Source organism: Mesorhizobium sp. M0491, from assembly GCF_040321265.1.
Lineage (GTDB): Bacteria > Pseudomonadota > Alphaproteobacteria > Rhizobiales > Rhizobiaceae > Mesorhizobium.
Genome location: NZ_JAMYRE010000025.1, coordinates 1 through 106,746, shown reverse-complemented (window position 1 = coordinate 106,746; position 106,746 = coordinate 1). Strand labels below are relative to the sequence as shown.

Here is a 106,746-nt window from a genome sequence, read left to right as displayed (position 1 = left end):
ATCAACCGTGGTGCTACCAGAGCCCAACTCACCATGTGGCTGGACGCGGATGATCCCTTTGCCATCGGACGGTTCGGTATCGATCGCTGGACGCACGCCGCGGCTCGACGTCGAGGCCGTCGAAGCCGTCGTCACCTTGCCGACCTTCAAGCGCCCCGAGCAGGTGCTGGAAACGCTGGCGTCGCTGCGCGCGCAGCAAACCGGCAGGCGCTTTGCCGTGATCGTCATGGAAAACGAAGCCGAGGCGCGGGCCGGCGCCAAGGCAGCGCTGCCGCTGTTCGAGCGGGGCGAAATGTCGGGCCTGGTGATCATCGCGCATGAGCGCGGCAATTGCAGCGCCTACAATGCCGGCTGGCAGACGGCCATCCTGCAATTCCCGAACTTCAGGCATCTGCTGGTCATCGACGATGACGAGATCGCCGATCCGCAATGGCTGGAACGGATGTGCCAGGCTGCCGAAACGCTTGGCGCCGATATTGTCGGCGGCCCGCAGGTGCCCATGTTTGCCGACCCTGCCCATGCGCGATGGGCCGAGCATCCGGTGTTCGCGCCGCCTTATCGGGAAACCGGACGCGTGCCGGCGCTCTATTCGTCCGGCAATCTTCTGGTCGGGCGCAACGTGCTGATCGCCATGGGTCCGCCCTTTCTCGATCTCAGATTCAACTTCATGGGCGGCGGCGATTCCGACTTTCTCAGCCGGTCGGCGCAAAAGGGCTTTGTTCTGGGTTGGTGCGCCGAGGCCAAGGTGCTGGAAACCGTTCCGGCGCGGCGTATCGAAGCCGACTGGATCCGTGCCCGCAGCCTGCGCAACGGCGTGATCTCGACACTGGTCGAAAAGAAGAAGCGTGCCGGCACGCCAATGGCCGGCGCCAAAGTGTTGCTGAAGAGCCTGGCACTGCTTGCCGCTTCGCCCTTTCGCGGCCTGATCCGGCTGGCGCGGACCGGATCGCCTGATATCGCCATCTACCCCGTCCATGTGGCGCTGGGCCGCGTGCTGGCCGAATTCGGATATGCCAATGAGCAATACCGCCAGCCTGAGAAAAACTGAGCACGCGCCGCTCAGCGCCGCGTTCACGCGCGAAGGCGTGGCCACCGCCATTGCCGCGCTGCTGTTCACCGTCATCATGGTGTCCTTCCGGCCGTTCCAGCCGGGCGGCGCAGAACTTACCGGTCAAGGCGGCGACATCGTCAACCAGCTTGGCTTCGGCTCGCTCGGCGCCATGTCGATCTTCTCGCTGATGGCCTTTGCCGATCCGCGCGTCGTGCGCTCGCTGCTCAGCCCATCCTGGGTGCTGATGCTGGGCTTCTTTTTCCTGTCGGTGGTCCTGTCGACCGATCCGCCTTCGGCGATGCGCGCCGCCTCCTTCACCCTGATCGGCATCCTGACGATGGCGACGATCCTGGTGCTGCCGCGCGACGCCGAAGCCTTCTCGAAGGTGATCATCTTCACCGCCGTCGTGGTCATGGGCCTTTCCTATCTCGGCCTCATCGTCTTTCCGCACGAGGCGATGCACACCGCCGACTCGCAGGAGCCCGAGCATGCCGGCCTGTGGCGCGGCGTGTTTACCCACAAGAACATCGCCGGGCCGATCATGGCCTGCCTCAGCTTCGCAGGCCTCTATCTCTACCGGCGCGGACAGCGCTACTGGGGCGCCGGGATCTTCCTCGCAGCGATGATCTTCATGCTGCACACCGGCTCCAAGACGACTGCCGGCCTGGTGCCGTTCTCGATCCTGATCGTGATGTTCCCGAGCCTGATAGGCATGCGGCTCGGCACGCCGATCCTGTTTGCGCTGGCGATCGTCGCGACAGCGGTCGGCACGCTGGGCATCGTCTTCCTGCCGCCTGTAAAACATCTGGCGGCGATCTATTTCCCCGGCATGACCTATACCGGCCGCACGACGCTGTGGGAGTTCGCCGGCAGCATGCTGGCGAGGAAGCCATGGACCGGCTACGGCTATGAAAGCTTCTGGGGCACGCCGCTCTTGCTCAACCAGGACCAGCCCTTCGACCGGCCGTGGGACATCAGGACCATCGTGCACGGCCATGACGGCTATCTCGACATCGCCGTGCTGATGGGCATTCCGGCACTGTGCGTGGCGGTCTACACTTTCCTCATCGCGCCGCTGCGCGACTACATGCGCATTCCGTTGCGCAGGGAAAACATCTTTCTCGGCGACTTCTTCATGATGGTGGTGCTGTTCACGGCGCTGAACGCCTTCCTCGAAAGCTTCTTCTTCCATCGCGGCGACCCGGTCTGGCTGTTCTTCGTGCTCGGCGTGCTTGGCCTCAGGCAAGTGTCGCTGCGGCCAATCGCGGTACGCGATCCCGATCGTGGCTCGCGATCCTGACAGGGCTTCCCCAGGGAAGCGCCAGCGTCTATGTGATGGCTTCCTTCGGAGGGCTTTCGATGACGATCAGACTTGTTCTCGCCGGCTGCGGCAATATGGGCTACGCCATGCTCTCGGGCTGGCTGAAATCCGGCAAGCTTGCGCCGTCGGCGGTCTTCGTGGTCGAGCCCAATGCCGATCTGCGCAATCGCGCGGCAGCGCTGGGCTGCGCGACATCAGCCGATGCCGATGGCATACCGGCCGATGCCGTGCCCGATCTCGTCGTCATCGCGGTGAAGCCGCAAGTGATCCGCAACGTGATTGCCGCCTACAAGCGCTTCGGCGACGGCCGCACCACCTTCGTCAGCATCGCCGCCGGCACGCCTGCCGCCACCTTCGAGGAAATCCTCGGCAACCGCGCGCCGGTCGTGCGCTGCATGCCCAACACGCCCGCGGCGATCGGCAAGGGGATGATGGTGGTGTTCTCCAACAGACTGGTGTCCGACGATACCAAGCGTTTCGTCGCCGACCTTTTGTCGGCGAGCGGCGAAGTGGCCACCATCGACGACGAGGGCTTGATGGATGCGGTGACCGCCGTGTCCGGATCGGGGCCGGCCTATATCTTCCATTTCATCGAGGCGCTGACCGTGGCCGCCGAGAAGGCCGGGCTGCCAGCCAAAACCGCCAAGCTGCTCGCCATGCAGACCGTCTACGGCGCTGCCTCGCTTGCCGCAGAAAGCAGCGAAGAGCCGGGCGTGCTGCGCCAGCAGGTGACCAGCCCCAAAGGGACGACGGCCGCGGCGCTGGAGGTGCTGATGGGCGAGGACCGGCTGACAAATCTGCTGACGCAGGCGGTGGAGGCGGCGCGGTTGCGGTCTGTCGAGCTGGGGAAATAATCCTCAGCTTGCCCCGTACAGCATCTCGTCCTGCAGCCGGCGCAAGGCGAACAGCCTCGTCGTCTGGTCGGGCGATGCATTGTCTGACGTCAGCAACTCACCTTTCCTGACCGGTTTCAGCACCTTGCCGCCCTCGAGCAGGCCGACCGGCACAGCGCGCCGGGCGCGGGCTTCGCCGACGGTCATGGTCCAGGAGCGGTAGCAGGTCTCGCCGATCGCATCGAAGGTCTCGCCGGCGGCAAGGTCGCGCTTGGCGACGGCGCACACTTCGGCCACCGGCCTCGGCAACGGCACCATGTCGGGCTTGCCGAAAAGCACGATGCGGGCGGCGGTCAGCGGCACCTCCAGCGACGTCAGATGATAGGGCCGGAACAGGCTGTAATAGGGGCCGTGGCCGATATGCAGATCGTCCATGCGCTCGATGATGCGCGGATGCGTCGCCTCGACGATGACGAAGACGCCAGGCGCGACGCCTTTGCCGACCGTGTAGTCGACGACGCCTTTCTTCAACAGCAGACCGCCATCCTCGCGCGGAATGAGCACCTTGGCGAGGTCGTCGCGGTCGGCCTTGGGGCCGTGCATGCCGGGCACATCGGGCACCAGCCCGGTGGCGTTGGCGATGGCGCACATCTCGACCATGGTCTTGGAGCCGTCGACGAACTCGACCAGCATGCGCGGGTTCATGTTGCGGCGGATCGCTTCGGCGCGATAGTCGTCCGGCACGGCATCGTGGTTGAGCGGGTTGTTCTTGCCCTTGCCGGCCGAGACGATGGTCAGCCCGAGTGCCGACGCAAACTCGATCAGTTCCATGCAGCTCGACGGCTCGTCGCCCGCACCCACCGAATAGACGACGCCAAGCCAGTCGGCCTGCTGCTTCAGATAGCAACCGATGGTGACGTCGGCCTCGACGTTCATCATCACAAGATGCTTGCCGTGCTCCATCGCCATGAGGTCGAAGTCGGCGGCGACACCCGGCTTGCCGGTGGCGTCGATGACGACGTCGATCAGCGGATTGGTGACCAGCATCTCGTTCGAGGTGATGGCGATCTTGCCGCTCTCGATGGCGCCGGTGACTTTCGACGCGGTGTCGGCTTCGACCGCCATGGCTTCATCGCCATAGGCGATGCGGATGGCATCGCGCGCGGTGTGCGGGCGGCGCGTCGAGACGGCGCAGATCGAAATGCCTGGCATCAGCATGCCTTGCGTGACCAGATCGGTGCCCATTTCGCCCGAGCCGATGACACCAATGCGCACCGGGCGGCCTTCGGCGGCACGCCTGGCGAGATCACGGGCAAGGCCGGTCAGGGCGACGTTGATCATGCAGGAATGTCCACAGCTTCGTGATTTGGGATCGGATAGCAGGGAACGGGTTCTATTTGCCAACGAAACCCGGTCGCGACCGGCAATTTCCACGAAATCGTCTCGGAAGGGACGTCCTTCGGGGCTCGATTGGCCGAAGCGCAACCAATTGACATCGCAGCGAACAACCCCAATAAAACATTCGTTTGTCAACAAAGGCAAATGTTCACCGACGCGACAGTCGGGAAGCATTCGCCTCTGGCGCAAATTGGGGAGTGTCTTTGCGCCACGGCGTCAAAGGCTGGATGGAGCATCATTGCGAGGCGTCGAGCGAAGGCTCGCGGCTCCAGGGGAGGAAAAATGGATACTGTTCTCGCGGGCCTCAAAGGGGCCATCGATACGCTTGGCCCGACGATCCTGCTGCCGATCGTCATTTTCATCATCGCCGTGGCTCTGGGCGCCAAGGTCAGCAAGGCTTTTCGCGCCGCCGTCACCATCGGCGTCGCCTTCATCGGCATCAATCTGGTGCTTGGCCTGATGTTCACGTCGATTGGCGATGTCGCCAAGGCCATCGTCACCAACACCGGCATTCATCGCGACATCATCGATGTCGGCTGGCCCTCCGCGGCCGCGATCGCCTTCGGCTCGTCGGTCGGCCTCTGGGTCATTCCGGTCGGCATCCTGGTCAATATCGTGCTGTTGCTGACACGCATGACGCGCACGCTCAATGTCGACGTCTGGAATTTCTGGCACTTTGCCTTTGTCGGCTCGCTGGTGGTCGCCGCAACCGACAATCTGGCCTATGGCATCGCGGTCGCAGCACTTGTCGCAGCACTCTCGCTGCTGTTCGCCGACTGGTCCGCGCGCGCGGTGCAGCAGTTCTACGGCGTGCCCGGCATTTCGGTGCCGCATCTCGCCTCGGCACAGATTCTGCCGATCGCCATTGTGCTCAACTGGATCATGGACCGCATTCCCGGGATCAACCGCATCAACATCAACACGGACACGATCGAGCGCAGGTTCGGCGTGTTCGGCGAACCTGTCGTGATGGGCCTGATCATCGGCCTCGTGCTTGGTGCGATCGCCTTCTACAATGCGGGTGATCTCAGTGTGGTGCTGGCAAAGGTTCTGGGCACCGGCATGACGCTGGCCGCGGTGATGCTGCTGCTGCCGCGGATGGTCAAGATCCTGATGGAGGGGCTGATCCCCGTTTCCGACGCCGCACAGGCGTTCGTGCGCAAGCGCACCGGTGACCGAGAGCTTCTCGTTGGTCTTGATTCGGCGATCCTGATCGGCCATCCGGCCGCGATCTCGTCGTCGCTGATCCTGGTGCCGATCGCAATCATCCTGTCCATCATCCTGCCGGGCAACCGCGTCATCCTGTTCGCCGACCTCGCGGTCATCCCCTTCATCGTCGCCATGACCGCGCCGCTGGTCAAAGGCAACGTGTTCCGCATGGTGGTGATCGGCACGGTGACGCTGGCCATCGGCTTCTACGTCGCCAACGCGCTGGCGCCGCTGTTCACAAGCGCTGCTGTCGCATCGGGCTTCAAGCTGCCGGCGGACGCGCTGCAGATCACCTCGGTGGTCGACGGCTTCCTGTGGGTGCCTTACGTGGTCATCGAGGCGATCCAGGGGATGGGGCTTGTCGGCATCATCGTGATCGCGGTGGTCATCGCGGCATTGTTTGTCCTCTACCGCCGCAATCCGCTCGGCTGGGAGCGGGCCGCGGGCGCCGAGGACGAGCCGGCCGAAGAGACGGCCTGACCTGATAGCGTCCACCCTTTAAACCGATCGTGCGCCCTTTCCGGGGCGCACGATTTCATCGACGGAGCAAAGAATGTCTGACGGCCTCATGCAACTTCTGGACCCCGATGCGATCGTGCTCGGATCCGATGCATCGACCAATGAGGAGATCATCCGCATCCTGGCGGGCCGGCTCGAGACGCTCGGCTATGTCAAAAGCTCCTATGCCGACGCGGTCGTGCGCCGCGAAATGACCATTCCGACAGGACTGCCGCTGGAGCGCGCCGACAATGTCGCTGTGCCGCACACCGATCCGGAACATGTGCTGAAGCCTGGCATCGCGCTGGGCACATTGAAGCAACCGGTGACCTTCGCCAACATGGAAGACCCCGACGAGAAGCTGCCGGTCGGCTTCGTCTTCCTGCTTGCCATCAATGACAAGGACAAGCAGATTGAGGCGCTGCAGGCCGTCATGGCCACCATCCAGAACCCGCAAGCCTTGGATGACTTGAGGTCGGCCAGAACCCTCGAAGACGTGCGAGCCGTACTCGGCTGAAACAAGGAGAAGCAGAGATGTCCAGACAGAAAACCATTCTCTTTGCCTGCGGCACGGGCATCGCCACCTCGACCGCGGTCAACGTCGCCGTCACCGAGGAAATGAAGAAACGCGGCCTCACCTTCAACGCCCAGCAGGCAAAGGCCACCGAAGTGCCTGGACTGGCCGACAATGTCGACTTCATCGTCGCAACCACACCGATCTCCGCTTCGGTGACCAAGCCGGTGATCAAGGGCCTCGCCTTCCTCACCGGCATCGGCAAGGACAAGGTGCTGGACGAGATCGAGGCGCAGTTGCGCAAATAAGGTCACAAGCTATCGCGGAGGCTACACGGCTTCTGCGAAAGAACAGGCTCAGACCACTCGGACGTAGCTCGTCATTCCCGATTTCTGATGCTCGATGATATGGCAGTGCAGCAGCCAGTCCCCGGGATTGTCGGCGACGAAGCCGAGCTGAACCTTTTCGTTGGGCTGGATGAGATAGGTGTCGGAAATAGCCGGCTGAACCTGGCGCGTCGAGGATGACAGCACCTTGAAGCTCATGCCGTGCAGATGCATCGGATGGGATTGCGGCGTCAGGTTCTCCATGTCGATGACGTAGCTTTGGCCAAGCTTCAGTTCGGCCAGAGGCGCGGTCGGATCCTTGGTGTCGCCGGGCCACGGCACTTTGTTGATGGCCCAGAAACTGTAGCCAAGCGAACCGCAGATGCCATCGCTCGGGACGTTTTCCGCCGTGGCGCTCAGTGCCAGGGAAATATGCCTGGCGCTGGCGAGATCCACTTTCGCCACCGGATTGAGCTCCAGCGGAGCAACATCCCGAATGTCCCGTTTGAGGGATTTTCCTGTCGCGTGCAGGGTTGCCAGGATTTTAGGCTTGGTGCCCCTGACATCCCTCAAGCTGACGATCGCGCCTTCCTCGTCGGGCATGCGTATGGCCAGTTCCATGCGCTGTCCAGGTCCAAGCAGCAAGGCGTCGGGCGAAAAACGTTCAGGCACCGGATTGCCGTCGAGCGCCATGACACTCGCCTCCGCACCGTCGACGCGAAAAGCGTAGATACGCGTCACGTCGGTGATGGCGACGCGCAGCCGCACCAGTCCGCCGGCCGGCGCATCATATTGCGGCTGGTCGAGCCAGTTGGCGGTGCGCACCGTGCCGTAAGTGCCGGTTCTTGCGGCATCGCGCGGCCGGAACTGATCGATGAACTGACCGTCGTCGCCGAGGCGCCAGTCGCGCAGGTTGAGGACGATTTCGGCATCGAATTTCGGATCGCTTGGATTTTCGACCACGATCACGCCGGTCAGGCCGTGGCCCATCTGCTCCAGCGTGTTGCAATGCGGGTGGTACCAGAAGGTGCCGGCGTCCGGCGGCGTGAAGGCGTAGTCGAAATGATCGCCGGTGTAGACGTAGGGCTGGACCAGGAACGGGACGCCGTCCATCTTGTTTGGAACGCGAATACCGTGCCAGTGGATCGTCGTCGGATCGTCGATCGCGTTGACAAGGCGTGCGGCGAAGGGCTCGCCTTTTTTCATCCTGAGCACGGGCGGCATTCCGGCGTTGCCATAGGTCAGCACATCCCTGGTCTGGCCGACATCCATCAGCTTCGCCTGGATCTTTGCCGTCTGCAAAACCACCGGCTCAGGCGTGGCAGCGGCCCAGCCGCCAAGCCGACCCATGGCCGAAAGCCCGACCCCGCCCGCGCCGGCTATTGCTGCCGTTTTCAAAAGCCTGCGGCGTGTGAGTAAGGTCATTCGGCGCTCCAACTGCAAAGGCGACTGCCCGCGAAGGTGTAACCGCCGCGCCATGGATCACAAGCCGGGAACCCGCGCAAATTCTGTTGAACGCATGGCGTAAGCCAGACTGCGCCATTCAGCCTCCTCATCCTGGCTGAATTCGAGGATGAAAAGGACGGCAACGGGGCGGCTCGGAACGGAACTTGGTCGACCGGGAAGATGACACCAGGGCGGTTAAGCGCCGTTAGCCACACCTTCAGATTTAGGACCCTTTGCGGACACGTTCCGAGTTGGTAAGGGCTTCACCCAGTCGTCCCACCGTCTGCTTCAAAGCCTTTTCAGCTGAATCAGTGAGCGTTTTTGCTCCGCCTTCGCAGAATCCGCCAGCGTCACCTTGAGCATTTCCTTCGCCTGCAACAGTTGAACCCAAGAGCCGACCTTTAGGTCCATCGACGATAATAGATGCCGCAAGTTGAACTTCTGTTTCCATTCCGGCGGTCCAGAATCCAGGAACGACGCGAAGTCGGCCATCGAGTTCTTCGCCTTTGACGATTATCATGCCCTTGGCACTCTGAGCGGCTAAATCAGCCCGGTCGACGGGCTGTTCAACGATCTGCAATTCCGTGACAAGGGTCTCGAAGGTCTTGGTGACCGAGCCCTTGAAGCCGGACCGCAGATCGAGCGGGAAGGTGTGAGCTGCGCAGTTCATGTCAGATGGCTTGATGTCGCGGCTCAAGGCACTCGGATCCACGTACAAAAGGTATTTGCCCGGTAGCTTGTCACCGTACGACGAATACACGTTGTATGAGGCAATCGGCAGCGGCTCGGCCTTGTATTGGCAGCCGGTGACCGTCGCGGCCAAGGCCGCGAATACAGTAAATCGTAATTTCATGATTATCCCCCCAAGCCCTTTTATACAAAATCAAAGGGCGAGGAGAATGTCTAGAAATCTTTGATCCCCGAAATGTCGGCGGCTCCAAGTAGCTCCGTCAAACTGCAATAACACAAAAGCTATTCAGCCGCCTCGGCATAGTGTGCCGGCACGTAGTTGAGGATGGGGCCGAGCCAGCGCTCTACCTCGGCCAAGGGCATTGCCTTGCGGCGTGCATAATCCTCGACCTGGTCGCGTTCGACCTTGGCGACGCCGAAATAATAGCTTTCGGGATGCGCCAGATAGATGCCGGAAACCGACGAGCCCGGCCACATCGCATAGCTTTCGGTCAGGCTCACGCCTGCATTGCGCTCACCGTCGAGCAGCCGGAACAAAGTCGCCTTCTCAGTGTGATCCGGCTGCGCCGGATAGCCGGGCGCCGGACGGATGCCGCGATAAGGTTCGCCGATCAGCTCGTCCGGTGCCAGCGCTTCATCTGAAGCATAGCCCCAGAACTCCTTGCGCACCTTCTCATGCATCCGCTCGGCAAAGGCTTCGGCGAAGCGGTCGGCCAGCGCCTTGACCATGATCGAGGAATAATCATCATTCGCCCGCTCGAACCGTTCGGCGATAGCCACCTCCTCGATGCCGGCGGTGACGATAAAGCCGCCGATGTAATCCGGCTTGCCGCACTCCGCCGGCGCGACGAAGTCCGCCAGTGCGACATTGGCCTTGCCATCGCGCTTGGTTAGCTGCTGGCGCAAGGTAAAGAAGGTCGCCAGTTCCTGCGACCGCTTTTCGTCCGTGAACAGCCTGATGTCGTCGCCGACGGCATTGGCCGGCCAGAAGCCGATGACGCCGCGCGGGGCGAACCATTTTTCGGCGATGATCTTTTTCAGCATCGCCTGCGCATCCTCGAACAGCTGGCGCGCGGCGGCGCCTTGCGCCTCGTCTTCGAGAATTTTGGGATAACGGCCCTTCAGCTCCCAGGTCTGGAAGAACGGCGTCCAATCGATGTAGCGCGCGAGTTCGGTGAGATCCCAGTTCTCGAACACCTTGACGCCGGTAAAAGACGGCTTCGGCGGCTCGTAGGCAGACCAGTCGATCCGGTGCGCATTGGCCCTCGCCTTGGCCAGCGGCAGCCGTTGCTTGTCGGCTTCGGAGCGGGCATGTGCATCCGCGACCTTCTTGTATTCGGTGCGCACCGTGTCGACATAGCCGCCCTTGCTCTCGTTCGACAGCAAGGACGACACGACGCCGACCGCCCGGCTGGCGTCGGTGACGTAGACCGTCTGCCCCTTGCTGTAGCGCGGGTGGATCTTCACCGCCGTGTGCACGCGGCTGGTCGTCGCGCCGCCGATCAGCAGCGGAATGTCGAAGCCTTCACGCTCCATCTCGGCGGCCATGTGCGCCATCTCATCAAGGGACGGCGTGATCAGGCCGGACAGGCCGATGATATCGACATTTTGCTCACGGGCCGTCTGCAGGATCCTGGCCGCCGGCACCATGACGCCGAGGTCTATGATCTCGTAATTGTTGCAGGCGAGCACGACGCCGACGATGTTCTTGCCGATGTCATGGACATCGCCCTTCACCGTCGCCATCAGGATCTTGCCTGCCGTCTGGCGTTCGCCATTGTCGATGCCGATGGCGGCGTTGGCCAGCTTCTCGGCTTCCATATGCGGCAGCAGTCCGGCGACAGCCTGCTTCATGACCCGCGCCGACTTCACCACTTGCGGCAGGAACATCTTGCCCGCGCCGAACAGGTCGCCGACGACATTCATGCCTGCCATCAGCGGGCCTTCGATGACATGCAACGGGCGCTCGGCGGCAAGCCGCGCTTCCTCGGTGTCGGCGTCGATGAATTCGGTGATGCCGTTGACCAGTGCATGGCCGATCCGCTGTTCGACAGTCAATTCGCGCCAGGCGAGATCGCGCTCCTTGGTTTCCTGGCCCGCCGTGCCTTTGAAGCGTTCGGCGATCTCCAGCATGCGTTCGGTGGCGGTGCCGCCGGCCTTGGGCATGCGGTTGAGCACGACATCCTCGCAGGCTTCGCGCAGTGCCGGCTCGATCGTATCGTAGACGGCGAGCTGACCGGCATTGACGATGCCCATGTCCATGCCGCGCTGGATGGCATGGTAGAGGAACACGGCATGCATGGCCTCCCGCACCGGCTCGTTGCCGCGGAACGAGAAGGAGAGGTTCGACACACCGCCGGAAATGTGGACATGCGGCAGCGTCGCGGTGATCTCGCCCGCCGCCTCGATGAAGTCGACGCCGTAATTGTCGTGCTCCTCGATGCCGGTGGCGATGGCGAACACGTTCGGATCGAAGACGATGTCCTCGGGCGGGAAGCCGGCCTGTTCGGTCAAAAGCTTGTAGGCGCGGGTGCATATCTCCACCTTGCGCGCTTTGGTGTCGGCCTGGCCATCCTCGTCGAACGCCATGACGACCACGGCGGCGCCATAGGCGCGCACGAGCCTTGCATGATGCAGGAATGCCGCCTCGCCTTCCTTCATCGAGATGGAGTTGACCAGCGGCTTGCCCTGCACGCATTTCAGGCCAGCCTCGATGATCTCCCATTTGGAACTGTCGACCATGACCGGGACACGGGCGATGTCCGGTTCGGCGGCGATCAGGTTGAGATACTCCACCATCGCCTTCTTCGAATCGATCAGGCCTTCGTCCATATTGATGTCGATGATCTGCGCGCCATTGGCGACCTGGTCGCGCGCCACGTCGAGCGCGGCGACATAGTCACCCGCCGTGATCAGCTTCCTGAACTTGGCCGACCCGGTAACATTGGTGCGCTCGCCTACATTGACGAAGGGAATTTCGTCCGTCAGCGTGAACGGCTCCAACCCGGACAGGCGCATCTTGCGCTCGATGTCGGGAATGGCGCGTGGCGGATACTTTTTCACCGCCTCGGCGATGGCGCGGATGTGCTCGGGCGTCGAACCGCAGCAGCCGCCGACGACATTGACCAGTCCCTCGCGGGCAAACTCCTCGATCTGCGCGGCCATGAAGTCCGGGCTCTCGTCATACCGACCGAATTCATTGGGCAGGCCGGCATTCGGATAGGCGCAGGTGAAGGTGTTGGCGACGCCTGAAATCTCGGCCAGATGCGCGCGCATGGCGTTGGCGCCGAGCGCGCAGTTGAGGCCGATGGTGAACGGGCTGGCGTGGCGCACCGAATGCCAGAAGGCCGTCGGCGTCTGGCCCGACAGCGTGCGGCCGGAGAGGTCAGTGATGGTGCCCGAAATCATCACCGGCAGGCGCACGCCCTTCTCGATGAAGATCTCTTCCGCTGCAAAGATCGCCGCCTTGGCGTTCAGCGTGTCGAAGATGGTCTCTATCAGGATGATGTCGGCGCCACCGTCGATCAGGCCGCGCAGCTGCTCGCCATAGGCGAGGCGCAGATCGTCGAAGGTCACGGCGCGATAGCCGGGATTGTTGACGTCGGGCGACATCGAGGCGGTGCGGTTGGTCGGCCCGAGTGCACCGGCGACAAAGCGGCGCTTGCCGTCCTGCTGCTCGGCCCGAACAGCGGCGCGCCGCACCAGCCGCGCGCCATCGCGGTTCAGCGCGTAGACGGCATCCTCCATGCCGTAATCGGCCTGGGCGATCGAGGTCGAGGAGAAGGTGTTGGTTTCGAGGATATCGGCGCCTGCGATGGCGTATTGATAGTGAATCTCCTCGATCGCCTTCGGCTGCGTCAGGATCAGAAGATCGTTGTTGCCTTGCTGGTGGCAGGCGCAGCCGGCGAAGGCCTCGCCGCGAAACTGGTCCTCGTCAAAGCCGAGGCCCTGGATCTGCGTGCCCATGGCGCCATCGAGGATGAGGATGCGTTCGCGTGCTGCTGCCGTCAGCGCGGCAAGCACTTCCGAGCCGTCCGGTTTTGCCGCGACGGGGCCGAACAAATCGTCCAGCGATGCAGAATTCTGCGACATTTTTTATCCCTTTGGCGACAGGCCTTTTCATGTCACATAAGGATATCTTTATGTCAATATACGGTAGGTGCGCGTGATTGTCACCCACCTGTCTCGAAGGCGGGGTCTGTGGCGCCGGTTTTCCGACGGACCTACGCTCTGTCGAAGCTTGCCAGGAAGCGGGCGAAGACCGGATTGAAGCGATCCGGCGAATCCCAGAACGGCGCGTGGCCGGATTTGTCGAGCAGATGGGCCTTGCCTTCCCATAGATTGGAGAATTTCACAGCGGAGACGAAATCGATGTTGACGAATGGCTCGTCGATGCCGTTCAGAACGGCGATCGGCGGCGTCTTGCCGGCCACGATCTCGCGCTGGTTCCGCCCGGTGCCGGCCGCGAACTTTTCGAACATCAGGCGCCGCGCCCTTCCATCGGTGCGCGCCACCGTGTCGATGAGAAACGGCTCGAACGGCTCGCCGCAGGTGCTGCGCGCATAGGCCTCGACATCCGCGTCAGTGAAGGTTTCCTGCCCGGCAAGGTGCATATGCGGGCTCGGCTTGAAGCCGTTGCCGACCTCCTCGGGCGAGACGGGCGGCGTGCCGGTGATCATCAGGCCAAGCAGGCCGGGAAAGCGGTCGATCATCTCAAGCCCGATATGGCCGCCGAGCGACCAGCCGAAGACGATGGCCTTGTCGATGCCGAGCACCCCGAGCACTTCGGTCATGGCGTCGGCATAGCCTTCCATGCTGTAGGAACGCTCCGGATCGATCGCATCGGCGGACGCTCCATGGCCGGGCAAGTCGGGAGCGATGAGATGGTAGCGCTCGCCCAACATGCTGTCCAACTGGTTGCGGAAAACGGCGCTGGAAGATGAATTGCCGTGGATCAGCATGACAGCGGTGCCTTCGCCACCGGTCTGGCGAACCGCGATCTTGCCGTGGCTGGTTTCAAGGGTCTTCTGCGAGATCGCCATTGTCCGCTCCGTCGGGGGAATTGCCCTGTTTTAATGCAGTTGCGCAGCAAAGCGCCATGGCTTCCAAACCTTTGCGGGAACCATCTTCCCGGCCAGGTTGCGTTGAAAAATCCTTTTCAAATAAGAACAATTATGCGTAGATTGTCAATTATCCAACTCCCGATGAACGGGAGGAAAACAGGGAACAGCACGATGAAGCCCAAATCCGCCGCAAGTCGAATCCGCCATATGCTGATGAGCACGACGCTGATCGGCATGTTTGCCGTGTCAGGCGCCCCCGCCTTTGCCGAAATCGTCAAGATCGGCCTGCTTGCGCCGCTGACCGGCCCTGCCGCGGCGGACGGCCAGGAATTCCAGCGCGGCGTGCAGATGGCCATCGACGAGGCCAACGCAGCCGGCGGCGTTGCCGGGGATACGTTCGAACTGGTGGTCGGCGACGTCAAGGATCAGTCCGCCGGCAACGTCACCAGCGCGGTCGAGCGCCTGCTTGGCGATCCGGGCGTGCACTTCATGCTGACCGGCTATGCCAGCCTGACCAATTTCGAGATCGACAACATGGCCGAAGCGGAAATGCCTTACATGCTGGCGGCCACCTCGCAGCAGACCAGGGACATCATCGCGCCGAGCCCCGATAAATACATGTGCTGCTGGTCGCTGACGCCTTCCTTCGACGCCTACAACACCGACGTCACCCTGTTCGTCGAGAAGCTCGCGGCCGACGGCAAGATCACCTTGCCGACCAAGAAGGTCGCCATCATCTCGTCCGACAACGCTTATTCGAAGACCATCTCCGAAGGCATGAAGAAGACCTTCAAGGAGAAGGGCTGGACCATCACCGTCGACGAGATCGTGCCCTTCGGCGAAGTGACCGACTGGCGTTCGATCCTCGCCAAGGTGCGCGAGAACGTTCCCGACGTCGTCATCAACACCGACTATCTGCCGGGCAATTCGGCGTCCTTCCTGAACCAGTTCCTCGAGCAGCCGACCAAGAGCCTCGTCTTCCTGCAATACGCACCGAGCGTTCCGGAATTCGTCGAACTGACCGGCAAGAAGTCGGATGGTGTCATCTACAACCTGCTCGGCGGCGCGCTGACGACGCCGAAGAACCCGCGGGCCGACGAGGTGGCAGCCAAGTTCAAGGCAAAATACGGCGTCGAGAGCGGCACCTACGGCATCGGCCTCTACGAAATGACCAATGTCTATTTCGACGCGGTCAAGAAGGTCGGCGGCGCATCCGACCATGCGGCGATCATGAAGGCGCTGTCGGAGACCGACAAGCAGGTCGCCGAAGGGCGGCTGAAATTCGATCCCGCCACCCACCTTGCCACACAGGGCGACGACTACATCCCGATCACCTTCTTCCAGATTTGGGACGGCCAGCGCACGCTGATCTCTCCGGAGAAATACGCCACCGGCGCCTTCAAGCTCCAGCCCTGGATGAAGTAGGGAATGGCCCTGCTTGAACTGGACGACGTGTCGAAGGCCTTCGGTTCGCTGAAGGCCGTCGACGGCGTGTCGTTCAAGGTCGAGGCCGGCGAGATCTTCGGTATCGCCGGCCCGAACGGCAGCGGCAAGAGCACGCTGTTCAACATCATCACCGGCATCCCGTTCGGCCCCGACCGGGGCAACATCCGCTTTGACGGCATTGCCATAAACGGCAAATCGGGACACGCCATCGCGCGCCTCGGCCTCGCCCGCACGTTTCAGCGCGAGACCAGCTTCGACGGGCTGACCGTGTTCGAGAACGCGCTGATCGGCGCCAGTTACGGCAAGCAGGAAAAGACAGCGGCCACGGCCCGCAATGCCGCCGCCGAGGCGCTGGAGTTCGTCGGTCTGGGATCTCAGTCGTTCGGCCGGCTTGCCGGCGAATTATCCGTGTTCGAGCGCAAATGCCTGATGCTTGCCACCGCGATTGCCATGCAGCCGCGCATGCTCTTGCTCGACGAGCCGGCATCGAGCCTGACCAAGCCCGAGATCGAGACGTCGATCGGCCTGATCCGCCGCACCGCCGAGCGCGGCATCACCATCCTTCTGATCGAGCACGTGCTGACCTTCCTGATGAGCCTTTCGCAGCATCTGCTGGTGCTCAACAATGGCCGTGTCCTGGCCGCCGGCGATCCGGCAGGCGTAATCGCCGATCCGCGCGTCATCGAAGCCTACCTCGGCACGAGGAGGTCGGCGGCGTGAACCCCATTCTCAGCGTCGAAGGCGTCACCGCCGGCTATGGCCGCGTCACCGTGCTGCACGATATCTCGCTGGAGGCCGGCCGTTTCGGCAATGTCGGCCTGTTCGGCCCCAACGGCCATGGCAAGACGACGCTGCTGCGCGCAGTCTCCGGGCTGCTGCAGCCGAAGAGCGGCCGCATCCTGTTCGACGGGCAAGACATTGCCGGCCGCAGCGCACGCGCCATCGTCGGCGCCGGCCTGATCCATGTGCCGCAAGGCAACCGGCTGTTTCCCGATCTCTCGATCGCCGACTGCATGGCGCTCGGAGCCTATTCGCCGCGGGCCCGGCCGCATGAGGCGGAGAACCGCGAGAAGGTGATCAAGCTGTTTCCGAAACTGGCGGAACGCTGGCGCCAGCGCGTGCGCACATTGTCGGGCGGCGAGCGCCAGATGGTGTCGATCGGCACCGCGCTGATGAGCCATCCGCGCCTGCTGATCCTCGACGAGCCGACGCTGGGGCTGGCACCCAAGATCAAGGACGAACTCTGCGCCTCCGTCATGGACATTTCGCGCGGCGGCGTGCCGCTGATCGTCGTCGAGCAGGATATCGAATTTCTGCTGGAACTGACGCAGCAACTCTACCTCGTCAACCATGGCGCCGTTGCGACCGAGATCAAGCCGGGCGAAAGCCTCGACCACGGCGAGATCATGTCGATGTATTTTGGCCATTAGGAAAATCCGAAGATGAGCGCATTGGCGGAAATCCTGTTCGGCGGCCTGTTCCAGGGCTCGCTCTACGCCATGATGGCGGTTGGGCTCGCTCTCGTCTGGACGACGATCGGCGTGTTCAATTTCAGCCATGGCGTGTTCATGATGCTGGGCGCCTACATCGCCTGGCAGCTGGTCGAACTCGGCCTGCCGGCGGCGGTCGCCTTTCCCATCGCCGTCGTCGTCATGGCCGGCGTCGGCTGGATCCTGCAGGCGAGCGTCGTGCGGCCGCTGATCGGCCGACCCAACATCGTGCTGGTCGTCGTCATCACCACGCTGGCAGCCGGGTCGCTGATCGAGAACGGCGCGCTGACCATCTGGGGACCGCGCTCGAAGCAGATCCCGGCGCTGATCGCCGGCAACACCACCATCGGCGGCGTCGGCGTCTCCCTGCACCAGATCGCCATCATCGTCATCACGCCGCTGATCCTGACCGCACTTTGGATGTTCCTCAACCGCACGCGGCTCGGGCTGGCGCTGCGCGCCGTGGCGCAAAACGAAGATGCCAGCCACCTTGTCGGGCTGAACGTCACCGCGCTCTATGGGCTGGCCTTCGCCATCGCCGCTTCGCTCGCCGGGCTCGCCGGCATCTTCATGGGCGGCTACCGTTTCATGTCGCCGGTGATGGGCAGCGACCCGCTGCTCAAGGCGCTGATCGTCGTCGTCTTCGGCGGCATATCGAGCATATCGGGCCCGATCTTCGCCGCCTATCTGATCGGCTTCTTCGAGGCAGCCTGCAGCTATTATTTCGGCTTGTACTGGACGCCGGCGCTGCTGTTCGGCGTGCTCATCCTGACCCTGATGGTGCGCCCCGAGGGCATCTTCGCCAGCCGCTCCCGAGGCCTAGCATGACCGACACGACATCGCTGATCGCGCCTGGCCACGCCGAGGCGGCAACCCCGATCGCTCCAGGCCGCACGCCGTGGAAGCAGGAGGCCATCGGCTTCGTGCTCGGCTTCGCGCTGCTGGCGCTGCTGCCGCTGATCTTCGGTGACACCTATGCCCGCCACATCCTGATCATGGCCTTCATCTATGCGATCGTCGCCTCGAACTGGGATCTTAGCCTCGGCTATGGCGGCGTTTTCAATTTCGGCCATCTGGCGCTGTTCGGCATCGGCGTCTATGCCTACAGCCTGCTGACCAAGCTGGCCGAATTCGACCCGTGGATCGCGCTGTTTGCCAGCGGTGTCATCGCCACGCTGGCGGCGATCCTTGTGACCATCCCGATCCTGCGGCTGAAGGGCATCTACATCATCCTGGTCACTTTCGGCTTCGCGCAGCTGGTCATGCAGGTGATCATCAGCCAGTCCGCCATCACCGGCGGCACGCAAGGGCTGGTGCGCATTCCCGGACTTTACGTGTTCGACCACAATATGGTCCGTGACGGCAAGTCAGCCTATTTCTACATCGCGCTGGCGCTGCTGGTGGCGAGCACGCTGTTCCTGCGCGTGTTCGTGCGCTCACGCGCCGGGGCCAGTATCGTCGCCTTGCGCGACAATGAGGAATACGCCGTCAGCCGCGGCGTCTCGATCGTCCGCCAGCGCATGCTGACGCTTGCCGCGAGCGCCTTCTTCACCGGCATCGCCGGCGCCTTCTACGCCGCCTACCAGCGCAATGCCTCGATCGACGTCTTCGGCATGAGCCTGGCGACCATCATCCTGTCGATGGTGCTGCTCGGCGGCACCAGCACCATTTACGGCGCCATCATCGCTTCGTTCGTGCTGACGATCTTCGCCGAATGGATGGCCGATTTCGGTGCGTGGCGGCCGATGATCACGGCGGTGCTGATCATCGGCGTGATGCTGGCCTACCCGAGCGGCCTGGTCGGCATGATCAAGGCTTCATGGGGCGCCGTCGCCGGACGCCTGAAACGCCCGGCCTGACCGTTTCGGAATAGCGGCTCCGCCTCAGCGGATGCCGCACCAGTCGATGACCGAAGCAGCGATCACCTTGGCGGTCTCGACCACCGATTCGACCTCGACATATTCGTTGGAACCGTGAAAACCGTCGCCCGACGGGCCGAAGATGACACCGTCGACGCCGGCGCCGGCATAGTGCGCGGCATCGCACACAGCGACGAAGCCGCGCGCCTGCGGCGCCTTGCCGACCATGGCCTTGCGCTTCATCAGCGAGGTCACCAGCGGATGATCGACCGGGGTGTTCATCGGCGGGAAATACAGCCCGCCGAGCTCCCATTGGATCGCAGGCGGGTTGTCGCGCAGCCACGCATCGGTCTGGGCGAAATGGTGGACGAACGTCTCGAAATCGCGGCGGTAGTCGGCCGAGTTCTCATCGGGCAGGAATTTCATGTCGAGATCGAGCACCGCGACGTCGGGAATGATGGCCGGGTTGGTCATGACGGTCGGCAGGCCGTGTTCGCCAAGGCCGGTGCCGCCATGCATGACGCCGATGTTGATCGTGTTCATACCGAGCGGCAGCAATGGATGCGATTTCGCCCGCGTCCGGTCCAGTTCATACTGGCGCACGGCGGCGATGAAGCGAGCGGCGATCTCGATGGCGTTGACGCCCGGCTCGAGCCGGTCCTTGTCGTGGCGCTGCGGATAAATCTCGTTGTAGCGCAGCGCCGAATGGGCGTTGCGGCCGCGGATCGTCACCCGCGCCCATTCGAGCCCGCCTTCGACGGGCAGGACATCGCCCCAGGTCGGTTCGGCGACCAGCACCGCCTTGGCGAGCTTGCCCTTCTTCACCGCGTCCATGGCGCCGAAGCCGCCGGCTTCCTCGTCGACGACGGAATGGATGGCCAGCCGGCCCTGCAGCGTGATGCCCGCCTTGCGGATCGCATGTGCTGCGGCGACGCAAGCGGCGACGCCGCCCTTCATGTCGACGGCGCCGCGGCCATAAAGGCGGCCATTGGTGATCTCGCCGCCGAACGGATCCACCGACCAGTCCTTCATCGCGCCGACCGGCACGACGTCGATGTGGCCGCACAGGATCAGGCTGCGGTCCTCGTCTCCCGCCCATTCGCCGACCAGATTGGGCCGGCCGGGCAAGGCATCCCATTGCTCGGTCTTGAACCCGTCCTGCCTGAGGATCGGTTCGAGCAGCGCCTGGACATCCGCCTCGCGGTTGATCGCCGGGTTGGGCTCGAATTTGGGGTTGACCGAAGGGATGCGAACCATGTCGCGGGTCAGGCCGATCAACCAGTCGCGATCGGTCTCGATCTCAGCCTGCACGGCATCGATGATGGTCTGGTTGTCGGGCATTGTCGCTTCCTTCTCTGCGTCGCGGCGCTTTGCAATCGCTGCACTGGGCGCAACGACACTATTTCCTTGTGGTTTTGGATTTGGCGGCGTCGTCGGCCGATGACGACAGGGCGGTATCGAGCGTGACCGCATTGGCGCTGCGGATCCTTTCGATGTCCTCGATGCGCTTGCGCACCCCGGCGCCGTGGCTCTCCAGCGCGTGGGCAAACACGGTTTCCATCTGGGCAACGGCCGTCGCCAGCGTGTCGAACGGCGAGTTGGCGTCGATCGCGGCGACCATGGTCAGGTCCGCTATGTCAGATATCGGCGACAGCCAGACATCGGTGAACAGCAGGATGGAGACGCCGCGCTCCTTGGCCTGCTGGGCAAAGCTCACCACGTCCGACTGGTAACGCCGGTAGTCGAACACGACGAGGAGGTCGCGCTTGCCAAGGTCGATCAACAGGTCGAAATCGGCGGGGCTCAACGAACCGATGTCGCGCACGCCGGAGCGGAACTGCAGGAGGTAGCCGGCCAGCATGGAGGCGATATGCCGGCTGAACCGGCCGCCCAGCAGCACGACCTGGCCCTTGCTCTCCAGCAGCATGTTGACGGCGCGCGTGTAGGCCTGCACCGGCACTGCCGTGCGGGTGCGCTCCAGGCTGTCTGAAACCGAATGGAAATAGGTAAGTGCGGTGCCTTCGCTGGAGCCGCCCGGACGCTTGGCCTCCATCATCAAAAGCGGCGAATGCAGCCTGGATTCGACTTCGGTGAGCAGGCGTGCCTGGAAGTCGGCAAAGCCGACATAGCCAAGCTTGGTCATCAGCCGCGTCACGCTCGGGTCGCTGACGCCGGCGCGCCGTGCCAGCCGGGTCGCGGTGCCCAGCCCCGACATCGGATAATCGGCGAGCAGGACCTGGACGATCTTCTCTTCCGCGGAGGTGAACGCCACGGTCGTATTGGCCAGTTCTTCGCGGATCGACATTGTCATCGCCTATCGTCGACGGAAAGACAATTATCTTACAATTTCGCACATGTTTGTCAAATTTGGAACTTTTCTTACAGAACCATCGAGAGTTCGGCATGACTTGCAATCCCATGACAGCCAAGCCAGTCGTGCAACACATCCACGTCGGCTCGAACGAGGGCTTGCGTCTATCTGAAGCTGGCGATGGGCAGGAACTTGACCGCTGAACCGGTGAAGCGTCGGTGATCGGAGGTCTGTCCTCGCGGCTGGAATCCATCGAGATAGATGTGCTCCGGCGCTGTGCGGATGAGATTGGCGGCAATGACGGACGCCGCCGCAGGGCTAGCTCCGCCGGCGATGCCACGACCCGTCTCAATCAGCCGGCCGGACAACGCTGCCGGCACGATGACCGCGGTGGCTTCGGGATCGAGATTTGGCTGGACACGGTCGGCCTTCGGGCTGGTCCTGACGCGATCTTCGGGCTTCGATTGGGCAACCGAGACCCGCTGGCCGGCCAACCCATTGTGGCCGTCATCGGCGTGGTTCAAGGCCAGCAAGGCAGCGACCGCATCGCCGGCTTTGTCTGCTTCAGGCTGGCGCATCGGGCTTGTCAAGCTTTCCGGTCGCCATGTCGGCAACGGGATGTTGAGCGCCACAAGGTCCGGCGCGCCGCTCGCGGGGCCGGCATCCGACTTGCCCGAGGGAATTTCAGCATCGGTTGCCGCTGGATTGGCCAGTTCGGCCCGCGCCGTGGAAGCGTTGGCTGTTGCAAGTTGCGCGATTTGCGGGGTCGGAATGCTGGTCGTTGGCCCGGTGCGCGGGGCGAAGGCTGGCAGCGGCACTGAGCCCGGCGCCATCGCCATGACGATCGCTTCAGGCGTCTTTCCTTCCGGCCCAATCGACGATTCTTCGACCCGATCGACGGAAGCCATCTGGATGTCAGCGCGCTGGGCATCCTGCGGCGGCACGATCGCGATGCCGGCGGGCCTGGGTTCAACGGACTTGGCCGGCTTGCGTGGCGCCGGCACCGCTTCGGCGACATCATCGGTCTCGTCCGCGCCGCGCCCGCCCAAAAGCGTCGCCAGCAGGCCGCGCGGCCTGCGTTGGCCGCCGTCGGCACTTGCCAGGTCGATGTTGGGCGCGCCGGTGCCCTTGCGCGACTTGTAGGCGGCAAACGCCTGCCCATAACCGGGCAGCGGTTTGCCGTCGCTCGGCACATGCAGCGTATTGCCGTTCGGGAATACCCTTGCGAGTTCCTGGCGGCTGATGCCAGGCCAATGCCGCACATTGCCGACATCCATATGTATGAAAGGCGAGCCGGAGGTCGGGTAATAGCCTACGCCGCCGCCCTGCATCTTGAGGCCGATGTCGCGCAGCTTCTTCAGCGGCACATCCGGCAGGAAGAAGTCCATCGCGCGGCCAACCATGTGTTGGCTTTCCCGAGCCACGCCCTTCGAGCGGCTGCGCAGCATGGCGTTCGTCGCTGGCGACCGATAGGCGCTGACCACGTGAATATAGGCTGTCGAGCCGCTGGCGCGATAGGCCTGCCAGACAAGATCGAGCAGGCGCGGATCCATCTTCGTCGGTTCGTTGCGACGCCAGTCGCGCAGCATCAAATTGATCTTCTTCAATCCCGCCGGATCATAGCGCCCATTGCGCTTGAACACGATTTCAGCCTTCTCGCCCGTATGGAGATGTTGAATCTTCAAAGCACGCGTCTCCGCGAACGCGCCGGTAACGAACAGACATAAGAACGCTGCCATGATGGCCGGCAGTGTCCAAAGACGGGAAGCACCGGGGGCGTTTTGCACGTTTTCGCTCACGTTCATGCCTTGCACGTTCTTTTGTTTCGGGCGGTTTTAGGTTCCGCCCAGATCAGGAGCCTTTCGGCCCTCTTCCTGACAAGCATGGACTTGACCGACGCAGACGGGCATCCATGCCACAATACGTCATGTCGATGAACAGCATCTTGGTTAACGAATCGTGTCTTGCCGGGAATGCGCTTCGGCTGGAGTTGCCTGTGGCAGCCATTTTCTGGAGCAATGCACCGCTGATGAGGTCCGCCAGCACGACGGCCGCGCCGTTCCCGTGTAGCCGCCTCGCCCTTGCAAATGCAGAGGACGAATGTGCGGCAACAAGGATGTTGGAAACTGGTGCTGCGAGAGAGGATTGAACTCTCGACCTCTCCCTTACCAAGGGAGTGCTCTACCACTGAGCTACCGCAGCAACGGGCGTCTGAATAACCGCTGTCACCTTAATTTGCAAGGCGTTGAGGCCCTTTTCGACACCCCGCGCCGTTTTGGTGCGTTGGTGCCAATGTGGCACCACACGGGCGCTGTACGCCCTTGAGACTGCACCATCCGAGAGAGAGCTACACCATTCCTGTAGCCTGATTGGTGCCAATCTGGTTTCGATTTGAATAGAGCCCCGTACAGTGGTTTCTCGCATCCCGTCCCTTCACTCACTACCCGCGACACCCTTCGCGCGCGTCCTTGGCCCCGCCACGGCTCGAATTGATGCCGTTGCAAGGTTTCCCTACCCCCGATTCTCGCTAGAAGCCTTTCGCCTGGGCATAAGGCGACGGTTTGGGCGGCGTGTTGGCGAGATATTCCGTGAACTCGCGTTCCAGCTCGGCCACCGCCGCGCCCTTGTCAGCTTCCCTGCCGCGCTGGCCGCCATGCATCCGCCAGCGCTGGTCGTTGGTGCTGATCGTCCAGAACCAGTAGCCCTTGCTCGGACCGTGCTGCTCGCCAAGAAGGCGGCCGACACTGGAGCCGAGGAAGGATGCCTCAAAATCATGCGGTCGCGTTTCGCCGCCGATCAACGTGCGCCCCCAATCCAGCCAGAGGCGCGCGCCGCGATCTCGAACGAAATGGACTGCCTCGACGATGGTGGGGAAAGACCAGATCGCCTTGCCGTCCTCCAGGACCTCGTAACCATCCTCCGCAGCGTCGCGGACCTTCAATCGATCAGCCGGCATGCGATCATCCCTTGTTCGGCCCGTCAGTCGACCAAGCCTGCATCCAGGTATCGACGCGCATCATCGATCGCCTCGGAGGCGCTGCCCGTATCGTCTTCGATTTCCGCTCTGCTAAAGCCTAGCATTTTGGCATCGGCCAAGAGCATCTCAGTCAGCTCGGCAACCGAAGTGTCGTCGGTCTCGTGGATGTTGTTTGCAATCCATTTGAAGAGGAAATTCGTTCCGCGTGAACTCATGATGCCAGCTCACGGTCAGACGTCGAAGAGATCGTTAGGGCCATGCCCCTTTTCGTCAATGATGTCCGGATTTCCAATTTCGTCGATGATGTCGGGCGTGTTGTTTCGCGGGCTTCCTACACGGCTGCCGATAGGCCACATCTTCATGAGTTCCGATGGGAAGGGCTTCATCAAGTCTCGAGGATCTGGCTCCGGACCAAGCCAGCGCATGTAATCACCAGGCGCCAGAATCACCGGCATCCTGTCATGGATGGTTGCCATCAACTCGTTCGGCTCGCAGGTGGCGATGGCGAAGGTGCGGATCAGTTCGCCGGTCCCTTTGTCGGCATATTCTTCCCATATCCCGGCCATGGCGAAGGGCTCGTCATCCTTCATCGCAATTGCATAGGGCTGTTTCTTCTTGCCCGAGGCGTCCAGCTTTTGCCACTCGAAATAGCCGTCGACCGGCACCAGGCATCGGCGTGAGGTATAGGCTTTGCGGAACATGCCATTGGTCGCGATCGTCTCGCAGCGCGTGTTGACGGGCGCCGGGCGGCCGCCCCCATCACGAGCCCAGCCCGGGACCAACCCCCATTTGGCAGAGACGAAGCCAGCCATGGAAGTGGAGAGCTCTTCGCGGATGATGATCGGATAGCTCAGGCTAGGCGCACCGTTCCAGATCGGGAAGCCATTACCCATGCGTTCGACCTCCCCGGGATGGGCGAACTCGAACCGCCGCACCATGTCAGGGATTGTCGACTTTACGAAAACGCGTCCGCACATAAGCTCGATCGCACCTATCACGTTGAGGAAGATCAAAATGGGAACGGAATGCGAACAAGTCAAGCATTGTTGATTCAGCTAAGACATTGGTCGCGTCAGGGCCTGCCGCCTTCGCGATGGTCCATGGCCTCGGCAATGACCTCGAAGACGCTGGGTACTTCCTCGCTGATCTCGGTCGTGGCGATGCCGGCCTTGTCGGCTGCTTTCATCGCTTTGTCCGCAAGGTCGCTGATGACGATCGGATCATCGGTCGCGATTTCGGGCAGCTGTTCTGCCATCCATTTGTCGAGGAAATTGATGCCGCGTGTGCTCATGAGGCTAGAATCTCCTCGTAACATTTAGGTTCCGTCGTCCCGCCAACCCTGCACCGAGGCGTGGCGCAGCTTCGATTCGCCGCGAAGATACCGCACGCGGGCTGTCACGCCAGGTCCGACCCATTCCACACTCGGGCCGACCACCGCCGTCGGCACGCCGGCAGGCGGTTGGCCCTTGCGCACGCGCGCCATCAGCCGCTCGCGCAGTGCCTTGGTCAGTGCAATGGTGGCGGGTCCCGCATATTTGCCGTCGCGTGCCATCAGCCCGACCGTCTCCTTGCCTGGCTCGCGCTTGATGCCCAGCAGGTCGAACTCGCCGAAGTCCCAGCACTTGGTCTTGACCCAGATGTCGGACGGCCCGCTGCGGTAGGGGCTGCCCTGGCGCTTCGAGACGATGCCCTCCAGGCCCATCTTCTCAGCCGCTTCGTAGAACTCGGCACCACCGCCCAGGACGTGCTCGCTGTATTGGATGATGCCCTTGGCTGGCTTCACCAGATCCCACAGGATCTCCTTGCGCTCGATCGCCGGCTGCTGGCGCAGATCCACACCGTCCTTGTAGAGGATGTCGAAGGCCACGAAGGCGAGCAGCTCAGCGTTCCAGACCATTCGGGAGTGCATGGCGTGGAAGTTCGGCCGCCCATCCGGTTCCGGCGCGATCACCTCGCCGTCGATGATAAATGATTTGGCCTTCAACTGCTCGGCCGCGGTGACGATCGGCCAATAGCGCTTCGACCAGTCATGAGCGTTCCTGGTGAAGGCGCGGACGCCGGCCCAGTCGCGGATCAGCTGCGTTCGGAAGCCATCATATTTGATTTCGTGGAGCCAGTCGTCGCTAAGGGGCGGCTCAAGAACCAACAGGGGCTCAAGGGGTTTGATGAACTTCAGCCGGTCAGCGGCGTTATCCATGCACTCGATACTCCAACTGCCAGACAAGGCGCGATGGCAGGTTTGGTTGCATTTTAGCGAAATTGAATGTGGAAATAGTTGATGAAGATTGAAGCGGACGAGTGCCGCGCCCCTGGCGCTGATCAGGCATACGATCGAGGAGCATTGCCCGCCGGGCGTTTTGCCGAGCGAGGAGATGGTCAACGGGCTATACAGTCCTGAGTTGATGGGCGAGGCCGAAGCGATCGCCGCCGCGATCGTAGCGACCGTCGCGAAGCTCCAGGTGCAGGCGACGTTGAAGCCGCCAGCGCCGAGCATCAAGGCGTAGCTGCTGGAGCGCCCAAGTTTACGCGAGGGCATCCTGCTTGAGCAAATTGATCTTTTCCCAGACGTCTTTATAGACAATGCGCGCTCTGATATACAGGGTCAGAATAGCGAGCGGGAGGGGAACGAAATGTATAATGGTTGTAAAGAGGGCAAGCGGTTCGCCCATGCAAGATTGATCTATCGCGGCGTAAAAAGACCAATATAGCGCGGCAAGCGCGAATAAAAATGTGACTGCCGCGCAACATTCTACCCAAGTGGCTAGGCTATCGTCGTTGATGACGATCTCTCTTTTCGCCGATTCCAAGCGTGCCCGGAGGCTGTTTGCTGACGAGAGGTCTCTGACCTTTCGGACTCCAATTAGCGTCTCGATTGCCGCGACTTTGCGAGCAAGTGGCCCTCTGGGTACGATTGCCAGCTCCTTAAAAATCGACGAGGCCAAATTTATTCCGAAAGCTAGTTGTAGCAGTCCGGAAAACTCATTGAGCCGAAAACACTCTGCTGCGAGCGATTGAGATGTCATTGAAACTTACCCCCCGACCTTCGACAGTTAAAAGCATCCGTCGTGCGCGGCAATTGTCAATCGAAGCCGTGTCGAGTGAGGCGAATATCGCGCCCGACGTGCTGACTGAGATTGAGACGAACCCCACAGATGTGACCAAACGGGTGGCGTTTTCACTCGCTTCCGCGATGGCTGTGCCCGTCCAGTTCCTGTTCGCTGCGGAGGTGTCGATCGATGCGAGCATGCCTGATTTTCGCACCACCAATAATCGACCGGCGATTCTAACATCGGCGGGACTAACACGCATAGCGCGCGCCCGTTCTATCGTCGCCTACCTGGCAGACCAGACGTTCGACGATTGGAACAAGTTCGCAAACACACATAGCATCACTGTGAATCAGCAGGCCGCGGCGCAAAAGCTGTTGCAGTCACTCTATGTTCCGATCCGACGCGCCGACGGGTCGGTGGATCCGACACTGACATTCCGTGAGACGCGTGTTTCGCTCGAACGGGAGGGCATTATCGTGCTCTGTGACCGGGTCGCGGATCCGTTTCGCGGATTTTGCTATGCCCCGCCCGGCGAGTTTCCGATCATCTTCGTGAATACAACTGGTCAGCGCCCCGCGACGAAGCTGTTCACCCTGATGCACGAAGTCGTTCACGTCCTTTTGGGCAAGACCGGTGTCTCGGACCCCGCCATTATCAACAACCAAGTCGAAAGGTTCTGCAACTCTGTGACGGCGTCGGTCATGATGCCCGAAGATCAGTTTTCGCAGGCTTATAGTCGCGTCGCGTCGCGCGATCCGAGGACGGCGGTCGACATTCTCTCTCGACGTTTTGGCGCAAGCAAGCAGGCGAGCGCATTGCGGGTTTCTGATCTCGGCTTGAATAAGGGCTTCTACGCGGCATGGTCGGCAACGCTGCCCTCCAAAGTTCCTACGATCGAAGAAGAGGATGAAGGTGAAGAGTCTAGCGGTGGAGGCGGAATAAGTTCGCAAATTGCCAGATTTGGATACCTTCTACCTAACATGCTCATTGCTGCGGTCGACAAGCGCGCAATTTCGCAATTTGATGCATATCGGCTGACAAATCTAAAGCCCAGCACAATAAAGCAAATTGCTTCGCGCGCTGTTGGTCGGCTGGGTCAATAAGCGCATGACCTATAGCGGTATCAAGTTCGTGCTGGATTTAGAGGCTTGCCTTTTTTACAGCGACGCGGGCGGCAACCTCAAAGCATCGCTTTTCGAGAGAGCGAAAGAGGAACGCATTGCTGTAACTAAGGAGGTCTTCGACCAGGTTCGCGGGTTTGACAAGGATTTGGCTGACGAGATCAAAGCTTCGGCAATCGAGATTGTCGAACTCGATTCCGACATCTACTTCGCCGCTGGGGCACTCAACGACATTTACATGACATCTGGCCACCGCCTGAATGCGGCTGCGAACGAAAAGGTGCCGGTAATTGCCCTGGTTCACTGTGCCCAGAACGGATCAAAGCCGCCTTGCCACCTCGTTTCCAACGACACAGGTACTCATTCGTCGTCGATGCGCAGCCTCTGCGCGGCTCTAAGCATTCCCTTTTTGGAGGTGACTAAATTCTGACGACAATGCCAGCTGAAACGGAAAAAGAACCCACCGGCCGAAGCCGATGGGGAGACTGGAGATGATGTAGGGAATTACAGGGGGAGCGCCTGCGCTAATTGCAGGTAAAGCAACACACCGAGAGCCCCGGCCAGGAGGAATATCAGGCCGGCAAGAACGTCGGATGAGGTGCGCGGAAGCCTCACGGCTTTGTTCCCTTCAGCTGGTCGATGATTTGGGTCACTGCCAGTAACAACCCCGCAACCGTCAAAATGATCCACATCGATGTGGAGCCGAGCCAGCGCAGGCGTGTCCAGAGCTTCACCACCGCGAAGCCCGCCGAGAAGTGATCCTCGTCCAGATCAAGAAATTTGTCGAGCCGTTCGCGCTGCGCCGGGTTGAGCCGGCCCGCCCAGATGAGGGCCTCGCGCTGCTTGCTGTCGAGGCGATCGAGCCAGAGGATCGTTTCCGGGTCGAGTTCTCGCAGTCGTTGAGGCACTGCACCAGTCATTGAACCAGCGCCTTGATGGTGTCGCCCTTGGCGTGGTCGAGCCGCACGCAATCACCCAGCCGGCGGCGATCTTCCGCGTGCAGCTTCGTCTCATCCTCGATCGAGATGGAACGATGCGGGATAGCGACGACGCCCTGACATTCCTGCGTCACGCTCGGATCGACGTGCACGACCGGAGGAGGCACCAGGCTACCGACCGATTGCGTCGAGTCGCTCTGACACCCCTGCAGAGATGCCATCAGGCTTACAGCCAGAAGGATTTTTCGGATCGGGCGGTGCATTGTCTTCGTCCTTCTGCGCGCTCACCAGGTCGGCTATGCGGCCGGCGTCGCGATGCTGCTTGTCGATATAGGCTTGTGCCGCGGCGTCGATGTCCTGCTGCCGCGTCTTGATGTCGGCCGCCTCCGCAATGCCGGCGAGCTTGATCTTCTCCTCCCACAGCTCGTCCTCGGCCTTTTCGCCGGCCGCATATTCCCGCCCGACGCGACCGCCGACGAGATTGACCAGCTCCGGACCGACGTAGGAAATGTCGGCCAGCGGACCGAGCGGCACGCCCTCGTAGAAAAAGATGATGCCGCCGGCGACGACGATCGGCAGGCCGAAGCGCGAGGTGGCGAAGGCGAGGAGCGGCCCGACATAGGGGATGGCGTAGAGAGCGGCGATCATTGGCCAGCAAGCCCCGCGAGGAGCTTCTCCCATTCGTCGCCCATCAGCCGCAAGGTCGCTGCCTTGCCCTCTGAGGTTTGAGTGCATGGCGCTGGCCGGTCGACCATCGGCCCCTTTTGAGGCGCCATGTTGCAGTAGTTATTGCAGGCATCGTCGCCGGGGGTGCATCGGCCCGGCATGCCCTTGTCGGCCGCGAAGCCGCAGATATAGCCGCTGTCAGTGCGGACCTCAGGATTGCCCCTGACATAGATGACGACGGAGCCGTCGTCGTTGCGGCTGACATTGGCGAAGCCGGGATAGATGGGCTCCAGCGTAGTGTAGGCTGCGATGAGCTTTGGCATTTCAGCTATCCTTTAAGAGATGAGTTCGATCACACCGCGAGCAGCATCCAGACGACGCCGCCAATGATGCCGCCGGCGACCATGACGCCGACGGCGACGGCAGACGCTTGGAGCAGCCAGGCGCGCATCAGTGGGCTCCGATGATGCAAAGGCTCTTCTCGCGCTGGCGGCGATCGAACAGGCCGCGCAGCACCCTATGGCCGGCCTTGTCGAACCAAGCGATTGCACCGCAGCCGCCGACGATGTCGCCCGCGTTGAGGCGGCGCACCGCCGTGCTCTTGCCTGCCCCGGCCGGGCCGACGTTGAAAGCGAGCGAGATGTAAGCGGCATCACGCGTCGCCGGCAGCCGAGTGGTGATCGTTACGGGTGTAAAGTACCGATGCAGTCCGGACCGGTGCTCGGCCACCTCGACCTTGAGAAGGTCGATGCATTGCTCGTCGGTCATCACCATGTTGGCATGCACGCCGCGCGTCGAGCCAAAGCAGATCGTCCAGATGCCGACCGCATCCCGGTAGGAGCGGTTGCGCATGCCCTCTTCCTTGGCGATGAAGGGCACCGCGATCGAAAGCGTCTGCGCCTCGGTCGCGGTGTTGTCGGTCGCGGCCGACGCGCTGGAGGGCCACGCGAGCAGCAGCGCCAGCGCAAAGATGATCGCCGCCACGGCTGCGATGCGCAGCCATTCTTTCCACGGGGAGAGGCCCTGTTGGAAGATGCGGCCGATGATGCCGGCAAGCAGCAGGCCGACGGCCAGCCACCATGCGACATTCGGATCATAGTCCTGGCCGGTCCAGCCGTACCAGAGTTCCGGCAAGATGAGCACGGCCAGGCCAAACACCTGCATCCAGAAGCTCAGAGACAACAGCACCACGCGGCGCACGTCGGGGACGAGACGCATAACAGTTCCTTTCCGCCCGAGGGGGCAGCGTTTCGGAATGAGGAGAGCAGGAAATCAGAGCAGCGCGGCTGCCGTGAAGAAGGCGTCGATCTGCGTCGTGGTGCAGCCAAGGGCTGCGAAGCCGGATGCCATCATGGGCTCGCTGCGCACGAAGCTTCCGCTGTATTCGAAGGCGTCTTGCACCTCGACGGACTGCGAAGCGATCCAGGTCTGCACCTGGGAGCGCAGGCCGGCAACGCTGAGCTGGAGGTGGAACTGCCGGGCCGACACCTGGTCAGGCACGACCGGGGCCGGCGCCGGAGGAGCGGTGAACGCGCTGTCGACATACTGGCCGCCGATATATGCCGGTGCCGCGTAAGGGACAAGCGTGAAGCCGTCCAGTGCAAATTCGGCATCGGCCTCGATGATGTTGACGACGTTGTTGTTCGCGTCGATGACGACCATCTGCATAGGTGTTCTCCTGTTTACTTGAATTCGAATACGACGACGACGCCGTTGGCACCGTTGCCGCCAACGCCTGCGCTATATGCGCCGCCACCGCCGCCAGCACCGTATGCCTGAGCAGAAGCGCCGGCGCTGTGGCCATTTACAGTCTGTCCGCCCGAACCGCCGCCGCCCCAATAACTGGAGCCGCCGCCACCGGCTTGGGAGTTGCCGGTCGCGTTGGTGCCACAAGCACCATCACCGCCGGCCAGGTTGAGATTGCCCGTGCCGCTCGCCGCGCCACCGCGACCGCCGATGTTCTGACTGGCTGCGGCAGAACCACCGTTAGCCGTGATAGTACCGAACGCAGACGATCCGCCTGCGGCGCCAGCGCCGCCGCCCGCGCCGATCGTAACCGATTGGGCCGACAGGGGGGCCATGTAGAACAGGGTCGTGCCGCCGGCACCGCCGCCGCTTTCACTGCCGCTGCCGGTGCCGGTTGTTCCGCCAGCGCCACCGCCTGTGACGAAGACGATGCCCCGAGTTGCACCGGCAGTGGGGGAGTATGTGCCCGAGCTGGTAATGGCTTGGACGTTGATGAGGGTGCCCGCAGCCGCGAGATCGACAAACGCCGTGGTGGCGATCTGCGTGGAGTTGTTGCCCTGAGCCGGAGTCGGCGCGCTCGGGATGCCGGTCATTGCCGGGCTCGCCAGCGTCTTGTTGGAAAGCGTCTGAGCCGTGGTCTTGTCGACGGTGATCGTCGGGTCGATCGCGAACTGCGTGCCCACGAGGGTAAGGCCATTGCCGGCTGTGTACGCACCGACGCCCGCAGTCTGGGCAAAGGTGATCGGATTGGTGCCGATCACCGGGTTTTCTGTGCCGTTCTGCACAAAGGTCGTGGCGCCGAGCGTTGCTCCACCCGTCACGAAGGTCTGGTCGCCAAGGTCGATTTCGGCGGCGAGATTGTAATAGGTCGCACGCGTCAGGACGAAAGGCGCGCCCGCGCTGCCGGTCGCCGTTACCGTGTAGATACCATTCTGGAACGTCGACGCCTGGTTCTTGACCAGGATGACATCGTTGACGTTCGCGGCTACGCCATCGACCGTCAAAGCGCCGTTGGCAGAGGCCGTGAGCGTGGCACCGACGCCGGATGCTCCGTTCGCATAGGTAACGCTCGCAAGCGCGGTGGTCGTGGCCAGTCGGCAGGCCGGCAGCGTCGTGGTGGCGTAGATCGCTGCCTGCACATAGGCCGTCGTTGCCAGATGGGTTGAGTTGTCTCCCGGCGTCTGCGTGACGGCGGTCGAGGCCGCAGCGTGAGCAATGGTCGGGTTTGTCGCGAACACCAGCGGACCGCTCCCGGTCTCGTCGGCCATAGTGGCTGCGAGTTGCGCGCTCGTGCCAGCGGCCAGAAAGGCCGCCATGTTGGCGGCCAGACCGGAGATGTCGCCGAGCGCCGGCTGCGCGAATGTCAGGTAGCCGCTGGCGTTGATGCCCGTGGCGAAATTATGGGTGGGAGCGGTGGACGAAAACACGCCGCCCAGCGCCACGGTCTGAGGCGTGGGAAGATCAGCTCCCACCATCAATCGGAACCTCGGGGCTCCAGCTCCGGCGCCGGGGGTGGCGAGCAGGAGATTGGCGGCTTGCGATCCAAGCGAGATGCCGCTGTCGGCCAGCTCCGCGCCGTCCGTGGTCGAGAAAACGGCTATGCGGTTGACGACGGAAGTGGGGGGCCCGGCCACATCGCCGGTGCCGAACGGGCCGACTGTCGCCCCGCCGATCTGATAAAACAGGCCATCGATCGTCGCCCAATACATGCCGTCGACGGGATTTTCAGGAGCGACGCCGGGCAGGATGGAAAAGCCGGCGCCGTTCACATTCGATGGGGTCGTGACCAGCGGGCCAAGCATCGTGTCGCCGGCACGGTTGACCGGGGTGTAGCCGAGCACATTCTGCTTCTGATTGAAAAGCAGGCTCCACTGGCCGGGCGTCAGCACCACGCCATAGCTAAACGTCACCATGAGAACCCATCCGATTTGTCTGATTGACTGATGCGAAAGGCGCGAAGGCTCATTCGAATTCGAAGATGACGATTACGCCGGTGCCGCCGGCACCGCCGGCACCGCCTCCGTCGCCACCGCCACCGCCGCCGCCGAGAGAGCCGGGACCGCCGGCCACCTGGACGCCGGTCGAAGGCGTTGAGCCACCGAAGCCGCCGCCGCCCCAGAACGAGCCGCCGCCGCAACCGCCGTCGTGGCCCGAGCCGGGCGAGCCGCCCTGCCCTGGGACCAAAAGTGCTCCAGCCGTTCCAGTGCCCACCGCCTGGCCGCCCGCTCCAAACGAGTTGGTCCCCGACGAAGAACCGCCAGATCCACCTGTGCCGATGGCAAGAGCGCCAAAGGAGGTGGTGCCGCCGGTACCGCCGACGAGGTCGCTGCCGGAAGATGGATTGGGGACGCCGCCGGCACCGATCGTGACGGACTGCTGAGAGACCGGGCCGAAATAGATGCCCGTTCCCCCCGCGCTTCCGCCGCCGCCAGTGAAGCCGTTTACCGTGGCGTTGCCGCCACCCGCGCCGCCGCCGCCGGTGGCAAAGGCCAGCATGCTCTTGGCACCGGCCGACGGCGTGTAGGTCCCACTCGCCGCGATGACGCGCATGGCCTTCATCGCGCCGGGGAACGCTGCGGCGAGCGCCGCGATTGTGACCTCGCGGTCGGCACCGTCAGACAGGACGTGCAGCGGGAGGCTGTCCCCCAAGGAAAGCGCGCCGGTCGGCGCCGGCAAGCTCGGGATGTTGAGGGAAAGAACCTGCTGGTCGGTCGCCGAAAGACCGGCATTGGCCGCCACCGTGACGGCCGGGTTGAGCAGGCGAAACGCCGGCGTCGCGGCGTTGTATTCGAGGATGCCGGTACCGCTTGCCGGCCACTGCTTGGCCGTCAGCGCGGTCCCGTCCATGTTGACGATGGGATGGGAGCCCAGCGTCTCGATGTTGCCCGTCATCGCGCCGTTGTTGTCGAACGCGGCCTTCTGGATGAAGAACACCTGCCCATCGGCGTAGGCACCCGGCGCCGGGATCACATTCGCCGTGACGACGTTCGCGGAGCCGGTGTCGACGCCCACCATGATGGAGGAGGCTTTGGCTCCGATGTTGATCCAGTTCGCGCCGCCGGTATCGGGGTCGGACGTGTTGTCGTCGACCGTGCTGAGCCATGCGACGCCGGCAGTCGTGCCCGCCAGCAGCGCACCGAATGGATAGCCGCCGATCGCCGTCGAAAAGCTCGGATCATACGTGACGAGACCGCCGGCGTTCTGCCACTGCGACCACTGCGTGATCTGCTTGAGAATGCCGTTCATGTCCTGGCCGAACGGCGGAATGCCGCCCGATCCGACAGGCAGGAAGTTGAGCGGCGGGAAGCCGTCGGTCAGCGAAGCGGCACCGCCCGTGATGCCTATCTGGGAGCCGAGCGGGATGGCGCGAATGTAGCTCGGGCTGGCCGACGATGCCCAAGCAACAGCGAACTTCGACGGGATCGAAGAAATCTTCATGGAGGTGGGGTCCTTAGATGATGACGACGCTGGCTTTGACGCCGGTCGGCTTCGGCAAAACGCCGGAATTCTGCACGATCGCGAGTTCGACCGGGGTGAGCTGGAAGGCGAAGGTGTAAGTCATCGTCATCGTCGAGATGTTCGATCCCGCGTAGAACGATGCCTGATTGAAGCCGACCGTGTTGATCGCCTCCTGGAAGCCGAACCACGTCCCGGCATCGCTGCCTTCCGTGACGTAGGCGTTGCCCCTGTTGGGGAAGAGGCTCAGCAGGATCTGGTTGATGGCCGGGATCGAGCCGTTGGTGATGTTGGCCGCCGCCTTCTCAAGGATCAGCAGCCGGTAAGCCTCGTCCGAGAGCGCGAAATTCGCCGTCAGCGGCGCGCCGGAATAGAACGCGCCCTGCCCGAAGGGATCGGCGCCGGGGCTCGCACCCTCGAAGCCGAACCAGTCGCCGGCCGTGACCAGCAGGACGCGATTGACGCCAACGATGCGCCCCCACACGTCGAGCCCGTAGCCCTGCGCTGTATCGATATTCCAGATGTAGTCGAAGAACGCATCGAAGTTGGCGGTCTGGTCGAGATAGGCAAAGAGGTTCCCTATCAGCGCCGTCAACGCCGGCGAATTCGCATACTGGCTGATGACCGTCTGCCAGACGTCGAAAGGCGGGTAGTCGCCGACCGGGCTTACCCCGAGCGCGAATTGACCAAAACCGTTTGGTATCCCGGCCGGTGGCCTGGGATATGGAGGTCCAGTGTCAGCCATGATCAGCTCAGGGTTACGATGATGTCGTTCGCCGAGATGGTCGGCACCTGGTCGATGTCGATGGCGATATCAAAGCGATTAGGCTCGGCCGCCATCATGCTCTCGCTGGTCACGGTTCCGTTGCTGGAGACCGTGTACGTGCCAGTGCCGCCGGTCCCGGAGCCCAGCGCCGTTATCGTCGTTCCCACGGTCAGCGCGCCCGTCGTGTCGGAAATGACCTGACCCACTGCCAGCGCGCCGGATGCCACCGCCGACACTGTCAGCGTTGTGCCGGCGATGTGGCCCGTGAAGACGGCGGCCGGGTCATTGGTCGAGCCGATCTCGATCGAGATGATCTGCACCCAGGAGCCCAGCGCCGCCACAGGGGCGTAGAACCGGCTGGCGAAGAGCATAGTCCCGATCTTGGCGCGCGGCCCGCCGTCACCCCCCGCAAAGGCGGCGATGATGGCATTCTGGATTTGCGTCGCGGCGTCCGACGGCACCAGGTGCGAGTTGACGAGGTTGACGGAAAACAGGATCGCCAGCGGATCGGGGATTTCGAAGCTCACCCGATAGGCCGGGTAAGGCGGGACATAGCCGGGGCTCTCGTCATAGATCGTGATGGTCGTGTTGCCGTTGTAGGCGCAGCCCGGCGCTTTGCGCGTCCAGATCGCCCTTGCGATATCGTCGGCATCGCCGCCCACCACCGAGACATAGAGCGAGTTGGCGTAGAGCGAGACGCCGCCAATGGTCTGGACCGTGTTGGTGTCGTTCTCGGTCACATACGCATCGATGACGTTGGAGACCTCCAGCACCGCCCCCAGGACCGAAGGCAGCGAGCCTTGAGAATTCAACGCGACCGAGGCAGCGCGGCGCGCCTCGAAAGCGGCCCGGCCCTCGACGTTGTTGCCCAGCACGCCGTCATCGGGGTTGTTGATGGAATCCCATCCGGGGATCGACCGGTAAATCTGGTTGAGGCTGTCGGCCGGGCAAGGGATCGGGCCGACCACGAGGCATTCAAACGGCAAGGTGACAGTGCCGTCGGCACCGATGACGCCGTCTTCCGTGCACAGATACTGGTTGCCATCCTCGGCCAGCGCCAGCGCGCCGCTCGGGATCGTTACGCCTGGCAGGCCATTGCACAGCGCCTGCACGACGGTCGGCTGTGCCGGGTTGCGCTCGATGAAATAGATGCGAGCGATCGCATCCTGCATGCGGCCGCTGGCGAAGGCCGGGTCCACCTGGTTGGTGAATGCGAGGAAGGTCGAGTTGACCTCGTCGATCACCGCCGTCTCGCTCGAGGCCAGCTGCCCCTGCGGCGTGTCGAGCGCCGGGTTGAGCCCGCCGCCGAAAGCTTCGTTGATGTCCTCCGTGACGCCGGCGAGCACCGCCGCGGCCGAGGGGATCAGGAAGCCGGTGTTCGTCCACTGCGGCGGCGGAACGTTCGTGGTGTCGACCATGTGATTAGAAGCCCGCTGCGCTGATGTTGCCGGCCGCGTCCTTCACCTGCACTTGGCCGGTAACGGTACGATCGGTCCAGGACTGGATGAAGGTTTGCGCCGAGACGACGCCGGGAACCGTGAGAGCGGCTCGATTGAAGTACGCCTTCATGAGCGAAAGCGCCGGCGCCTGCCCCAGGATCTGCTCGAAATAGGGAATGCCTTGGGTGGTGTCGTAGTAAAGCTCGCCCTGAAAGAGCCTGATCGCGCTGGCGGCGTCCTGCGCCAGCGAATAGGCGGGATCGGCCACCCCGATATTGCCCGAGGGATCGACCATCAAATCCCAGGTGTCCGTGGTCAGGAGAAGCGTTTTCATCAGGTTCCGGGCTCCGGTGGCCCCGACGTCCCGCCACCCGGCTCGACGCCGGTGTGGATATGATTGAGGAGGCTGATGTTGGCCCCGCCGGCACCTGCGATGACGTCTCCCGTCACGCGCAGCTCTGCCGTCGTGACGGTGATGGAGCCGGCCGCGAACTCGATGATCTGGCCGTTCTTGTCGAAGAGCTTGATGCCGGTCTCGGTGAACTGGACGGCTTGGTCCTGGTTGGCGGGATTGACGATGGTGCCCGTGTAGACGCCGTCTGACATGCTGCCGCGCCGGAAGCTGCCGGGGTTCGACTGCGCTCCGGCATTGGCTTTCAGCGCCGAGATATCCCGGTCCATGATGGACATGTGGCCGATATCGCCGACCTTCGGGTCGTTGATGATGCCGTTCGTCCCGCCCTGATTTCGCACCGTGGCGATGCCGTAGATGATGCCGTGGGGCGTCTGGTTGCCCTGCCCGTCGGTCTGATTGATCAGCGGCTGTACGTCGATGGTGGGCGGCGCGCCGACGCCACCGCCATGCACCGCGATAACCTTGACCGGGATATTGGATCGCGTCTGCGCCAGCTCCTGGCGGATGAGGAAGCGCAGCCGGTTGATCTCGCTGGTGTCGTCCGATGTGGTCTGCTGACCGAAATAGCCCTGCTCGCTCATGCCGGCGCCGAGGCATCGGTGGCGATGCATTCGAGCATCATGAACCACTTCCCGTGCGGCATCATCGACTCCAACTGATACTCGAGGCGGTTGACCTTCCACGTGCCGTTGGCGGGCGTCAGGTCGCTCTGGATTTGCACCTTGCCCTGATACTTCACGGCCGGGTTGTAGAGCGCCTTCACCAGGACAAAGGCCTGCTGGAAGAAGGGGTAGCCGACCATGCCGGTCTTGGCCGAGATCAGGATGGCGTCGCCTTGCCGCGACTTGCCGGCCGGCGTGATCACCATCGTGCCCCGATCGAAGCCGACGTCGAAAGCGCCGTCGCGGGCGATCGCCAGCGCCTGCGTCCAAGCCGTGCCGGGATAGTACGGGTTGGCGAACTTGACCTTGACGCCGGCGTCCTCGAACGCGAAGCCCATCTGCCCGGCCAGGCTCTGCATCATCTGCGAGGCGTCGCCCGAGCCCTTGATGGAGAGCGGCGGGATCGGCTTTGCGGCATGGAACACGCCGGGAAGCGAGCTGATCCGAAAGCACACGTCAGGCATCGCCTGCGCATCGACGTAGGCGTAAACGATGGCCCCGGTCCACACGACATTCTGGCCGGTCTCGTCGTCTCCGGCGAGGACCGAAATGCCGTTCTTGTACATCTGGAGATACTGTGAACCGACGGTGGATAGCTGGTTCATGACGGCCAGCGGCAGGCCCCAGATCGAGATTTCCGCTTGCCCCGAACCCTGCCCCGCGTTGACGATGTTGCAGGAGACGCGTAGTCCGGAGACCTCTGCGGTGTTTCCGCCGCCCTCAAACTGGCCATTGGCCAGCTCGAACTCGACGGAAATTCGCTTCTGGCTGAATGCCATATTGGGTTACGCCCTATGGGAGGAACGATCTTGAGGCGATATCTGGTGCTTGGACTTTTCATCGCATCGTGCTTGCCGGCCAGCGCCAGCAACACGATGGACAACCTGATGTTGAACGCGACGAACGTCGGCAAATGCTACCGTGACGCCGCGCTTCAATTCAGGGACAAGCTGCATCAGATCACGGTCCTGGGAGACGATCCCGCCGCCTCGCTGGTCGACAATTCCTGCGACGTCGTGGCCTCGGGATACATGCACTACTGCGAAGAGGCCCGCCGCTCCGAAGACCAGTGCATCGGCGACTTAAAGGTCATCGCCGTGGACGCGCTCCAGCACGCCGGCAACTAACCCACACCAGGTGGAAGCTCGGCCGCCGACACGTAGGCGAGGCTGTAGCGCGTGCCGAGCCCGGTAAAATACGGGTCGGTGTCGCCCTGGTTGTCGATGAAGAGCAGATCGCCCGAGAAGCCGAGATAGAGCGACCGCACGATCCGGTTGAGGTTCTGGCAGATCACGCCACCGATCACGAGCACGTTATCGACGTAGAGGTCGATGAACAGGCCCGGCTGCTTTTGATAGAGGCTGATCTGCGAGACCTGGCCGCCCAGCGTCACGCCGACAGCCTGATTTGGCACCGCCTGCAGGGGGATGATGACCATCAGAAGCCTCCGGCTGGCAGCCCAGACGATGTCTGGAATTGCGCCAGCTGCGCAGTGCTCGCCGGCGTCGTCTGGACGGTACCGCCGTTGACCTGAGACGCGCCGCTCGGATCCTGCGTGTTCGACATTGCGGCGCCGACGGCCTGCCGCACTTCGATCAGCCAGATATCGACCGACAACAGCCCAAGTCCCTCATTCGAGCGCCGGGTGTAGTCGTAGTGCGTGAAGTTGCAGGACAGATAGACCGCCTCCGGCGTCACCACATCGTAAAGATTGGTGTCGCCGGCGATGGCCGCGATCGAGGCCAGCATGGCGGCGCGGTTTGCCGCCGATCCGCCGGCCGTGAAGCGCAGCCGCGCGTCATAGGGGATTTGCACCTTGTCGTAGCTGGCAAAGGCCCCCTGCTCGACGGGGAAGTCAGAGATCGACCATTGCTGGCGATACTGCACCTCGACCACGTTGTCGGCGATGATCACCGGCACGCCGCCGTAGTAGATGCCCCAAGGCTGCTGGCCGAAAGCGCTGGCCAGCAACCCGAAGGCATCCTGAGTCAGAAGATCAAGAATGCCGGCCATCACGCCAATCCACTGTTTGCCTGTGCGGTGAAGAGACGCCGGTTGAGCGCGTCGTTGATGTCAGAGGCAACGCCATTGGCGTCGGTCGCCTGCGAGTGAACCTCGACCTTGCCGATGTGGTTCTCAACCGAGCTGGTCGACGTCGTGGCGGTGTGCGTGCTCGAGATGTTCGAGAGTGCCGCCGCCTTGGCGCCGGTGTTGATCCCGCGCATGCCGCGATAGGTCTTGCCGGTGAAGTTGTCCGAACCGGTCCAGGCGCTGTAGCCCTCGGCGCGCTCGTACATCGATGCGCCGGTTGCGCCCTGCGCGTCGGTCTTGGCGTTGCGCAGTGCGCGGCCGGCCGCACTCTCCGAACCGTTCAGCTCGGAAAGCGAGAACTGCAACTGCGTGTCGAAGTCGTTCCAGTTCTTGCCGCGTGCCTTGGCAAAGGACATCAGGCGCGCCTTGCGAGAGCCGAGCCATTGCGCGTTGCCCGTGGCGCCGATGCTGTTGACCGTGCCAGGACCGCCGGCCGCCTCGACATTCATCCAGCGCGACACGAGACCGCGCGCGCCGGCATCCGACAGGCCGCCGGCCGTGAGCGTCTGGTAAGCCTGCGCTTGCCGCTCCGGCGTCCACCAGCCCTTTGTGCCACGCGAGGCACTCTGAGGGCCGCCGACCGCATTGCCACCCGCGCCGGCGGCGGCTGGTGTGCCGAAGGCGTTGCGCGCGCCAGCGCTCAACATGCCGCCGATGCCGCTCACCAGGTTGCTCCAGAAGCCGCCACCGTCGGTTTTCTGGTCGGAGATCGAGACGGGGAGCGGGTTGCCCCTCGAAACGGGCTTGCCGTCGACCGTGGTTTCGGCACCGTGGCCATTGCGAAAGCGCGACTGAGGACCGCTGCGATCCCTATGCTTCATCTGCGTGATCGTGTCGAGATCGCGATCGGTGTAATAGACGCCCTTGCCTTTGTCCTGCGGGGTATCGCCAGAGAGCGTAAGCATGGCCAGGAAGGGCGACAGCTTGCCCATGAGCCCCATCAACCCAGCGCCGGCCGCACCTTCTCCAGCGGCTGCCGCCGCGCCGCCACCGCCACCGCCGCCGAGTAGCATTCCACCCAGCATGCGCATGTTGGCGAGAACGCTTAGGAACCGGGCTCCGGCCCACAAGCCGAAGAGGATCTCGGTGGTCTTGATGATGCCGCCGAGCCCGTCGACAACGTCCTTCGCCCCGTTGGCGAAATTCTGCATGCCGGCGCCGACGGCGTTCCAGTCGATCTTTTCGAGGAAGTCGATGAATTTCTGCACCGCCTCGACGATGCCGGTTTTGATCCAGTCCTGGTTCTTTTCGATCCAGTTCGTCATCTTCGTCGCCGCATCGACCAGGACCGGGCCGAGCTTGTCATAGATGGCGTTGGCGAGCGCGATGATATTCTGGAGAAGCTCTTGCCAGCTGGCCTGGAGCTTCTGCGCGGATTCGATGGCCGCGTTGCTCGGCGACAGGCTCTTCTGGAGCTTGTCGAGATAGGCGTCTATGCCCGCGCCCATCTTGTACATGAGCTGTTCGGTGGCCGGGTCGATGCCCAGCGCCTGCGCGACGTTGTGAGCCGCGCCGGCGTCGATCTGGTGCAGCCGTTGCAGAGCCGCGGCGACATCGGAAAGGTAGCGATCGAGCCCGTGGTTGGGGTCGATCCTCATGCCGGTCCAGGCTTGCAGCTGGGAGAATTCGCGCGGCAGCGCCTCGCCGTTCTTGTTGAGGTTGTAGAGCTGCTTGTTGACGCGTTCCAGCGTCGACGCGGTCTGATCGGCCGAGCCGCCGAAGCGGTCGGCCGCGTTCTCCCAAGCCGCCAGCCGCTGGGGCGATTCCCCAAGGCTGGAGGCAAAGCGGCCAAGCGAGGCGTCGGCGTTCGTTATATTGCGCACGAACTCGCTCAGCGCCTGCGAGCCGGTCACGACGGCGAAGAGTTCGAGCACGCGCCGCGTGATCAGGTTGACCGTCTCGGCCGCCTTCTTCGAACTCTCCTCGACCTGTTTGCCGCCCTTTTGGAAGCCCGCAACGGTTTTGAGCCAGGTCTCGGACGTCTTCTTCTGCTGATCGTTGAAGTTCTTGGGATCGAGGCCGAGCGTGACGATCAGGCTGTCAATGACCGTTGGCATTCTCGTCCCTTTTCCGCATCAGCATCATGTTGTGAGCGTCGACCATCGCCACCTCGAGAAGGTCGTGGACGTCCTCGATCGACAGCCATTCGTCTAATTCCCGGAGCGAGGTCTTCCCCTTTGAGAGAACCTGACCGATTGCCCGGGAGACGTTTCCGTATTCGAGGAGCTGGACTCCGGCGACGCTGTCGAGATCAATTTCGACTTCCCGCCGGCTGTAAAAAAACCGACGTGAAGGTTGATTACCTCCTGTCGCAGCTGGATCAGCGTCGCGATCTCCTCGACATCACCATCGATAAGCCCGCGCTGAATGAGGGCGTTGCGGGAATCGGGCTTGATGGTGACGCATTCCATCATCTCGTCCAGCAGGGGCTCGGCATCCTCGAAGGCCATCTTGGTGATCGCCCGGATGCCGACGATGGCAATGCCCTGCATGCCCATGGCGGCAAAGTCGTCGGGAAGCTCGACGCCGGAGCGCGCCACGGCGAGAAGCGCGCGCATGGCCCACTTCTCCGCGCGCGTCGCCGCCATCTCCTTGATGTGGAAGGTCTTGCCCTCATCCCGGCCTTCGTCGGTGATGGTGACGTCGATTTCTTTACGCATGACTTACCTCAGTTGGGGACACTTTGAACGCTCTGCCAGCGGATCGCGAAACGGCGCGGCTGGAGGATCTTCGCCGCCCCCGGCATCGGGGGCATGCTCACCAGGAAGCCCTTGGTGGAGATGTAGGACCGGCCGAGCGACGGCAGCGTCGTCGAGCCATTGGCCGTGTAGACGTCCTTGGCCTGAATTTGCGTGGCAGCCCAGGTTTCGAAGAAGGCAATCGACGGGGAGTCGGCCTGCAACACGAAGGTCTGGTTGGTCGGGTTGTAGACAAACCCGCCCGACAGGATGCCGTCCACGCCCATGGCGGTCTCGACCTGGTCGACACTGTCCATGTCGTAGATGTTGTCGGCGGCGAAGCCTTGCAGTTGCACCGGGGTCGGGAAGAGGTTCGGCACGGCAAGGGTAATGACCGCGTTCGCGGCGGTAAGGGTCGACATGATCTGGCTCCTGACGGGTGGATTTGTTGCCGCTTACTGGACGAGCGTCGAAGTAAGCTCGATTTTCTGGACGGACTCGCCGTCCATGTACCAGAAGTTGATCGGCGGGCTCTGGCGGGCCTGGCGCACCTGCGGAGTGGCGTCCTTCACCTGGAGGTACCAGCCTTGCAGCTGGAGGGTGTCGCTCGCCGTGAGGCCGGCTGCCGAGTTGATCTGCGCGATCTGGAGCGCCGACAGCGTGACGCCGGCGCGGATGGCACCGAAATTCAGCGCCTGGTTGATCGGGTCGAGGCAAGCCGCCTTGATCAGCTCATAGCCAGCCGCGTTGTAGGGAACCGAGTTCATGTTCTGGAGCAGCTCCATGAGGGCGAGCTGGAGCTGGTTGTTCAGCCAAATCTGGTTGATGTAGCTGTCCAGCCATTCGAACTCGCCCGACACCGTGCCGTTCTGGAACTCCAGGAACTGCTGCGCTGCCGTCGCGTAGGCGCCGTAGAAATTATAGCCGTTGGCGAAGAGATTGTTCGCCACCGCCGCCGACGTCACGCCGGCCACCAGCCCACCCTGCCCACGGAAGGCGAAGGTGATGCGGCCATTGGTCTGCTCAAAGTCGATCGAGGCGGCCGAGCCGCAAATGAAGGCCGCGATCTGCGCGGGCGTCGTCGGTCCACCGGCAGGCTGGTAGATCGCGCAGGTACCGTCGAGGTTTTCGCTCATGACGATGTTGCCGAAGCTCGACGAAGCGTTGGCACCTTCGGTCGGAACGATGTTGGTGTCCCAAGCGATATATGCATAGCGCTTGTTGGTGTCGTTGACCCACTCGGCAAAGGCGAGCTTCTGCGCCGTGTTCGCGCCGCCATCGGGCTCGAAGATCGTCATGAAGGTCGCCCAATTCTGGGTGAGCTGGGTGATGCCGCCCATGAAGGCCGCCGGCGTCGTGGCATCCGCGCCCTGCGACAGCACCGCGCCGGTCGCCTGCGTCAAGAACAGGCCATCCGAAACCGTCCCGGTGGCGAAGGCGGCCGACGAGACAGCGCCGGTGGTGCCCGAGGTGATGATGAAGCCGCCCGACACCGAGTCGTAGGCGACGTCCAGAGGCGTGGCCGAGGCCGTCACGGTCGCGCTCGCCGCCGTCTGCGTGGTGTCGACGAAATAGGTGCCCGTTAGGCCCTCGCCAGTGCCGAGCTGCGTGATGAGCGTGCCGGCGGTCACATTGGTGCCGCCAAGCGTCTGGCCGACCGAGAGCGTGCCGCTGGTGATCGCGCTGACAGTCAGCGTGCCATAGGTCGCGGCGACCGTCGTGCTGGCGGCAACCTGCTCGGTCGAGACCGCATATTCACCGATGCCGCCGGGCGTGCCCGAGAGCTGGCTGGTGATCTGCGTGCCGGCCGTGACGCCCGTTCCTGAAAGCACCGCGCCGTTGACCAGCTTGCCCGAGGCGACGGCGGTCACATAGAGGACGTTGCCGGCGATCGAGCCGGTCACGGATGCCGTAGCGGCGGCGATGGCGCCAGTCACCGAGGCAAGCTGCGGCAGGCTGGCATTCAGGCCCGTCTGGATCAGCGCCGCCGCTGCCGAGAAGCTGGACGCGCTCGACAGGTCAAGCGCGCCGGCGGTGCGGGCATAGCCGTCGATGATGACGGTCAGCGTGCCGCTCAGCGCCTGGAGCTGGGGAAGCGACAGCTGCGAGGCCTTGCCGCCGCGCAAATAGGCCGCGACCGCTGCCGAGGGATACTGCGAAAACAGGATCGTGGCCGGCTTCTGGGTCGAGTTGTTGTAGCCGTTGAAATAGACGGCTGCGATCTCTGCCTCTTCCGAGGACGGGCCGAAGAAGTTCGACACCGAGATACCGTCGTTAGGGAAGGACAGCACCGCGCCGATCGGCACGCGGGTGTTTTGGGTCAGCACGATGCCGTTCATCACGAGCGCGTTGCCGCCCGCATTGAGAACGTTCGGAATCACGTTCACAAGCTGCGAGGCCGGGATGGTCGTCATGGACCAGGTCCTTTCTGTTTCGATTGAGGGGTCAGACCGGGAAGGTCGCCTCGACGGGGAAAACGTCGATCACGGCCTGATCGGCAAATTGCTGCGACAGGCTGAGTGCCTGGTTGGCCTGGATATGCACTTCCAGCACGTAGCGGGTTTCGTACTGCTGCTCGCCGTTGAAGAACGGAACCTGCTTGGGATCGTCGGCATAGAGTGGCGCGCCATCCAAGCCGGCATCGGCGAAGTACCGTGTTGCCCGCTCATCGCGGATCAGGGTGGCGATCGTCTGCGCCATGTCGGAGGCCGAACCATCCGAGGCGCTGTGCACGTCAAGCTGGATCACCACTTCCGTCGGCTGCGTGATGGTCTCAGCGCCACTCGCCAGCGCTTGCGCGCTCACTATCTGCGATGGCGACACGGTATAGGTACCGTTACCGCCGGGCGTGCCGCCAGTCTGCTCGCTGATCAGCGTGCCATCCGCCACCGGCGTACCGAAGACGGTTGCCCCGACCAGGATGGTGCCGAACTCTACCTGCGTGACAGTCATCACAGCATCAGTGATCGACGCCTCAAAGGCGCAATCCTGGTATGTGTCAACGTTGGTGGAGAGCCTGCCGCGCCGGATAGTGTTCATGGTGACGAAATCGCCGGCCGGCTCGGGCACACGGCTATCCTGCGCCGTCACTACCTCAACCCCAGTGGGCAGGTATTTCAGGAGAAATCCGCGCAGCACCGTCTGGATGGTGGATTGGCTCGGGACGGGGGCCATTGTCAGGCTCCATCCATTTGTAGGGTCAAGGCGCATTTGCACCAGTCGGGCCAAGACTCGAGCACATGCGCGACGAGCCAGGTGTTGCCTTCCGGAAAGGTGCCGGCGGGGAAGACGAAGAGATCGCCGCCAACTTGCAGCTCGCGCACCACACCAAGCGCCGAGCCGTTGAGGTAGACCGCGCGGCGCACGCCCTGAATGTTGAGGCCGTCGAGCAGCTGGAGGTCGGTGTAGCTCAGCGCCTGCGCATGCAGGGGGACGCCAGGCACGTCGACAAAGCTCGGTGTGCGCGTGCCGTCGGCCGCCGTGGTGTAGCCGCTGGACCGTTTCAGCATGGCGGTCACGAACGGGTTGACCGTTGCGATCGCGGCCGAAACGATCCCGTGGAGGTTCATGGTCGATCAGCCGACGCGGTAGACCGTGAAGGTGTCGACGCCCGTGTTGCGGAAGCGCAGGATCCCGCTCGATGGGATCGTGGCGCTGCTGTGGGCCGGGAAGTCCATCGAACCGACCAGCGTCATGCCGTTGTTGGTGGTGATGGTCGCGTCCTCGGCATCGACGACGGAGGTGTTGATCACCGACACGTCGAAGGCGTCGTTGAGCTGGAAGTCCGGCAGCGCGTTCTGGAGCGCGGTACCGGTGGGGAGCTGCTGAGCCGAAGGCGCGCCGGCGCCCTGCGCAATGGTGATGATGCCAGCCAGAAGATCGGCGGGAGCGAGCGTGCCGGAGACGGTGTGCGCGGCTGGCGCGCCCTGCGTCGAGCCGACCTGTGCGGTGGCGCTCCAGATGGCCGCGCCGGCGGTCGCATCGACGCAAAGCCATGCGGTGTCGGTGGCGGTGTTCACCCACGTCGAGCCGATCTGATAGCCCTCGCTGGAATCGTCGGTCACGGCCGGATCGGTCACGGCCGAGAAGTTGTTCTTGAATGCCAGATCGGCGTTGATATCGCCGAGGTTGCTCGAAAAAAGGACGGCCTTCATCGTCATGGTCTCCGGTTCAGGATTTTACCGCATAGTCGACCGAAGCCAGCATGTGGCCTGTGTCCACCAGCTGCTTGTCGTTGCCCTTGCGGGCGACGGTGGCGTGTTGCAGGGGCGGGCCGTCATAGGCGGTGATTGCCGCCTGCAACTGGCCCTTGATGGCCGCGCCTGTCTGGCCCAGCGTCTTTTCGGTGTCGTAGCCGTTCGCCACCAGGAGGTTGCCCACGGCATCGGGCCACTCGGGGCTCTTGTCTTCGATCATGCCCCTGAAAAACGGCCGGGGCGGCGTGTCGCGGCTGCCGAACTCGTTCAGCGCCGCGACCAGCGGGACGGACGTGCCGTCGGGATAAGTCGCGCCCTCCAGGAAGCCGACATCGACAGACGCGGCCTTCTGGAGGTTCTTCGAGATTTCGGCGAGCTTTGCGGCGAGCTTGTCGCCGCCGGAGAGCTGCACCATCGCCTCACTTGGCCGCGTCGGTCTGGTCGGCCGCCTGGTCGGCGGTCTTGCCCTTGCCAGCCTTCGGCTTGTTGTCCGCGCTGGTGTCGTCCGCGCCGGCAGCAGGATCGGTCACAGGGTCGGTCGCCGGCCCGGCGGTGCCGGCAGCGACTTCCTCGACCGGAGGCGTGGCAGAAGGCGTCTCAGCTGGCGTCTCGGCCGGGGTTGCCGGCATCGTCGCTACGGCGACGGTGGTGGCGGCGACAGCAGGATCGGTTGCGGCCGGCTCCGGCACGAAGACGGGCTCCGGCGGGATGATGCGAAGGCTGCGCTCGAGGCTCTTGATGCGAGCCTCGGCTTGCTGGCGGAACTCGCGGAATTCGCGCTGCAACAGGGTGAGCAGGTCCATGGGGGGCGTCCTTTACTGATTGAGCCAGGGATTGAAGAAGCGGACCGGCCCGGGCATGTAGCGCATGGTCCGGTAGGAGGCGGTGCCCTGCCAGAAGGCCGCGCCGAATGGGGTCTGCATGAACCAAGCGTTGCTTGGCGTCATGGGGAACTCGGCCTGCACCGAGACGCTGCCCTCGGCCGCGTTCGAGATGCGCCCGACGATGCCCGCCGGCGCCTGACCGTTAGCGCCGTACATGAGCTGGCAGATGTGGGCGACCATGAGGTTGAGCAGCGTGGTCTGCGTCTCGGCGTTGGTGACGGGGCCGCCGCCATCATTGCGGCAGTAGAGCACTGCCACCGGCAGCGCGCCCTGCTCAACCTGCGGCTGGCTGAGCGAGGCGAACTGCGGAAAGATCGCCACGAAGTTCGCGTAGCTGAAATCGACGATGACGCCCATGGCGGCCCCCGGTGTTCGCCCGCGTCAGCTCTCTCAGGCTTCCTCTTTCTTGTAGGCCTGAATGCCGCGCGGCAGGTTGTTGGGATCGATCGGCTCGAAGCCCGACTTCTGCTTGTCGTGCTCCACGATGAAGCCCTCGACCATGTCGGTCTCGGCGTGAGCCCAGATGAGGTTGTTCTTGACCGCGTCGAGGTCTTTGTTCTGGGCCATCCACTGCTTGAAGAAGTCGGCGTCGACGCCTGTGGTCAGCGCGTAGCTGCTGGCGATCGCGGCCGGCGCCTGCTCGGTGCCGCGATTGTAGCGGCGGCTGTAGCCTTTCAGAACGACGGGCTCGCCAACGACCTGGGCACGCTTCACCTTGCGAAAGCCGCCGCCGGCGGTCGGCTCGTTCATGTCCTCCATCGTGTGGAGGCGCATGATCAGGCCGTGGGGAAGCTTGCAGGCGACGGTAACAGTGGCGGACATCGTTGTACTCCGGTTGAAAAAAGGGGGCGTTAAGACAACGCTTCATCGACGACGCGATAGGGACAGCGCAGCAGTGCGGCGATCTCGGTGCGCCGGCGGCCGATGCCTGCCAAGCGCCGGATTTCGGCGGTGTTGTTGGCGGCTGGCGCGGGTAGCTCGACGACTTCGTCCGCTGGCTTAGCGATCACGACGCGCGTCTTCTGGTTGATGTTCGGGCCGCGCTTGCGGCAGTTGGCGAGGTTGCGCCGCTTCACCTGGAGGCGGCCGGCAAGTTGGCTCGGGTAGCTCTCCGAGACGCCGTAGCGCTTCGCGATATCGGTGGTTGGAACCCCCGCGAGATAGGCGCTTATGATCGCCTGCCGCTTGTCATCGCTAATACGGTACATCGGGGTTCCTCGGGTCGTCCGAGCCGCGCCAGAGATGATCAGAGGTGCCCCCACCAACTATCACCAGTGACGCGGCTCGAACGCTGGAGCGGATGCCAGGTGTCAATCCTGGCTCAGCGCCTGTGGAACAGGCACCTCTCACGGAGCATCCGCAAACTGTGGTGGGACCTGCTCAGCACACCCGGCAAAAAGCGCGCCGAGCAGGTCCCCTGGCTCCCCTTGCGAGAACCTTTGCAAGGCTGCGTTTCCGCGCCTCGCTGTCCTGGGAGGACATCTTGAATTCAGAGGGCGAGCGTGGTGCCGGTCCGTCCGTTTACCCGCTCGCCCCACACGGGCCTTCATTCCCGCTTATTGGCGCAATCACACGAGCATTCGCGCTTGTGGAGTTTGAACGTTTCACGATCGTCGCGACCGCCCTTATGTTCAGGGAGCCTCCGGCTAACGTTTCGGTGTCCCGGACCTCTACCCGTGACCGCGTGAAGCGCCGTCACCGACCTTTGGAGGACCGCCCCGTACAATGCAGAGGGGCCGGCCGTGTTGGGGTGGTGGGTGCCGGGTTTGCTCCCCACCGAGCGATTTCTCGGCCCGACTCTGCCTGTCCGTTCCGCGCACGTCGCCGGACCCAGGGTCATCTGCTCTTGCCGTCTAGATCGGCCGTCGGCGCAGGTGCGCACCCTCAAAACTGTTGCCCGGTCTTTCACCCGGGCTGGGCCAGATGCTTGCCTTTAGCGCCATCCTCGCCTTTCAGATCTCGTTTCAGCGCCAACGCGTCTACGAGACCGTTTGAGGTCCGGATTTGGTGGCGGGGGTCCGATTTGAACGGACGACCTTCATGAGCCTGACGAGCTACCGGGCTGCTCTACCCCGCGGAAGTGATTTGGTGCCAAAATGGTTACAATCCGGCACCAAGTGTTGTCAAGCGAGGCGTCGCCAAAACGCCCAACAGTTATGCGGGATTCTGGTAGTGGGTCAGTTTGAAATCTGTCTCGCCTGAACGTGGCTCAGCAGTGAGACGACATATCGTTCCATATCAAGCCTGCGAGCGGTTCCAAGTACACTTGCCCAGGTATCCTGCGGACCGGCGCCAGAGGCGATCATGGCCGGTGCGTTGTGAAATGAATCCGCGAGCATACGAGCTCTGGATAGATCATCGGTCGCGCGAATTTCGACGAGGACGATGCAAAGAACCCTCAGGATATTTTCATTCGTGATGGGTTGAGGATCAATCAGTTGAGACACCTTTCTTCCGGTACGCCCCCGAGCCGCTGGCTTTTCGGCTTCCTTCGCCTCGACCAGCGCAACGATATTGCTAATCTCCCAAAGCTTGCCAGTCACGCCGGCGGCCATCGCCGGGGTCATGCGCAGCGTCGCATGGATGCGGACGAAATTGTAGTACATGAAGTGCAGGGCAACGGCGTTGGCGTGACCTTCCACTGCCGTTGGTCAGGCGCGTTAAGCGGCGCATATGCATCCGCATAGTCCGGTTTTGGCGTTCGGCAAATGACGTGCTGACGTGCTTGATGTCTGGATTACCTTCGATCCACTCTTTCCGCGCACCAGTGCATTCGGCGGGGCTATGCACTCGATTGTCATACGCCGTCCCATACTTTTCTGTAAGCATATAGGAGTTCACGGCGGGTCACGACAACGGCATTCGCGGCATCAAATTTCAAACTGACCCACTACCGGGATTCTATGCCGGTTGACAGATTGGCAGCTCTTTCGGGTTTGGTTGCGCGGTGGCCCTCGCAACCAAAATGGCCGACTTAACACCAGGTCTTAAAGTGACCCGAATGCTTGGCCCCTAGACGCCGAGCATCTGCGAGATGCCCATCGGCTGGCGGATGATCGCGCCCCATGTGCCGCTGGTCATCTTCTTCTTCCACGAAGACATCGCGCGGATGATGGGGTGCGTGCGAAGCTTTTCGTTGAAGGAGCAGTATCCGGTCTTCTGGCCTTCGATGGCGTCAGCGATCAGCTGCACCAGGTTGCCGCCCGCGATGCCCACGGGGTTGATCGCGGTCTGCGCGCCATACTGCACAGCCGTCTCAACGCGCAGGTTGGGGAAGTTCTTTTTCAGAAGATCCTCAACGTTGACGTTGAAGGAGTTGGTCGCAGTCATGGCGAGCTGCGATTCCGGCGACAGCGCCAGCGTCATCTTGGTCTTCTGGTCGATGAGGCCGGCGGTCTGGGTGACGAGTTGCAGCCAGAGCGACTGGATATCGGCGTAGATTTCGTTCGCCGTGGCGACGATCTGGCCGTTGTTGATCCACTTCACGCCGCCGTAGGCCTTCGGTGCCGGCGTGACCGGAGCCGACAGGTTTGGGTCGTTGAGCAGGCCATAGTTCTGGAGGCCCTGCACACCCTTGAAATAGGTGGTGTTCAGGAAGCGGGCGAGCACGGTGGTGCCGGCGCCGTCGACCTCGCCAACCCAATTCACGCGGCCGAGACCGGCGCGCTCGATTTCCAGCTCGCCATACTCGGCGATCGTCTGGAACAGGTAGGACTGGCGCTGCGGCCAGTTCATGTTCGCGCCAGAGCGACCGTTGTCGTTGTAGTCGCCATAGCTCGACACCTCGCCCGTCTGCTCGACGGTCGGGAACATCGCGGTCTGGTCGATCCAGGTGCCCTTGCGGGTTTCGCCGAAGATTTCGGCGGCCTGCGTCGGGGCGAAGAGGACGCGGTAGACCTCGGGGTCGACCAGCGTGGTCAGGAACGCCGGGATGCCCGAGTTGGGCGTGGTGGCCAGCTGGGGCTGCGCATCCATCGCGAAGTGGTTGGTGCGGTAGCCCTCGACCATATAGGCGCGGGCCTCGGGCAGGTAGATGCCGGCCGCCTCGAACATCGGGCGATGCTGCGCCCACGTTGCGGCGGCCGTGTTGAAGTCGTGGAATTGCATGGTGGTTCTCCTCACAGACCGCCGGCTTTCACGCCGGCGCATGGTTTCGAGGTTGACGGGAGGGGTGGGGTTTAGCCCTGCGGCCAGGAGGTGATTTTCATCAGCTCGCCCGGCTGGGCGAAGGAACGCACGGTCCACTTGGTCTCGACGTTGGTGGCCGCGGTGAGAGCGGCCGAGGCAACGACGGTGTTGACGTCGACCGCATAGGTGCCAGCGCCGCCGGCAGGACCGGTCAGCTGTTGGCGGATGGTGGTGACGGCGGTGATGCCGGTACCGGTCAGCGTGTCGCCGACGCCGAAGACGCCAGCGATGGTGCCGCCGGCGGTGAACACGCCATAGGTGCCGGCAATCACGGTGCCCGGATCAACGTCCTGGTCAGCGATATTGAGCGAATACGTGCCAATGCCGCCCGGCGTGCCGGAGAGCTGCGAGACGATCTTGGTGCCGGTGGCGACATCGGTGCCCGAGATCGTGGTGCCGGGATAGATCGTGCCCGAATTGACCGCCGTGACGTTCAGCACATTGCCGACGATGGAGGCAGCAAAGCCGCTGGTGGCGGCAGCGATCGAGCCGGCCGACGTGGTGGCGCCGTTCGGAGCGCCGGTCACTGCGGCGGTGGCCTTGCCGTCGGCGTAGTTGGCATAGACCTTCATGCCGTCCAGAGCCGGGGTAGCGCCGTTGTTCTTCACCCAGAAGTCGCCGCCATCGAAGACGGTCATCGGGAAGCCGGCAGGGACCAGCATGGTCGATTCCTGCAGATACTGCTCGATCAGGCCCTGCTGCTCGCGGTGGATGAAGCCGGCGACCGGGCCGGTGCCGAAGTTGTTGACGACTGCCGGGGCATTGTCGCTGTCGACCTGGGCATAGCTCTTCCAGGCAAAGCGGCCGACGATGACGCCGAACGCGCCGGCGACCAGAGCGCCAGCCGCTGCCATCACGGTGGTGCGGGGATTGGTGGAAGCGAAGTCGCCCTCAACAGCCGGGGCGGGATTGTAGGCGGCCTGCGTCTGAAAGCCAGACATGGGCGATTCTCCTCATGAAAAAAGCCGGCTCGGTGGCCGGCTCGAAGGGGTTTCAGGAATTAAGCCGCTCGCCTTAGAGCGACTTGACGATGTGGGTTTTCGTGACCGGGAACATCTCCTGGAAGGAGCTGACGCCGGCCGCGTCCATGGCGACGCGGTGCTGCGGCTGCGCCGGGGTAGAGCCCGGCAGCGGCTGGGCCTTGAGGATGGCGGGCAGCGCCGACGGGTGGATGCCGTCGATGTCGACGCCAAGCGAGGTCAGAGCGGTGCGGTAGACGGCTTCGGCGCTGTCATGCGCCATCGCCAGCTTGCCGATGTAGGGGCGAACCGCCTCTTCGGCGACGCGGATATCGGCCGCCGTCTTGATCATCTCGGCGCGGACCTCGGACTTGGCCTTCGACACTGCGGAGGCAATGGCCGAATCCATGGCCTTTTTGCCGACCTTGTCGTCGTCGTCGTCTTCCTCGGCATCTTCGGCGGCCTTTTTCTTGGCCTCTTCCTCAGCTGCATCCTTGGCGGCTTTCTTCTTTTCCTCTTCCTCGGCGGCGTCCTTGGCGGCCTTTTTCTTGTCGTCGTCTTCGTCGTCGTCCTCGTCCATGGCTTCCTGCGCGTCGGCCTCTTCGTCGAGGGCGAGCAGAAGGGCGTCGAGGCCGTCGAGCTTGGCGTCAGCGGCGAGCTTGCCCTTCGCAGCCTTGCCGACCGCATCGATGAGCGCGGGCCGCTTGGCCTTGAAGTTCTTGGCAGTGATGCCAGCCAGAGCGGGGCGCAGATCGATCTTCTGATCGGCGGCCAGCTTCGTCATTACGTGGGCAAGGATCGCGCCGTGGGCGACAGACGCCATGCGCGACAGCAGTGCCGTTTTCTTCATTTCCGTGATCTCCTGTTTGCTGTCGCCGACAACCACATCAGGCCCGGCGCGGCCTTCCTCAACCAAGGCAACGTGATTGGCGGAAATGTCCCGCATCACGCCGTCGTAGGATTCTCCAGCAAGCGTGCCGGGCGTCATGTCGGCCCGGTAGCGATAGCTGCTCGAAAGTTCTTTCTGCCGATCGGATTCGATCAGCGCGATTGCTGCCCCATCCCAGATGCTGAGCGGCGCCATGAGGTACGGCGCATGGAACTCGACGGCATCGCCGAGCGCACCGACAACGGCTTCGCGCGGGTGTTCCTTGGCGCTGACCGGAATGTGCTTGAGCAGGAGCGGCTTGCCCACGAACGTCGGGGCGGCCTTGGCCAGCTCCTCGGCATCGCGGTAGAGGTAGTAGAGGCGTTCGGGATCAAGCCCCAGCGCCTCGAAATCCGGGATTTCCCTGCCGTAGTACGGGCAGACGTTGGCCTTGGAGATCGGGGTCATCTCGACGCGCAGGTGGCCGTCCTGGTCGAACGTGCGCACGCTGGCGCGATCCATCGCCAAGGTGTCGCTGGCCGCGAGCTGCTCGATCTCTTGCCCATTCGGCATCGGTGTGATTTCCTAATATGTGAGGCATCACCTCACAAACTTGTTGACTGCGAATGTGTAAGGCGCTACCTTACAAACATGCTTAAGTCGTTCCGCAACAAAGCCCTGCAACGCTTCTTCGAGACCGGCAGTCCGCGCGGTCTCAGCGTGCAAGACGACAAGCGTGTCGCCCGCATCCTTCGGGCCTTGGAAGCAGCCTCAAAGCCGGAAGACATGGACCTTCCCGGCTATCGCTTCCACGGCCTTTCGGGCGATCAGAAGGGGCGCTATTCTGTTCGAGTGAACGGAAACTGGCGCATCACCTTCGGTTGGGACGGCGAAGACGTTATCGAGGTCGAACTAGAGGATTACCACTGATGAACACGGCACCCATCAAGCGCGGCCTGCCCGCGATGCATCCCGGCGAGCTGCTGCGCGAAGACATCATCCCGGCGCTCGACAAGTCGAAGACCGAGATCGCCAAGCTGCTCGGGATTTCCCGGCGCACGCTCTACGATATCCTGGACGAGAAGCAGCCTGTCACCGTCCCCATGGCGCTACGCCTCGGCAAGTTGATCGGCAACGGTCCGGTGCTTTGGCTCAATCTCCAGCGCACCTATGACCTCGAACGGGCAGAGAAGGTGCTGAGCGCCGAGATCGAAGCGATCCCGACACTGCACGCCGCCTGATCAGCTAAACCCCTTGATGACCGGCTTGCCGACGCATCGGCAACCGGGCTCCTCGCCAGGCCTGACGAAGCGCTTAACCGCCGGGTCGTACCAGCCAGTCGAAATCTTGTAGCGGACCTTTTCACGGCCAGCCGCGACGTGCGTGGGGCGAGGTTCCTTCCCGCCGCCGCTGTGGTGCCATTCGGCTTCGTCGATGCCGAGTGCCAGTTCGCGCGCCGTGGCGAAGGCTGACGTCGCCTTGTTGTTCTGGTCGAGCGCAATGAAGGCCGCGCGCCGCCTCGATATGCCAGAGAAGCGCTCCAGCTCCTTGACGAGGCCGGCAAGGTCGCGGCTGTTCTGCACCGACCGCATGACAGCGCCTTCGACCTGGTCGAAATACTGCGACGGGATCGACTTGATCAGCGACACGTTGGCGTTGACCGTCGCGTCGACAACGTCGCGCATCTCTGCCGTCATCTTGAATTCGACCGAAATGCCGCCATCGCGCAGGATCTTGCGGAGCGCGGCGCTCGAACGTTTCTCGACCGACAACGCGAAATAGTCGCCCAGCTGATCCGATGCGATATCGAAGCGCTTGGTCCACTGCGCCGCAAGCTTGCGGATTGATCGGCGCAGCGCATCCGCCGGCGTCTCATCTTGCGCCAGGCGGGGCGTATTCGCCCGGTAGGAGGCTTTCAGCCAGTAGATCACGCTATTGCTCATAGCGTCGATCAGGCGCGTCAGGCGGCCCCTATATGCCGTTTCGATCCCGAGGTTGGGGCGGACGGGAGGCAGAACCTTTTCGTTCCGCTTCGCCGTCCGTCGACTTTGCAGGCTGGACATCACGATCCCTCAGCGTCTCGGCGATCTCGCGATCATCGGGCGTCTGTGCTTTGAGAAGTTCCCAGAGGTTGAGCGTGATCAAGCGGTGCCGGTGGTGTCCGTGTCGGGAGCCGCACTATCTGCCGGCTCCTCGGGCTTGGCAACACCGGCGTCCATGACAAACCGTTCCAGGTCGAGAACGGTTTCGACGATGGTCTCGGGATAGAAGCCCTCGCGACCCACCATCTCCAGCAGCCGAAGCCGGACTTCCCGCCTCTCGTTCATGCGTTTACCTCGATAAGTTCGTCCAGGCCGATGACTGCCCGACAACTGTCCGGGCTCAACGAGCCCGGTTGATGCCGTTGCGTCACCCGCCAATCATGATACACATGTGCATCGTTTGGGGGGGCTCAATGAAAATTCATCTGCTTGCGGCTGCTTTGGTTTTCGGGGTGGTCTTTCCAGCAATAGCCGCTGACGATGACGCTAAGACCTTGTTCGTCGAGAGCGCCCACAACTGGTCAGGCGTCTATGTCGGCGCTCAGGGAGGGTACTATCAAGGGGTGAACAGCAACGTCGATGTGACGATCTGCGAAGAGGTCGGATGCGAGCTCGGCGTCCTGTTAGCAAACAGCGCATTAACTGATCTCAACTGGGTGGCCGATTCCGACCCAAGTGGCTTCATTGGTGGAGGCCAGATCGGGTACAATTTCCAGTCCGGTACGTTAGTGGTTGGTGCGGAGCTTGATTTCCAGATCGGATCGGGTGGAGGAACCGACATTACCTGTATTAGCGTACTTGGCTGCGAAATTCCTGTCACAGCAAACGCATCGTCCGAACTCGAATGGCTGGGCACCGCAAGAGGGCGCATCGGAGCCGCATTCGACCGCACGCTGATCTACGCGACGGGAGGAATGGCCTTTGGAAAGGTCCGCAATTATTTCGATGTTAATTTAGGCGTAGACCCTTACGTCTTCAGCAACGAGGAACGTTCGACGAGGTTCGGCTGGACGGTAGGCGGCGGTGCAGAATACGCCCTGACAGACGAGCTCTCGCTGAAAGGCGAATACCTCTATTACAACCTCGCCGACTCCACGATGACCACCTTGTCTTATGGCGTCGGTAACCCGCAAGGCCGAATTGGGACCTACAAGTTCAGCAATGATGGGCAACTTGTCCGCGTCGGTCTGAACTACCGTTTCTAAATCCACTCTGGACGATTTCACACCTACCTAAACAGGCGGGCACTCAGCGCATATCTTCCCCTAGACAGCGGGCGCGTCCTTCTCTGCCCCGGTCTCGCCGAGATCCTTGATCATCGTGCCGCCCTTCGGGGCCAGGCCTTCCTCTTCCTCGTCGATCAGCTCGGGCATATCGTCGACGTTGATAGACGAGAAATCCGAATCCGGATCGGCGGCAACGCGCTTGCGCGATTCCTCGGGCGAGATGACGCCCGCGTCGATCAGGATCTGGTCGCGCTCGGCCTTGGTCTTTTCAACCTCGGCGGCTTCCTTCTCATCGGTCTCCTCGAGTTTTTCGAACTCGAAGTCGATGCCGTCATCGGTCTCGCCCCAGAGGGAGATCATCACCAGGCCAACAAGGCGGTGAATCGGCTGGCGGAACAGCTTCTCCTGAAACGAGTGGATATGGTCGTAGAACACCATGATCTCGCCCTCGGACGAGGCGTTCAGGCCTGCCGGCTGCGTTCCGAGCAGCTTTACCAGCGGAATGTGGCTCACCGACGCCATGTGCTCCTGCGACTGCGCCTGGAGCATGTCGAGACCGGAGAGCGACGCGGAGACGTTCTTGAAGTCCTCCGTGTCCTTGTCGATCATCATCAGGCCGCGATTGGACCTGACCAAATTGAAAAGTTCGGCGCGCTTGAAGAGCTGGTCGCCATCCGCCTGCAGCGTCTCTTGCAGGTTGCTCGCCAGCACAAACACCGTGAAGGCGCTGATGATGTCGTTCACCGACTGGCGCGTCTCCAACCAGTTGTCGACATAAGGCTTCACCATCTGCGACAGCGACAGGCCGCCGAAGGAATAGGTCGGCTTCAACAGGTCGGGGACTTCGCGCCCGATCAGCGTGATCAGCCGCGTGGTGTGAACGATCTTGGCCTGCACATACCAGCTATCGGGCCTATACCAGTTATCCTTGAGGGGATCGTTCGAGTTGTAGTTGGTCGGATAGCACCAGACCGCCTCGACCGTGCGCAGCGCCTGGATAGGCTTCTTGGCGAGCTTCGCGATCGAGAGCTTGTCCCAGCCGTCGCCGATCGACTTTTGCAGCTCATCGGGGGAATCGGTGTCGCCGGTGTCGATGTAGATGTGACCGCGGCCGAAGAAGCCATCCTGCTCGGCAGCGCGGCAGAACATGTCGCGCACGTTGAGGCGCTTGAACTCGTTCTCCAGCTCCGTGATCTTGTCGGCCTTGTCCTCTCCGTCGTTCGAGGTGAAGCGAATCCACTTCCGCGTCATCTCGGTCGCGATGGTCTCGGAGATCACCCGGTATTCCGGGCGCTGCGCCAGCTCGGACAGATAGGCGTAGCCGAGGAAGGTGATCCCTTCCGAATAGTAGCCGCTCAGCGCAAAGCCGTTGGCCCAGGATTGAACCGCGCCGACGGCGCTGTCCATGGCGAGGCCAGTGTTGCCCGTCGGCAGCACGCCGGCCGGGTGTTGCGGCAGGGTGAACACCTGCGTTTGCTGCGCCGGCGCTGCCTTCTGGCCACGCAGAGCCGACAGCATCGCTTCCGAGATGCGGGTGGGTCCGCGCGTACCTGGTGGCATGGCGGCAAGCGGCGCGGCCTTCTGCGGCTGCGCTGCTGGCTTGCGCTTCAAGAGGCGGCGAGCGGCCCTGAAAAACCTCCTGATCATCGCGGCCCCGGCTGGGAGGCGCGGCGAAGCACGTCGTCGCTGATCACCATGGCCCCCTTGATGTTGAGCAGCCTCGTAAAGGCGCCGGAAGATGCGTCGACCTGGTCCATGAGTTTACCGGCCGGGAAGATGCAGAGTTCGTCGAGATAGAGTTCGTTCCACTCGCCTTCGACGATCGAAACGTTGCCGTATTCGCACTGTGCCGAGAAAGGCTCGGCGCGCGTGATCTTGTCGCCGGTTTCACCCTCGGCATGGACGCGGTAGCCGGCGAGATCGGCGACATAGTCCTGCACCTGCGCCTTGCCGGCCTGCCCTGGTTCCTGCGGCAGGCTGATGTTGACGGTCTTGCCGTCGATGGCCGCCGTCGCCTTGATGGTCTTGCGGACCGACTTGCCTTCCTCGCGGAGGGTGACGACATGGCCGACGTAGTAGTGGCCGTCGGCATCGCGGCCGAGCTTGACGCCAGCAGTGCGCGCGCCAGTGCCGCCTTTCGTGCCGGCCAAGTCCCAATGACGAACCCAGACCGTGCCCTTGGGGGCTTGCCTGACGAACTTGCCCTCGAACCAGGACCGCTTGAACATGCCGCCTTCGCGAGGCGCGGGGCGCTGCTGGAACTGCCCCGCCGAGGCGTAGCTGCCCATGATCTTCTTGTCGCGCTCGACCACGTGAGGCGGAAAGCGCTCGGGAAAGAGCAATTCGCCGTCGACCTTGCGAGGATCCTCGAAGCCGATCGAGGTGTAGCATTTGCGCTCGGGCTCGAACTCCATCGGCAGCATGAGGTGCTCATAGCCGTAGTCGTTCGCCAGGATCACGCCCGACGGATCGTCTTCGTGCAGGCGCTGCATGATGACGATGATCGCCGACGAATCGGGATTGTTGAGACGGGTCGGCAGCGCCTCGTGGAACGTGTCGTTCGCGGTCTGGCGCTCGACCGGCGACTTCGCCTGCGCAACCGACAGCGGATCGTCGAGGAGGACGCGATCACCGCGAGAGCCCGTCATCGAGTTGAAGGCCATGGCTTCGCGGAAGCCGGTCTTGTCGTTCTCGAATTTGGTCTTGGTGTTCTGGTCCCCGATCATCGAGAACTGATCGCCCCAGCGATCGCAATACCATTTGGACGTGACCAAACGTCGTGTTTTGACGTTGTCGCGGATCGCCAGCGAGTCCTTGTAGGACGTGCCCATGAACCGCAAATGCGGCATGTTGCGCGGTCCCCACTCCCATGCCGGGAAGAACACGCCGCATGCCATCGACTTCATGGTGCCGGGCGGCACGTTGACGAGCAGGCGAAGGATTTCGCCGCTGCTGACGGCCTCCAGGTGGTCGCCGATGGCATCGATGTGCCAGCCGTGCCTGTAGGGTTGCCCCGGCTCCAGGACATGCCAGCCGCGCTTGATCATCTCGACCACGGAGCGAGCACATGCCCGCCGGTCTAGCTCAATACGGATATCGTCCGGGGTCGGCGGGATGACGCCTGATATGCGCGCCATGTGTCACTTTCCGCCGGCTGTGCTCTCCCGCTTTTCTGCGGCGCGCAGCAGGATTTCCAATTCCTCGTCCGACATGTTGGCGAGATCGAGCTTTTGCGCCGTCTCGACCGGGCCGCCGTTCTTGCCGGTGGTCTCGACGCGGCGCACAAAGCCCCGGTCTTTGCCTTTGAGCTCCAGGTACCAGCGCACCGTCTGCATATCGCCAGAGCGAAGCGCGATCACCACCTGGCCCTCGGCAACGTCGAGCAGCTCGTCCGCGATCTCGGAATCGGCCTCCTGGATTTCAGGGTGTTCGTTCAGGAAGGCGTAGAGCGTGGTGCGGCCGACGTTCAGCCGCTCGGCCGCGACGGTCTTGATGCCACCGCACTGGCGCAGCATCGCGATAACGCGAGGCACGTCGCGGACGGTAAGCTTGGGCGATGCGCCGCCCTTGCTGGCCTCTGCCGGCTTCGCCTCTGGCGCTGCCAGCGGTGCCGGCTCTGCCTTGGGATCGGGTGCAGGGGCCACAGGGGGCTTCGGCTTGCTGGCCGGTTTCTTCTTGCCCCGCGCCGGCTTTTTTTTCGGGCTCGCTTCCGGCTTCGCTTTAGCCGGTGCAGCCTTGGGCTTTGCGGTCGGCTTTGATGCCGTCACGCTCGACTTGGTCTTGATCACCGGACCACTCGCGCGTGTGAGTGTTCGGAATGTTCGGGATGGCTCTTTTTTTCGCTCCCCAAATCCCACCGCATGTAGACCGGGCCGAGAGGGGACGAGATGACTGCAAAACCATCCTGCAAAGCCTTGGCTGGCTTGGCGTTGGTTAACCTGCGCAAATACGCAAACTGACCGAGAATGCTTGCTGTTGCGACCATGCTAACCACCGACACTGCGTTACACACACACGAATGCATGCCGATCACACGAGCAGGACGCGTGCGAGACAGACGAGGAAGCCGAACGCGAGGAATGCGCCGACGACGATTGCCGGCATCGCGGAAGCGGGCGCGGGCGGCATTGCGCCGGGCTCGGAGAACGTGCCGCGCAGATTGGGAAGCTCATGCCGCATCAGGTTTGTCCTCCGCTTCGGCTTCGAGCTGATCGAGCCGCTCGCCGGCAAGGCGCGCCATGGCTGCAAGCGCGATGCCCGAGTTGACGATGTTGAGCCCCTGCTTGGTGCGCACGATGGTGTCGAAGAAGTCGTCGAACCTCGACTGCGGGGCGGCATGGATGCGGAAGCGCTTCGCCCTTTTGGCGATGGCGTCCATCTCGACCTCGAACTGCACGCGGTCTTCCGGGAGGAAGGCGAACAGCAGCTCGTCGTATTTGATGTTGGCACCGCCGAGTGCAGCAGCGCCTGGTCCCTTGTCGCCCGAGAGCACGCTGTCATCGAGACCGGAGAACTTCTTCGCATCGATGTCGAGTGAGACGTAGAGCTGGGCGAGCAGCGACTGGTCGTCTTCGCCGTTGATCGAGTTGTGGCTCAACTGGATCGCCACCTTGCGCTTTTCGCTCAGATGCGAGGTGATGACGAGCGCGTCGATCAGCGGCAAGCCGGCCTCAATCGCGGCGGCGGTGCGGTGATGTCCGGACAGGATCTCGAGAGAGCCGTCCTTGTCCTGGCACACCAGGACCGTGGTGGTCAGTCGGCCGTCGATTTTGACGTTCTCGACGAGGCGCTTGAACATGGCAGGGGCCATGTAGTGCGCGTTCTTCTCGCGGCGCCGGAGCGTCTTCGGGTCAACCTGCCGCGCCTCGACATCGAGAGACTTCCAGTCAACGATTGAAGTGCTTGCCATACCACCACTCGAACGCTTGTTGCGGCGTCTCATCGATGCGGGCGCCGACGTAATGCAGTCTGAATTTGCCTTCCGGGCCATCGATCTCTTCGCGCTTGGTCTGCTCGAAGATACCGCGATATTTCATCGAGACCGGATGCTCCGAAAACGCTGACGTCTGCACCTTGTTGAAGCGGTCGACGAAGCGCTTGCCCACATCGCGCAGGATCTCGCCGTTGCAGGCGAGCCTGGTGACGAGCTTCGACAGCCTGCCCTCACGCGAGATGGAGAAATCCGACAGCAGGTAGATCGACTGGCGTGCGAATTTGTCGAGGTTGTAGATCAGCCCCCCGACCAGCATGTCGTCGACGCGCACCAGGTAGTTGACCATGCCGGGCGTGTGGGTGATGCCCTTTTTCAGGTAGACGTCCTTGAGGAACGTCATCTGGGCGGCATCGGCCCGAGCGATCGTCACCACCGAATCCGGCTTGATCTTCTCGACGTCGATCGGCTTGTAGCGGAAGGGAGCCGACCGCGGCACGAGCTGCAGGTAGGACGACTTGCCCGTCGACACGTAGCAGTAGTGCGGGTGGCCCCGGCCGGAGACGAATTCCAGCTCCGGTTTCAGATCGTCGTAAATCTGGTCCGAGAGGATGCAGTAGGGGACGCCTGCCAGCCGCACGCGCTCGATGAGACCGCGCAAGGCCTTGGGGTCGAACAGCTCGTATCGGGGAGCGTCCCATTTGATGTTCTCGGCCAGAAACTCGAACATCTTTTCGTAGCCGCCCTTGTAGAACGGCGGGTAGGAAAAGATGGCGGCCTTCCGCTCGATCGCCTCGTCCAGATGCTCGATCCAGTCGCGCGGCGAATAGCTCTTGATCGGGATCATCCCCGGCAGCTTGCGGACCTTTTCCAAGGTGCGCTCGACATAGCCGGCGAAGTTCGCGACCAGGTGGTTGCGGTGGCTGGTCTTGTAGACGTTGGCCTTGCCGCCGGCGAAGCGGCCGAGATTGAAGGCGACGGCAAGTGCTGCCAGGCGCTGATCAGGTTCCCTGAAATCGAACTCGTTCACGAAGTCGAGCGCGCCGTGGAATTCGTAGTCGATCGGCTTGCCCAGCACATAGCCGGCAATCGCCGACGAGTAGAGGCTGACATCGTTCGAGTGCATCTCGACGCCGGGGAACGTGGCGAGCGTGATCTGCTCAAACCGGAACGTCCCAGAGCAGCAGTTATACACTCTGCCCCATTTGTCGACTTCGGAAACGCGAAGGATTTGCGCGATGCACTCCTTCGGCACAACGCCCTGAAACATAACGCAAAACGCCTTGTTTTTTCTCTTGCAATAGGGGTGTAACCAAATAAGTTACTTGTAACCAAATTGGTTACTTCCCTACTGCGAAGGAACGCCCGAAATGAGCCTCGTCACCATCACCGAAGGCCTTCACAAGAAATCCGGTTTCACCGGTTCTCGCCTCCAAGCCGTCACGTTCGCGACCGCGCTCCACATGGCCGACTATGCCGGCACCGAGCATCAAGACTATTTCCGCCGCCGCTTTCGCGAGACCTTGGAAACGCTGGATAGCGAAGGCGTTAGCGACGTCGTTGGGTTCGTCGCCGGTCAGCTCGGCATCAAGCCGGGACCAGTCGAAAACACCTTCTGATTTTTGGGGAGCGGCCCGAAGCGCACAGGAGAATCAGGCTGCCTGTTTTTAGCTCATCCCCCCCGGCTTCTGTCAATAGACATTTGCAACCATTTTGACACCACCCCTACCACGGAGACCAAAGACCATGGCCAGCTACCTATCCCCCACCGGGAGCCCGATCACCGGCACTCTGGAGCGCCTGACCGGGCGTGCGCACCTCCTCGATATCGATCCGGAGACCGGCGAGCCGGAACACTCGGGCGGCACCGAAGTCTTCTGGAACGATCAGGAGACCGCCAAGCGCAACGGGAAAGTCGTGTTCCTCGACGACGAGGGCGACGAGTGGACCTTCGACCAGCTCACCCGCGAGGACGGGGACGAGGAGGAGGAGGACGACGGATGCCCGAAAGGCGATCCTGAATGCCTCGGCAACAATGGCGATTGCCATGATGCCTGCGAGGAGCAGCGCTGATGGCCCGCTATCTCGTCACCTGGGAAATCGACTACGAGGGCGAAGGCGATCCCGAAGCCGCTGCCCGCTGGGCATGGGAAATTCTGCGCAAGCCGCACTCCACCGCCAACGTCTTCACGATGATCGACGAAGCCGGGGACGAGACCAAGCTGGACCTGGCCGAGATCGACGAAGAGCGGCTCGAGGCGTCCATCGGAAGCGTTGGCGACGTGCTGCGCAGACTGACCGGGGAGGCCGTCGATGCCCATCGGTAGTCATCAGTCCGCGGCGGCCGGCACCGAGGTCTGGCTGACCCCTCCCGCAATCCTCTCCGCACTCGGCGGCGCTGAAAGCTTCGACCTAGACCCATGCGCGCCGCTCGATCGGCCGTGGGATATGGCGCGCCAGCACTACACCGTGGCCGACAACGGTCTTGCCCGGTCCTGGCACGGTCGCGTGTGGCTCAACCCGCCATACTCGAACAACGTGATCGGCCGCTGGATGGGCCGTATGGCCGACCACGGCCATGGTATCGCGCTGATCTTCGCCCGCACCGAGACGCAGGTGTTCCACGATTTCGTGTGGCGCGCGGCCGATGCGCTGCTGTTCATGGAAGGGCGGCTGCATTTCCACGATGCGGCCGGCGTCCGCGCCAAGGCGAATGCCGGCGCGCCGTCGGTGTTCTGTGCCTACGGGGCCGACGATGCCGACCGGCTCGCCGCGAGCGGAATCCCCGGTGCGTTCGTGCCGCTGCGGCTGCGCTCGCTCATCTTCGGTTTCGCCTCCGTCGGTTCATGGGTCGACGAGGTTATGAAGGTGATGCAGCGCGCCGATGACGCCATGCGGCTCGACGATCTCTACCACGAGATGGCGACCAGCCCGAAGGCCGACCGCAATCCGAACTGGAAGGCGAAGGTCCGCCAGACCCTCCAGCGCGGCCCATTCGAGCCGCTGGGCGATGGCGTCTGGCAGGTTGCCGAAGGGAGGTTGCTGTAATGGCAAAGGCACAGAAGCAGCCCAAGAAACAGCCGTGGCAGATCGAGGCCGAGAAGATGGGGCGCGAGCAGGACGAGATCGTCGCCATGCTCCGCAACGGACCGGACGACTATTTGGTGTCGATCGCCCGCGAAGCGCTCTGCGGCTACCACGCGGCGATGATGGCTTGCGACAAGCCGGCGCGCGCGCCCTACGCGATGGTGATCGACGCCTGCGTCGAGACCCTATACCGCATCACCGAATATGGCGGACAGGAGAACCGGGCCGACGGCAGCGGTCACTCCTGGCCTGCGAAGGGCAAGTCCCGCTTCGACTGCTGGAACACGGCATCGGCATGGCTCGGCCGGCAGCTCGCCGCGCCCGATGGCGAAATCCCCATGCACGGCCAGCCCGGTCGGTTCATGCTCGTGATCCACGGCTGCAGGACCGACGTCGAATATCCGGGACTGCTCGCCGGGCCGGGGCTCCACGGCAAGGTGATCGACCTCGACAAGCCGTTTTTCAGCGAGACCGGCTTCCGGTCCTTCACGACTGGGGGGCTGTCGCACGAACGGTGGTTCGTTGAGGAGCCGCTAGACGTGGCCGAGATGCTGACGATCCTCATGGAGGAATCGCTGCTTAGCGACGGCAACGGCAAGCGACTGGCCAAGGCCAAGCTGACCGACGCGCCCTTTGGCTGGAGCCACTGGACCGGCAAGGTTCGCCATCCGCCATCAGACGAAAACCTCCGCGCCGAGCGGCGCAAGGACCGCGCCTATCAGCCCGGCGGTTTCATCCATTCCCTGCCCGGCCTCGCGCCGATCGGCATCGCCACGCGTGTCGAGAAGACCGGCCAAATCGCTTTCGCATTTTGAGGGAAAGGTGAGCGGGGGCCCTACAAGTTCTGTCCCCTTTGTGCGCGCCGCATCAGTTCACCATTCATTTACGATATTAGCGCAAGCTGAAATTCGGACATGCTAGGTAGCTCGTACATGCCCTTAGCCCCGGTGCAGACCCAGCGCCGGGGCTTTTCTGTTTCGCGGCTGGGTAAGGCGCCTGCCCGCAATCCTGCTTAAGCTTCGATTGAACTTCGCGAACGCCCTGGAACATTCTTGCGCTGACGAGCTTCGGAGGGGGCACTGTTCCCCTCAGTGCTTTCCCCCCGTGAGACTGCCCGCTGCCGAAAGGTGGCGGGCTTTTTGTGCATTAGCGGAACCTAATATCTCGGGGCAGGTTGGAATGGCGGCAGCGTCCCCCGCTGCCGGCCGAGGCTCCAAGCCTCCGGCCGGGTCCGCCTCTGCCCGCCAGTAGGTGCGGACCCACTGGAACAATGCTCCGAAATGACGTTTGGATCGCGCTCGGATCCCTGGCCGTTGGACCCGCAACTTCCCTCCTGGGCGTCACATTGCAGTTGGCTTATATAACGGAACGTCCAATGTCCAATACAGGAACCAAAGCGGTAACGTCAGACTTTGGTAGCTGAAGGCGCAAGACTTTAGTCCTGCCGCCTTATAGTAAGAGCGGAAGTCTATCGGCCCCATATAGGGCCACCGTTAATCAATACCAGACTGCGCAAACCGGAGTATGGTGCGATCACGGAAGCCGGTGCCGAGCGCGGCCCCGCGCTTCGGTCTACCAAATATTGTTCGCCGAATTAGGCCCTGCCTTATAGACTCAAGGAGTCGCATTCTCCTCTTGGGAGAGGGTTTATGCGCGTCCAAGGGCAAACGGCTGCTCCGCAGCCTAGCGAGCTGCGTAGACGCTCGCTGTTGGAACAGCGGCGCTAATCCCGCTGGGACACGCCCGCCGCTGCCGTGAATGGGGCGTCGGGTGGCAGTTCAGAACCGATCCTCAACCACCTCGCTGAACGGCATCACGAGCACCGTTCTGCCGCTCTCGTCCGTGACTTCGAAGCTGCAGTCGAACCAACTGCGCATCGTGTCCATGCGAGTGTTGAAAACGAGATCACGCGCGTTCGCCAATGCATGGCCGTGCACGGCGCTGTCATCGGGCAGTTCGTCGCCCTCGTGGTCGGGGATTAGCCTTCCCCGGCAGCGCACGTTCATGAAGTAGCGCAAGTGCCCCTCTCATTGCTCTCGCTTGATGGGGAACTGGAACACGTTCGAGTATTCCCTCTCGGCATAACCATAGGCCTGTCCTGCGATCGATTCCAGCTTGGCGCGATCCTTCAGCAGGATCTGACCACGCGTGTTCTTGATCGCACCGACGCCCTCCAGCATCTGCACCGCAAGGGTCACACCGGGGCGACGCGCGCCCAGCATGATGCTCATGAACTCATGAGTTACAGGCATGTCGTCCTGTTCCAGCCGATCATGGGTCATAAGCAGCCAGCGCGCCAGCCGCTCCTCGATGGAGTAGCCAGCATTGGCATACGCGGTCTGACTGACTTGCACGATGAAGGTATGCACGAAGCGAAGAAGAAGCTCGCGCAGCGTGGCGCTGTGGTCCATCGCCGCCTGAAGCTCGACCGCCCCGATACGGAATGCTTCACCCGCAGCCTGAACCATGCAGGTGTGAGGCGTGCGGTCGACGCCGAGCACGACAGAAATTCCCGCGAGGCCCTCTGATCCGACCATGCCTACCTCAAACCGTCCTTCCTCGGTGTCGGCGACAATCGAGGCAATCCCTCGTTCCGGGAAGGTTACATGCGTGATCTGCTGCTCCGCTTTGAACAAGTGTTCGCGGACCCCCAACGTGACCGGTTCGAGATGCGGCGCGATGAGCGCGAAGTCATCTGGCGATAAAGACGTCAGTAGCCGATTACGGATGTGCGGTTGATGAAGCTGAGCCACGCTCTCGCCTCCCTGTTTGGGGCAAGAGCACCGCACCTCAGCTATCTCTTAGTCGCCCTGCGCCCAAAAGTTAGCAGGCGATGGACATTTATCCTCCTGAAACCCATCAGAAGCTACATTTAAGCGTCCAACCAGGCGTTGGGTACGAATCGTACAATGCGCCGCTGCTGCTATTGGAGCTGAGTAAGTCTGTTGCGTACGCAGAGACACGCCGCGCGCCGGCCTATTCAACGCGTAGGAATGCTTTGTGGCCGGGTGAAGAGCGCAGATGAGCGCGAATTGCAGCTGCGTCTCTGATTTCCATACGAAGGTGTACCAGTTCGGCGAGCAGGGCAAGCATTCGCGCCCGCCGGTGCGCAAGGCTGGCACGTAGAAAATGCGCTAGTTCGAACTCGTTGAAGGCGTGGTGTTGGGAAAATTCCATCGCGCCCACATAGCACGACCGGCTGGTTATCTCCTAACCGCGTCTGTCAAAATGCAACCGAAGCTAGCCAAGCCCGATGGCCCAAAATTGTACGCAAATGGCCATGCCGCTGGCTTTTTTGTTTGATCGGGAAACGACAGGCGATCTCGCACGTTAGTTTACAAGGGAGAACCCAAATGCAGAAGGATGGCGACGGGCGCGCCGACAAGATCGAAAAGGACCTCCTGGCCCGTCGCTTGTCTGAAGAGGCCGGCATTTCGGAGCCCGAAGCGCGAGATCTGATCAAGCTCATCGGCCACAACTGGAATTCGCTGTTGCGTGAAGCTCGATTTTTGAAGGAGCGCCATTAGAAGTCCGCCGCCTATTGGGGCGCCGGCGGCGGACCTGTTAAGCGGCTACATCCTTGGGAATCGACCGCTCATAGGGTTAATGTACCACGTGGAGTCCAGTTCCATAGGATTTTGGCAGTGGCTAGCTTAGTCTACATTGGCAAGAGCATGCGACTCCGCTTGATCCGACGTAGGCCATCAGGCGTAATTGTAGAAATGCCATTGTCTGGTATCATATAGGGCCTGGTCATTAGGCCCACCCTCGTGCCCAGCTCTGGTCGGCGCGGTCACTCAACTCAATGCTTGGCTGCTTGATCGTGTCGACTACTTCGGCATTAGGCAGCAGCTACACCTAGACCTTAGACTTTCGCCAGCCGGCCCACCAAGCTTCCCATTGGGAGCAAAACCACCGCTCGCCCTTGGCTGGGCTGACGACCGTCTCATTGTAGTATCGCTGGCCGGGCAGGTGATAAATGCGCTCGCCTGTCTCCACGCTGATATTTCCCTTGATGGTGCATCCAACCGGCGCGCGCGCTGTGGAATCGCCCTGCCGATGCACGGTAGGAAGGCGATGTTGGTCACTCTGCGGCAGGAAGTAGCCGGCGGCTACAAGGCCGAATAGCAACGCCGGGATTAGCGCCCGCTGCTCTAGCAACGAACGTCTTCGCCGCCTTCTAGGCTTAGACGCCTTCTGCCCCTGTAGGCTCATACCCCTCTCCCCAAAAGGGAGAATGCGACTCTTGGGGCGTAGAGTCCAGAACCGGCCTAGTTCACCGGCTGCAGCGAAAGATGCGCCTTGGGCGCCATCGTCATTTTAGAACAAAGTAAAGCGGTATCAGCAATGAGAATGCAGCCACACCCGTGAGAAACAGGTCTTTGGTCATGTAGCCCCCCGGCCATTTTTCATGGGTCATACAGCCACGCATCTAGCTGAAACACAAGCCTCGCCATCCAGCGCCTGAACCAGACGTTACCCAGCCGTGGGGGAATGGCTCTCGGCGGCGGGGTTTTCGCCGACGTTCCTAAGCAAAACGTCTTGGCACTTGGTCGTCCGACAGCAGTCTTTTTATTGTAACCCGCTTGTAACCAGATTGGTTACCAGCTAAGTTATTGTTGTTACTACGAAATTTCCTGCCACAGAGACAAACATGCCCTTCTACTGCAACGAATGCCTCGACCCCTGCCGATGGCATGATTCCGAACTTTGCTCCGGATGCCGCGAGCGCCGCGCCGACGCCATAGCGGCCGAAGAAGCCGACTTCGCTTTCGATCTCATGGACAACAGCGAGGGAGGAGCGATGCCAGCAGGGGCCTAGCCCGAGAAGATATACCTTTCGATACGGCAGCGGGAGTCGTCCCGCCGTCTGTCCCTCCCCCTACCACAAAGACCAGGACCATGAACAAGCCCACCGAGTACGAGTTTACCCTGCCCGACGGCAGCAAGCGCTTCGAGATCGTGATCGAGCGCTCCGACGCCTTCACCTTCCAGAAGATGCACAAGGCGACAGCCTTCAAGCCGGTCGACGCTCCAAAGGCGCGCCACTACATCGAGCGCGACGGCGGCGACTGGTACATCGTGACCGAGACCCACGATAGCCGCCTCGCCGAAGGCTTCCGCCGGCGCCCCGACGCCGTCGCCTGCCTCGCATGGCTCAACGGCGCACGGCTTCCCGAGAACTGGTCGATCTCCGATCGCAAGGACCGCCATTGCGATATCGACTGTGCCCAGGGCTACCCCGCCACCCTCTGGACGCGCGACGTCTGCGCATGGTTCCCGGCCCGGGCCGACGAGGTGCAGCCATGAACGCGCTGATCCCCCGCAACACCGTCGAGCAGATCGTGGCCTATCGCGATTCAGCGGTGTCCGCCTATCACGGCGCATTCGCCTCGATCGAGCAGGCCGACCGGGAATTGAAGAAGGCCGCGGCGCTGTGGAAAGCGGCGGCCGGCGATCATGCCTCCTCCCGCTACGGCGAGCGCGACAACCGCGAGGTCAGGGCATTTTTCGAGGCAGTCGATCTGCCCGACGCCGAGCAGTGGAAGCGGACCGCCATCCGCCTGATCGACATTTCGTGCTGGAATTATCTGGTCAAGATGACCGACCTCGAAGTCCTCATGGACAAGCAGGCCAAGGACGAGCTGCGCGACACGTTGAAGTGGGTGCCAGAGCGCTACAATCACCGGCACGGCGACGGCAAGGAACTGGTCAATCTCGACGAGATCATGGGGATCCCGCCGGTCACGGTCGACAACGTGTATGCCACCATCGAGAAGTGGGCCGGCGAATCCGAGATGATCTTCCGGCGCGGCATAGCGACGGCCTTTTCCAAGCTCGACCGGCGCTTCCGCTCACACGACGGGTTCAAGGTCGGGAGCCGAATGATCCTGACCTATGCCTTCGACCGCGACCATGGGCACGTGTCCTATGGTGGCACGTGGGACACCGTGCGCGACATCGAGCGCACCTTCTCCGTCCTCGACGGCAAAAAGCCCTCTTACAACAGCATCGAGAACGTGGTGCGCGCCGAGCGCAAGGGCTTCAATCCCCAGCAGTCCGAGCATCATGGCGAGTATTTCAAAATCCTCGCCTACAAGAACGGCAACGCGCACCTGTGGTTTACCCGCGACGACCTGGTCGTGAAGGTCAACAAGATGCTGGCCGAACATTACGGCGAGGTGATCGGCGACGCGCAGTCCAAAGAGCCCGATGACCTGTTCCGCAACCGCAAGACGACGCCGGCGAAAAACTTCGGTTTCTTCCCGACACCGGACGGCGCGGCCGAGGAGGTGCTAAAGGGCGTCCCGCTCCTCCAGCCCATCGAAAAGCCGCCCCTCACCATCCTGGAGCCCAGCGCCGGCACCGGCAATCTGGCGCGCCGCTGCGTCTCCAGCATCAAGGACTTTTCCGACTACTCGGGCTATGGCCAAGCCGACCGCATGGACCGGTGGCGCAAGGAATACCGTTTCGACAATCAGGTCGATTGCGTGGAGCTGCAGGCACCGCTGGCCGCCGCGCTCCAGGCGCAGGGGCTTTACCGGAAGGTGTACGCCACCGACTTCCTGTCGCTGCGCCCATCAGTCACCGGGCTTTACGATCGGATCGTGATGAACCCGCCCTTCGACATGGAGCGCGATATCGATCACGTCGTCCATGCCCTCGACTTCCTGAAAGAGGACGGTTGCCTTGCTGCCATCATGTCAGCCGGTACCGAGTTCCGCGAGACCCGCAAGGCCATCGCCTTCCGCGCGCTGATCGAGAAGCTCAACGGCAGCTTTCACGATCTCCCCAACGGCTCGTTTGCCGAGGTCGGAACCTACGTCAACACCCTCACAGTCAAGGTCTGGAAGAACGGCAGGCGAAATCACTTTTAGGTTGACCTTATTGTAACCATTTTGGTTACAGAATAGGTCATATTCGGCACCACGGAGACCGCCCCCATGATTCCCCTACGAACCCCACCCGAAGACGAGGAGGACCGGCGCGGCCGGCTTCCTTCCATCACCCAAGCCCTAGACATGTGGTCTGCTTGGCATTGCGATTGGTCGCCTCTCGGCGCCACCGGCGACTACGCGCTGGACATGCAGCTTGGCGATGCGTTCCGCCATCTGCTCTACCGGCCGGTCCTGGGCGATCGGCTGGCGTGGATCGAACGCCAGCTGCGCCGGACGCGCCGGCGCGGTCTGGACGATCGCTACCAGGCCGAGCTGATGAAATGGTGGCTCGACCTTTTCGAAGCCGAGAAGCTTCCCCTCATCGCTCAACGTTCCAAGGCGAGGAGCCTGCAATGCGCTTCATGCTGATAGACGCCGGCATTCGCAAGGTCTTCGACATGATGACCCCCTACCGAATCGACGAGAGTTTCATTGCCAACACTCTGCGCCGCGACACCGTGGAGCGCGTCGAACTGGCCGACGATCTTGACCTGTGGGTGTCATCCGAACCGGTCAGACAACGGTTTCGGTTCTTCTCCGAGGGGCCGGAATATGTGGGGAGCGGCTTGCTTACCGGGCGCACCTGGCTCGGCGACGTCAAGAGCCTGCCGCGCTGGTTGACCTATGAGGCGATCAACGGGTGGGTGGCGTGGCCGCGCTGCTACGACGTCCCCCAGGCACGCCGGAAAATACAAAGGCCGATCGGGTTACCCCTGATCGGCCTGCCTCTCGACCCCTACCACAGGATCTTGCCCGAAAGCGCGAGAGAACATCTCTACGTAATGCAGAAGGCCGGTTAGAGCAACGCACCAAATCGGCAACAAACGGGTCTATTTTGGTTGCCGGAGAAGTTACACAAGTTTACAATTGGACGTGTCCAAACCCCTACCACGAGAAGGCTACAAGATGCGCATTTTTACCTCTAGCTGGTTTCATTCTCTGCCCAGCACCATCCAGAAAATCGGCGTCTCCAGGGGGACGCCGCGAGGGTACGCCGCCGGCTACCGCAAGATGCCGGAGCTGGCCCCAGGCCCATGGTTCAAGACCGCCAACGAACGCGATTACAAGCAGCTCTATTTCGAAAGCCTCGCCAAGCTCGACCCCGGCCGGATCGTCGCAAAGATGCACGATCTCTCGGCCGGCAAGGACTGCGCGCTGCTCTGCTACGAGGCCCCCACGGACAACCAGTATTGCCATCGCGCCTACATCTCGGTGTGGCTGAAAGAAAAGCTCGGAGTCGAGGTGTTCGAATATAGCCTGGAGAGCCAGGGTTGCGCGTGGCGGCATCCCAAGCTGCCCTCGCAATACCGCCAGCGCGACGAAGCGCAGCCGCTCCAGGTGGCGCCCTACGTCGGCGCCGTGGCACCCGACGCGCAAGGCCGCCTCTGGACCGTGATCGGCATCAATCCCGAACAGGTCGACCAGGCGCTGGTGCGCTCGGGAGAAGACAATCGCTCGATCTCCGTGGACGTGCTGCAAAGCCGGTTTCAGCCGATCAGCTGACCACCTGCGAAGTGCTTGAATTTATTGGCTTCTTCTAGTTGGCACCACTTGTAACCGTTTTGGTTACAGGCTAAGTTGTTGAAGTAACTTAGAAATCTGGACCAATGACGCAAAGCCGCTTCCTTTCACCACTGCAGTCTTTGTCAGAACAACCCGACGAATGCGCGCTGGCAACTGGTGACTTCTCGCTCATTCATCCGGCGGCCGAAAGCCGCTCGGGAGCGCGGGCCGGGCACAGCATAGCCGCATGCGCGACATCGGTCCTCCCCTACCACGGAGACCCGAAATGATGACTTCCACAACAACCAGGATCGCCTACATCGGCGAGCTGTCCGAAGCCCTGGCCGACAACCCCCACAACGTCGCGATCAAGATGCACCTGCGCTCGGTGAGCGCCATGGATGAGAGGGCATTCGCCGCTCATCGCGCTGCCATGATCGCCGCCGCACCCAAGCGTCTGGAGGCGGCTCGCGGGCTGGTCCTCCAGCTCGTTCGCTGACCAATCCCCTATCACGGAGACCAGACCAATGTTCATCGTAACCGTCAATCACAACGGCCAGAAGTGGCCACTGCGCGGCACAGTTTGGGCGTTCAGCATGGACCGAGCCGAGCAGTTTCCCAGCGAGCAGGCGGCACAGACCGCGCTCGACAAGGCCAAGCAGTTCATGAAGCCGGCCATTTTTAAGAAGGCCCGCATCGAGCCGGTGTCGGCATGACCGCGGCCCGGTTCCACAACGCGCTCCGCATCCTGCTCAGCCTGGACGGCTACGACCTGATCAACGCCGGCGTCGCCGACCACAATTGGGGAACGCCGGAGGCTTCGGAGCGCGACCAGATGGGCGCGTTCCTTTCGGATCCTGCCCGCGAAGCGCTCCGGATGCCGGATGCCAATTTCAACCGGCTCATAGTGCTGGTCGAAAGCCGCCAACCAACGCCCTCGTGTTCGACATGCATTCGATGCCGTCAGGTTTAATCCCCGTATAGGCGCAGGTGCGCACGGATCCGCTTGCCTGCGCAAGATGGGGCCTGTCATGGCTGCCCATTAGGGCCAATCCGATAGGTATCTAGCTTCGCATGAAGGGCCTGGGCTTGTGCTTCGAGCTCGGCAATCCATTCAGCCAGTAAGTTGGCAAGACGCGTGTCAGGGCCGGCAACGGGAGCCTCTAGGCGCTCGATGATGTATTTGATCGAAGCGAGCGTATCGGCGAAACGCTTATGCAGAACAGGTTCATGATGAGCCAGCCTATTACGTGCCTGATAAATGTTTTCGAGATGGTCAGCTACTTCGGCACGTTTGACTTTTTTGTCGGGGAACGTTCGCTTCAGGGATGGACGCCACAGGCTTTGCTCGTAGTCTGGACTGTAAAGGCGCTTCCAAAAGTAGAACGTTATTTCTGCGATCACCTTCCCACTTGAGACCTGAATCTGCCTTTGTCGAGCTTTCGCACGAGCGGCATGGGTGACATTCGCGGGCCGTCCATTCGGGTAGGCCAGCGCCTCAAGTGCTGATTTTTCCTGCTGAGTTAGCTTGGCGTATTCGGCACGTCGCGCGCGGTGTAGAGCGTCTGTACCTTTTCCTCCCTCTAGGCTTTTCCATTGAAAGGGGGCAGGCGGCGAAATCAGCCAGTTCGGTACGCCGAAATGCTGGCTGAGATTTTCACAGATGGCATTGCGAAGCGATATCTCAACGGTGGCAATCACCGACATCAGAGAAGCACCCAATGCAATGGTTTCCTGATGCAGTTCGATTGCCGATCTCGCCACGCCCGTGAGTTGCGTGAGATTTCCTAAGCGCTCGGGCGATAGAAGGACGGTTAGCGGCGCTACGTCCGCATCTTGCATAGCCATTGACTTTATACCCCCCTTGGCATACTCTCATAATTGAAAAGTCGAGATCAGATTGGCAGTTGCTCCCGAGCGGACGAATCCTCGACTTCCCAAATAAAAAGGGCTCTCTTCGGAGGGCCCTTTTCCGTTTCACATAGTGTCATATAAGCAGATGTGGCTCTAGGGCTTAAATTTCGCGTTCGCTCCATGAGCGAACACTTTGCGGTTTTCATACGCATGCCTGACAGATTTCGTTTAGACAGCGAGCTGTTTTGAAATTCCCTCTCGCGCGTGAGGCTCCGACGGCACGGCCCTCCGTGACGCCTCGAACGCGGAGGGTCGCGCCAATGGCTGACGGGAACCCCCTGCGGATATTTCTCAGCAACCCTATTGTAACCGTTTTGGTTACAAGCTAAGTTATTGTTGTTGCTAAGAAATTATCCGGCACGGAGACCAGACCCATGAAAAAGCGCATCCCCCTCAGCCAGGTCATCCCGAACCCAGACCAGCCGCGCAAGCACTTCGACCCCGTGAAGCTTCGGGAGCTGGCCGAATCCATCCGCGAGCGCGGTCTTATCCAGGCCATCACGGTCCGCCCGGTAGACGACAAGTTCATGATCGTCGGTGGGGAGCGCAGATGGCGCGCCCACCAGCTGATCGAGGCGGCCGACATTCTCTGCGAGGTCGTCAAGATCGACGACAACGAGATGGCGCTGCAAGCGATCGTGGAAAACCTCGCCCGTGCCGACATCAAGGCGATGGAAGAGGCCCGCGCGTTCCAGGCGATGCTCGACCGCGGCTGGACGGTCGAGAAGCTGGCGAAGGATATCGGCGTGCAGCAGGCGCGCATCACCGCCCGCACGGCGCTGCTCAATCTGGACGAGACCATCCAGTCTCTGGTCGACAGCAACCAGTTCCCGCTCGGACACGCAAACTATCTGGTCGACCTCCCCAAGCACGACCAGATGCAGATTGTGAAGCTGTTCACGAGTGGGAAGCTGAAAGACTGGTCGGGCGTCCGCGCTGCCGCGCAGTCGGTCCGCGACCGCATCGAGCAGGGCGGCATGTTCGACGACGACAACACGCCAGAGCCGTCGAAGGACGATATCGCTGCCATGAGCAGGATGGAGAAGACGGTCGAGCGCATCATCAGCGCGATCGCCGGCGGCTTCAAGGATGGCGAGTGCGTCGCCTTGAAATCGGTCGACCCGACCAAGGCTGACAAATGGGCCGACACGCTGGCTGCGGCGTCGCGCACGATCCGCACCATGGAAGTCCAGCTGCGGCAAGCGCATGCCCGCTCCGTGCTGATGTAGAATCCCGGACGCCCGCTTCCCCCTCGGCCGATTTGGGGGATCCGATGGCCTCCCAGGGCGCCTGTGATTATCAGAGCCAATCGGGAACGGTAACGCTCACGATGCACAAATCCTTCTTGTGCACCTTAAATCCTCCAACCAGTCCGTCATCTCCCTCCCACAGTACTGGGTGGTCGTTTTCCTTGGCGAATTTTTCAAAATTCAGGACCGACAAACCGCAAGAAGAGAAGCCTGCGTTTGCCATATTGCTCAAAAAACGCAGTTCTCTATGTTGGAGCTTAATTTGCTCCTTCAAGTTGTCAATTTCCAAAGCCGGGTCGAGGCTTTTGACAAACAACAAAAGCGCAATCACACTTGGAATTGCCACTAAGAGCGCTATGCAAGTCTCTTTCATCTATCCCCCCAAGGGCTTCCCTCACGGCCGTGATTGTTGATCATACAAAAAGCGGAGTGAGATTTGAAATACAAAATGGACGAACAATCCTCAGTTGGTTTTTCCGATTACACCCTTTATCATTCTCGCGATCGTGAGTTTCGTGGCGGTGGTGGCTTCCTTTCTCGATTAGGAACCGAAATGCGGGCAATGGCGGAGGAAATCTGGTTTCGGGTTTTCTTCCATTTCCTACGAATTTTCGGGATTGCGTTTCGCGCTATCGCGGCCCTGATCGGCCTTTGCGCGTTGGCTGATCTTTTTCGATTGACACACTTCGGCTACCCAGACTTTTCTCTGATCCTCGTATGCGGGTTCTACGCAGCCGGTCATTACATTGCTAAAATTGCGGGCCTTATGCTTCGCCGTGGACCCGGAATTTCAAACTGACCCGCTATCAGCGAGCGTCAGTCGTCCGACTTCCAATCAACACGTCCGATGGTCGCCTCTCTCGTCCTTGCCCGCCTCTAGCGGCAAAGCAGCCAATTTCGTGAGTTCCTTATCCCTCAGCCTTGCGCACCGCTCGCAGCATCGCGAATTGATGGCCATCGAGAGCCAGCCGGCGGGCGCGTCCTGCGCACCGCAGATGGAGCGAGCGAGACCAACCCCGTCGCGACGGAAATAGTGAGGCGTCCCGTCGGCGCGTCTGGTTGCCCAGCCTTCGCTGAAACCCTTTTTGTCAGTCATGGCTATCGATGCTCCACCGGAATCATCCGGCCCTTTCGAAAGATGCGCTCGGCCGCGTCGCGGGCGCTGGTGATGGTCTCGCCGTCTCGCCTCAAATGCCCATTGAAGTAGCGCAACAGGTTCTCCGTGACCGCCTTCCACGCCTCCAGCTCGGTCGGGAATACTCGAGGCGCGCCACAGGGGCCAAGCACCGGCTCCGCTCGGCCATCCTCGGCAAAGCGCAGCATGGCGTGATGACCGCCGACGACCGGCGTCGTGAAGCCCGCGAAATGGTTCAAAGCATGCTCTCCTGGCGGACAGAGTTCGGGTGTGGGGGAATGGCCTTTCGATCGACGAAGATGGGCTCGTCAGCCTCGGCGAACGTGCGGGCGCGGAGCTGCTTGCAGACGGCGCGCTCGATCTCTCGCCCGCTCATCAACTGCGATAGGTCTTTCGCCAGTTTCGATCCGGACGTCTTCGAGGTGCAGGCGATGCGGTGCTCGCCGGCAACGGCGCGGATCTCGTCGCTCCAGAGCAGGTGGATCATCCGGTGATACCAGGGCACCTGCGCAGAGAACGGCGCGCGCCAGTCGCGACCGCTGTTCAGCACCGGCTCGGGATAGGTCCAGAGGTCGTAGAGGCGACGGCTTACGCCCGAAAGAGTCGTGTCGAGCTTGCTCGGAAGCGTCGTGCGATAGCCATGCTTCGGGTGCGGCTCCGACATGCCGGGGCTCGTCGTCCATTTTGAATGCGCCGCGATGATCAGGCCGTGGCAGGAAGGCCCGAAAAACTTCACCTGGTCGGGGAGCCGCGAGAGGGTGTCGCGCTCGGATTTGATCTCGCAAATCCAAATCCTGTCAGGCTGCACCGCGACGACGTCGGCGCGTGCTGCGCCGCCCTCCACGTTCATCTCGTGAATGATCCTGGCATCGGGCCACAGCTCGCGGAATCTCGCGACGACCTTCTGGCGTATTTCGATCTCGGCGAGGGAGCGAGTGTGCTTCATGCCTCGGCCCCCGGCTGATAGTCCTTCCAGTCGACGCGGTTGATGATGGTCGGCCCGTCATATTCGCCAACGAGGCTCTGTTCCCAGACGAACCATGCGAGATTCATGCGGGACGACGCCTCGTTCCCGTCCCAGCCGTCGCGATGCATCATCGGCAAGCGCCTGGTGAAGACGTGCACGCGGGCCGGCCTGCACTCGTCCATGGCGTAGTTGCGGTCGGGATCGTCGAAGCCGCAGAGGAAATTCAGGTTGAGGAGCAGCGCCATCTTCGGCGGCCGGTGCACGCGCAGCGCATGCGCGACGAAAGGGTTGAGCACCGAGCCGTAGGGCGGGTTGGAGACGATATCGTCACCACCTTCGCCTGCCTCGCTGGTGACGAAGTCCTGCACGTCCTGGAAGACGCCATGGCGATCATAGGTGCCATAGTCGATGAGGTCGGAAAGCACGACGTCGTAGCCGGCCGCCTCCAGCATGCGAGAGATCGCACCGCGACCGCATGCCGGTTCCTTGATCCGGCCGCCGAAGGTTTCCAGCGCCAGGAGCGTGTGTGTTGCTTCGGGGCAGGTTTCGTAGAGATTGTTGCCGCGCTCGGCCGCGCTGGCGCTGTCGGTGCCGATCGCCACGCGCAGGTTGGCCCGGCTTGGCTCGAGTCCGGCGGCGACGCGGCCGGCAATCGCGCGCTCGACGATGCCAGGATCGCGGCGCTCGGCATCGGCCAGCTTGCGCGCCTCGTGGATTTCCCGGCGCGTCAGTCCTGCCTCGGCCGCTGTAAAACCGTTCTCAGATGGAACGGTTTTCTTCGGTCGGCCGCCTTTCGACGCCTCGCCCGATTCCTGCGCGGCCGACCATTCGGTGGCGATCGTGATTTTGGCGCGCGCCTCGATGATCAGCGCGTCAGCCTGGAGCCGCCGCGCCTTAGTGATCAGATGTTCGCCGGCGTGGAAGCGCGTGGCATAGCTGCCTGCCGCCTTCGCCTGGTCATAAGCGCCAGAGGCCAGCATGCGCGCCGATGCGACGTCGCCGTCGTCGAACAGCATCCGGGCTCGCTCGATGACCTGAGCGAGTCCGGAGGCGTCGAAGGGGACAACGGCGTCCATGGCTTAGGCCATTTCCGCCAGCTTGGCCCGGGCAGGATCCAGCACCTCGAGTGTCGTCCTGATCTGGTGAAGGTCGGCGTCCGTCTCCTGGTGGCAATTGTCGCGGACCAATTTGCCCTGTGCCACGATGCGCTCGAATTCGACCGTCGCGGCGGCCTTGACCGCCTCCAGCTCGGCTTCCTTGGTGCGCATCTGATCGACGAGGCGTTTCAGCGAAATGCCGGTGTTGGCGATCATGTTGCGAACGGTCGGCTTCACCTCGGTGGTGGTGGTGTCGCGGGCCAAATCCTCGTCGATCGCCTGCGAGAATTCGTTCTCGACTTCGGCCAGCTCGCTACCGAGAGTTTGTACGGTGGGCATGTTGTCCATTTCACTGGATCCTCAGGTGAATGCCGCGACACGACACGCGCGGGATTGCGCGGCCTCGAAGACGGCGAAAGAAACGGGAAAGGCGGGCGGTCATTGCGCTTGGTCGCCGTATTGCTCGGCCACGACGGCGCCGACGATCTCGTCGACCCAATCGTCACGCCACCATGCGGTTTTGCGGTAAGTCGGAAGGTTGCCCGGTGCAGCCGCCATCCCCTTGCCGTAGCCGCAGCATCTGGCGATCCCCATCTTGCGAGCGTCGGGGAAGGCGTCGACCAGAGCTGCGAAAGCCAGATGCCGCCCGCGCGCCTCGCGCTGCGCGACGTGGCCGAGAGCCGTCAGGATTGGACTGGTCTCAGCCAGACGACAGGCCATGACGATGGCGAGCGCGATTTGATCGGCTGTCGGAAACATCAGATGATCCCCGCTGCAAACCGGTCAGCTTCCCGATCAGCCTGCCCTTTGAGGCGTGCGATCAGCTCGGCATGGGACCAGACGGTCGAGCGCAACGTGGTGGCTTCGGCCATGAGCACGCTGTTCAGCGTTTCGACATTGGCGCGGTACCAGTGCTGCCCGAGATGAACGTTCGCCAGGAACCGCTCGGCCGCCAGCACAAGGGTGCGCGCCACCGGCAGACCCGGCGTCCAGAGGACGTTGGCGAAGTGCAGCCTCTCCCATCGACCGGGTTGCAGCTGGGGGAGCAGCGCTTCGATATTCTCGGCCGGAGCAAGGCGGAAGACGCCGGGATCGGCATCGAAGCCGACGGCGCAGACCGCTGCATAACCGGCGTTCTTGCGGCGCTCCACCAGGTTGCGTGGCATGGCGATATCAACCGGCATTTTCTTGGGCCTCGCGCCTGCGACGGTTTTCTTCGCGCTTGCGTTCCTTCCGGCGCCGTTCGATTTCGCGGATCGTCAGGCGACGGAACCCACGGCTTGTGCGGACCAGCCCGAACTCCTGCTCGATGCCGGCGAGGATCTGACCCAGCACCCGGCTCTTGATGTCGTGAAGGGACTGCCTCGACATGATGTCGACGCGGTGCTTGTCCCAGACGCGGGTGCAGAACTCCGCGCCATTGCCGCCGGCGTGAGCGAGGAAGGTGCGCTTGTAGCGCAGCGCGTCCTGGCCTTGCCGTCCTGCCCGCACGAAGCGCAACAGGTCCATGATGTCGACCATCCGGTCGGCGGCCGACTGGTGAACCACGATCCGAACCTCGGCCGTGTCGTATTGTGGCATGCCGTCCTCGAGGCGCGACCGCTCGCGGATAAAGGCCTCGCCTTCGGTCTCCCGTGACGAAGGCATCGCCGACCCGACCCGTGACACCATGCGGCGCTCAACGTTCTGCATCTGGCGTTGGGTGTCGACGGCGTCGGCAAAGAGCAGCCAGAGCAGATCGCGCGGCGTGGGCAGGCCCCGCTTGTTCTTGGCGAAGAAGATGTCCTCGGCATGCCGCATGTGCTCGATGAAGCGGTCGATCCGCTTCTCCTTGTCGGCCGGCGTATCGAGAAAAAGACGTCCCATTCAATCAATCCCGCGCTGCCGAAGCAGGTGCCGTTTCAGTTACGGATGTTGCCATTTTGGTTACACTTTGGGCAAGCGAAAGATCGCTCGGCCACCGTGTTTTCCGCAGGATGCGACGACACTTAATCGTGCTTTCCACGCCCCTGTCGCCATATTGGCGACGGATCGACGCCAGCCATTCGCCCCACTCCGGCCGATCAGGTGTGATCACGAAATCGCCGTCCTTGTCGATCGGCGGGCCGCCGTGGAACTCGGCGAAGAGCTGCTTTTTCAGGAAGGGGATCATCAGGGGCTTTTCCTTCCGAAGGATCATGGCCGTTCGATAGGTCTCGGCCGTGGCAATGGCCATCGCCTTGGCGTCAGCTCCGAGGGGTGCGAACGTTCGGGCAGCCGCTTCCCGGCTATCTGGCCGCATCTTCTCCGGCCATGAATTCCACAAAATATCGAAATCCCCCCAGCCTAGCGCGTCAGCGCGCCCTGGAGGTTCTCTTACTGGTTCTCTTACAAGGTTAGTGTCCGGATTCCGGACACGGCTATTGGCATTTTCCGGACACGGCTTTGCCTGTTTTCCGGACACGGCTCCGTGTCCGGATTCCGGACTCGGCACTACCACATCTTGTGCCGCGACGAAGTCGGCCTCGAACGAGAACCGGTAGCGCGTGTTCTCCTGCTGGCGGGTGCGGGGGTTGATGTGCTGCTCGCGGCGGATCAGGCCGATGCGCTCCAGGATCTTGAGATGCTCGTTCAGCGCGGAGCGCGACATCTCGCAGTCATAGGCGAGCTTGTCCTGGGAGGGGAAGCAGCCGAGGTCGGGGTTGTGGCGGTCGCAGAGGTGCCACAGGACCACTCTGGTCGCTGGCTTCAATCCGCGCTGGGTGATGGCCCAATTGGTTGCAGCGTGGCTCATGCCCCTGCACCACGGGTGGACGCATTTGCGCAGGTATATCCGCAGCCCCGCCACGGATAACCTGACCCCGCTTCTGTATGCACGTACATGTCGCTCTCTCAACCGTGAGGAGCGGCAATTCCTACAAATTACAAATGGTATTGCCGTTCAAGTTCTAGGTAAGCACCGCCCCGATCGCTGAAACCACGGCGGCAAGTATTTCCTTCGTCCTGGCCGCGCCGACTGTCTCTTCGAGATATGCCGCCGCCGCGACCATATGGATTGTCGCCGCCCGCTCGGCGGCAGATGATCCAATGCTCCTGGCTATCACACAGAATCCAGCCATCACGGTTTTTACTTCCCCGTTTATGGCTGGCCCGGCGTCCGTCTGAATCATTTATTTAAACTCCTCGTTAAATGCTTCGCATTTGAAACATTGGCTGGGGACCAATGGTGCCAGGCCGACGAAGAATGAAATCAAGTCTTCGAGTACAGGGGCCGTGGCACAGTCAACGCCGCTCTCTGGCATCAGCAACCTTAGCCAGCGGATCGTTAGCCGGCGCCAGCGTGGACCCCGACTTCTGGCAAAGGCGGTTGTAACGGCCGAGCAGATCGAAGATGGCTTTGCCGTTCCAGTTGGACGCATTGCCGTACCAGGCCTCACGCACGCGCCAGTGGCCGCGCTTATAGCCCAGGTTGTCACAAGCCGCGTTGATCTGCGCCTTGATGCCCATGCCCGGTTTGATAGGACCCGCGGCCTTGAAGACCACGTCTTGTAGCTCAGCTGCAATGTCTTGCATCGATTCCTCACGAACAACAGGAGAAGGAACGACGAACGGTCGGGATTCTCGGATGCCCTGTCGGACACCTCCAACGATTTCCGCGTCATTGTCGCCACCGGAACAGGGAGCCTGCGAATGACCGATGACGACGATACCTGGATACCCTTCGGCCTCGCGGCCTGGGGCGTTGTCGAGAATGCCGACCAACTTCGGACGGATAGAGGGAACTTGTTGATTGTACCTCTGGTCAGGCCGAAGCCTGTCGCTTCGCAACGACATCAGCAGCCTCCTTGCCCAACCAATCGCTTGCCGTCACCTCGCCGTCGGTCATAACGACGATACGGTCGAGGTATGGTTGCTTCGGCCTCCGACGACCGGACTCGTAGCGGTCGACCGACAATCGGGTGCAACCGATCTTCTGGCCGACCTCGGCCGGGGACAGATTGTGCGCCAGGCGCCATTTCTTCAAAGGATGATCAGCTTCCATGAGCCCGATTTCGCACCAAATTGGTTACAAGTCAACGTTTGTAACCAGATTGGCACAGTTTCGCTGTGAAATAATTTGCGGTAACGACTCGATATGAGCAATGGCATCAGGCACTTCCGCGAGATCAAGGGCATCAGCAAGGCCGAGTTGGCTCGTCGCGTTGGCATCACCCGCCAGCACCTCGGCCGCATGGAAGAGGACGAGCGGAAGCTGTCGGCAAAGTGGGCTGAGAGGATCGCTCCGTTTCTCGACTGCCAGCCGCAAGAGCTGCTTTTTCCGGAGCTTAGCCAGATTGATCTGACCAAGTTCAACAGCGTCTTCGAGATCCTCAAAGGCCACGAACCAAAGCCTGGATCGCCGGCCATAGCGCTCGACACCGACTTCTTGGAGCGCATGGTGCCAGAAGCGGCTGGGCACAACCTCCGCTTCATGATGGTCGACGCCTACCAGGCCAACGGACTTGTAACCAAAGGTGATGCGCTTGTCATCGATACGGATGACAACGAGCCGAATCGGCCGGGCCTCTACGCGCTCGACATCGCCGGCGTGGTGCAGTGGCGGTACCTCTCTCCCCTAACGTCAGGCGCCGTACAGGTCCACAGCGACAACAGCGCTGCAAACAATGAGACCGTCGAGCCGAAGGATTTGAAGGTCGTCGGCCGCGCCCGCTTGCGGATTTCCACATTGTGATCTGATTTTTTTTGCCTTGGTTGTAACCATTTTGGCTACACCTCTTGCAAAATGAACCAAATTGGTTACGATCCCTTCACGCAGAAGGATCGCTAGACCGATGGCCCAGTACCCCCTGGTTGTTTTTCTCCATCATGGCTCGCGGTCTGGTGTCGAGTATCTGCGTGTTCCCGGCCGGGTTGGTGCCTGCAACCCTACCCCCCACGCCCAGCGCCAGCTCGGTCGGGTCCTCCCAATCTGAAAGCAGACCGCACCCACGACCGCCTTGTCGTGCCCTTTGTGGTGCCAAAATGGTTTCACGTGTAACGCAAAAGGATACAATCGATGACGGCGGACCAATACGCTTGGTGGCGTCAGGCTTTGAAGCTGGCTGGCGGATATCGCGAGCTGACCCACGATCAACTGCTCCTGCTTGGCCCCTCGGCCGATAGCCCGGAGTCAGGATTTTTCAGGAACCGTCCCTATAAGGACGCGCCGCTCGTTCCCGTTGCCATCTGGCGCGATGGGTCGGGCACAATCTTCTGCCTGCAGAACGACAAGGAAGCGGAGGCCGATAAGGTCTGGAATTACGCTTGTCGCAACCCGATCACCGAAGCGCTCTATCGTTCGGTGCTGGCGGGCGAGGCGTGGCCAGATGAGCCGCCTTCGGTTTCGAAGGACCACAACCTGCCGGCCAAGACCGGCGATCTCCACAAGGATTTGATCGTCGAGCTGTCGGCCGAGAAGGAAACGGTCGAGGGCTTCCTGAAAAAGCCGATCAGCACCCAGGAGCAAGCCGATCAGGCGGGCGTTTGGGCAAAGCGGCTCGCCGGCATCGCCACCAAGGCGGATGAACAGTTCAACGTCGAAAAGCGGCCTTGGCTCGATGGCGGCAACGCCGTGGACGACAAATGGCGCGACGTGCGCACCGATGCCAAGGAACTCGCCAAGAAGCTGAAAAAGCACGGCGAGGCATGGCTGAAAGAACTCGATCGGCAGGAGCAGGATCGCCAGCGCAAGGCCCGTGAGGATGCCGACCGCATCCGGCGCGAGGCCGAAGCGGCGGCGCAGCGCGTGGCGGATGCCGCCCGCGCCGCCGAGGAAGAGCAAGCCCAACGCAACGCCATGGCAAACCCTGCCGGCCTTGCGGCTTCATTCGAACAGGAGAGCCAGAAGGAGGCCGATCTTCTCGAAGCCGAGGCCGAGGCCAAGCGGCTGGTCCAGCAGGTAGCAGACGCGGATCGTGAGGCGCAGCCCCGCTCCGTCTTCTCCGGCAGGACCGGCGCCAAGGTGTCCCTCCATACCTATTGGGTCGCGAGCATCACCGATTACGACGCGCTGGTCGTGGCCCTGAAACACGATCCCGAAGTGCGGGAGGCGGTCGAAAAGGTCGCCGGCCGCATCGCTCGCAACAAAGACGCCACCCTGCCAGCCGGCATGGAGCGCATTCCAGACAAGAGGGCAGCATGACCGACCAGAAGATCGTCGCCGTGAAATTCGGCGAGAGCGACAAAACCTATGACTTCTTTGCCGGCGCGTTCGACGTCGCAGTCGGTCAGCGCGTCATGGTCCCCATGCGCGGCCGAGAGGTCAGCGTGACCGTGGCCGAGGTGAAGGACCATTCCGAGTTGGCGAAGGTCGCCATCATACGCCCTGACGTCCGCACCGACGAGCAGCGCGCCGCCAAGCATCCGACCGGCCAGCATCAGTGGTCGCCCGACGGCACGCTGCTCGACGAGAACGGCAACCGGTCGATCTTCGACGACGTGGACAAGTAGCCATGAGCTGGGTGCGCCTCGCCATCATCGTCCTGTGGCTGCCGGTAAGCCTTTTCGCGTTCCTCGGAACGCTACAGCGCGAGATCCGGTCTGCCTTCTGGTTCGCGTGGAACGACATGCGGATCGAACACGATGCAATGCGCCAGACCTGGCGCGTCAACCGCTTCAACCCCGAGGATTGGAAATGAACGAACGGGCACAGGTGCCGGCACTGCTAGTCGGCGGCGCGATCAGCGCCATCATTCCGCAGTCGATCGAGGAGACGTGGCGCCTCTCGACCATGATCGTTGAGGCAGGGCTGGCGCCGCAGGCCCTCGTAGGCAGGGAACCGAACGACGACGCCGGCATCGACGCCTGGAACCGCTGGGGCAAGAAAGGCACCAGCGCCGTCGCGATCGTCATCATGTCGGGCGCGGAGCTTGGCTTGCCGCCCATGGTGGCGCTGCGCAGCTTCACCGTCATCGGCGGGAAGCCAGCGCTTTACGGCGACGGCCTGATCAACGTCGTTCGCAAGTCAGGCAGAGTGAAATCGCTGGAGCTGGGCTATCTGCGCGACGCGACGAAGGAAGCGCTCCTCAATCTCGGCCTGCACAAGGACGTGGTCGCCGGGATGAACACCCTCGACGAGCGAACCATCGGCTGGTGCAAGGCTGTGCGCGCCGACACAGGCGAGATGAAGATCGAGGCCTACTCGGTTGCTGACGCCAAGAAAGCCGGCCTTTGGGACGAGCGCCCCACGCGGCGCGGCAAGGTGTGGAAGGACGGAAAGCAGGAATGGGGCGATGTCCCCAATGACGCGGTGTGGTTTCGCCATCCCAAGCGCATGAAGCAGTGGCGAGCCGCCGGCTTCTGCCTTCGTGAGCTTTTCGGCGACGTCCTGGGCGGCATCCGCGATGAGTTCGAGGCGCGCGAGATCGCCGGCGATTTGATCGAGCACGACGACGAGCCTGCACCCACGGCGAGGCTCACGCCGCCATCGCCACCCAAGCCGCCGAGCCCCGACGCGCCTTTCGGCATCGACACGATTCCCGACAGCGGTTTCGACAAGGATATGGCTGGCGAGCACGACGGCGCGGAAGCTGCCGAGGAGGAGCAGGAGCAGTCCTCCGACTACGGCGAAGGCAAGGCATTCAATTACGGCAAGTTCTTCGAGGATTTCCAGCTGGCGCTCGCCGGAGCGAAGTCCGCCGCGGCTGTGGAAGAGGTCTGGACCGAGTTCGACGTGGAAGCGCGGTTTACGAACGACGACAGCAGCCGCCAGTTGGCCGACAAGATCAAAGCGCGGCGGCTTGCTGCGCTCAACCCGCCGAGCGCTGGCTGACATGGCTGGCCGCATCGCCACCCTTGCCGACCACGGCGCCCAGGTTCTCGGCCCGCCCGAGAACTGGAGGCCCCGCGCGCTCAGCATCCGCGAAAAGCTGGAGATCGTCGTGCGCCAAGGGGGCAAGGAGCCCAGCGGCGCGCGGCTCAACCCGCTGGACGGCGTCCAGTTCGACCACGATCCCGCCCTCCAGCGTCGGCGCTGGAATGCCGAGGCGCAAGACACAATCCCGCCGTCGTGCGGCCTGGAGCACATCGTTGCGCTCAACAAGCCGACGCACGGCGCGAAGACACCGCACGATCAGCGCGAGATCGCGAAAACCAAGCGCCTCGAAGGGCGCACGGGCCAGAAAAAGAACAAGCGGAAGATCCCCTCGCAAAAGATGCAGTCGCGGAAATTCCCGAAGGCAAACAGGGGTTCTCGATGACGCGGTCCAGCTACAGCGAAATGGCCGTCATGCACGGCTTCGTGTTCATCGCCGACAACTGCCGGCCAGGCACGACGACTGTCACCAACGACGCCGAGCGCGTGGTGCAGGAGTGCCTCGGCATCTACGGCGAGCGCCGCATCATCTACCGCGACAGCGAGGGCGAGTGGGCCGAGCTGCTCCACACCGGCATCCAGTTCCGTGGCTTCGCGCCCTACACCGACCGCACGCCCGACGAGGAGGCAGCATGACGCCGATCGAGTTTGCCCAGCGCTGCGCCAGGATTTCATCAAGAGCGTCGGCATGGGCCGGCGACGTTCTCGATACCAGCACCGAAAAGCCGGCCCGTCGCGAAGACGTCGAACGCTTCATTACCGAGATGCGCGAACGTCTCAACTACATCGAGGAGAAACTGAATGGCTGATCAAATCACGCATCCCCCGCGCCTTTCCGACCTGCAATTGCAGATCACGCAGGCGCAGACACAGGCTAAGATGGATTTGCTGGAGCGCACCAACGAGAGGCTTGCGAGCCACCTTCAAAGCGATCTTCGACGGCATCGGCCGCAACGAACACGTCGAGCTGGTCTATCCCGGTGGTGAGCTGGTGCTGATCACCAAGGCTCGGCCGCGCCGGGCTGGCGAGGGTGGCGAGTGATGCCGATCCTCTCCGTCTACATCGACGAAAGGACGGCAGCTCGCATGCGCTCGATTGCGGCCGAGAAAGGCCGGTCGATCGAGGACCTTGCAGAGTGCGCCGTCTCCGAAGCCGCGCTCGACTATTTCAGGCTCGCGCCGCTCGCCTCCGATCCTGGTCGCGCCGACGGCGGCGCGAACATCATCACCACCCACACCAACATCGCGGGGCAGTGATGGACGACGCATTTGGACATGTCCAAACACAAGTCGATCCGCGAGACGTTGCGCTGATGAAGCTGCACGACATGCTGGCCAAGCGCAACGCGCCCAAGCCAGGCAGCTTCATCAGCCTCGACGAGGATCAGAAGCGGGAATATTTCCGCGTCGCCCGCCAGCGTAACCGGGCCAAGGTGCGCGCCGCCCCCTCGGTCGCCGCCACTTCTGACAACATCAATCAGGCGCTCGCCGATGCGGCGCTGATGATCCTCGCCACCGGCGCGCCCGGCGCCGACCATGTGCGCAAGGTGCTGCAGACGATCTTCGCGCAGCGGCCGGGTGTCCCTATCGCGGTCGAGACCAAGGCCAAGAAGGGCAAGCTCAAACCGAAACTGATCGCCAGGAGTGACCCATGAACGATCTGCCCCGCCTCGCCCTCTCGGTGCGCCAACCATGGGCGTTCGCGCTGGCGCACCAGTGGAAGTCGGTGGAAAACCGCTCCTGGAAAGCAGCCAACCCCGGCCTGAAATTCCGCGGCGATTTCGCCATCCACGCCTCGACCGGTATGACGCGCGACGAATACGAGGACTGCGCCGATCTCTGCCAGTCGCTCGGTTTCCGATGCCCGCCGCCGGCCGAGCTGGAGCGCGGCGGCATCGTCGGTGTCGGCACCATCGTCGCCATCGTGACCGAATTCGACAGCCCGTGGTTCTTCGGCCCGAAGGGGCTGATCATCGCCAACGCGCGGCCGGTCGAGTTCATCCCGGTTGCAGGCCAGCTCGGGTTTTTCGATTGGAAGCGCCTGGTGCCATTCGCCAAGAACGGCAAGCCCGTCCTGCCGGCGAAATGGATGCTGCCGGCCACGTCGAAGCCCGTCACGGCCCGGCCGGGCATATCCCCACCTCCAACCACCGACACGCAAGGATCGCTTCTATGAGTGGCATTCAAGAGATGAAACGCGACCAGCTCCTGTCCGAGATCGGCGAAGAGATCGTCACCGCCGACATGCTGGCGGCGAAACTCGGCATCTGCACCCGCACCGTCTACCGCTATGTGAGCCAGCTCCGCGAGCGTGGCCACAAGATCCTGTCGGGGCCAGGCTTCGGCTACCTGAGACTCGAGCGCCGTCCGGAGGTGCAACCATGACCCTTTGGTGCGTGAACATTCACGGTCCGGACGATGTCGTTGCCGTCGCCGACTACCCGACTGCGATCAAGGTAGCCAACACGTTCAACGCGTGGTGGCAACGGCAAGAGCGCCGCGAGAACGACCCGCACCTGTGGGCCGTCCCGATTGAATGGCCCTACAGCGAAGCCTCGCATGCGGAATCGTTGGTAGATACTTCCGGCGAATATGCTGGCTTCATCGCCGCCGCTCTCGCGAGCAGCGAGGCCATCGAGTGGACGCCCGAGCTGGAAGCGGCACGGATCGCACTCTGCCACTTCTGGCTCAAGATTGCTGACGATCCGCAGGAAGGTGGCGTTCGCTACCCTGAACTCGGCCGCAGGGCAATCGAGACCGAACAGGCGCTCACCATCTTGGGCGACTACGCACGTCTCACCGCCGAGCGAACCTGAGATGTTCTTCATCGACGCGTGGTCTGTCGGCCTTGATGAAATCCCGCGAAAGGAGATCACCCCCGAGAGCATCCTGTCGATCCTCCAGCGGGAGGGCCGGTTCAGCAGCTTCGAGGCGTCCGGCAATCCGGCGATCGCCAGAGCCATGACGGCATTGCTGGATAGGAAAAACGGTCTTCTCGAAACCTACCTGCCCGAGAGCCACAAGGGAAAGCTCGAACCGGAAGGCACACGCGGTCAGGCCTTCTCCGGCTATCCGTGGACCTATGTCCGCCTGACCGAAGCGGGCCTCCGCGTCGTCGGCGCCGGCGCGCCGAGACCTGATCACAAATAGCCTCAAGCAGTCGTGATCCGCCGCATCCAGTTTAGTCGAGTAAGGGAACGACCCGCAGAAGGGGCGAACAGCAACCATGAAATCCTACGTCATCAACCTGGACCGCAGCCCCGACAGATGGCAGCGAATGAGAGATCGCCTCCACTCGATCGGGGCAGCCTTTGAAAGAGTCCCGGCGGTGGACGGACGCCTGCTTAGCAACGCTGAGATTGCGGACGTCTACAAGCCCATAGCTGGCGCGGCCGCGATGACGCCGGAAGAGGTGGGCTGCTTCCTAAGCCACCGCAGGTGCTGGGAGCGGATCGTGTCGGGCACAGACGCCTACGGCTGCGTTCTCGAAGACGACATGTTGATATCCAAGCAAGCGGCTCTGTTCCTGGGTGACAACACCAACTGGATTCCCGGAGACGCGGACATCGTGAAAATCGAAACAGTCGGCGGACGAGTGTGGCTTGACCGCGTGGTACGCTCACTGCCCGGCGTCTTCAAACTGGCGCTTCTGCGGAGCTTTCATTTTGGGTCCGGCGGATACATTCTTTCGAAAGCGGCGGCCGAGCGCCTCTTGGCGGTCACCAAAGTATTCTCGGATGCGGTCGACCATGTGAAGTTCAACCCCGCCTGTGGACTGGCCGACAGTCTGAAATCCTATCAGGTGATCCCGGCCCTTTGCGTCCAGACCAAGACTTTTTACTCTGCAGGATCCAATCTGATCGATGCGCCGGCGCTCGCCGTGCACAGTGATCCCCGTTTTCCGGACAACTTGGTCAACAGGCCATGGATAAAGCGAAAGGTCCTGCAGGCGTTTCGTCGGGTGGGACACAAGCTGCGCCGACATTGGCGAACCGAGATCGTGTTTGCCGACCAGCCATCTGCTTTCGACCACAAGCAAGCTTAGGCCAGGCCGCACAACAAATCGGCCTTTTTCTTCTTGACTTCATTGTAACCAAAATGGTTACATCGCGCATCGATTTGGCTACACCAAGGAACCAGAAATGAACGAGTTGCCCGCAATCGTCGTCGCCGGCTTAGGTCGATGCGGGACATCGTTGATGATGCAGATGCTGCACGCCGGCGGCGTGCCCTGCGTTGGGGACTGGCCAGATTTCGAGACGAACGCCAGCATGTTCGGTCGGTTCGACCCCAAGGCGTTCTCTGCCCTTCGCGGCAAGGCGATCAAGCTCATCACGCCGGCGGACCTTCCCATTGGCCCGATGCCGCGCCATGTCGTCATCTGGCTCGATCGAGACCCGCAAGAGCAGGCCAGATCGCAGTTGAAGATGCTGGACGGGACCGGGGCTCCGGTGGCGAACAACCGGAAATCCATGCGCGTCTTCGTCGCCGGCCTGCGCCGCGATCGGCCCTTGAACATGGCCGCGGCAGGCCTCGGGCGGCTTCCCAATTTGAGGCTGAGTTTCGAGCACCTGATCACGCGGCCAGCCCATACCGTCGCCGCGCTCGAGGCGTTCCTGCTTTCGCACGGATACGACACCGTCGACAGCCGGGCGATGCAGCAGCAAATCCGTCCGCGCTCGGCCGCCTGCTATCCCGGCATGATGGAGTTCGAGCTTCTCAGATTCGAGCGGCAACGCTCGCAACCAGGTCGCCCAGGGGCCGCCCTTTAGGCCCCACGACGTCAACCCCTACCACGGAGAGTAACAATGGAAGACAAGAGCCTACGCCTCATCGAACTGACCGCCGGGATCGTCTCGGCCTATGTCGCCAACAACCCGGTGCCGGTCGCTGAGCTGCCCAACCTGATCGCCAGCGTCAGCGGCGCCGTGAACAAGCTCGACGGCCCGATCGTGACCGCGACCGCACCGCAAGAGCCTGCCGTCAATCCGAAGAAGTCGATTTTTCCCGACCACATCGTCTGCCTGGAAGACGGGAAGCACTTCAAGTCGCTCAAGCGCCACCTTCGGACCGACTACGGCCTGACCCCGGAAGAGTACCGCGCTAAGTGGAACCTGCCCGCCGACTATCCGATGGTCGCGCCGAATTACTCGGCGACGCGCTCGGCGCTGGCGAAATCGAGCGGCCTCGGCCGCCACGCGAAGGTTGTTCCGCTCCGCGCCAAGCGCCGCGCTTTCGCGTAGGCACGGCAATGGACGTCCGCACCGTCGTTGATCGGCTCGCGAAGGGCGACCACCTCCACCTCGGCTTCTCCAGTGGCCAGAGGCGTTGGTGGTTCGAAGGGCCGTTCCAGGCCATCCCCGAGCATGTTGTTCACGCGGCGGTGCGTGACGGGGCTGTCGCCGTGATCGAGGCCGGCGACAGCCTTTTCGGCTTCAAAGGAAATTCTCAGACCTGGTTGGTCGAGGAGCGCTCCGATGCTCAATAGCTTCCCCGGCGCCAGCTATGACCATTGGAAGACAACGCCCGACGATTGGCACATGCCCTATTGGGTGGAGCCCGACGCGCACGAGCTGGCGCGCATGCACCGCAACTACGATCTCACCCCGTTCTTCGACGGCGACGAGAGCCGGTACGAATGGCTCTGCGAGGAGCGCGACGAACTGGCGCGCATCGATGCCCACGAGCGCGCGCCACAGGATGAGGATTTCGAGGAGATGAACGTCACCTGTTACCTGGTCGACGGGCCGGGCCGCTATGGGCTCTGCTTCGAGGCATCATGAACGACCAGCCTCCCGAGGTGCTGACCGTCGCCAAGACGCCAGACTACTGGTCGTCGCTTTTTCACGACAAAGGGTTGCGTATGTCCGCGAGGTCGTTGCGCGAGAAGGCGATCAAGGCCGGGCTCTGCTACCATGTCGACAAGCAAATATTGATCTCGCCAAGGCAGATCGACGAGTTGTTTTTGTGGAGTAAGTCATGCCGCTCACCATCTACAAGCGGGGCCGTTTCTGGTGGCTCACGGGCAGCCTCAAAACCAAAGACGGCGAGAAGCGAGTTCATGAGAGCACAGGCGAGGCTGACAAAACCAAAGCGGACGAAATCAGGCTCAGCCGCGAGTTAGAAGAGCGCGAAGTTCGCCTCCTCGACCCGAAGCAGCTCTTCACCTTCGCCGCCGCCGTCAACGCCTACCTGGACGCCGGCAAGGGCGATCAGTATCTCGCTCCGCTGCTGGCCAAGTTCGGCGAGACCAGGATCTCGGCAATGACCGGCGCAATGGTCCGCGCCGCCGCCAAGGAAATCTATCCCGATGCGGCCTATACGACATGGAACCGCCAGATCATCACGCCGGCGAAAGCCGTCATCAACCTGAGCGCCGACGCCGGCGACTGCCCAGAGGTGAAGATCAAGGGGTTCTCCAAGCGCGACAAGAACGTGCGCCTGCCCTCGACCGCACCGCGGCGAGCCGTCGACCGGTCCTACATCAACACGTTTCGCGAATACTGCGAGGAGGACCGGCTGCGCACCCTCATGCTGTTCATCTTCCAGACCGGGGCGCGCATCGGCGACGCGATCAAGCTGGAGCCGAAAGACCTCGATCTGCCGGCCCGCAAGGTGACGTTCCGGGATATGAAGAACGGAGACGATGGCTCGGCCGATCTCACGATCGAGCTGGTCTATGAACTTCAGCAGCTCGAGCCGCGAAACGGCCGGGTCTTCGGCTTCCTGCATCGCTGGTCGGTCTACAAGCTGATCAAGGCCACATGCGCCCGCGCCGGCATTCCCTACCTCGGCACCCACCAGCCAGGACGGCACAGCTTCGCAACCGAGATGATCGTGAAAAACCGCGTCGACATCAGGACGACGGCCGACAAGGGGAACTGGAAATCACCGCAGGTCTTGATGAACAACTACCCGCACAGCGACACCGGCCCGGCGGTCATTGACGAGGTGTTCGGGACCGAGCCCGGGAAGAAGTCGGGGATCGGTGGTTCCAATCTGGCCACTTTGGTTACAAGAGCTACACCAGTCCGAAATCCGGGGCTCACTAAGTGGTTGGAAAATAAGAAGAAATCGTAGGTGCCGATTTGGCTACTCTCCCTTACCAAGGGAGTGCTCTACCACTGAGCTACCGCAGCCGCTGATGGCGGGGCTTCTGCCATATCGAACCGGCAAGCGCAAGGCCAAGCGCAACGCTTCTGTGAAAGCCTTTGCCGGATAGCTTTTAATGACATGGGGGCGCCACAATGTTGGCTATCCCTGAATGGCGGGCTGGCTGCTCACGGGCCAGAGCGGGACAATGGATGACAAGGCAATTCCAGTGAAAAAGGATGGTCCACCGAATAACAGCGCAACAATCCGCAAGGATCGGCTGGCAGAGCAATTGCGCGCCAATCTGCAGAAGCGCAAGGCGCAGTCACGCTCGCGGCGCACCGGAGATGCAGATCAACGGCCGGACGGGCTCGCTGCATCGAAGGAAATACAAAAAGATTAACTCAAATCGGCCACTCTTGGCCCGGGGTGGGCGAAATCCCATTTCTTGAACCAGCGTAATTCTTGAACCAGATCGGCCAATGGTCTAGACGGGCCGCTACTCAAACGATTGAACCGGCCCTGTTTGGCCGAGAGGGACTTTCTTCCATGGATCGCATCAGAATTGTCGGGGGCAACCAGCTCTCCGGAAGCATTCCGATCTCGGGCGCGAAAAACGCGGCGTTGCCTTTGATGATCGCCTCGCTTTTGACCGACGACACGCTGACGCTGGAAAACGTGCCGCATCTGGCCGATGTCGAGCAACTGATCCGCATCCTGGGCAACCACGGCGTCGATTATTCGGTCAATGGCCGCCGCGAGAAGCAGAATGAGGGCTATTCGCGCACCATCAACTTCTCCGCCCGCAACATCGTCGACACCACAGCGCCCTACGAGCTGGTGTCGAAGATGCGCGCCTCGTTCTGGGTGATCGGCCCGCTGCTGGCCCGCATGGGCGAAGCAAAAGTGTCGCTGCCGGGCGGTTGCGCCATCGGCACGCGGCCGGTCGATCTGTTCCTCGAGGGCCTGCAGGCGCTGGGTGCCGACATCGACGTCGACACCGGCTATGTCATCGCCAAGACAAGGAATGGCCGCCTTGTCGGCAACCGCTATATCTTCCCGAAGGTCTCGGTCGGCGCCACCCATGTGCTGATGATGGCCGCGGCGCTCGCCAAGGGCGAGACGGTGCTGGAAAACGCGGCTTGCGAGCCCGAGATCGTCAACCTCGCCGAGTGCCTCAATGCCATGGGTGCGAAGATTTCCGGCGCCGGCACGCCGACAATCACCATCGACGGCGTCGAATCGCTCTCCGGTGCGCGCGTACGCGTCATTCCCGACCGCATCGAGACCGGCACCTATGCCATGGCCGTCGCCATGACCGGCGGCGACGTCGTGCTCGAAGGTGCGCGTCCGGATCTGCTGCAGACCGCACTGGACGTGATCGCCCAGACGGGTGCGGAGATCACGCCGACCAATTCCGGCATTCGTGTGAGGCGCAACGGCGCCGGCATTGCGCCGGTCGACGTGACGACGGCGCCGTTTCCGGCCTTCCCGACCGATTTGCAGGCGCAGTTCATGGGCCTGATGACGATGGCCAAGGGCAAGTCGCGCATCACCGAGACGATCTTCGAGAACCGCTTCATGCATGTGCAGGAACTGGCGCGGCTCGGCGCTCACATCACGCTTTCGGGCCAGACGGCGATCGTCGACGGCGTGCCGAAACTGAAGGGCGCGCCGGTCATGGCGACCGATCTTCGCGCCTCTGTCTCGCTGGTCATCGCCGGCCTGGCGGCGGAAGGCGAGACGACGGTCAACCGCGTCTACCATCTCGACCGCGGCTTCGAGCGGCTGGAAGAAAAGCTATCCAACTGCGGCGCGGTGATCGAGCGGATTTCCGCATAGGCCAATCGCAAGGCCTCGCGGTGCGGTTGCGCGGACGGGAAAGACCGCCTAACAGAAGGTTCAGTTATCAACCTTCAGGTGCGAAATCCGCATGACTGCCCTTAAGCTTATCGCGCTCGACGATCAGGATCTGAGCATCGTTTCGGCCCATGTCCAGGATGCCGTGATGAAGGTCAGCGACCTCGAATTCCTGCCTGCGGCCAAGCGTTTCCTGCTGACCATGAACCGTTTCGTCTGGGAGGCCAAATCCGGCCTGTTTCGCCAGCACAATGAGCGGCGGCAGGCGGTGCTGCATTTCGACCGGGTGCTCGGCGCCAAGACCAACGGCATCGCCCGCGACAAGCCCAATGAGGTCCTGTCGCTGCTGGCGATCAGCTTCATCGAGATCAGCAAGCCGGCGGGCATCGTCGAGCTGATCTTTGCCGGCGGCGGCACGATCATGCTCGACGTCGAATGCATCGAGGCGCGCCTTGCCGATATTGGCGGGGCGTGGGAAGCCACCTCGCGCCCCATCCACAAGGCCTGAGCGTCCGATGGCCATCAAGCTTCGTCAGTCCGACGCCGATTTCGAGCAGCGTTTCGCCGCCTTCCTGTTGACCAAGCGGGAAGTGTCCGCCGACGTTGATGCCGCGGTGCGCGACATCATCGCGCGCGTGCGCGCCGAAGGCGACGCGGCGCTGATCGACTATTCACAGAAATTCGATCGCGCCGATCTGACTGGATTGGGCATCGCCGTCTCGAAGGACGACATCGCTCAAGCTTACAAGGCTGCCGACTCAAAGACGATCGAGGCGCTGGAATTCGCGCGAGACCGTATCCGCTCCCACCATGAGCGGCAGCGGCCGAAGGATGATCGCTATACGGATGCCGCCGGCGTCGAGCTCGGCTGGCGCTGGACGGCGGTCGAGGCGGTCGGGCTCTATGTGCCGGGCGGCACGGCGAGCTATCCAAGCTCGGTGCTGATGAACGCCATACCGGCCAGGGTGGCCGGGGTCGAGCGCATCGTCATGGTCGTGCCGGCGCCCGGCGGCATCATCAATCCGCTGGTGCTGGTGGCGGCCGACATATCAGGCGTGTCGGAAATCTACCGTGTCGGCGGCGCCCAGGCGATCGCAGCCCTCGCCTACGGCACCCGGACTATAAAGCCGGTCGCCAAGATCGTCGGCCCGGGCAATGCCTATGTCGCGGCGGCCAAGCGCCAGGTGTTCGGCACCGTCGGCATCGACATGATCGCCGGGCCGTCGGAAGTGCTCGTCGTGGCCGACGGCAGCAACGATCCGGACTGGATCGCGGCCGACCTGCTGGCCCAGGCCGAGCACGATGCATCGGCGCAATCGATCCTGGTCACCGACGATCCGGCCTTCGGCATCGCTGTCGAACAAGCGGTCGAGCGCCAGTTGCAGAGCCTGCCGCGGGCCGAAACGGCTGCGGCGAGCTGGCGCGATTTTGGCGCCGTGATCCTGGTTCCAACCATTGAATCCGCGCTGCCGCTGGTCGACCGCATCGCCGCCGAACATGTCGAACTGGCCATCGACGATGCCGAGGGTTTCCTGGCGCGGATGCGCAATGCCGGTGCCGTCTTTCTCGGCCGCCACACCCCGGAAGCCATCGGCGACTATGTCGGCGGCTCCAACCATGTGCTGCCGACGGCACGCTCGGCGCGCTTCTCGTCGGGCCTGTCGGTGCTCGATTTCGTCAAGCGCACGTCGATCCTCAAGCTTGGACCGGAGCAGTTGCGTATCTTGGCGCCGGCGGCGATTGCGCTCGCCAAGGCGGAAGGCCTTGAGGCGCATGGACGCTCCGTCGCCATACGGTTGAACATGTAGGCGGCGATGTCTGGCCCCGATCAAACCCGCGCCAGGCTGATCGATGTCGAACTCGATGAATCGATCGGCCGGTCGACACCCGATGTCGAGCATGAACGCGCGGTGGCGATCTTCGACCTGATCGAGGAGAACAGTTTTCAGCCCGTCAATGACAGCGGCGACGGCCCTTACCGGCTGAAACTGTCGCTGGCCGAGCAGCGCCTGGTGTTTGCCGTGGCGCGCGAGGATGGCACCGCCGTCGTCACTCATATCCTGTCGCTGACGCCGCTGAGGCGCATCGTCAAGGATTACTATATGATCTGCGAAAGCTACTACGACGCCATCCGTTCCTCGACGCCGAGCCACATCGAGGCGATCGACATGGGCCGCCGCGGCCTGCACAATGAAGGTTCGCAGACGCTGATGGACCGGCTATCCGGCAAGATCGACATAGACTTCGATACGGCGCGCCGGCTGTTCACGCTGGTCTGCGTACTGCACTGGCGGGGCTAGCCCTGGCACCCGGCGCCCTACCCCGTTCGATCCTGTTCCTGTGCGGCATGAATGCCGTGCGCTCGCCAATGGCAGAGCAGCTGGCGCGCCGCATGCTGCCCGCGGCCATCTTTGTCGCTTCGGCCGGCGTTCGCGCCGGCGAGCGCGATCCGTTCGTCGATGCGGTGCTTGCCGAGGAAGGCCTGTCGTTGGGCGAGCGTCACCCACGGACCATGGACGATCTCGAGGACGATTATTTCGACCTCATCGTCACGCTGGCGCCGGAAGCGCACCACGCCGCACTTGAACTCACCCGCTCGCTCGCTGTCGAGGTCGAATACTGGCCGACGCCGGACCCGACCGACGCCGCCGGCACGCGCGAACAGATCATGGCGGCCTACCGGGACGTGCGCGAGCGCCTGAAAGCGCGGATCGGGCGTCGATTCACACCTCCGGAGGCCGCCGATTAAGCGTGTTCACAAGCGGACGATTATCATATAGGTTCCGCCGAAATTCCGGCCAGGGCGCTGGAACTACCATCCAAGCAAAGGTATCGAATGCCGAAGGAAGAAGTCCTCGAGTTTCCGGGTGTCGTGACGGAATTGTTGCCGAACGCGATGTTCCGGGTAAAGCTCGAAAACGAACACGAAATCATCGCCCATACGGCCGGCCGCATGCGCAAGAACCGCATCCGCGTGCTGACCGGCGACAAGGTTCTGGTCGAGATGACGCCATACGACCTGACCAAGGGCCGCATCACCTATCGTTTCAAGTAAGCAAAGCCCGACTGGTCCGCGATGAGCATTTTGCAGAAGCTGGTGCTTGCCTCGGGTTCGCCGCGCCGAATCGAGCTCTTGCAGCAGGCCGGCATCGAGCCGGACCGCGTGCTGCCGGCCGATGTCGACGAAACGCCGCTGCGTGCAGAGCATCCGCGCTCGCTGGCCAAGCGGCTGTCGAAGGAAAAGGCCGAGAAGGCGTTCGCGTCGCTGAAAACCGAAGCCGACTACGCGCCGGGCTTCGTGCTGGCCGCGGATACGGTCGTCGCCGTCGGGCGGCGCATCCTGCCCAAGGCAGAAACCCTCGACGACGCCGCCAACTGCCTCGGGCTGTTGTCGGGCCGTTCGCACCGGGTCTATTCCGGCATCTGCCTGATCACCCCGGGCGGCAAGCTGCGTCAGCGGCTGGTCGAGACGCGGGTGCGCTTCAAGCGGCTGCCGCGCGAGGAGATCGACGCCTATGTCGCGTCGGGCGAATGGCGCGGCAAAGCGGGTGGTTACGCCGTCCAGGGTCTCGCCGGCGCCTTCGTCGTCAAGCTGGTCGGCTCCTACACCAACATCGTTGGGCTGCCGCTGTATGAGACCGTCGCGCTGTTGAGCGGCGAAGGCTTCAAGGTGCATGGCGGCTGGCTGGCGGGAACCCGGCTGTGAATTCCGACTCCAAAGTCACGCCCTTACGCCCAAAGCGCCCCTGCCCCGAATGCGGCAAGCCCTCGGCGCGCGACACCTTTCCGTTCTGCTCGACGCGCTGCAAGGACATCGACCTCAACCGCTGGCTGAAGGGCGCCTATGTCATCAAGGCCCGCGATGACGAGGAAGAGACGGACCCCGACGCTCCGAATTAAGGCTGGGCGCCGCCGATCAGGCGGCGGCCTCGTTCTTGCGCTTCAAGCGCGCCCAGGCAGGCAGCCATTCACCATGAGCAGCCAAGAGATCATCGACCAGTGACCAGATCTGGTCGAGATCGAGTTCGGCCGCGGTGTGCGGATCCATCATCGCCGCATGGTAGATGTGTTCGCGGTTCTCGCTCATCAGCGCCCGCACCGTCAGTTCCTGCACGTTGATGTTGGTGCGGATCAGCGCGGTCAATTGCGGCGGCAGGTCACCGATATAGGTCGGCTGGATGCCGGAGGCATCGACCAGGCACGGCACTTCGGCGGCGCAATCCCGGGGCAGCGAGGTGATGCAGCCATTGTTGCGGACGTTGCCGTAGATCACCGAGGGTTCGCCCGTCCACACCGAATTCATGATCGATGAGGCATATTCCCGGGACTGCTCGACCTCGATGCGATCGGCCGAGCGATAGGCCTCAGCCTGTCCCTTCCAGCGCTCGATCTGTTCGATGCAGCGCTTGGGATACTCATCCAGCGGGATGCCGTACTTCTCGATCAGGTCCGGGCGGCCTTCCTTGATGAAATAGGGCGTGTATTCGGCGAAATGTTCCGAGCTCTCGGTGACGAAATAGCCGAGCCTGGTCAGCATCTCGTAGCGCACCTTGTTGGGGCAGCGCGGGTTCCAGCCGGGCTTGGGCGCGCGGCCTTCGCGATAGGCGCGCACGAGATCGGGGTAGAGGTCGCGGTACGAACCGTCCGGCTGGCGATGCTCGAAGCTGAGATAGAAGGCCATGTGGTTGATGCCGGCCGAGCGATAGCGGATCTCTTCGTAGGGAAGGTCGAGATCGTGCGCCAGCTCCATTGCCGTGCCCTGCACGGAATGGCAGAGACCGACCTGCCTGATGTCAGGGTATTTCTCCGCTATCGCCCAGGTGTTGATCGCCATCGGGTTGACATATTGCAGCATGATCGCCTGCGGGCAGACGGCGAGCATGTCCTCGCAGATCTTCCACAGATGCGGCACGGTCCTCAAGCCGCGCATAATGCCGCCGACGCCGAGCGTGTCGGCGATCGTCTGGCGCAGGCCGTATTTCTTCGGCACTTCGAAGTCGGTGACCGTGCAGGGCTCGTAGCCGCCGATCTGGAAGGCGACGACGACGAAATCTGCGCCCGCCAGCGCCTTGCGCTGGTCCGAATGGGTCTCGGCCTTCGCCTTGACGCCGAGCGTCGCGATCAGCTTGTTGACGACGATGGCGCTCTCTTCCAGCCGCTGCGGATTGATGTCCATCAGCGCGATGGTCGCGCCGGAAAGCGACGGGCGCTGCAGCACGTCGCCGACAATGTTCTTCATGAACACCGTCGAGCCTGCGCCGATGAAAGTGATCTTGGGATTTCTTGCCATGCTAACCTCCGGCATATGTTCAGGCCACGTCGAAAGCGGCCCTGACGAGCCGTTCCGTGTAGGCGGTCTTGGGATTGGACAGGACGTCGTCGACGGGGCCCTGCTCGACGATCTTGCCGTTCTGCATGACGATCACGCGATGGCACAGTGCGCGCACCACCTTGAGGTCGTGCGAGATGAAGAGGTAGCTGAGGCCGCGCTCGTCCTGCAGCTTGCGCAACAGGTCGATGATCTGCGCCTGGACGGAGAGATCCAGCGCCGATGTCGGCTCGTCGAGCAGGATGAATTCGGGTTCGAGTGCGATGGCGCGGGCGATCGCGATGCGCTGGCGCTGGCCACCGGAGAATTCGTGCGGAAACCGTGACAGTATATCGCCCGGCATGCCGGCGCTGACCAGCGCGTCGCGCACCCGTTCGACCCGCTCGCGCCGCGTCGCCCCTATGCTGTTGACGATCAGCCCTTCCTCGATGATCTGGCCGATCGTCATGCGCGGGTTGAGCGAGGAGAACGGATCCTGGAAGACGATCTGCATGCGCGAGCGCAACGGCCGCATCTGCGCCCGCGACAGGCCGTGGATCGGCTTGCCGTCGAAACGGATCTCGCCGCGCTTGGCGTCGATCAACCTGAGCAGGGCCTGGCCGAAGGTGGTCTTGCCTGAACCGGACTCGCCGACCAGCCCCAGCGTCTCGTGGCGACAGAGTTTCAGGCCGAGATCGTCGACGGCGACCAGCTCTCGCCAGTCCGGTTTCAGGAAGGTGCCGTGGCGCAGCATGAATGAGACGCGCACGCCGCTGGCCTCCAGGATGGTGCCGCAGCCCTCCGGCAGCGGCTTCGGCTGCCCCTGCGGCTCGGAAGCGAGCAGCCGTCTCGTGTAGGGGTGCTGGGGGTTGGCGAATAGCCGTTCGGTGACGTTGTGCTCGCACATTTCGCCATGCTGCATGACATAGACGTAGTCGGAGAACTGGCGCACCACGGTCAGGTCGTGGGTGATCAGGATCACCGCCATGCGCAGCTCTTTCTGCAGGCTGCGGATCAGGTTCAGGATCTGCGCCTGGACGGTGACATCGAGCGCTGTGGTCGGCTCATCGGCGATCAGCACATCGGGATTGTTGGCCAGCGCCATGGCGATCATCACCCGCTGACGTTGCCCGCCCGATAGCTGGTGCGGGTATTGCTTGAGCCGCGCGGCGGGATCGGGAATCTGCACATGCTGCAGAAGTTCCAGTGCGCGCGCCCAGGCCTGCTTGCGGCTGACTTTGCGATGCACCCGGATCGCCTCGACGATCTGGCTGCCGACCGTATAGATCGGGTTGAGCGAGCTCATCGGCTCCTGGAAGATCATCGAGATGCGGTTGCCGCGCAGCTTGCGCCGGGCGCTCTCGGGAAATTTCAGGATGTTTTGCCCGTCATAACAGACGCTCGACCCGGGCGACACCGTGGCGCGCCGCGACAGAAGGCCCATGACGGTGCGCGCCGTCACCGACTTGCCCGAACCGGATTCGCCAACGATGGCGATCGTCTCGCCGCGATAGAGCTGAAACGAGATGTCCTTGACCGCGTCGACGACGCCATGCTCGACCTTGAAGGCCACGGCGACGTTGCGGGCGTCGATGATCGGCTGGCTCTGGCGTCCGTCATGGTCGTGACGGACGATGGGTGCGAAGGATTCGGCGAGCGCGACGGACATCTCAGGCACCTCAATAAGGGTCGACGGCGTCGCGCAGGCCGTCGCCCAGCGCGTTGAAGGCAAAGACGGTGACGAGCACGAAACCGACCGGCGACAGGATCCAGGGATAAGTGCCGATGACGGAATAGGTCGCGGTGTCCTGCAGCATCAGACCCCACGAGATCAGCGGCGGCTTGACGGCGAAGCCGAGGAAACCGAGGAAGGATTCGAGCAGCACCACCGTCGGGATCGCCAGCGTCACGGCGACGATCACGTGGCTCATCACATTGGGGAAGATGTGCTGCATGATGATGCGCCGGTCGGTGGCGCCGACCGCCATGGCGGCGCGCACATACTCGATCCGCGCCAGCGCCAAAGTCTTGCCGCGCACCTCGCGAGACATCTGCGCCCAACCCAAGGCCGACATGACGATGATGACGAAAGCGAGGAAGACGTTGGTGGGAGCGGTGACCGGGATCAGCGTCGTCAGCGCCAAATAGAGCGGCAGCTGCGGGAAGGCGAGCACCAGTTCGACGAAGCGCTGCATCCAGACATCGAACCTGCCGCCAAAATAGCCGGAGACCATGCCGACGGTGGTGCCGATGACGGTGATGATGAAGACGACCGTCAGCGCGATCATCAACGAGACGCGCGAGCCATGGATGGCGCGCGACAACACGTCACGACCAAACTTGTCGGTGCCCAGGAAATGCACCGGCTGGCCGTCCAGCGAGCCGAACAGATGCCGGTCCGCCGGCAACAGCCCGAAGAGCTTGTAAGGCGCGCCATGCACGAAGAAACCAAGCAGCCTTGGATGATCGTAGTCGGGACCGACGACGGGCTGGAAAGTGACCGGATCGAGGTCCGCCGAATCGGCCAGCGCATAGACCCTCGGCCGCGCGACGAAACCGCCATCTCTGTCATGGAAAACAGGCACCTGCGGAGGCGCGAAGCCGACATCCGTCACCTTCGGGTCCATTGGCGCGATGAACTCGGCGAACACGGCCATCACCAGCAGCAGCACGACGAGCCAGAGCCCGGCCATGCCGGTCCAGGAGCGCTTCAGCCGGCGCCAGACAAGGGCGAGGTAGCTTTCGTTACCGCGCGCCGGTTTGGCTACGATGCGACCTTCGGCCGGCAGCGGTGGAGGGGATGGATCGCGCGCCAGCATCTCAGCGCTCCCCGAACTGGCGCACGCGCGGATCGAGCAGCACGAGCAGCATGTCGGCGATGATGTTGCCGACGATCAGCGTCGCCGACAGCACCATCATGAAGGTGGCGGTGACATAGACATCGCCGACAGCCATGGAGCCGACGATCGCCGGGCCGACAGTCGGCAGCGCGAAGATGATCGCCGTCTCGATTTCGCCGGTCAACATGTAAGGCAGCACCACACCCTGATACATGATGAGCGGGTGCAGTGCGTTAGGCACGGCGTGGCGCATGACGACGGCGGCGCCGGTCAGCCCCTTGGCCCTTGCCGTCTCGACATATTGCGCGTTCAGCGTATCGAGCAGATTGCCGCGCATGACGCGCATATTGTAGGCGAGCCCGCCGAAAGTCGCGATCGCCACCACCGGCCAGACATGCTTGACCAGATCGACGAATTTGGCCCACGACCACGGCGCGCCCCCATATTGCGGCGAGAAGAATGAGCCGATCTCCGACACGTTGAATTGGAAGACCAGGAGATAGACGATGATCAACGCCATCAGGAAGCGCGGCACCGTCATGCCGAGGAAGGAGATGGCCGACAGCGCCGAGTCGATCCAGGTGTATTGCCGGGTCGCCGCCCATATGCCGAATGTTATGCCCAGCACCGAAGCCAGCAGATGGCAGACCAGCGCCAGGAGAAGCGTGCGCGGCAGGCGCTCGCCGACCACGTCGGCGACCGGTTTGTTGTAATAGAGGCTGTAGCCGAAATCGCCGCGGGTGACGATGCCGCCGATCCAGTTGAGATACTGGAGGGGAAGCGGCTTATCGAGACCATGCTCGATGCGGTAGGCCTTTGCCTGCGCGTCGGCCTCGGCGAAGGAGGCTCCACCCTGGTTGATCGCCTGCGAGCGGATGTAGTCGGCATAATCGCCCGGCGGCGCCTGGATGATGGCAAATGTGGCCAGGCTCAAAATGGCGAGGACCGGGATTGCCGACGCTATTCGCGTGAGCAGGAATCGCAGCATGGACGGTTCGTTTCCTCGTCTCGCCGATCGCGCCCTTGGTTGCGTCCGGAGGTTGGTTTGTCCGGCCCCGCCAGCCGCGCGGCCCGAGGTCGCTCAGGCACGGAGGTAAACCAAATTAATACGCCCCATAAAACCGGGTTTTGCCGGCAGTTATTGCGGGAAAAATTAGTATTTAGCCAGCAT

General features: G+C 62.5%; 135 protein-coding genes, 1 tRNA gene and 1 pseudogene. 64 read left to right on the top strand and 73 right to left on the bottom strand.

Annotation, left to right across the window (positions count from 1 at the left end):
- The first annotated feature begins 49 nt into the window (after positions 1-49).
- The 3 genes from NKI69_RS27680 to proC are packed head-to-tail and all read left to right on the top strand — an operon-like array spanning position 50 to position 3,226.
- Positions 50-1,048, top strand: coding sequence for a glycosyltransferase family 2 protein (locus NKI69_RS27680; RefSeq protein WP_023809197.1), 999 nt, complete (start codon positions 50-52; stop codon positions 1,046-1,048).
- The gene (locus NKI69_RS27675) at positions 1,017-2,351 is read left to right on the top strand and encodes an O-antigen ligase family protein (protein ID WP_023809198.1); all 1,335 of its coding nucleotides are present in this window, start codon (positions 1,017-1,019) and stop codon (positions 2,349-2,351) included. The genes NKI69_RS27680 and NKI69_RS27675 overlap by 32 nt, the downstream gene beginning before the upstream one ends.
- Positions 2,352-2,410: 59 nt before the next feature.
- Positions 2,411-3,226, top strand: coding sequence for a pyrroline-5-carboxylate reductase (proC, locus tag NKI69_RS27670; RefSeq protein ID WP_023809199.1), 816 nt, complete (start codon positions 2,411-2,413; stop codon positions 3,224-3,226).
- Between the two features lie 3 nt (positions 3,227-3,229).
- On the opposite strand, the gene NKI69_RS27665 is transcribed toward proC, so the two are convergent.
- Positions 3,230-4,546: an NAD(P)H-dependent oxidoreductase gene (locus NKI69_RS27665; protein ID WP_023809200.1), complete on the bottom strand. Its 1,317-nt coding sequence runs from the start codon at positions 4,544-4,546 to the stop codon at positions 3,230-3,232.
- A gap of 339 nt (positions 4,547-4,885) precedes the next feature.
- Between NKI69_RS27665 and NKI69_RS27660 the strand changes: the two genes are divergently transcribed.
- The 3 genes from NKI69_RS27660 (at position 4,886) to NKI69_RS27650 (ending at position 7,132) form a co-directional block, all read left to right on the top strand.
- Positions 4,886-6,292 carry a PTS galactitol transporter subunit IIC gene (locus tag NKI69_RS27660; RefSeq protein WP_128302666.1) on the top strand — a complete coding sequence of 469 codons (1,407 nt, stop codon included), beginning with the start codon at positions 4,886-4,888 and terminating at the stop codon, positions 6,290-6,292.
- A 73-nt stretch (positions 6,293-6,365) separates the two neighbouring features.
- Complete coding sequence (locus NKI69_RS27655; RefSeq protein WP_023809202.1) at positions 6,366-6,827, top strand: PTS sugar transporter subunit IIA; 462 nt, start codon at positions 6,366-6,368, stop codon at positions 6,825-6,827.
- Positions 6,828-6,844: 17 nt separating this feature from the next.
- Complete coding sequence (locus tag NKI69_RS27650) at positions 6,845-7,132, top strand: PTS sugar transporter subunit IIB (RefSeq protein WP_023809203.1); 288 nt, start codon at positions 6,845-6,847, stop codon at positions 7,130-7,132.
- 48 nt (positions 7,133-7,180) lie between these two features.
- Here the strand turns inward: NKI69_RS27650 and NKI69_RS27645 are convergent, their stop codons facing one another.
- The 4 genes from NKI69_RS27645 to NKI69_RS27630 all read right to left on the bottom strand — a co-directional run bounded on the left by NKI69_RS27645 (position 7,181) and on the right by NKI69_RS27630 (position 14,328).
- Positions 7,181-8,575 (bottom strand): multicopper oxidase family protein, encoded by a 1,395-nt coding sequence (locus NKI69_RS27645; RefSeq protein WP_352722959.1) that lies wholly within the window; start codon positions 8,573-8,575, stop codon positions 7,181-7,183.
- Positions 8,576-8,819: 244 nt separating this feature from the next.
- A complete protein-coding gene (locus NKI69_RS27640; protein WP_023809205.1) occupies positions 8,820-9,449 on the bottom strand; it encodes a hypothetical protein in 630 nt (209 codons plus the stop codon).
- Positions 9,450-9,568: 119 nt separating this feature from the next.
- Entirely contained in the window at positions 9,569-13,378 is a 3,810-nt protein-coding gene (metH, locus tag NKI69_RS27635) for a methionine synthase (RefSeq protein WP_023809206.1), read from the bottom strand.
- A gap of 131 nt (positions 13,379-13,509) precedes the next feature.
- The gene (locus NKI69_RS27630) at positions 13,510-14,328 is read right to left on the bottom strand and encodes an alpha/beta fold hydrolase (protein WP_023809207.1); all 819 of its coding nucleotides are present in this window, start codon (positions 14,326-14,328) and stop codon (positions 13,510-13,512) included.
- A 192-nt stretch (positions 14,329-14,520) separates the two neighbouring features.
- On the opposite strand from NKI69_RS27630, the gene NKI69_RS27625 reads away from it, so the two are divergent.
- From NKI69_RS27625 to NKI69_RS27605, 5 genes are read left to right on the top strand one after another with little or no spacing between them, the layout of a single operon-like run.
- A complete protein-coding gene (locus tag NKI69_RS27625) occupies positions 14,521-15,774 on the top strand; it encodes an ABC transporter substrate-binding protein (RefSeq protein WP_352441061.1) in 1,254 nt (417 codons plus the stop codon).
- Positions 15,775-15,777: 3 nt separating this feature from the next.
- Entirely contained in the window at positions 15,778-16,515 is a 738-nt protein-coding gene (locus NKI69_RS27620; protein WP_352441062.1) for an ABC transporter ATP-binding protein, read from the top strand.
- Positions 16,512-17,225: an ABC transporter ATP-binding protein gene (locus NKI69_RS27615; protein ID WP_127269236.1), complete on the top strand. Its 714-nt coding sequence runs from the start codon at positions 16,512-16,514 to the stop codon at positions 17,223-17,225. Before NKI69_RS27620 ends, NKI69_RS27615 begins: the two co-directional genes overlap by 4 nt.
- Before the next feature lie 12 nt (positions 17,226-17,237).
- Positions 17,238-18,113: a branched-chain amino acid ABC transporter permease gene (locus NKI69_RS27610; RefSeq protein ID WP_352441064.1), complete on the top strand. Its 876-nt coding sequence runs from the start codon at positions 17,238-17,240 to the stop codon at positions 18,111-18,113.
- Positions 18,110-19,144, top strand: a complete 1,035-nt coding sequence (locus NKI69_RS27605; protein ID WP_352441065.1) for a branched-chain amino acid ABC transporter permease — start codon at positions 18,110-18,112, stop codon at positions 19,142-19,144. Before NKI69_RS27610 ends, NKI69_RS27605 begins: the two co-directional genes overlap by 4 nt.
- A 24-nt stretch (positions 19,145-19,168) precedes the next feature.
- Here NKI69_RS27605 and NKI69_RS27600 read toward each other — a convergent pair whose 3' ends face one another.
- The 9 genes from NKI69_RS27600 to NKI69_RS27560 form a co-directional block, all read right to left on the bottom strand.
- A complete protein-coding gene (locus NKI69_RS27600) occupies positions 19,169-20,485 on the bottom strand; it encodes a M20 family metallopeptidase (RefSeq protein WP_352722958.1) in 1,317 nt (438 codons plus the stop codon).
- A 58-nt stretch (positions 20,486-20,543) separates the two neighbouring features.
- Positions 20,544-21,449 (bottom strand): MurR/RpiR family transcriptional regulator, encoded by a 906-nt coding sequence (locus NKI69_RS27595; RefSeq protein ID WP_128302676.1) that lies wholly within the window; start codon positions 21,447-21,449, stop codon positions 20,544-20,546.
- A 170-nt stretch (positions 21,450-21,619) separates the two neighbouring features.
- Positions 21,620-23,260, bottom strand: a complete 1,641-nt coding sequence (locus tag NKI69_RS27590) for a peptidoglycan L,D-endopeptidase MepK (protein WP_502895929.1) — start codon at positions 23,258-23,260, stop codon at positions 21,620-21,622.
- Between the two features lie 322 nt (positions 23,261-23,582).
- Positions 23,583-23,657, bottom strand: a tRNA-Thr gene (locus NKI69_RS27585).
- Between the two features lie 325 nt (positions 23,658-23,982).
- Positions 23,983-24,411 carry a hypothetical protein gene (locus NKI69_RS27580; RefSeq protein WP_352722957.1) on the bottom strand — a complete coding sequence of 143 codons (429 nt, stop codon included), beginning with the start codon at positions 24,409-24,411 and terminating at the stop codon, positions 23,983-23,985.
- A 23-nt stretch (positions 24,412-24,434) separates the two neighbouring features.
- Positions 24,435-24,647: a DUF768 domain-containing protein gene (locus NKI69_RS27575; protein WP_352722956.1), complete on the bottom strand. Its 213-nt coding sequence runs from the start codon at positions 24,645-24,647 to the stop codon at positions 24,435-24,437.
- A 15-nt stretch (positions 24,648-24,662) separates the two neighbouring features.
- Positions 24,663-25,409, bottom strand: coding sequence for an SOS response-associated peptidase (locus NKI69_RS27570; RefSeq protein WP_352722961.1), 747 nt, complete (start codon positions 25,407-25,409; stop codon positions 24,663-24,665).
- Between the two features lie 95 nt (positions 25,410-25,504).
- On the bottom strand, positions 25,505-25,723 hold the full coding sequence (locus NKI69_RS27565) for a DUF768 domain-containing protein (RefSeq protein ID WP_352722955.1): 219 nt from the start codon (positions 25,721-25,723) through the stop codon (positions 25,505-25,507).
- Positions 25,724-25,747: 24 nt separating this feature from the next.
- Complete coding sequence (locus tag NKI69_RS27560) at positions 25,748-26,629, bottom strand: ATP-dependent DNA ligase (protein ID WP_352722954.1); 882 nt, start codon at positions 26,627-26,629, stop codon at positions 25,748-25,750.
- An 88-nt stretch (positions 26,630-26,717) separates the two neighbouring features.
- Here NKI69_RS27560 and NKI69_RS27555 point away from each other — a divergent pair, with 88 nt between their 5' ends.
- The 3 genes from NKI69_RS27555 (at position 26,718) to NKI69_RS27545 (ending at position 29,033) form a co-directional block, all read left to right on the top strand.
- Positions 26,718-26,936, top strand: a complete 219-nt coding sequence (locus tag NKI69_RS27555) for a hypothetical protein (RefSeq protein WP_352722953.1) — start codon at positions 26,718-26,720, stop codon at positions 26,934-26,936.
- Between the two features lie 512 nt (positions 26,937-27,448).
- Positions 27,449-28,585, top strand: coding sequence for a helix-turn-helix domain-containing protein (locus NKI69_RS27550; protein ID WP_352722952.1), 1,137 nt, complete (start codon positions 27,449-27,451; stop codon positions 28,583-28,585).
- Positions 28,551-29,033 (top strand): hypothetical protein, encoded by a 483-nt coding sequence (locus NKI69_RS27545; protein ID WP_352722962.1) that lies wholly within the window; start codon positions 28,551-28,553, stop codon positions 29,031-29,033. Before NKI69_RS27550 ends, NKI69_RS27545 begins: the two co-directional genes overlap by 35 nt.
- A gap of 181 nt (positions 29,034-29,214) precedes the next feature.
- Here the strand turns inward: NKI69_RS27545 and NKI69_RS27540 are convergent, their stop codons facing one another.
- The 13 genes from NKI69_RS27540 to NKI69_RS27480 all read right to left on the bottom strand — a co-directional run bounded on the left by NKI69_RS27540 (position 29,215) and on the right by NKI69_RS27480 (position 39,470).
- Positions 29,215-29,523, bottom strand: coding sequence for a hypothetical protein (locus NKI69_RS27540; protein WP_352722951.1), 309 nt, complete (start codon positions 29,521-29,523; stop codon positions 29,215-29,217).
- Positions 29,520-29,675: a hypothetical protein gene (locus NKI69_RS27535; RefSeq protein ID WP_352722950.1), complete on the bottom strand. Its 156-nt coding sequence runs from the start codon at positions 29,673-29,675 to the stop codon at positions 29,520-29,522. Before NKI69_RS27535 ends, NKI69_RS27540 begins: the two co-directional genes overlap by 4 nt.
- Positions 29,676-29,712: 37 nt before the next feature.
- Positions 29,713-30,189 (bottom strand): hypothetical protein, encoded by a 477-nt coding sequence (locus NKI69_RS27530; RefSeq protein ID WP_352722949.1) that lies wholly within the window; start codon positions 30,187-30,189, stop codon positions 29,713-29,715.
- Positions 30,186-30,530: a hypothetical protein gene (locus tag NKI69_RS27525; RefSeq protein WP_352722948.1), complete on the bottom strand. Its 345-nt coding sequence runs from the start codon at positions 30,528-30,530 to the stop codon at positions 30,186-30,188. The genes NKI69_RS27530 and NKI69_RS27525 overlap by 4 nt, the downstream gene beginning before the upstream one ends.
- 127 nt (positions 30,531-30,657) lie before the next feature.
- On the bottom strand, positions 30,658-31,425 hold the full coding sequence (locus tag NKI69_RS27520) for a lysozyme (RefSeq protein WP_352722947.1): 768 nt from the start codon (positions 31,423-31,425) through the stop codon (positions 30,658-30,660).
- Positions 31,426-31,479: 54 nt separating this feature from the next.
- A complete protein-coding gene (locus NKI69_RS27515) occupies positions 31,480-31,875 on the bottom strand; it encodes a hypothetical protein (protein ID WP_352722946.1) in 396 nt (131 codons plus the stop codon).
- Between the two features lie 14 nt (positions 31,876-31,889).
- Positions 31,890-33,866, bottom strand: a complete 1,977-nt coding sequence (locus tag NKI69_RS27510) for a hypothetical protein (RefSeq protein WP_352722945.1) — start codon at positions 33,864-33,866, stop codon at positions 31,890-31,892.
- Between the two features lie 49 nt (positions 33,867-33,915).
- A complete protein-coding gene (locus tag NKI69_RS27505; RefSeq protein WP_352722944.1) occupies positions 33,916-35,391 on the bottom strand; it encodes a hypothetical protein in 1,476 nt (491 codons plus the stop codon).
- Between the two features lie 13 nt (positions 35,392-35,404).
- Positions 35,405-36,154, bottom strand: coding sequence for a DUF2612 domain-containing protein (locus tag NKI69_RS27500; RefSeq protein WP_352722943.1), 750 nt, complete (start codon positions 36,152-36,154; stop codon positions 35,405-35,407).
- A gap of 2 nt (positions 36,155-36,156) precedes the next feature.
- Positions 36,157-37,593: a baseplate J/gp47 family protein gene (locus NKI69_RS27495; RefSeq protein WP_352722942.1), complete on the bottom strand. Its 1,437-nt coding sequence runs from the start codon at positions 37,591-37,593 to the stop codon at positions 36,157-36,159.
- A gap of 4 nt (positions 37,594-37,597) precedes the next feature.
- Positions 37,598-37,948, bottom strand: coding sequence for a contractile injection system sheath initiator (locus NKI69_RS27490; RefSeq protein ID WP_352722941.1), 351 nt, complete (start codon positions 37,946-37,948; stop codon positions 37,598-37,600).
- Positions 37,948-38,610: a phage baseplate assembly protein gene (locus NKI69_RS27485; protein ID WP_352722940.1), complete on the bottom strand. Its 663-nt coding sequence runs from the start codon at positions 38,608-38,610 to the stop codon at positions 37,948-37,950. The genes NKI69_RS27490 and NKI69_RS27485 overlap by 1 nt, the downstream gene beginning before the upstream one ends.
- Complete coding sequence (locus tag NKI69_RS27480; RefSeq protein ID WP_352722939.1) at positions 38,607-39,470, bottom strand: baseplate hub protein; 864 nt, start codon at positions 39,468-39,470, stop codon at positions 38,607-38,609. The genes NKI69_RS27485 and NKI69_RS27480 overlap by 4 nt, the downstream gene beginning before the upstream one ends.
- A gap of 30 nt (positions 39,471-39,500) precedes the next feature.
- Between NKI69_RS27480 and NKI69_RS27475 the strand changes: the two genes are divergently transcribed.
- Positions 39,501-39,818, top strand: coding sequence for a hypothetical protein (locus NKI69_RS27475; RefSeq protein ID WP_352722938.1), 318 nt, complete (start codon positions 39,501-39,503; stop codon positions 39,816-39,818).
- Here the strand turns inward: NKI69_RS27475 and NKI69_RS27470 are convergent.
- The 18 genes and pseudogenes from NKI69_RS27470 to NKI69_RS27385 all read right to left on the bottom strand — a co-directional run bounded on the left by NKI69_RS27470 (position 39,815) and on the right by NKI69_RS27385 (position 55,128).
- Positions 39,815-40,129, bottom strand: coding sequence for a phage baseplate plug family protein (locus NKI69_RS27470; RefSeq protein WP_352722937.1), 315 nt, complete (start codon positions 40,127-40,129; stop codon positions 39,815-39,817). The genes NKI69_RS27475 and NKI69_RS27470 overlap by 4 nt on opposite strands.
- Positions 40,129-40,704, bottom strand: coding sequence for a phage baseplate protein (locus tag NKI69_RS27465; protein WP_352722936.1), 576 nt, complete (start codon positions 40,702-40,704; stop codon positions 40,129-40,131). The genes NKI69_RS27470 and NKI69_RS27465 overlap by 1 nt, the downstream gene beginning before the upstream one ends.
- Positions 40,704-42,839, bottom strand: a complete 2,136-nt coding sequence (locus NKI69_RS27460; protein WP_352722935.1) for a phage tail tip lysozyme — start codon at positions 42,837-42,839, stop codon at positions 40,704-40,706. The genes NKI69_RS27465 and NKI69_RS27460 overlap by 1 nt, the downstream gene beginning before the upstream one ends.
- A 93-nt stretch (positions 42,840-42,932) precedes the next feature.
- Entirely contained in the window at positions 42,933-43,442 is a 510-nt protein-coding gene (locus tag NKI69_RS27455; RefSeq protein ID WP_352722934.1) for a hypothetical protein, read from the bottom strand.
- 8 nt (positions 43,443-43,450) lie between these two features.
- Positions 43,451-43,882 (bottom strand): phage tail fiber protein, encoded by a 432-nt coding sequence (locus tag NKI69_RS27450; RefSeq protein ID WP_224655066.1) that lies wholly within the window; start codon positions 43,880-43,882, stop codon positions 43,451-43,453.
- A 33-nt stretch (positions 43,883-43,915) separates the two neighbouring features.
- Entirely contained in the window at positions 43,916-45,874 is a 1,959-nt protein-coding gene (locus NKI69_RS27445; protein WP_352722933.1) for a DUF3383 domain-containing protein, read from the bottom strand.
- A gap of 31 nt (positions 45,875-45,905) precedes the next feature.
- Positions 45,906-46,634 (bottom strand): phage neck terminator protein, encoded by a 729-nt coding sequence (locus NKI69_RS27440; protein WP_352722932.1) that lies wholly within the window; start codon positions 46,632-46,634, stop codon positions 45,906-45,908.
- A 2-nt stretch (positions 46,635-46,636) separates the two neighbouring features.
- Positions 46,637-47,029 (bottom strand): hypothetical protein, encoded by a 393-nt coding sequence (locus NKI69_RS27435; protein ID WP_352722931.1) that lies wholly within the window; start codon positions 47,027-47,029, stop codon positions 46,637-46,639.
- A 6-nt stretch (positions 47,030-47,035) separates the two neighbouring features.
- Positions 47,036-47,620: a hypothetical protein gene (locus NKI69_RS27430; RefSeq protein WP_352722930.1), complete on the bottom strand. Its 585-nt coding sequence runs from the start codon at positions 47,618-47,620 to the stop codon at positions 47,036-47,038.
- A 10-nt stretch (positions 47,621-47,630) separates the two neighbouring features.
- Positions 47,631-48,071: a hypothetical protein gene (locus NKI69_RS27425; RefSeq protein ID WP_352722929.1), complete on the bottom strand. Its 441-nt coding sequence runs from the start codon at positions 48,069-48,071 to the stop codon at positions 47,631-47,633.
- A 4-nt stretch (positions 48,072-48,075) separates the two neighbouring features.
- The gene (locus tag NKI69_RS27420) at positions 48,076-48,459 is read right to left on the bottom strand and encodes a hypothetical protein (RefSeq protein ID WP_352722928.1); all 384 of its coding nucleotides are present in this window, start codon (positions 48,457-48,459) and stop codon (positions 48,076-48,078) included.
- Between the two features lie 12 nt (positions 48,460-48,471).
- On the bottom strand, positions 48,472-48,897 hold the full coding sequence (locus NKI69_RS27415; protein ID WP_352722927.1) for a DUF4054 domain-containing protein: 426 nt from the start codon (positions 48,895-48,897) through the stop codon (positions 48,472-48,474).
- A 33-nt stretch (positions 48,898-48,930) separates the two neighbouring features.
- Positions 48,931-49,362, bottom strand: coding sequence for a hypothetical protein (locus NKI69_RS27410; RefSeq protein ID WP_352722926.1), 432 nt, complete (start codon positions 49,360-49,362; stop codon positions 48,931-48,933).
- 29 nt (positions 49,363-49,391) lie between these two features.
- Positions 49,392-49,748, bottom strand: a complete 357-nt coding sequence (locus NKI69_RS27405; protein ID WP_352722925.1) for a hypothetical protein — start codon at positions 49,746-49,748, stop codon at positions 49,392-49,394.
- Positions 49,749-51,002: 1,254 nt separating this feature from the next.
- A pseudogene (locus tag NKI69_RS33585) lies at positions 51,003-51,369 on the bottom strand (IS1 family transposase); the annotation flags it as partial.
- 183 nt (positions 51,370-51,552) lie between these two features.
- Positions 51,553-52,647, bottom strand: a complete 1,095-nt coding sequence (locus NKI69_RS27395) for a major capsid family protein (RefSeq protein ID WP_352722924.1) — start codon at positions 52,645-52,647, stop codon at positions 51,553-51,555.
- Positions 52,648-52,718: 71 nt separating this feature from the next.
- A complete protein-coding gene (locus tag NKI69_RS27390) occupies positions 52,719-53,669 on the bottom strand; it encodes a structural cement protein Gp24 (RefSeq protein WP_352722923.1) in 951 nt (316 codons plus the stop codon).
- A gap of 73 nt (positions 53,670-53,742) precedes the next feature.
- Complete coding sequence (locus NKI69_RS27385) at positions 53,743-55,128, bottom strand: DUF2213 domain-containing protein (protein ID WP_352722922.1); 1,386 nt, start codon at positions 55,126-55,128, stop codon at positions 53,743-53,745.
- Positions 55,129-55,206: 78 nt separating this feature from the next.
- Between NKI69_RS27385 and NKI69_RS27380 the strand changes: the two genes are divergently transcribed.
- Both NKI69_RS27380 and NKI69_RS27375 read left to right on the top strand, forming a co-directional pair.
- Positions 55,207-55,485, top strand: a complete 279-nt coding sequence (locus NKI69_RS27380; protein WP_352722921.1) for a type II toxin-antitoxin system RelE/ParE family toxin — start codon at positions 55,207-55,209, stop codon at positions 55,483-55,485.
- On the top strand, positions 55,485-55,796 hold the full coding sequence (locus tag NKI69_RS27375) for a HigA family addiction module antitoxin (protein WP_352722920.1): 312 nt from the start codon (positions 55,485-55,487) through the stop codon (positions 55,794-55,796). The genes NKI69_RS27380 and NKI69_RS27375 overlap by 1 nt, the downstream gene beginning before the upstream one ends.
- Here NKI69_RS27375 and NKI69_RS27370 read toward each other — a convergent pair whose 3' ends face one another.
- Together NKI69_RS27370 and NKI69_RS27365 are read right to left on the bottom strand one after the other, a co-directional pair.
- Positions 55,797-56,498, bottom strand: coding sequence for a phage head morphogenesis protein (locus NKI69_RS27370; protein WP_352722919.1), 702 nt, complete (start codon positions 56,496-56,498; stop codon positions 55,797-55,799).
- 198 nt (positions 56,499-56,696) lie between these two features.
- Positions 56,697-56,882, bottom strand: a complete 186-nt coding sequence (locus NKI69_RS27365; RefSeq protein ID WP_352722918.1) for a hypothetical protein — start codon at positions 56,880-56,882, stop codon at positions 56,697-56,699.
- A gap of 128 nt (positions 56,883-57,010) precedes the next feature.
- Between NKI69_RS27365 and NKI69_RS27360 the strand changes: the two genes are divergently transcribed.
- Positions 57,011-57,802 carry an outer membrane protein gene (locus NKI69_RS27360; protein WP_352722917.1) on the top strand — a complete coding sequence of 264 codons (792 nt, stop codon included), beginning with the start codon at positions 57,011-57,013 and terminating at the stop codon, positions 57,800-57,802.
- A 60-nt stretch (positions 57,803-57,862) separates the two neighbouring features.
- Here NKI69_RS27360 and NKI69_RS27355 read toward each other — a convergent pair whose 3' ends face one another.
- The 6 genes from NKI69_RS27355 to NKI69_RS27330 all read right to left on the bottom strand — a co-directional run bounded on the left by NKI69_RS27355 (position 57,863) and on the right by NKI69_RS27330 (position 64,023).
- A complete protein-coding gene (locus NKI69_RS27355; RefSeq protein WP_352722916.1) occupies positions 57,863-59,470 on the bottom strand; it encodes a DUF1073 domain-containing protein in 1,608 nt (535 codons plus the stop codon).
- Positions 59,467-60,960, bottom strand: a complete 1,494-nt coding sequence (gene terL, locus NKI69_RS27350) for a phage terminase large subunit (protein WP_352722915.1) — start codon at positions 60,958-60,960, stop codon at positions 59,467-59,469. The genes NKI69_RS27355 and terL overlap by 4 nt, the downstream gene beginning before the upstream one ends.
- A 3-nt stretch (positions 60,961-60,963) precedes the next feature.
- Positions 60,964-61,611, bottom strand: coding sequence for a helix-turn-helix domain-containing protein (locus tag NKI69_RS27345; RefSeq protein ID WP_352722914.1), 648 nt, complete (start codon positions 61,609-61,611; stop codon positions 60,964-60,966).
- A 241-nt stretch (positions 61,612-61,852) separates the two neighbouring features.
- On the bottom strand, positions 61,853-62,002 hold the full coding sequence (locus NKI69_RS27340) for a hypothetical protein (RefSeq protein WP_352722913.1): 150 nt from the start codon (positions 62,000-62,002) through the stop codon (positions 61,853-61,855).
- A complete protein-coding gene (locus NKI69_RS27335; RefSeq protein WP_352722912.1) occupies positions 61,992-62,732 on the bottom strand; it encodes a ParB/RepB/Spo0J family partition protein in 741 nt (246 codons plus the stop codon). Before NKI69_RS27335 ends, NKI69_RS27340 begins: the two co-directional genes overlap by 11 nt.
- The gene (locus tag NKI69_RS27330; RefSeq protein WP_352722911.1) at positions 62,710-64,023 is read right to left on the bottom strand and encodes a putative antirestriction adenine methyltransferase; all 1,314 of its coding nucleotides are present in this window, start codon (positions 64,021-64,023) and stop codon (positions 62,710-62,712) included. The genes NKI69_RS27335 and NKI69_RS27330 overlap by 23 nt, the downstream gene beginning before the upstream one ends.
- A gap of 100 nt (positions 64,024-64,123) precedes the next feature.
- Here NKI69_RS27330 and NKI69_RS27325 point away from each other — a divergent pair, with 100 nt between their 5' ends.
- The 5 genes from NKI69_RS27325 to NKI69_RS27305 all read left to right on the top strand — a co-directional run bounded on the left by NKI69_RS27325 (position 64,124) and on the right by NKI69_RS27305 (position 66,655).
- Positions 64,124-64,372 (top strand): hypothetical protein, encoded by a 249-nt coding sequence (locus NKI69_RS27325; protein WP_352722910.1) that lies wholly within the window; start codon positions 64,124-64,126, stop codon positions 64,370-64,372.
- Positions 64,373-64,499: 127 nt separating this feature from the next.
- The gene (locus tag NKI69_RS27320; RefSeq protein WP_352722909.1) at positions 64,500-64,826 is read left to right on the top strand and encodes a hypothetical protein; all 327 of its coding nucleotides are present in this window, start codon (positions 64,500-64,502) and stop codon (positions 64,824-64,826) included.
- The gene (locus tag NKI69_RS27315; protein WP_352722908.1) at positions 64,826-65,080 is read left to right on the top strand and encodes a hypothetical protein; all 255 of its coding nucleotides are present in this window, start codon (positions 64,826-64,828) and stop codon (positions 65,078-65,080) included. Before NKI69_RS27320 ends, NKI69_RS27315 begins: the two co-directional genes overlap by 1 nt.
- The gene (locus tag NKI69_RS27310; RefSeq protein WP_352722907.1) at positions 65,067-65,801 is read left to right on the top strand and encodes a DNA N-6-adenine-methyltransferase; all 735 of its coding nucleotides are present in this window, start codon (positions 65,067-65,069) and stop codon (positions 65,799-65,801) included. The genes NKI69_RS27315 and NKI69_RS27310 overlap by 14 nt, the downstream gene beginning before the upstream one ends.
- Positions 65,801-66,655 (top strand): hypothetical protein, encoded by an 855-nt coding sequence (locus tag NKI69_RS27305; RefSeq protein WP_352722906.1) that lies wholly within the window; start codon positions 65,801-65,803, stop codon positions 66,653-66,655. The genes NKI69_RS27310 and NKI69_RS27305 overlap by 1 nt, the downstream gene beginning before the upstream one ends.
- Positions 66,656-67,618: 963 nt before the next feature.
- On the opposite strand, the gene NKI69_RS27300 is transcribed toward NKI69_RS27305, so the two are convergent.
- Positions 67,619-67,858 carry a DUF6894 family protein gene (locus NKI69_RS27300; RefSeq protein WP_352722905.1) on the bottom strand — a complete coding sequence of 80 codons (240 nt, stop codon included), beginning with the start codon at positions 67,856-67,858 and terminating at the stop codon, positions 67,619-67,621.
- 9 nt (positions 67,859-67,867) lie between these two features.
- Positions 67,868-68,593: a Crp/Fnr family transcriptional regulator gene (locus NKI69_RS27295; protein WP_352722904.1), complete on the bottom strand. Its 726-nt coding sequence runs from the start codon at positions 68,591-68,593 to the stop codon at positions 67,868-67,870.
- Between the two features lie 600 nt (positions 68,594-69,193).
- Between NKI69_RS27295 and NKI69_RS27290 the strand changes: the two genes are divergently transcribed.
- Positions 69,194-69,367 carry a hypothetical protein gene (locus tag NKI69_RS27290; protein ID WP_352722903.1) on the top strand — a complete coding sequence of 58 codons (174 nt, stop codon included), beginning with the start codon at positions 69,194-69,196 and terminating at the stop codon, positions 69,365-69,367.
- Between the two features lie 331 nt (positions 69,368-69,698).
- Here the strand turns inward: NKI69_RS27290 and NKI69_RS27285 are convergent, their stop codons facing one another.
- Positions 69,699-70,055 carry a sunset domain-containing protein gene (locus tag NKI69_RS27285; RefSeq protein WP_352722902.1) on the bottom strand — a complete coding sequence of 119 codons (357 nt, stop codon included), beginning with the start codon at positions 70,053-70,055 and terminating at the stop codon, positions 69,699-69,701.
- Between the two features lie 687 nt (positions 70,056-70,742).
- Here NKI69_RS27285 and NKI69_RS27280 point away from each other — a divergent pair.
- The 8 genes from NKI69_RS27280 (at position 70,743) to NKI69_RS27245 (ending at position 75,254) form a co-directional block, all read left to right on the top strand.
- The gene (locus NKI69_RS27280; RefSeq protein WP_352722901.1) at positions 70,743-71,150 is read left to right on the top strand and encodes a hypothetical protein; all 408 of its coding nucleotides are present in this window, start codon (positions 70,743-70,745) and stop codon (positions 71,148-71,150) included.
- The gene (locus tag NKI69_RS27275) at positions 71,147-72,718 is read left to right on the top strand and encodes a DUF4942 domain-containing protein (RefSeq protein ID WP_352722900.1); all 1,572 of its coding nucleotides are present in this window, start codon (positions 71,147-71,149) and stop codon (positions 72,716-72,718) included. Before NKI69_RS27280 ends, NKI69_RS27275 begins: the two co-directional genes overlap by 4 nt.
- A gap of 66 nt (positions 72,719-72,784) precedes the next feature.
- Entirely contained in the window at positions 72,785-73,147 is a 363-nt protein-coding gene (locus NKI69_RS27270) for a hypothetical protein (RefSeq protein ID WP_352722899.1), read from the top strand.
- Positions 73,132-73,578: a hypothetical protein gene (locus NKI69_RS27265; RefSeq protein WP_352722898.1), complete on the top strand. Its 447-nt coding sequence runs from the start codon at positions 73,132-73,134 to the stop codon at positions 73,576-73,578. The genes NKI69_RS27270 and NKI69_RS27265 overlap by 16 nt, the downstream gene beginning before the upstream one ends.
- A 106-nt stretch (positions 73,579-73,684) precedes the next feature.
- Entirely contained in the window at positions 73,685-74,281 is a 597-nt protein-coding gene (locus NKI69_RS27260; RefSeq protein ID WP_352722897.1) for a DUF488 family protein, N3 subclade, read from the top strand.
- Positions 74,282-74,567: 286 nt separating this feature from the next.
- The gene (locus NKI69_RS27255) at positions 74,568-74,780 is read left to right on the top strand and encodes a hypothetical protein (RefSeq protein WP_352722896.1); all 213 of its coding nucleotides are present in this window, start codon (positions 74,568-74,570) and stop codon (positions 74,778-74,780) included.
- 28 nt (positions 74,781-74,808) lie between these two features.
- Positions 74,809-74,997: a hypothetical protein gene (locus tag NKI69_RS27250; protein ID WP_352722895.1), complete on the top strand. Its 189-nt coding sequence runs from the start codon at positions 74,809-74,811 to the stop codon at positions 74,995-74,997.
- A complete protein-coding gene (locus NKI69_RS27245) occupies positions 74,994-75,254 on the top strand; it encodes a hypothetical protein (protein ID WP_352722894.1) in 261 nt (86 codons plus the stop codon). The genes NKI69_RS27250 and NKI69_RS27245 overlap by 4 nt, the downstream gene beginning before the upstream one ends.
- 56 nt (positions 75,255-75,310) lie before the next feature.
- Here the strand turns inward: NKI69_RS27245 and NKI69_RS27240 are convergent, their stop codons facing one another.
- On the bottom strand, positions 75,311-76,129 hold the full coding sequence (locus NKI69_RS27240) for a hypothetical protein (protein ID WP_352722893.1): 819 nt from the start codon (positions 76,127-76,129) through the stop codon (positions 75,311-75,313).
- A 440-nt stretch (positions 76,130-76,569) separates the two neighbouring features.
- Here NKI69_RS27240 and NKI69_RS27235 point away from each other — a divergent pair, with 440 nt between their 5' ends.
- Entirely contained in the window at positions 76,570-77,424 is an 855-nt protein-coding gene (locus tag NKI69_RS27235) for a ParB/RepB/Spo0J family partition protein (RefSeq protein WP_352722892.1), read from the top strand.
- 70 nt (positions 77,425-77,494) lie between these two features.
- Here NKI69_RS27235 and NKI69_RS27230 read toward each other — a convergent pair whose 3' ends face one another.
- On the bottom strand, positions 77,495-77,818 hold the full coding sequence (locus NKI69_RS27230) for a hypothetical protein (RefSeq protein ID WP_352722891.1): 324 nt from the start codon (positions 77,816-77,818) through the stop codon (positions 77,495-77,497).
- A gap of 63 nt (positions 77,819-77,881) precedes the next feature.
- Here NKI69_RS27230 and NKI69_RS27225 point away from each other — a divergent pair, with 63 nt between their 5' ends.
- A complete protein-coding gene (locus tag NKI69_RS27225) occupies positions 77,882-78,244 on the top strand; it encodes a hypothetical protein (protein ID WP_352722890.1) in 363 nt (120 codons plus the stop codon).
- 299 nt (positions 78,245-78,543) lie between these two features.
- On the opposite strand, the gene NKI69_RS27220 is transcribed toward NKI69_RS27225, so the two are convergent.
- From NKI69_RS27220 to NKI69_RS27170, 11 genes are all read right to left on the bottom strand, one after another.
- Positions 78,544-78,819, bottom strand: a complete 276-nt coding sequence (locus NKI69_RS27220; RefSeq protein ID WP_027163394.1) for a hypothetical protein — start codon at positions 78,817-78,819, stop codon at positions 78,544-78,546.
- A complete protein-coding gene (locus NKI69_RS27215) occupies positions 78,816-79,526 on the bottom strand; it encodes a hypothetical protein (RefSeq protein WP_352722889.1) in 711 nt (236 codons plus the stop codon). Before NKI69_RS27215 ends, NKI69_RS27220 begins: the two co-directional genes overlap by 4 nt.
- Positions 79,523-80,623, bottom strand: a complete 1,101-nt coding sequence (locus NKI69_RS27210; protein ID WP_352722888.1) for an SAM-dependent methyltransferase — start codon at positions 80,621-80,623, stop codon at positions 79,523-79,525. Before NKI69_RS27210 ends, NKI69_RS27215 begins: the two co-directional genes overlap by 4 nt.
- Positions 80,624-80,626: 3 nt before the next feature.
- Positions 80,627-80,992 carry a hypothetical protein gene (locus NKI69_RS27205; protein WP_352722887.1) on the bottom strand — a complete coding sequence of 122 codons (366 nt, stop codon included), beginning with the start codon at positions 80,990-80,992 and terminating at the stop codon, positions 80,627-80,629.
- 90 nt (positions 80,993-81,082) lie between these two features.
- Positions 81,083-81,403: a hypothetical protein gene (locus NKI69_RS27200; protein ID WP_352722886.1), complete on the bottom strand. Its 321-nt coding sequence runs from the start codon at positions 81,401-81,403 to the stop codon at positions 81,083-81,085.
- Complete coding sequence (locus NKI69_RS27195) at positions 81,403-81,828, bottom strand: hypothetical protein (protein WP_352722885.1); 426 nt, start codon at positions 81,826-81,828, stop codon at positions 81,403-81,405. Before NKI69_RS27195 ends, NKI69_RS27200 begins: the two co-directional genes overlap by 1 nt.
- Positions 81,818-82,510, bottom strand: coding sequence for a hypothetical protein (locus tag NKI69_RS27190; protein WP_352722884.1), 693 nt, complete (start codon positions 82,508-82,510; stop codon positions 81,818-81,820). Before NKI69_RS27190 ends, NKI69_RS27195 begins: the two co-directional genes overlap by 11 nt.
- A gap of 4 nt (positions 82,511-82,514) precedes the next feature.
- Complete coding sequence (locus tag NKI69_RS27185; protein WP_352722883.1) at positions 82,515-83,417, bottom strand: helix-turn-helix domain-containing protein; 903 nt, start codon at positions 83,415-83,417, stop codon at positions 82,515-82,517.
- Between the two features lie 154 nt (positions 83,418-83,571).
- Positions 83,572-83,793, bottom strand: a complete 222-nt coding sequence (locus tag NKI69_RS27180) for a hypothetical protein (protein ID WP_352722882.1) — start codon at positions 83,791-83,793, stop codon at positions 83,572-83,574.
- Between the two features lie 112 nt (positions 83,794-83,905).
- A complete protein-coding gene (locus NKI69_RS27175) occupies positions 83,906-84,457 on the bottom strand; it encodes a hypothetical protein (RefSeq protein WP_352722881.1) in 552 nt (183 codons plus the stop codon).
- Positions 84,426-84,665 carry a helix-turn-helix domain-containing protein gene (locus tag NKI69_RS27170; protein ID WP_352722880.1) on the bottom strand — a complete coding sequence of 80 codons (240 nt, stop codon included), beginning with the start codon at positions 84,663-84,665 and terminating at the stop codon, positions 84,426-84,428. Before NKI69_RS27170 ends, NKI69_RS27175 begins: the two co-directional genes overlap by 32 nt.
- 93 nt (positions 84,666-84,758) lie before the next feature.
- Between NKI69_RS27170 and NKI69_RS27165 the strand changes: the two genes are divergently transcribed.
- The 30 genes from NKI69_RS27165 (at position 84,759) to yacG (ending at position 101,327) form a co-directional block, all read left to right on the top strand.
- Entirely contained in the window at positions 84,759-85,355 is a 597-nt protein-coding gene (locus NKI69_RS27165; protein WP_352722879.1) for a helix-turn-helix domain-containing protein, read from the top strand.
- A 324-nt stretch (positions 85,356-85,679) separates the two neighbouring features.
- A complete protein-coding gene (locus NKI69_RS27160; RefSeq protein ID WP_352722878.1) occupies positions 85,680-86,804 on the top strand; it encodes a hypothetical protein in 1,125 nt (374 codons plus the stop codon).
- A complete protein-coding gene (locus NKI69_RS27155) occupies positions 86,801-87,112 on the top strand; it encodes a hypothetical protein (RefSeq protein WP_352722877.1) in 312 nt (103 codons plus the stop codon). Before NKI69_RS27160 ends, NKI69_RS27155 begins: the two co-directional genes overlap by 4 nt.
- Positions 87,113-87,114: 2 nt before the next feature.
- Positions 87,115-87,300, top strand: a complete 186-nt coding sequence (locus tag NKI69_RS27150) for a hypothetical protein (RefSeq protein ID WP_352722876.1) — start codon at positions 87,115-87,117, stop codon at positions 87,298-87,300.
- Positions 87,297-88,433: a hypothetical protein gene (locus tag NKI69_RS27145; protein WP_352722875.1), complete on the top strand. Its 1,137-nt coding sequence runs from the start codon at positions 87,297-87,299 to the stop codon at positions 88,431-88,433. Before NKI69_RS27150 ends, NKI69_RS27145 begins: the two co-directional genes overlap by 4 nt.
- Before the next feature lies 1 nt (position 88,434).
- Positions 88,435-88,860, top strand: coding sequence for a hypothetical protein (locus NKI69_RS27140; RefSeq protein ID WP_352722874.1), 426 nt, complete (start codon positions 88,435-88,437; stop codon positions 88,858-88,860).
- The gene (locus NKI69_RS27135; protein ID WP_352722873.1) at positions 88,857-89,111 is read left to right on the top strand and encodes a hypothetical protein; all 255 of its coding nucleotides are present in this window, start codon (positions 88,857-88,859) and stop codon (positions 89,109-89,111) included. Before NKI69_RS27140 ends, NKI69_RS27135 begins: the two co-directional genes overlap by 4 nt.
- The gene (locus tag NKI69_RS27130; protein WP_352722872.1) at positions 89,108-89,284 is read left to right on the top strand and encodes a hypothetical protein; all 177 of its coding nucleotides are present in this window, start codon (positions 89,108-89,110) and stop codon (positions 89,282-89,284) included. Before NKI69_RS27135 ends, NKI69_RS27130 begins: the two co-directional genes overlap by 4 nt.
- Before the next feature lie 101 nt (positions 89,285-89,385).
- The gene (locus tag NKI69_RS27125; protein ID WP_352722871.1) at positions 89,386-89,517 is read left to right on the top strand and encodes a hypothetical protein; all 132 of its coding nucleotides are present in this window, start codon (positions 89,386-89,388) and stop codon (positions 89,515-89,517) included.
- Positions 89,517-89,732, top strand: a complete 216-nt coding sequence (locus tag NKI69_RS27120; protein ID WP_352722870.1) for a hypothetical protein — start codon at positions 89,517-89,519, stop codon at positions 89,730-89,732. The genes NKI69_RS27125 and NKI69_RS27120 overlap by 1 nt, the downstream gene beginning before the upstream one ends.
- On the top strand, positions 89,732-90,130 hold the full coding sequence (locus tag NKI69_RS27115) for a hypothetical protein (protein ID WP_352722869.1): 399 nt from the start codon (positions 89,732-89,734) through the stop codon (positions 90,128-90,130). The genes NKI69_RS27120 and NKI69_RS27115 overlap by 1 nt, the downstream gene beginning before the upstream one ends.
- Positions 90,127-90,651 carry an ASCH domain-containing protein gene (locus NKI69_RS27110; protein ID WP_352722868.1) on the top strand — a complete coding sequence of 175 codons (525 nt, stop codon included), beginning with the start codon at positions 90,127-90,129 and terminating at the stop codon, positions 90,649-90,651. Before NKI69_RS27115 ends, NKI69_RS27110 begins: the two co-directional genes overlap by 4 nt.
- Entirely contained in the window at positions 90,648-90,860 is a 213-nt protein-coding gene (locus tag NKI69_RS27105; RefSeq protein ID WP_352722867.1) for a helix-turn-helix domain-containing protein, read from the top strand. The genes NKI69_RS27110 and NKI69_RS27105 overlap by 4 nt, the downstream gene beginning before the upstream one ends.
- Positions 90,857-91,291 (top strand): hypothetical protein, encoded by a 435-nt coding sequence (locus NKI69_RS27100; RefSeq protein WP_352722866.1) that lies wholly within the window; start codon positions 90,857-90,859, stop codon positions 91,289-91,291. Before NKI69_RS27105 ends, NKI69_RS27100 begins: the two co-directional genes overlap by 4 nt.
- 1 nt (position 91,292) lies before the next feature.
- A complete protein-coding gene (locus NKI69_RS27095; protein ID WP_352722865.1) occupies positions 91,293-91,625 on the top strand; it encodes a hypothetical protein in 333 nt (110 codons plus the stop codon).
- A 76-nt stretch (positions 91,626-91,701) separates the two neighbouring features.
- The gene (locus NKI69_RS27090; RefSeq protein ID WP_352722864.1) at positions 91,702-92,520 is read left to right on the top strand and encodes a glycosyltransferase family 25 protein; all 819 of its coding nucleotides are present in this window, start codon (positions 91,702-91,704) and stop codon (positions 92,518-92,520) included.
- A gap of 97 nt (positions 92,521-92,617) precedes the next feature.
- On the top strand, positions 92,618-93,247 hold the full coding sequence (locus NKI69_RS27085) for a sulfotransferase family protein (RefSeq protein ID WP_352722863.1): 630 nt from the start codon (positions 92,618-92,620) through the stop codon (positions 93,245-93,247).
- Between the two features lie 36 nt (positions 93,248-93,283).
- On the top strand, positions 93,284-93,718 hold the full coding sequence (locus tag NKI69_RS27080; protein WP_352722862.1) for a Ros/MucR family transcriptional regulator: 435 nt from the start codon (positions 93,284-93,286) through the stop codon (positions 93,716-93,718).
- Between the two features lie 8 nt (positions 93,719-93,726).
- Complete coding sequence (locus NKI69_RS27075) at positions 93,727-93,963, top strand: hypothetical protein (RefSeq protein ID WP_352722861.1); 237 nt, start codon at positions 93,727-93,729, stop codon at positions 93,961-93,963.
- Positions 93,953-94,258 carry a hypothetical protein gene (locus NKI69_RS27070; RefSeq protein WP_352722860.1) on the top strand — a complete coding sequence of 102 codons (306 nt, stop codon included), beginning with the start codon at positions 93,953-93,955 and terminating at the stop codon, positions 94,256-94,258. Before NKI69_RS27075 ends, NKI69_RS27070 begins: the two co-directional genes overlap by 11 nt.
- 196 nt (positions 94,259-94,454) lie before the next feature.
- Positions 94,455-95,555 (top strand): tyrosine-type recombinase/integrase, encoded by a 1,101-nt coding sequence (locus NKI69_RS27065; protein WP_352722859.1) that lies wholly within the window; start codon positions 94,455-94,457, stop codon positions 95,553-95,555.
- A gap of 220 nt (positions 95,556-95,775) precedes the next feature.
- Positions 95,776-95,970 carry a hypothetical protein gene (locus NKI69_RS27060; protein WP_023809256.1) on the top strand — a complete coding sequence of 65 codons (195 nt, stop codon included), beginning with the start codon at positions 95,776-95,778 and terminating at the stop codon, positions 95,968-95,970.
- Positions 95,971-96,116: 146 nt separating this feature from the next.
- Positions 96,117-97,409: a UDP-N-acetylglucosamine 1-carboxyvinyltransferase gene (murA, locus tag NKI69_RS27055; RefSeq protein WP_023809257.1), complete on the top strand. Its 1,293-nt coding sequence runs from the start codon at positions 96,117-96,119 to the stop codon at positions 97,407-97,409.
- A gap of 91 nt (positions 97,410-97,500) precedes the next feature.
- Positions 97,501-97,935 carry a DUF2948 family protein gene (locus tag NKI69_RS27050; RefSeq protein ID WP_023809258.1) on the top strand — a complete coding sequence of 145 codons (435 nt, stop codon included), beginning with the start codon at positions 97,501-97,503 and terminating at the stop codon, positions 97,933-97,935.
- A gap of 7 nt (positions 97,936-97,942) precedes the next feature.
- Positions 97,943-99,235 carry a histidinol dehydrogenase gene (gene hisD / locus NKI69_RS27045; RefSeq protein ID WP_352441082.1) on the top strand — a complete coding sequence of 431 codons (1,293 nt, stop codon included), beginning with the start codon at positions 97,943-97,945 and terminating at the stop codon, positions 99,233-99,235.
- A gap of 6 nt (positions 99,236-99,241) precedes the next feature.
- Positions 99,242-99,727, top strand: a complete 486-nt coding sequence (locus NKI69_RS27040; RefSeq protein ID WP_013530198.1) for a UPF0262 family protein — start codon at positions 99,242-99,244, stop codon at positions 99,725-99,727.
- Positions 99,715-100,176 (top strand): arsenate-mycothiol transferase ArsC, encoded by a 462-nt coding sequence (locus NKI69_RS27035; protein WP_081734750.1) that lies wholly within the window; start codon positions 99,715-99,717, stop codon positions 100,174-100,176. Before NKI69_RS27040 ends, NKI69_RS27035 begins: the two co-directional genes overlap by 13 nt.
- A gap of 87 nt (positions 100,177-100,263) precedes the next feature.
- The gene (gene infA, locus NKI69_RS27030; protein ID WP_006200926.1) at positions 100,264-100,482 is read left to right on the top strand and encodes a translation initiation factor IF-1; all 219 of its coding nucleotides are present in this window, start codon (positions 100,264-100,266) and stop codon (positions 100,480-100,482) included.
- A 21-nt stretch (positions 100,483-100,503) separates the two neighbouring features.
- Entirely contained in the window at positions 100,504-101,133 is a 630-nt protein-coding gene (locus NKI69_RS27025) for a Maf-like protein (RefSeq protein ID WP_023809261.1), read from the top strand.
- Positions 101,130-101,327: a DNA gyrase inhibitor YacG gene (gene yacG / locus NKI69_RS27020; protein ID WP_023809262.1), complete on the top strand. Its 198-nt coding sequence runs from the start codon at positions 101,130-101,132 to the stop codon at positions 101,325-101,327. Before NKI69_RS27025 ends, yacG begins: the two co-directional genes overlap by 4 nt.
- Before the next feature lie 16 nt (positions 101,328-101,343).
- Here the strand turns inward: yacG and NKI69_RS27015 are convergent, their stop codons facing one another.
- The 4 genes from NKI69_RS27015 to NKI69_RS27000 are packed head-to-tail and all read right to left on the bottom strand — an operon-like array spanning position 101,344 to position 106,563.
- Positions 101,344-102,717, bottom strand: a complete 1,374-nt coding sequence (locus NKI69_RS27015) for an alpha-glucosidase/alpha-galactosidase (protein WP_023809263.1) — start codon at positions 102,715-102,717, stop codon at positions 101,344-101,346.
- A 19-nt stretch (positions 102,718-102,736) separates the two neighbouring features.
- Positions 102,737-104,404 carry an ABC transporter ATP-binding protein gene (locus tag NKI69_RS27010; protein ID WP_352722858.1) on the bottom strand — a complete coding sequence of 556 codons (1,668 nt, stop codon included), beginning with the start codon at positions 104,402-104,404 and terminating at the stop codon, positions 102,737-102,739.
- 10 nt (positions 104,405-104,414) lie between these two features.
- The gene (locus tag NKI69_RS27005) at positions 104,415-105,554 is read right to left on the bottom strand and encodes an ABC transporter permease (protein ID WP_128302683.1); all 1,140 of its coding nucleotides are present in this window, start codon (positions 105,552-105,554) and stop codon (positions 104,415-104,417) included.
- A 1-nt stretch (position 105,555) separates the two neighbouring features.
- Positions 105,556-106,563, bottom strand: a complete 1,008-nt coding sequence (locus NKI69_RS27000; protein WP_127296635.1) for an ABC transporter permease — start codon at positions 106,561-106,563, stop codon at positions 105,556-105,558.
- Between the last annotated feature and the right edge of the window lie 183 nt (positions 106,564-106,746).

Bases quoted from the DNA above. Each gene is read 5' to 3' on its own strand.
- NKI69_RS27380 (WP_352722921.1), top strand. From the start codon at position 55,207: ATGCTTAAGTCGTTCCGCAACAAAGCCCTGCAACGCTTCTTCGAGACC.
- NKI69_RS27175 (WP_352722881.1), bottom strand. From the start codon at position 84,457: ATGTCGTTGCGAAGCGACAGGCTTCGGCCTGACCAGAGGTACAATCAA.
- NKI69_RS27390 (WP_352722923.1), bottom strand. From the start codon at position 53,669: ATGTCTGGCTTTCAGACGCAGGCCGCCTACAATCCCGCCCCGGCTGTT.
- hisD (WP_352441082.1), top strand. From the start codon at position 97,943: ATGGCCATCAAGCTTCGTCAGTCCGACGCCGATTTCGAGCAGCGTTTC.
- NKI69_RS27240 (WP_352722893.1), bottom strand. From the start codon at position 76,129: ATGGCTATGCAAGATGCGGACGTAGCGCCGCTAACCGTCCTTCTATCG.
- NKI69_RS27510 (WP_352722945.1), bottom strand. From the start codon at position 33,866: ATGGTGACGTTTAGCTATGGCGTGGTGCTGACGCCCGGCCAGTGGAGC.
- NKI69_RS27515 (WP_352722946.1), bottom strand. From the start codon at position 31,875: ATGCAGATGGTCGTCATCGACGCGAACAACAACGTCGTCAACATCATC.
- NKI69_RS27600 (WP_352722958.1), bottom strand. From the start codon at position 20,485: ATGCCCGACAACCAGACCATCATCGATGCCGTGCAGGCTGAGATCGAG.
- NKI69_RS27305 (WP_352722906.1), top strand. From the start codon at position 65,801: ATGGCAAAGGCACAGAAGCAGCCCAAGAAACAGCCGTGGCAGATCGAG.
- NKI69_RS27015 (WP_023809263.1), bottom strand. From the start codon at position 102,717: ATGGCAAGAAATCCCAAGATCACTTTCATCGGCGCAGGCTCGACGGTG.
- NKI69_RS27080 (WP_352722862.1), top strand. From the start codon at position 93,284: ATGGAAGACAAGAGCCTACGCCTCATCGAACTGACCGCCGGGATCGTC.
- NKI69_RS27120 (WP_352722870.1), top strand. From the start codon at position 89,517: ATGCCGATCCTCTCCGTCTACATCGACGAAAGGACGGCAGCTCGCATG.
- NKI69_RS27310 (WP_352722907.1), top strand. From the start codon at position 65,067: ATGCCCATCGGTAGTCATCAGTCCGCGGCGGCCGGCACCGAGGTCTGG.
- NKI69_RS27070 (WP_352722860.1), top strand. From the start codon at position 93,953: ATGCTCAATAGCTTCCCCGGCGCCAGCTATGACCATTGGAAGACAACG.
- NKI69_RS27075 (WP_352722861.1), top strand. From the start codon at position 93,727: ATGGACGTCCGCACCGTCGTTGATCGGCTCGCGAAGGGCGACCACCTC.
- NKI69_RS27520 (WP_352722947.1), bottom strand. From the start codon at position 31,425: ATGCGTCTCGTCCCCGACGTGCGCCGCGTGGTGCTGTTGTCTCTGAGC.
- NKI69_RS27665 (WP_023809200.1), bottom strand. From the start codon at position 4,546: ATGATCAACGTCGCCCTGACCGGCCTTGCCCGTGATCTCGCCAGGCGT.
- NKI69_RS27210 (WP_352722888.1), bottom strand. From the start codon at position 80,623: ATGGACGCCGTTGTCCCCTTCGACGCCTCCGGACTCGCTCAGGTCATC.
- NKI69_RS27285 (WP_352722902.1), bottom strand. From the start codon at position 70,055: ATGAGCCTACAGGGGCAGAAGGCGTCTAAGCCTAGAAGGCGGCGAAGA.
- NKI69_RS27355 (WP_352722916.1), bottom strand. From the start codon at position 59,470: ATGATCAGGAGGTTTTTCAGGGCCGCTCGCCGCCTCTTGAAGCGCAAG.
- NKI69_RS27190 (WP_352722884.1), bottom strand. From the start codon at position 82,510: ATGGGACGTCTTTTTCTCGATACGCCGGCCGACAAGGAGAAGCGGATC.
- NKI69_RS27565 (WP_352722955.1), bottom strand. From the start codon at position 25,723: ATGAGCACACGCGGCATCAATTTCCTCGACAAATGGATGGCAGAACAG.
- NKI69_RS27495 (WP_352722942.1), bottom strand. From the start codon at position 37,593: ATGGTCGACACCACGAACGTTCCGCCGCCGCAGTGGACGAACACCGGC.
- NKI69_RS27155 (WP_352722877.1), top strand. From the start codon at position 86,801: ATGACCGACCAGAAGATCGTCGCCGTGAAATTCGGCGAGAGCGACAAA.
- NKI69_RS27440 (WP_352722932.1), bottom strand. From the start codon at position 46,634: ATGGCCCCCGTCCCGAGCCAATCCACCATCCAGACGGTGCTGCGCGGA.
- NKI69_RS27595 (WP_128302676.1), bottom strand. From the start codon at position 21,449: ATGTCGATCCGCGAAGAACTGGCCAATACGACCGTGGCGTTCACCTCC.
- NKI69_RS27465 (WP_352722936.1), bottom strand. From the start codon at position 40,704: ATGGCCGGCATTCTTGATCTTCTGACTCAGGATGCCTTCGGGTTGCTG.
- NKI69_RS27320 (WP_352722909.1), top strand. From the start codon at position 64,500: ATGGCCAGCTACCTATCCCCCACCGGGAGCCCGATCACCGGCACTCTG.
- NKI69_RS27100 (WP_352722866.1), top strand. From the start codon at position 90,857: ATGACCCTTTGGTGCGTGAACATTCACGGTCCGGACGATGTCGTTGCC.
- NKI69_RS27095 (WP_352722865.1), top strand. From the start codon at position 91,293: ATGTTCTTCATCGACGCGTGGTCTGTCGGCCTTGATGAAATCCCGCGA.
- NKI69_RS27485 (WP_352722940.1), bottom strand. From the start codon at position 38,610: ATGAGCGAGCAGGGCTATTTCGGTCAGCAGACCACATCGGACGACACC.
- NKI69_RS27540 (WP_352722951.1), bottom strand. From the start codon at position 29,523: ATGACTGGTGCAGTGCCTCAACGACTGCGAGAACTCGACCCGGAAACG.
- NKI69_RS27005 (WP_128302683.1), bottom strand. From the start codon at position 105,554: ATGCTGGCGCGCGATCCATCCCCTCCACCGCTGCCGGCCGAAGGTCGC.
- NKI69_RS27235 (WP_352722892.1), top strand. From the start codon at position 76,570: ATGAAAAAGCGCATCCCCCTCAGCCAGGTCATCCCGAACCCAGACCAG.
- NKI69_RS27480 (WP_352722939.1), bottom strand. From the start codon at position 39,470: ATGGCATTCAGCCAGAAGCGAATTTCCGTCGAGTTCGAGCTGGCCAAT.
- NKI69_RS27560 (WP_352722954.1), bottom strand. From the start codon at position 26,629: ATGGATAACGCCGCTGACCGGCTGAAGTTCATCAAACCCCTTGAGCCC.
- NKI69_RS27290 (WP_352722903.1), top strand. From the start codon at position 69,194: ATGCAGAAGGATGGCGACGGGCGCGCCGACAAGATCGAAAAGGACCTC.
- NKI69_RS27180 (WP_352722882.1), bottom strand. From the start codon at position 83,793: ATGATTCAGACGGACGCCGGGCCAGCCATAAACGGGGAAGTAAAAACC.
- NKI69_RS27325 (WP_352722910.1), top strand. From the start codon at position 64,124: ATGAGCCTCGTCACCATCACCGAAGGCCTTCACAAGAAATCCGGTTTC.
- NKI69_RS27335 (WP_352722912.1), bottom strand. From the start codon at position 62,732: ATGGCAAGCACTTCAATCGTTGACTGGAAGTCTCTCGATGTCGAGGCG.
- NKI69_RS27610 (WP_352441064.1), top strand. From the start codon at position 17,238: ATGAGCGCATTGGCGGAAATCCTGTTCGGCGGCCTGTTCCAGGGCTCG.
- NKI69_RS27315 (WP_352722908.1), top strand. From the start codon at position 64,826: ATGGCCCGCTATCTCGTCACCTGGGAAATCGACTACGAGGGCGAAGGC.
- NKI69_RS27410 (WP_352722926.1), bottom strand. From the start codon at position 49,362: ATGTCCGCCACTGTTACCGTCGCCTGCAAGCTTCCCCACGGCCTGATC.
- NKI69_RS27360 (WP_352722917.1), top strand. From the start codon at position 57,011: ATGAAAATTCATCTGCTTGCGGCTGCTTTGGTTTTCGGGGTGGTCTTT.
- NKI69_RS27195 (WP_352722885.1), bottom strand. From the start codon at position 81,828: ATGCCGGTTGATATCGCCATGCCACGCAACCTGGTGGAGCGCCGCAAG.
- NKI69_RS27330 (WP_352722911.1), bottom strand. From the start codon at position 64,023: ATGTTTCAGGGCGTTGTGCCGAAGGAGTGCATCGCGCAAATCCTTCGC.
- NKI69_RS27115 (WP_352722869.1), top strand. From the start codon at position 89,732: ATGGACGACGCATTTGGACATGTCCAAACACAAGTCGATCCGCGAGAC.
- NKI69_RS27500 (WP_352722943.1), bottom strand. From the start codon at position 36,154: ATGGCTGACACTGGACCTCCATATCCCAGGCCACCGGCCGGGATACCA.
- NKI69_RS27040 (WP_013530198.1), top strand. From the start codon at position 99,242: ATGTCTGGCCCCGATCAAACCCGCGCCAGGCTGATCGATGTCGAACTC.
- proC (WP_023809199.1), top strand. From the start codon at position 2,411: ATGACGATCAGACTTGTTCTCGCCGGCTGCGGCAATATGGGCTACGCC.
- NKI69_RS27385 (WP_352722922.1), bottom strand. From the start codon at position 55,128: ATGCCGAATGGGCAAGAGATCGAGCAGCTCGCGGCCAGCGACACCTTG.
- NKI69_RS27430 (WP_352722930.1), bottom strand. From the start codon at position 47,620: ATGACGATGAAGGCCGTCCTTTTTTCGAGCAACCTCGGCGATATCAAC.
- NKI69_RS27215 (WP_352722889.1), bottom strand. From the start codon at position 79,526: ATGAAGCACACTCGCTCCCTCGCCGAGATCGAAATACGCCAGAAGGTC.
- NKI69_RS27625 (WP_352441061.1), top strand. From the start codon at position 14,521: ATGAAGCCCAAATCCGCCGCAAGTCGAATCCGCCATATGCTGATGAGC.
- NKI69_RS27230 (WP_352722891.1), bottom strand. From the start codon at position 77,818: ATGAAAGAGACTTGCATAGCGCTCTTAGTGGCAATTCCAAGTGTGATT.
- NKI69_RS27570 (WP_352722961.1), bottom strand. From the start codon at position 25,409: ATGTGCGGACGCGTTTTCGTAAAGTCGACAATCCCTGACATGGTGCGG.
- NKI69_RS27605 (WP_352441065.1), top strand. From the start codon at position 18,110: ATGACCGACACGACATCGCTGATCGCGCCTGGCCACGCCGAGGCGGCA.
- NKI69_RS27490 (WP_352722941.1), bottom strand. From the start codon at position 37,948: ATGAAAACGCTTCTCCTGACCACGGACACCTGGGATTTGATGGTCGAT.
- NKI69_RS27455 (WP_352722934.1), bottom strand. From the start codon at position 43,442: ATGCGTAAAGAAATCGACGTCACCATCACCGACGAAGGCCGGGATGAG.
- NKI69_RS27675 (WP_023809198.1), top strand. From the start codon at position 1,017: ATGAGCAATACCGCCAGCCTGAGAAAAACTGAGCACGCGCCGCTCAGC.
- NKI69_RS27505 (WP_352722944.1), bottom strand. From the start codon at position 35,391: ATGAAGATTTCTTCGATCCCGTCGAAGTTCGCTGTTGCTTGGGCATCG.
- NKI69_RS27550 (WP_352722952.1), top strand. From the start codon at position 27,449: ATGTCATTGAAACTTACCCCCCGACCTTCGACAGTTAAAAGCATCCGT.
- NKI69_RS27275 (WP_352722900.1), top strand. From the start codon at position 71,147: ATGAACGCGCTGATCCCCCGCAACACCGTCGAGCAGATCGTGGCCTAT.
- NKI69_RS27010 (WP_352722858.1), bottom strand. From the start codon at position 104,404: ATGTCCGTCGCGCTCGCCGAATCCTTCGCACCCATCGTCCGTCACGAC.
- infA (WP_006200926.1), top strand. From the start codon at position 100,264: ATGCCGAAGGAAGAAGTCCTCGAGTTTCCGGGTGTCGTGACGGAATTG.
- NKI69_RS27640 (WP_023809205.1), bottom strand. From the start codon at position 9,449: ATGAAATTACGATTTACTGTATTCGCGGCCTTGGCCGCGACGGTCACC.
- NKI69_RS27445 (WP_352722933.1), bottom strand. From the start codon at position 45,874: ATGACGACCATCCCGGCCTCGCAGCTTGTGAACGTGATTCCGAACGTT.
- NKI69_RS27140 (WP_352722874.1), top strand. From the start codon at position 88,435: ATGGCTGGCCGCATCGCCACCCTTGCCGACCACGGCGCCCAGGTTCTC.
- terL (WP_352722915.1), bottom strand. From the start codon at position 60,960: ATGGCGCGCATATCAGGCGTCATCCCGCCGACCCCGGACGATATCCGT.
- NKI69_RS27050 (WP_023809258.1), top strand. From the start codon at position 97,501: ATGACTGCCCTTAAGCTTATCGCGCTCGACGATCAGGATCTGAGCATC.
- NKI69_RS27575 (WP_352722956.1), bottom strand. From the start codon at position 24,647: ATGAGTTCACGCGGAACGAATTTCCTCTTCAAATGGATTGCAAACAAC.
- NKI69_RS27655 (WP_023809202.1), top strand. From the start codon at position 6,366: ATGTCTGACGGCCTCATGCAACTTCTGGACCCCGATGCGATCGTGCTC.
- NKI69_RS27375 (WP_352722920.1), top strand. From the start codon at position 55,485: ATGAACACGGCACCCATCAAGCGCGGCCTGCCCGCGATGCATCCCGGC.
- NKI69_RS27270 (WP_352722899.1), top strand. From the start codon at position 72,785: ATGATTCCCCTACGAACCCCACCCGAAGACGAGGAGGACCGGCGCGGC.
- NKI69_RS27135 (WP_352722873.1), top strand. From the start codon at position 88,857: ATGACGCGGTCCAGCTACAGCGAAATGGCCGTCATGCACGGCTTCGTG.
- NKI69_RS27435 (WP_352722931.1), bottom strand. From the start codon at position 47,029: ATGAACCTCCACGGGATCGTTTCGGCCGCGATCGCAACGGTCAACCCG.
- NKI69_RS27025 (WP_023809261.1), top strand. From the start codon at position 100,504: ATGAGCATTTTGCAGAAGCTGGTGCTTGCCTCGGGTTCGCCGCGCCGA.
- NKI69_RS27250 (WP_352722895.1), top strand. From the start codon at position 74,809: ATGTTCATCGTAACCGTCAATCACAACGGCCAGAAGTGGCCACTGCGC.
- NKI69_RS27590 (WP_502895929.1), bottom strand. From the start codon at position 23,260: ATGAACGTGAGCGAAAACGTGCAAAACGCCCCCGGTGCTTCCCGTCTT.
- NKI69_RS27170 (WP_352722880.1), bottom strand. From the start codon at position 84,665: ATGGAAGCTGATCATCCTTTGAAGAAATGGCGCCTGGCGCACAATCTG.
- NKI69_RS27630 (WP_023809207.1), bottom strand. From the start codon at position 14,328: ATGGCGATCTCGCAGAAGACCCTTGAAACCAGCCACGGCAAGATCGCG.
- NKI69_RS27245 (WP_352722894.1), top strand. From the start codon at position 74,994: ATGACCGCGGCCCGGTTCCACAACGCGCTCCGCATCCTGCTCAGCCTG.
- NKI69_RS27370 (WP_352722919.1), bottom strand. From the start codon at position 56,498: ATGAGCAATAGCGTGATCTACTGGCTGAAAGCCTCCTACCGGGCGAAT.
- NKI69_RS27265 (WP_352722898.1), top strand. From the start codon at position 73,132: ATGCGCTTCATGCTGATAGACGCCGGCATTCGCAAGGTCTTCGACATG.
- NKI69_RS27395 (WP_352722924.1), bottom strand. From the start codon at position 52,647: ATGCAATTCCACGACTTCAACACGGCCGCCGCAACGTGGGCGCAGCAT.
- NKI69_RS27165 (WP_352722879.1), top strand. From the start codon at position 84,759: ATGAGCAATGGCATCAGGCACTTCCGCGAGATCAAGGGCATCAGCAAG.
- NKI69_RS27620 (WP_352441062.1), top strand. From the start codon at position 15,778: ATGGCCCTGCTTGAACTGGACGACGTGTCGAAGGCCTTCGGTTCGCTG.
- NKI69_RS27110 (WP_352722868.1), top strand. From the start codon at position 90,127: ATGAACGATCTGCCCCGCCTCGCCCTCTCGGTGCGCCAACCATGGGCG.
- NKI69_RS27425 (WP_352722929.1), bottom strand. From the start codon at position 48,071: ATGGTGCAGCTCTCCGGCGGCGACAAGCTCGCCGCAAAGCTCGCCGAA.
- NKI69_RS27085 (WP_352722863.1), top strand. From the start codon at position 92,618: ATGAACGAGTTGCCCGCAATCGTCGTCGCCGGCTTAGGTCGATGCGGG.
- NKI69_RS27160 (WP_352722878.1), top strand. From the start codon at position 85,680: ATGACGGCGGACCAATACGCTTGGTGGCGTCAGGCTTTGAAGCTGGCT.
- NKI69_RS27660 (WP_128302666.1), top strand. From the start codon at position 4,886: ATGGATACTGTTCTCGCGGGCCTCAAAGGGGCCATCGATACGCTTGGC.
- NKI69_RS27205 (WP_352722887.1), bottom strand. From the start codon at position 80,992: ATGGACAACATGCCCACCGTACAAACTCTCGGTAGCGAGCTGGCCGAA.
- NKI69_RS27065 (WP_352722859.1), top strand. From the start codon at position 94,455: ATGCCGCTCACCATCTACAAGCGGGGCCGTTTCTGGTGGCTCACGGGC.
- NKI69_RS27470 (WP_352722937.1), bottom strand. From the start codon at position 40,129: ATGGTCATCATCCCCCTGCAGGCGGTGCCAAATCAGGCTGTCGGCGTG.
- NKI69_RS27645 (WP_352722959.1), bottom strand. From the start codon at position 8,575: ATGACCTTACTCACACGCCGCAGGCTTTTGAAAACGGCAGCAATAGCC.
- NKI69_RS27680 (WP_023809197.1), top strand. From the start codon at position 50: ATGATCCCTTTGCCATCGGACGGTTCGGTATCGATCGCTGGACGCACG.
- NKI69_RS27450 (WP_224655066.1), bottom strand. From the start codon at position 43,882: ATGTCGACCCTTACCGCCGCGAACGCGGTCATTACCCTTGCCGTGCCG.
- NKI69_RS27090 (WP_352722864.1), top strand. From the start codon at position 91,702: ATGAAATCCTACGTCATCAACCTGGACCGCAGCCCCGACAGATGGCAG.
- NKI69_RS27530 (WP_352722949.1), bottom strand. From the start codon at position 30,189: ATGATCGCCGCTCTCTACGCCATCCCCTATGTCGGGCCGCTCCTCGCC.
- NKI69_RS27105 (WP_352722867.1), top strand. From the start codon at position 90,648: ATGAGTGGCATTCAAGAGATGAAACGCGACCAGCTCCTGTCCGAGATC.
- NKI69_RS27130 (WP_352722872.1), top strand. From the start codon at position 89,108: ATGACGCCGATCGAGTTTGCCCAGCGCTGCGCCAGGATTTCATCAAGA.
- NKI69_RS27415 (WP_352722927.1), bottom strand. From the start codon at position 48,897: ATGGGCGTCATCGTCGATTTCAGCTACGCGAACTTCGTGGCGATCTTT.
- NKI69_RS27420 (WP_352722928.1), bottom strand. From the start codon at position 48,459: ATGGACCTGCTCACCCTGTTGCAGCGCGAATTCCGCGAGTTCCGCCAG.
- NKI69_RS27255 (WP_352722896.1), top strand. From the start codon at position 74,568: ATGATGACTTCCACAACAACCAGGATCGCCTACATCGGCGAGCTGTCC.
- NKI69_RS27460 (WP_352722935.1), bottom strand. From the start codon at position 42,839: ATGCCAACGGTCATTGACAGCCTGATCGTCACGCTCGGCCTCGATCCC.
- NKI69_RS27150 (WP_352722876.1), top strand. From the start codon at position 87,115: ATGAGCTGGGTGCGCCTCGCCATCATCGTCCTGTGGCTGCCGGTAAGC.
- NKI69_RS27580 (WP_352722957.1), bottom strand. From the start codon at position 24,411: ATGCCGGCTGATCGATTGAAGGTCCGCGACGCTGCGGAGGATGGTTAC.
- NKI69_RS27340 (WP_352722913.1), bottom strand. From the start codon at position 62,002: ATGCGGCATGAGCTTCCCAATCTGCGCGGCACGTTCTCCGAGCCCGGC.
- NKI69_RS27200 (WP_352722886.1), bottom strand. From the start codon at position 81,403: ATGTTTCCGACAGCCGATCAAATCGCGCTCGCCATCGTCATGGCCTGT.
- NKI69_RS27185 (WP_352722883.1), bottom strand. From the start codon at position 83,417: ATGAGCCACGCTGCAACCAATTGGGCCATCACCCAGCGCGGATTGAAG.
- NKI69_RS27000 (WP_127296635.1), bottom strand. From the start codon at position 106,563: ATGCTGCGATTCCTGCTCACGCGAATAGCGTCGGCAATCCCGGTCCTC.
- NKI69_RS27365 (WP_352722918.1), bottom strand. From the start codon at position 56,882: ATGAACGAGAGGCGGGAAGTCCGGCTTCGGCTGCTGGAGATGGTGGGT.
- NKI69_RS27060 (WP_023809256.1), top strand. From the start codon at position 95,776: ATGGATGACAAGGCAATTCCAGTGAAAAAGGATGGTCCACCGAATAAC.
- murA (WP_023809257.1), top strand. From the start codon at position 96,117: ATGGATCGCATCAGAATTGTCGGGGGCAACCAGCTCTCCGGAAGCATT.
- NKI69_RS27405 (WP_352722925.1), bottom strand. From the start codon at position 49,748: ATGTACCGTATTAGCGATGACAAGCGGCAGGCGATCATAAGCGCCTAT.
- NKI69_RS27145 (WP_352722875.1), top strand. From the start codon at position 87,297: ATGAACGAACGGGCACAGGTGCCGGCACTGCTAGTCGGCGGCGCGATC.
- NKI69_RS27260 (WP_352722897.1), top strand. From the start codon at position 73,685: ATGCGCATTTTTACCTCTAGCTGGTTTCATTCTCTGCCCAGCACCATC.
- NKI69_RS27650 (WP_023809203.1), top strand. From the start codon at position 6,845: ATGTCCAGACAGAAAACCATTCTCTTTGCCTGCGGCACGGGCATCGCC.
- NKI69_RS27525 (WP_352722948.1), bottom strand. From the start codon at position 30,530: ATGCCAAAGCTCATCGCAGCCTACACTACGCTGGAGCCCATCTATCCC.
- metH (WP_023809206.1), bottom strand. From the start codon at position 13,378: ATGTCGCAGAATTCTGCATCGCTGGACGATTTGTTCGGCCCCGTCGCG.
- NKI69_RS27280 (WP_352722901.1), top strand. From the start codon at position 70,743: ATGAACAAGCCCACCGAGTACGAGTTTACCCTGCCCGACGGCAGCAAG.